General features: G+C 71.7%; 103 protein-coding genes and 1 tRNA gene (1 of these 104 only partly in view). 48 read left to right on the forward strand and 56 right to left on the reverse strand.

The window, feature by feature from the left end; genetic code table 11:
- The 12 genes from M8J74_RS01335 to uvrC all read right to left on the reverse strand — a co-directional run.
- A partial coding sequence (locus tag M8J74_RS01335) for a phosphoglucose isomerase-related protein (RefSeq protein WP_505016700.1) occupies window positions 1-809 on the reverse strand: 809 nt, incomplete at its 3' end.
- A gap of 52 nt (window positions 810-861) precedes the next feature.
- Window positions 862-2,130, reverse strand: a complete 1,269-nt coding sequence (locus M8J74_RS01340; protein ID WP_249834625.1) for an MFS transporter — start codon at window positions 2,128-2,130, stop codon at window positions 862-864.
- A gap of 144 nt (window positions 2,131-2,274) precedes the next feature.
- The gene (locus M8J74_RS01345; protein WP_003957010.1) at window positions 2,275-2,610 is read right to left on the reverse strand and encodes an RNA polymerase-binding protein RbpA; all 336 of its coding nucleotides are present in this window, start codon (window positions 2,608-2,610) and stop codon (window positions 2,275-2,277) included.
- 226 nt (window positions 2,611-2,836) lie between these two features.
- Window positions 2,837-3,070, reverse strand: a complete 234-nt coding sequence (gene secG / locus M8J74_RS01350; protein ID WP_107416178.1) for a preprotein translocase subunit SecG — start codon at window positions 3,068-3,070, stop codon at window positions 2,837-2,839.
- A 95-nt stretch (window positions 3,071-3,165) separates the two neighbouring features.
- On the reverse strand, window positions 3,166-3,942 hold the full coding sequence (gene tpiA, locus M8J74_RS01355) for a triose-phosphate isomerase (RefSeq protein ID WP_249834626.1): 777 nt from the start codon (window positions 3,940-3,942) through the stop codon (window positions 3,166-3,168).
- Between the two features lie 6 nt (window positions 3,943-3,948).
- A complete protein-coding gene (locus M8J74_RS01360; protein ID WP_249834627.1) occupies window positions 3,949-5,160 on the reverse strand; it encodes a phosphoglycerate kinase in 1,212 nt (403 codons plus the stop codon).
- A 189-nt stretch (window positions 5,161-5,349) separates the two neighbouring features.
- Window positions 5,350-6,357, reverse strand: coding sequence for a type I glyceraldehyde-3-phosphate dehydrogenase (gap, locus tag M8J74_RS01365; RefSeq protein ID WP_058926002.1), 1,008 nt, complete (start codon window positions 6,355-6,357; stop codon window positions 5,350-5,352).
- 227 nt (window positions 6,358-6,584) lie between these two features.
- Entirely contained in the window at window positions 6,585-9,539 is a 2,955-nt protein-coding gene (locus M8J74_RS01370; RefSeq protein WP_249834628.1) for a M14 family metallopeptidase, read from the reverse strand.
- A gap of 145 nt (window positions 9,540-9,684) precedes the next feature.
- Window positions 9,685-10,674, reverse strand: coding sequence for a DNA-binding protein WhiA (gene whiA / locus M8J74_RS01375; protein ID WP_030933313.1), 990 nt, complete (start codon window positions 10,672-10,674; stop codon window positions 9,685-9,687).
- Complete coding sequence (locus tag M8J74_RS01380; RefSeq protein WP_249834629.1) at window positions 10,665-11,732, reverse strand: gluconeogenesis factor YvcK family protein; 1,068 nt, start codon at window positions 11,730-11,732, stop codon at window positions 10,665-10,667. The genes whiA and M8J74_RS01380 overlap by 10 nt, the downstream gene beginning before the upstream one ends.
- Window positions 11,729-12,691 (reverse strand): RNase adapter RapZ, encoded by a 963-nt coding sequence (rapZ, locus tag M8J74_RS01385; RefSeq protein WP_249834630.1) that lies wholly within the window; start codon window positions 12,689-12,691, stop codon window positions 11,729-11,731. Before rapZ ends, M8J74_RS01380 begins: the two co-directional genes overlap by 4 nt.
- The gene (gene uvrC / locus M8J74_RS01390; RefSeq protein WP_249834631.1) at window positions 12,688-14,802 is read right to left on the reverse strand and encodes an excinuclease ABC subunit UvrC; all 2,115 of its coding nucleotides are present in this window, start codon (window positions 14,800-14,802) and stop codon (window positions 12,688-12,690) included. Before uvrC ends, rapZ begins: the two co-directional genes overlap by 4 nt.
- A 373-nt stretch (window positions 14,803-15,175) precedes the next feature.
- Between uvrC and M8J74_RS01395 the strand changes: the two genes are divergently transcribed.
- The gene (locus tag M8J74_RS01395) at window positions 15,176-16,132 is read left to right on the forward strand and encodes a hypothetical protein (protein ID WP_249834632.1); all 957 of its coding nucleotides are present in this window, start codon (window positions 15,176-15,178) and stop codon (window positions 16,130-16,132) included.
- A gap of 37 nt (window positions 16,133-16,169) precedes the next feature.
- Here the strand turns inward: M8J74_RS01395 and M8J74_RS01400 are convergent, their stop codons facing one another.
- Window positions 16,170-16,598: a Rieske (2Fe-2S) protein gene (locus M8J74_RS01400; protein ID WP_249834633.1), complete on the reverse strand. Its 429-nt coding sequence runs from the start codon at window positions 16,596-16,598 to the stop codon at window positions 16,170-16,172.
- A 168-nt stretch (window positions 16,599-16,766) separates the two neighbouring features.
- Here M8J74_RS01400 and M8J74_RS01405 point away from each other — a divergent pair, with 168 nt between their 5' ends.
- Together M8J74_RS01405 and M8J74_RS01410 are read left to right on the forward strand one after the other, a co-directional pair.
- Entirely contained in the window at window positions 16,767-17,912 is a 1,146-nt protein-coding gene (locus tag M8J74_RS01405) for a LacI family DNA-binding transcriptional regulator (protein WP_249834634.1), read from the forward strand.
- Complete coding sequence (locus M8J74_RS01410) at window positions 17,909-18,832, forward strand: carbohydrate kinase family protein (protein ID WP_249834635.1); 924 nt, start codon at window positions 17,909-17,911, stop codon at window positions 18,830-18,832. The genes M8J74_RS01405 and M8J74_RS01410 overlap by 4 nt, the downstream gene beginning before the upstream one ends.
- Before the next feature lie 60 nt (window positions 18,833-18,892).
- Here the strand turns inward: M8J74_RS01410 and uvrA are convergent, their stop codons facing one another.
- Complete coding sequence (gene uvrA, locus M8J74_RS01415; RefSeq protein ID WP_249834636.1) at window positions 18,893-21,931, reverse strand: excinuclease ABC subunit UvrA; 3,039 nt, start codon at window positions 21,929-21,931, stop codon at window positions 18,893-18,895.
- A gap of 223 nt (window positions 21,932-22,154) precedes the next feature.
- Between uvrA and M8J74_RS01420 the strand changes: the two genes are divergently transcribed.
- A complete protein-coding gene (locus tag M8J74_RS01420; protein WP_249834637.1) occupies window positions 22,155-22,841 on the forward strand; it encodes a maleylpyruvate isomerase family mycothiol-dependent enzyme in 687 nt (228 codons plus the stop codon).
- Window positions 22,842-22,918: 77 nt separating this feature from the next.
- The gene (locus M8J74_RS01425) at window positions 22,919-23,569 is read left to right on the forward strand and encodes an MBL fold metallo-hydrolase (RefSeq protein ID WP_249834638.1); all 651 of its coding nucleotides are present in this window, start codon (window positions 22,919-22,921) and stop codon (window positions 23,567-23,569) included.
- Between the two features lie 170 nt (window positions 23,570-23,739).
- Here M8J74_RS01425 and M8J74_RS01430 read toward each other — a convergent pair whose 3' ends face one another.
- Window positions 23,740-24,378 carry a ScbR family autoregulator-binding transcription factor gene (locus M8J74_RS01430; protein ID WP_249834639.1) on the reverse strand — a complete coding sequence of 213 codons (639 nt, stop codon included), beginning with the start codon at window positions 24,376-24,378 and terminating at the stop codon, window positions 23,740-23,742.
- A 506-nt stretch (window positions 24,379-24,884) separates the two neighbouring features.
- Here M8J74_RS01430 and M8J74_RS01435 point away from each other — a divergent pair.
- The 4 genes from M8J74_RS01435 to M8J74_RS01450 all read left to right on the forward strand — a co-directional run bounded on the left by M8J74_RS01435 (window position 24,885) and on the right by M8J74_RS01450 (window position 29,341).
- Window positions 24,885-26,351 (forward strand): MFS transporter, encoded by a 1,467-nt coding sequence (locus M8J74_RS01435; protein WP_249834640.1) that lies wholly within the window; start codon window positions 24,885-24,887, stop codon window positions 26,349-26,351.
- Between the two features lie 42 nt (window positions 26,352-26,393).
- Window positions 26,394-27,440: a ketoacyl-ACP synthase III family protein gene (locus M8J74_RS01440; RefSeq protein WP_249834641.1), complete on the forward strand. Its 1,047-nt coding sequence runs from the start codon at window positions 26,394-26,396 to the stop codon at window positions 27,438-27,440.
- A gap of 171 nt (window positions 27,441-27,611) precedes the next feature.
- Entirely contained in the window at window positions 27,612-28,388 is a 777-nt protein-coding gene (locus M8J74_RS01445; protein ID WP_249834642.1) for a thioesterase II family protein, read from the forward strand.
- Entirely contained in the window at window positions 28,385-29,341 is a 957-nt protein-coding gene (locus M8J74_RS01450; RefSeq protein ID WP_249834643.1) for a metallophosphoesterase family protein, read from the forward strand. The genes M8J74_RS01445 and M8J74_RS01450 overlap by 4 nt, the downstream gene beginning before the upstream one ends.
- Here the strand turns inward: M8J74_RS01450 and M8J74_RS01455 are convergent.
- Entirely contained in the window at window positions 29,283-32,027 is a 2,745-nt protein-coding gene (locus tag M8J74_RS01455; protein WP_249834644.1) for an AAA family ATPase, read from the reverse strand. The two genes, M8J74_RS01450 and M8J74_RS01455, sit on opposite strands and share 59 nt — an antisense overlap.
- 581 nt (window positions 32,028-32,608) lie before the next feature.
- Here M8J74_RS01455 and M8J74_RS01460 point away from each other — a divergent pair.
- Genes M8J74_RS01460 through M8J74_RS01470 form a run of 3 tightly spaced genes read left to right on the forward strand, consistent with a single transcriptional unit; the run spans window position 32,609 to window position 35,156 of the window.
- On the forward strand, window positions 32,609-33,493 hold the full coding sequence (locus tag M8J74_RS01460) for an ABC transporter substrate-binding protein (RefSeq protein ID WP_249834645.1): 885 nt from the start codon (window positions 32,609-32,611) through the stop codon (window positions 33,491-33,493).
- Window positions 33,490-34,407 (forward strand): amino acid ABC transporter permease, encoded by a 918-nt coding sequence (locus M8J74_RS01465; RefSeq protein ID WP_249834646.1) that lies wholly within the window; start codon window positions 33,490-33,492, stop codon window positions 34,405-34,407. The genes M8J74_RS01460 and M8J74_RS01465 overlap by 4 nt, the downstream gene beginning before the upstream one ends.
- Window positions 34,404-35,156, forward strand: a complete 753-nt coding sequence (locus M8J74_RS01470; RefSeq protein ID WP_249834647.1) for an amino acid ABC transporter ATP-binding protein — start codon at window positions 34,404-34,406, stop codon at window positions 35,154-35,156. Before M8J74_RS01465 ends, M8J74_RS01470 begins: the two co-directional genes overlap by 4 nt.
- 70 nt (window positions 35,157-35,226) lie before the next feature.
- Here the strand turns inward: M8J74_RS01470 and aroQ are convergent, their stop codons facing one another.
- The 7 genes from aroQ to M8J74_RS01505 form a co-directional block, all read right to left on the reverse strand.
- Window positions 35,227-35,700 (reverse strand): type II 3-dehydroquinate dehydratase, encoded by a 474-nt coding sequence (aroQ, locus tag M8J74_RS01475; RefSeq protein WP_249834648.1) that lies wholly within the window; start codon window positions 35,698-35,700, stop codon window positions 35,227-35,229.
- A gap of 95 nt (window positions 35,701-35,795) precedes the next feature.
- Complete coding sequence (locus M8J74_RS01480) at window positions 35,796-36,896, reverse strand: calcium:cation antiporter (RefSeq protein ID WP_249834649.1); 1,101 nt, start codon at window positions 36,894-36,896, stop codon at window positions 35,796-35,798.
- Window positions 36,897-37,077: 181 nt separating this feature from the next.
- Window positions 37,078-38,079 (reverse strand): TerC family protein, encoded by a 1,002-nt coding sequence (locus tag M8J74_RS01485; protein ID WP_249834650.1) that lies wholly within the window; start codon window positions 38,077-38,079, stop codon window positions 37,078-37,080.
- A 226-nt stretch (window positions 38,080-38,305) separates the two neighbouring features.
- Window positions 38,306-40,273: a TerD family protein gene (locus M8J74_RS01490; RefSeq protein WP_249834651.1), complete on the reverse strand. Its 1,968-nt coding sequence runs from the start codon at window positions 40,271-40,273 to the stop codon at window positions 38,306-38,308.
- A 49-nt stretch (window positions 40,274-40,322) separates the two neighbouring features.
- Complete coding sequence (locus M8J74_RS01495) at window positions 40,323-40,901, reverse strand: TerD family protein (RefSeq protein WP_249834652.1); 579 nt, start codon at window positions 40,899-40,901, stop codon at window positions 40,323-40,325.
- 157 nt (window positions 40,902-41,058) lie between these two features.
- Window positions 41,059-43,197 (reverse strand): excinuclease ABC subunit UvrB, encoded by a 2,139-nt coding sequence (uvrB, locus tag M8J74_RS01500; protein WP_249834653.1) that lies wholly within the window; start codon window positions 43,195-43,197, stop codon window positions 41,059-41,061.
- 40 nt (window positions 43,198-43,237) lie between these two features.
- A complete protein-coding gene (locus M8J74_RS01505) occupies window positions 43,238-44,101 on the reverse strand; it encodes an MHYT domain-containing protein (protein WP_249834654.1) in 864 nt (287 codons plus the stop codon).
- A 278-nt stretch (window positions 44,102-44,379) separates the two neighbouring features.
- On the opposite strand from M8J74_RS01505, the gene M8J74_RS01510 reads away from it, so the two are divergent.
- From M8J74_RS01510 to fdhA, 3 genes are all read left to right on the forward strand, one after another.
- Window positions 44,380-45,252 carry a glycerophosphodiester phosphodiesterase family protein gene (locus M8J74_RS01510; protein ID WP_249834655.1) on the forward strand — a complete coding sequence of 291 codons (873 nt, stop codon included), beginning with the start codon at window positions 44,380-44,382 and terminating at the stop codon, window positions 45,250-45,252.
- Between the two features lie 47 nt (window positions 45,253-45,299).
- Entirely contained in the window at window positions 45,300-45,854 is a 555-nt protein-coding gene (locus M8J74_RS01515; protein ID WP_249834656.1) for a methylated-DNA--[protein]-cysteine S-methyltransferase, read from the forward strand.
- Between the two features lie 200 nt (window positions 45,855-46,054).
- Window positions 46,055-47,281, forward strand: coding sequence for a formaldehyde dehydrogenase, glutathione-independent (fdhA, locus tag M8J74_RS01520; protein ID WP_249834657.1), 1,227 nt, complete (start codon window positions 46,055-46,057; stop codon window positions 47,279-47,281).
- Window positions 47,282-47,376: 95 nt separating this feature from the next.
- Here fdhA and M8J74_RS01525 read toward each other — a convergent pair whose 3' ends face one another.
- Window positions 47,377-47,805, reverse strand: coding sequence for a VOC family protein (locus M8J74_RS01525; protein WP_249834658.1), 429 nt, complete (start codon window positions 47,803-47,805; stop codon window positions 47,377-47,379).
- A 102-nt stretch (window positions 47,806-47,907) separates the two neighbouring features.
- On the opposite strand from M8J74_RS01525, the gene M8J74_RS01530 reads away from it, so the two are divergent.
- The 3 genes from M8J74_RS01530 to M8J74_RS01540 all read left to right on the forward strand — a co-directional run bounded on the left by M8J74_RS01530 (window position 47,908) and on the right by M8J74_RS01540 (window position 50,492).
- Window positions 47,908-48,813: a pseudouridine-5'-phosphate glycosidase gene (locus M8J74_RS01530; RefSeq protein WP_249834748.1), complete on the forward strand. Its 906-nt coding sequence runs from the start codon at window positions 47,908-47,910 to the stop codon at window positions 48,811-48,813.
- Complete coding sequence (locus tag M8J74_RS01535; RefSeq protein ID WP_249834659.1) at window positions 48,810-49,766, forward strand: carbohydrate kinase family protein; 957 nt, start codon at window positions 48,810-48,812, stop codon at window positions 49,764-49,766. The genes M8J74_RS01530 and M8J74_RS01535 overlap by 4 nt, the downstream gene beginning before the upstream one ends.
- A 63-nt stretch (window positions 49,767-49,829) precedes the next feature.
- Complete coding sequence (locus M8J74_RS01540) at window positions 49,830-50,492, forward strand: hypothetical protein (protein WP_249834660.1); 663 nt, start codon at window positions 49,830-49,832, stop codon at window positions 50,490-50,492.
- Window positions 50,493-50,539: 47 nt separating this feature from the next.
- On the opposite strand, the gene M8J74_RS01545 is transcribed toward M8J74_RS01540, so the two are convergent.
- A complete protein-coding gene (locus M8J74_RS01545) occupies window positions 50,540-51,331 on the reverse strand; it encodes a methyltransferase (RefSeq protein WP_249834661.1) in 792 nt (263 codons plus the stop codon).
- Window positions 51,332-51,609: 278 nt separating this feature from the next.
- Between M8J74_RS01545 and M8J74_RS01550 the strand changes: the two genes are divergently transcribed.
- The gene (locus M8J74_RS01550) at window positions 51,610-52,737 is read left to right on the forward strand and encodes a magnesium and cobalt transport protein CorA (RefSeq protein ID WP_249834662.1); all 1,128 of its coding nucleotides are present in this window, start codon (window positions 51,610-51,612) and stop codon (window positions 52,735-52,737) included.
- Between the two features lie 16 nt (window positions 52,738-52,753).
- On the opposite strand, the gene M8J74_RS01555 is transcribed toward M8J74_RS01550, so the two are convergent.
- The 3 genes from M8J74_RS01555 to M8J74_RS01565 all read right to left on the reverse strand — a co-directional run bounded on the left by M8J74_RS01555 (window position 52,754) and on the right by M8J74_RS01565 (window position 54,426).
- Window positions 52,754-53,182, reverse strand: a complete 429-nt coding sequence (locus tag M8J74_RS01555) for a CBS domain-containing protein (RefSeq protein ID WP_249834663.1) — start codon at window positions 53,180-53,182, stop codon at window positions 52,754-52,756.
- A gap of 130 nt (window positions 53,183-53,312) precedes the next feature.
- Window positions 53,313-53,726 (reverse strand): PPOX class F420-dependent oxidoreductase, encoded by a 414-nt coding sequence (locus tag M8J74_RS01560; protein ID WP_058925972.1) that lies wholly within the window; start codon window positions 53,724-53,726, stop codon window positions 53,313-53,315.
- 67 nt (window positions 53,727-53,793) lie between these two features.
- Window positions 53,794-54,426 (reverse strand): nucleoside/nucleotide kinase family protein, encoded by a 633-nt coding sequence (locus M8J74_RS01565; RefSeq protein ID WP_249834664.1) that lies wholly within the window; start codon window positions 54,424-54,426, stop codon window positions 53,794-53,796.
- A 202-nt stretch (window positions 54,427-54,628) separates the two neighbouring features.
- Between M8J74_RS01565 and M8J74_RS01570 the strand changes: the two genes are divergently transcribed.
- The 3 genes from M8J74_RS01570 to M8J74_RS01580 all read left to right on the forward strand — a co-directional run bounded on the left by M8J74_RS01570 (window position 54,629) and on the right by M8J74_RS01580 (window position 57,679).
- A complete protein-coding gene (locus M8J74_RS01570) occupies window positions 54,629-55,330 on the forward strand; it encodes a DUF2293 domain-containing protein (RefSeq protein WP_249834665.1) in 702 nt (233 codons plus the stop codon).
- A gap of 153 nt (window positions 55,331-55,483) precedes the next feature.
- Window positions 55,484-55,963, forward strand: a complete 480-nt coding sequence (locus tag M8J74_RS01575) for an anthrone oxygenase family protein (RefSeq protein WP_249834749.1) — start codon at window positions 55,484-55,486, stop codon at window positions 55,961-55,963.
- Window positions 55,964-56,191: 228 nt separating this feature from the next.
- Window positions 56,192-57,679: a glutamate synthase subunit beta gene (locus M8J74_RS01580; protein WP_249834666.1), complete on the forward strand. Its 1,488-nt coding sequence runs from the start codon at window positions 56,192-56,194 to the stop codon at window positions 57,677-57,679.
- 75 nt (window positions 57,680-57,754) lie between these two features.
- Here M8J74_RS01580 and M8J74_RS01585 read toward each other — a convergent pair whose 3' ends face one another.
- Entirely contained in the window at window positions 57,755-58,273 is a 519-nt protein-coding gene (locus M8J74_RS01585) for a carboxymuconolactone decarboxylase family protein (RefSeq protein WP_249834667.1), read from the reverse strand.
- A 47-nt stretch (window positions 58,274-58,320) separates the two neighbouring features.
- Between M8J74_RS01585 and pdxR the strand changes: the two genes are divergently transcribed.
- Complete coding sequence (gene pdxR / locus M8J74_RS01590) at window positions 58,321-59,796, forward strand: MocR-like pyridoxine biosynthesis transcription factor PdxR (RefSeq protein WP_249834668.1); 1,476 nt, start codon at window positions 58,321-58,323, stop codon at window positions 59,794-59,796.
- 299 nt (window positions 59,797-60,095) lie between these two features.
- On the opposite strand, the gene M8J74_RS01595 is transcribed toward pdxR, so the two are convergent.
- The gene (locus M8J74_RS01595) at window positions 60,096-60,350 is read right to left on the reverse strand and encodes a DUF397 domain-containing protein (RefSeq protein WP_058925966.1); all 255 of its coding nucleotides are present in this window, start codon (window positions 60,348-60,350) and stop codon (window positions 60,096-60,098) included.
- Complete coding sequence (locus M8J74_RS01600; RefSeq protein WP_058925965.1) at window positions 60,351-61,211, reverse strand: Sco1979 family transcriptional regulator; 861 nt, start codon at window positions 61,209-61,211, stop codon at window positions 60,351-60,353.
- A gap of 226 nt (window positions 61,212-61,437) precedes the next feature.
- Between M8J74_RS01600 and M8J74_RS01605 the strand changes: the two genes are divergently transcribed.
- The 3 genes from M8J74_RS01605 to M8J74_RS01615 all read left to right on the forward strand — a co-directional run bounded on the left by M8J74_RS01605 (window position 61,438) and on the right by M8J74_RS01615 (window position 65,435).
- Window positions 61,438-62,097 carry an ATP-binding protein gene (locus M8J74_RS01605; RefSeq protein ID WP_249834669.1) on the forward strand — a complete coding sequence of 220 codons (660 nt, stop codon included), beginning with the start codon at window positions 61,438-61,440 and terminating at the stop codon, window positions 62,095-62,097.
- Complete coding sequence (locus tag M8J74_RS01610) at window positions 62,094-62,528, forward strand: hypothetical protein (protein ID WP_249834670.1); 435 nt, start codon at window positions 62,094-62,096, stop codon at window positions 62,526-62,528. Before M8J74_RS01605 ends, M8J74_RS01610 begins: the two co-directional genes overlap by 4 nt.
- Before the next feature lie 1,044 nt (window positions 62,529-63,572).
- A complete protein-coding gene (locus M8J74_RS01615) occupies window positions 63,573-65,435 on the forward strand; it encodes an ABC transporter ATP-binding protein (RefSeq protein ID WP_249834750.1) in 1,863 nt (620 codons plus the stop codon).
- A gap of 6 nt (window positions 65,436-65,441) precedes the next feature.
- Here M8J74_RS01615 and M8J74_RS01620 read toward each other — a convergent pair whose 3' ends face one another.
- Both M8J74_RS01620 and M8J74_RS01625 read right to left on the reverse strand, forming a co-directional pair.
- A complete protein-coding gene (locus M8J74_RS01620; RefSeq protein ID WP_200704200.1) occupies window positions 65,442-65,627 on the reverse strand; it encodes a DUF8839 family protein in 186 nt (61 codons plus the stop codon).
- A gap of 154 nt (window positions 65,628-65,781) precedes the next feature.
- Window positions 65,782-66,471, reverse strand: a complete 690-nt coding sequence (locus M8J74_RS01625) for a DUF899 domain-containing protein (RefSeq protein WP_249834671.1) — start codon at window positions 66,469-66,471, stop codon at window positions 65,782-65,784.
- Between the two features lie 402 nt (window positions 66,472-66,873).
- On the opposite strand from M8J74_RS01625, the gene M8J74_RS01630 reads away from it, so the two are divergent.
- Window positions 66,874-67,827: an endonuclease/exonuclease/phosphatase family protein gene (locus tag M8J74_RS01630; protein ID WP_249834672.1), complete on the forward strand. Its 954-nt coding sequence runs from the start codon at window positions 66,874-66,876 to the stop codon at window positions 67,825-67,827.
- A 19-nt stretch (window positions 67,828-67,846) separates the two neighbouring features.
- Here M8J74_RS01630 and M8J74_RS01635 read toward each other — a convergent pair whose 3' ends face one another.
- On the reverse strand, window positions 67,847-68,620 hold the full coding sequence (locus M8J74_RS01635; RefSeq protein ID WP_249834673.1) for a class I SAM-dependent methyltransferase: 774 nt from the start codon (window positions 68,618-68,620) through the stop codon (window positions 67,847-67,849).
- 166 nt (window positions 68,621-68,786) lie between these two features.
- Between M8J74_RS01635 and M8J74_RS01640 the strand changes: the two genes are divergently transcribed.
- Together M8J74_RS01640 and M8J74_RS01645 are read left to right on the forward strand one after the other, a co-directional pair.
- Complete coding sequence (locus M8J74_RS01640) at window positions 68,787-70,121, forward strand: sensor histidine kinase (RefSeq protein WP_249834674.1); 1,335 nt, start codon at window positions 68,787-68,789, stop codon at window positions 70,119-70,121.
- A complete protein-coding gene (locus M8J74_RS01645; protein ID WP_308405991.1) occupies window positions 70,118-70,747 on the forward strand; it encodes a response regulator in 630 nt (209 codons plus the stop codon). The genes M8J74_RS01640 and M8J74_RS01645 overlap by 4 nt, the downstream gene beginning before the upstream one ends.
- Before the next feature lie 5 nt (window positions 70,748-70,752).
- Here M8J74_RS01645 and M8J74_RS01650 read toward each other — a convergent pair whose 3' ends face one another.
- Window positions 70,753-72,612, reverse strand: a complete 1,860-nt coding sequence (locus M8J74_RS01650; protein ID WP_249834675.1) for an FUSC family protein — start codon at window positions 72,610-72,612, stop codon at window positions 70,753-70,755.
- Between the two features lie 306 nt (window positions 72,613-72,918).
- Here M8J74_RS01650 and M8J74_RS01655 point away from each other — a divergent pair, with 306 nt between their 5' ends.
- The gene (locus tag M8J74_RS01655; RefSeq protein WP_249834676.1) at window positions 72,919-73,332 is read left to right on the forward strand and encodes a RidA family protein; all 414 of its coding nucleotides are present in this window, start codon (window positions 72,919-72,921) and stop codon (window positions 73,330-73,332) included.
- The gene (locus M8J74_RS01660; RefSeq protein WP_058925955.1) at window positions 73,329-73,790 is read left to right on the forward strand and encodes a GNAT family N-acetyltransferase; all 462 of its coding nucleotides are present in this window, start codon (window positions 73,329-73,331) and stop codon (window positions 73,788-73,790) included. Before M8J74_RS01655 ends, M8J74_RS01660 begins: the two co-directional genes overlap by 4 nt.
- A gap of 1 nt (window position 73,791) precedes the next feature.
- On the opposite strand, the gene M8J74_RS01665 is transcribed toward M8J74_RS01660, so the two are convergent.
- The 3 genes from M8J74_RS01665 to M8J74_RS01675 are packed head-to-tail and all read right to left on the reverse strand — an operon-like array spanning window position 73,792 to window position 76,975.
- On the reverse strand, window positions 73,792-74,760 hold the full coding sequence (locus M8J74_RS01665) for an MBL fold metallo-hydrolase (protein WP_249834677.1): 969 nt from the start codon (window positions 74,758-74,760) through the stop codon (window positions 73,792-73,794).
- A gap of 5 nt (window positions 74,761-74,765) precedes the next feature.
- Window positions 74,766-75,506 (reverse strand): aspartate/glutamate racemase family protein, encoded by a 741-nt coding sequence (locus tag M8J74_RS01670; protein WP_249834678.1) that lies wholly within the window; start codon window positions 75,504-75,506, stop codon window positions 74,766-74,768.
- Between the two features lie 5 nt (window positions 75,507-75,511).
- Complete coding sequence (locus tag M8J74_RS01675; protein WP_249834679.1) at window positions 75,512-76,975, reverse strand: NCS1 family nucleobase:cation symporter-1; 1,464 nt, start codon at window positions 76,973-76,975, stop codon at window positions 75,512-75,514.
- A gap of 164 nt (window positions 76,976-77,139) precedes the next feature.
- Here M8J74_RS01675 and M8J74_RS01680 point away from each other — a divergent pair, with 164 nt between their 5' ends.
- A complete protein-coding gene (locus M8J74_RS01680) occupies window positions 77,140-77,802 on the forward strand; it encodes a GntR family transcriptional regulator (RefSeq protein ID WP_249834680.1) in 663 nt (220 codons plus the stop codon).
- 15 nt (window positions 77,803-77,817) lie between these two features.
- On the opposite strand, the gene pip is transcribed toward M8J74_RS01680, so the two are convergent.
- A complete protein-coding gene (pip, locus tag M8J74_RS01685) occupies window positions 77,818-78,780 on the reverse strand; it encodes a prolyl aminopeptidase (RefSeq protein ID WP_249834681.1) in 963 nt (320 codons plus the stop codon).
- Between the two features lie 38 nt (window positions 78,781-78,818).
- A complete protein-coding gene (locus M8J74_RS01690) occupies window positions 78,819-79,511 on the reverse strand; it encodes a uracil-DNA glycosylase (RefSeq protein WP_249834682.1) in 693 nt (230 codons plus the stop codon).
- Between the two features lie 75 nt (window positions 79,512-79,586).
- Here M8J74_RS01690 and M8J74_RS01695 point away from each other — a divergent pair, with 75 nt between their 5' ends.
- Window positions 79,587-80,114: an RNA-binding S4 domain-containing protein gene (locus tag M8J74_RS01695; protein WP_249834683.1), complete on the forward strand. Its 528-nt coding sequence runs from the start codon at window positions 79,587-79,589 to the stop codon at window positions 80,112-80,114.
- 61 nt (window positions 80,115-80,175) lie between these two features.
- Here the strand turns inward: M8J74_RS01695 and M8J74_RS01700 are convergent, their stop codons facing one another.
- Window positions 80,176-80,613, reverse strand: a complete 438-nt coding sequence (locus M8J74_RS01700) for a DoxX family protein (RefSeq protein WP_249834684.1) — start codon at window positions 80,611-80,613, stop codon at window positions 80,176-80,178.
- Between the two features lie 122 nt (window positions 80,614-80,735).
- Window positions 80,736-81,635, reverse strand: coding sequence for an acyltransferase domain-containing protein (locus tag M8J74_RS01705; protein WP_249834685.1), 900 nt, complete (start codon window positions 81,633-81,635; stop codon window positions 80,736-80,738).
- A gap of 64 nt (window positions 81,636-81,699) precedes the next feature.
- Between M8J74_RS01705 and M8J74_RS01710 the strand changes: the two genes are divergently transcribed.
- Window positions 81,700-81,960: a DUF6343 family protein gene (locus M8J74_RS01710; protein WP_249834686.1), complete on the forward strand. Its 261-nt coding sequence runs from the start codon at window positions 81,700-81,702 to the stop codon at window positions 81,958-81,960.
- A 40-nt stretch (window positions 81,961-82,000) separates the two neighbouring features.
- On the opposite strand, the gene M8J74_RS01715 is transcribed toward M8J74_RS01710, so the two are convergent.
- From M8J74_RS01715 to rpsA, 4 genes are all read right to left on the reverse strand, one after another.
- On the reverse strand, window positions 82,001-82,390 hold the full coding sequence (locus tag M8J74_RS01715; protein WP_249834687.1) for a tetratricopeptide repeat protein: 390 nt from the start codon (window positions 82,388-82,390) through the stop codon (window positions 82,001-82,003).
- 50 nt (window positions 82,391-82,440) lie between these two features.
- The gene (gene coaE, locus M8J74_RS01720; protein WP_249834688.1) at window positions 82,441-83,070 is read right to left on the reverse strand and encodes a dephospho-CoA kinase; all 630 of its coding nucleotides are present in this window, start codon (window positions 83,068-83,070) and stop codon (window positions 82,441-82,443) included.
- 64 nt (window positions 83,071-83,134) lie between these two features.
- Entirely contained in the window at window positions 83,135-84,073 is a 939-nt protein-coding gene (locus M8J74_RS01725; protein ID WP_249834689.1) for a PAC2 family protein, read from the reverse strand.
- Window positions 84,074-84,332: 259 nt separating this feature from the next.
- Window positions 84,333-85,829, reverse strand: coding sequence for a 30S ribosomal protein S1 (gene rpsA / locus M8J74_RS01730; protein WP_031166273.1), 1,497 nt, complete (start codon window positions 85,827-85,829; stop codon window positions 84,333-84,335).
- A 301-nt stretch (window positions 85,830-86,130) separates the two neighbouring features.
- On the opposite strand from rpsA, the gene M8J74_RS01735 reads away from it, so the two are divergent.
- Window positions 86,131-87,114 carry a class I SAM-dependent methyltransferase gene (locus M8J74_RS01735; RefSeq protein ID WP_249834752.1) on the forward strand — a complete coding sequence of 328 codons (984 nt, stop codon included), beginning with the start codon at window positions 86,131-86,133 and terminating at the stop codon, window positions 87,112-87,114.
- Window positions 87,115-87,118: 4 nt separating this feature from the next.
- Window positions 87,119-89,785: an ATP-dependent RNA helicase gene (locus tag M8J74_RS01740; RefSeq protein WP_249834690.1), complete on the forward strand. Its 2,667-nt coding sequence runs from the start codon at window positions 87,119-87,121 to the stop codon at window positions 89,783-89,785.
- Here M8J74_RS01740 and pgfA read toward each other — a convergent pair.
- From pgfA to M8J74_RS01755, 3 genes are all read right to left on the reverse strand, one after another.
- A complete protein-coding gene (pgfA, locus tag M8J74_RS01745; protein WP_249834691.1) occupies window positions 89,775-90,767 on the reverse strand; it encodes a cell envelope lipid trafficking protein PgfA in 993 nt (330 codons plus the stop codon). The two genes, M8J74_RS01740 and pgfA, sit on opposite strands and share 11 nt — an antisense overlap.
- A 21-nt stretch (window positions 90,768-90,788) precedes the next feature.
- Window positions 90,789-90,923, reverse strand: coding sequence for an SPW_0924 family protein (locus M8J74_RS01750; protein WP_249834692.1), 135 nt, complete (start codon window positions 90,921-90,923; stop codon window positions 90,789-90,791).
- A gap of 161 nt (window positions 90,924-91,084) precedes the next feature.
- Window positions 91,085-92,821 (reverse strand): lytic transglycosylase domain-containing protein, encoded by a 1,737-nt coding sequence (locus M8J74_RS01755; RefSeq protein WP_249834693.1) that lies wholly within the window; start codon window positions 92,819-92,821, stop codon window positions 91,085-91,087.
- 318 nt (window positions 92,822-93,139) lie between these two features.
- On the opposite strand from M8J74_RS01755, the gene M8J74_RS01760 reads away from it, so the two are divergent.
- The gene (locus M8J74_RS01760; protein ID WP_249834694.1) at window positions 93,140-94,003 is read left to right on the forward strand and encodes a DUF4184 family protein; all 864 of its coding nucleotides are present in this window, start codon (window positions 93,140-93,142) and stop codon (window positions 94,001-94,003) included.
- On the opposite strand, the gene M8J74_RS01765 is transcribed toward M8J74_RS01760, so the two are convergent.
- Window positions 93,966-94,178 (reverse strand): hypothetical protein, encoded by a 213-nt coding sequence (locus M8J74_RS01765; protein ID WP_249834695.1) that lies wholly within the window; start codon window positions 94,176-94,178, stop codon window positions 93,966-93,968. The genes M8J74_RS01760 and M8J74_RS01765 overlap by 38 nt on opposite strands.
- A gap of 372 nt (window positions 94,179-94,550) precedes the next feature.
- On the reverse strand, window positions 94,551-97,277 hold the full coding sequence (gene polA / locus M8J74_RS01770) for a DNA polymerase I (RefSeq protein WP_249834696.1): 2,727 nt from the start codon (window positions 97,275-97,277) through the stop codon (window positions 94,551-94,553).
- Between the two features lie 130 nt (window positions 97,278-97,407).
- Between polA and M8J74_RS01775 the strand changes: the two genes are divergently transcribed.
- From M8J74_RS01775 to M8J74_RS01815, 9 genes are all read left to right on the forward strand, one after another.
- Window positions 97,408-99,687, forward strand: coding sequence for an FdhF/YdeP family oxidoreductase (locus M8J74_RS01775; protein ID WP_249834697.1), 2,280 nt, complete (start codon window positions 97,408-97,410; stop codon window positions 99,685-99,687).
- Window positions 99,688-99,739: 52 nt separating this feature from the next.
- A complete protein-coding gene (locus tag M8J74_RS01780) occupies window positions 99,740-100,228 on the forward strand; it encodes a PaaI family thioesterase (RefSeq protein ID WP_058925934.1) in 489 nt (162 codons plus the stop codon).
- A gap of 50 nt (window positions 100,229-100,278) precedes the next feature.
- Window positions 100,279-100,698, forward strand: a complete 420-nt coding sequence (locus M8J74_RS01785; protein ID WP_249834698.1) for a hypothetical protein — start codon at window positions 100,279-100,281, stop codon at window positions 100,696-100,698.
- On the forward strand, window positions 100,695-101,318 hold the full coding sequence (locus M8J74_RS01790; RefSeq protein ID WP_249834699.1) for a Tat pathway signal sequence domain protein: 624 nt from the start codon (window positions 100,695-100,697) through the stop codon (window positions 101,316-101,318). Before M8J74_RS01785 ends, M8J74_RS01790 begins: the two co-directional genes overlap by 4 nt.
- A 287-nt stretch (window positions 101,319-101,605) precedes the next feature.
- Complete coding sequence (locus M8J74_RS01795; protein ID WP_249834700.1) at window positions 101,606-102,835, forward strand: branched-chain amino acid ABC transporter substrate-binding protein; 1,230 nt, start codon at window positions 101,606-101,608, stop codon at window positions 102,833-102,835.
- Window positions 102,836-102,950: 115 nt separating this feature from the next.
- Entirely contained in the window at window positions 102,951-103,883 is a 933-nt protein-coding gene (locus M8J74_RS01800; protein ID WP_058925930.1) for a branched-chain amino acid ABC transporter permease, read from the forward strand.
- A 5-nt stretch (window positions 103,884-103,888) separates the two neighbouring features.
- Window positions 103,889-105,715: a branched-chain amino acid ABC transporter permease gene (locus M8J74_RS01805; protein ID WP_249834701.1), complete on the forward strand. Its 1,827-nt coding sequence runs from the start codon at window positions 103,889-103,891 to the stop codon at window positions 105,713-105,715.
- 6 nt (window positions 105,716-105,721) lie between these two features.
- Window positions 105,722-106,633, forward strand: a complete 912-nt coding sequence (locus M8J74_RS01810; RefSeq protein ID WP_058925928.1) for an ABC transporter ATP-binding protein — start codon at window positions 105,722-105,724, stop codon at window positions 106,631-106,633.
- Window positions 106,630-107,346, forward strand: a complete 717-nt coding sequence (locus tag M8J74_RS01815) for an ABC transporter ATP-binding protein (protein ID WP_058925927.1) — start codon at window positions 106,630-106,632, stop codon at window positions 107,344-107,346. Before M8J74_RS01810 ends, M8J74_RS01815 begins: the two co-directional genes overlap by 4 nt.
- Before the next feature lie 75 nt (window positions 107,347-107,421).
- Here M8J74_RS01815 and M8J74_RS01820 read toward each other — a convergent pair whose 3' ends face one another.
- Complete coding sequence (locus M8J74_RS01820) at window positions 107,422-108,078, reverse strand: ANTAR domain-containing response regulator (protein WP_249834702.1); 657 nt, start codon at window positions 108,076-108,078, stop codon at window positions 107,422-107,424.
- Between the two features lie 102 nt (window positions 108,079-108,180).
- Between M8J74_RS01820 and M8J74_RS01825 the strand changes: the two genes are divergently transcribed.
- A tRNA-Leu gene (locus M8J74_RS01825) sits at window positions 108,181-108,253 on the forward strand.
- A 39-nt stretch (window positions 108,254-108,292) separates the two neighbouring features.
- Here M8J74_RS01825 and pyk read toward each other — a convergent pair.
- Both pyk and M8J74_RS01835 read right to left on the reverse strand, forming a co-directional pair.
- Entirely contained in the window at window positions 108,293-109,729 is a 1,437-nt protein-coding gene (pyk, locus tag M8J74_RS01830) for a pyruvate kinase (RefSeq protein WP_249834703.1), read from the reverse strand.
- Window positions 109,730-109,860: 131 nt separating this feature from the next.
- Window positions 109,861-110,562 (reverse strand): SIMPL domain-containing protein, encoded by a 702-nt coding sequence (locus tag M8J74_RS01835; protein ID WP_249834704.1) that lies wholly within the window; start codon window positions 110,560-110,562, stop codon window positions 109,861-109,863.
- Between the two features lie 150 nt (window positions 110,563-110,712).
- Here M8J74_RS01835 and M8J74_RS01840 point away from each other — a divergent pair, with 150 nt between their 5' ends.
- A complete protein-coding gene (locus M8J74_RS01840) occupies window positions 110,713-112,518 on the forward strand; it encodes a bifunctional metallophosphatase/5'-nucleotidase (protein ID WP_249834705.1) in 1,806 nt (601 codons plus the stop codon).
- Here M8J74_RS01840 and M8J74_RS01845 read toward each other — a convergent pair.
- Together M8J74_RS01845 and M8J74_RS01850 are read right to left on the reverse strand one after the other, a co-directional pair.
- On the reverse strand, window positions 112,515-113,975 hold the full coding sequence (locus M8J74_RS01845; protein WP_249834706.1) for a lysine N(6)-hydroxylase/L-ornithine N(5)-oxygenase family protein: 1,461 nt from the start codon (window positions 113,973-113,975) through the stop codon (window positions 112,515-112,517). The two genes, M8J74_RS01840 and M8J74_RS01845, sit on opposite strands and share 4 nt — an antisense overlap.
- Window positions 113,972-114,153 carry the 3' end of a pyridoxal phosphate-dependent decarboxylase family protein gene (locus M8J74_RS01850; protein WP_249834707.1) on the reverse strand. Its footprint extends 1,252 nt past the window's final position, so 182 of the gene's 1,434 nt are visible here — the last part of the coding sequence; its start codon lies beyond the right edge, outside the window; it ends in the stop codon at window positions 113,972-113,974. Before M8J74_RS01850 ends, M8J74_RS01845 begins: the two co-directional genes overlap by 4 nt.

Here is a 114,153-nt window from a genome sequence, read left to right on the forward strand (position 1 = left end):
CAGTCCCAGAACTCGAACATGTTCGCGGTGTCGATGCCGAAGTCGGCCACCTTCCCGGCGTTCGTCGACAGGGCCACGAAGTGTTTGGCGACCGCCTCCTGACCGGCCTTCAGCTCGTCGAGCAGCCAGGCGCGCGCCGAGGTCGCGTTGGTGATGGTCTCGATGGTGGTGAAGGTCTTGGAGGCGATGACGAACAGCGTCTCGGCCGCGTCCAGGTCGCGGGTGGCCTCGTGCAGGTCGGCGCCGTCGACGTTCGACACGAAGCGGACGGTGAGGTCGCGGTCGGTGAAGGCGCGCAGCACCTCGTAGGCCATCGCGGGGCCGAGGTCCGAGCCGCCGATGCCGACGTTGACCACGTTCCTGATGCGCTTGCCGGTGTGGCCGGTCCAGGCTCCGGAGCGGACCCGGTCGGCGAAGTCGCTCATCTTGTCGAGGACTTCGTGCACCTTCGGCACGACGTTCTCGCCGTCGACCTCGATCACCGCGTCGCGCGGGGCGCGCAGCGCGGTGTGCAGGACGGCGCGGTCCTCCGTGGTGTTGATCTTCTCGCCGCGGAACATGGCGTCGCGCAGCCCGAACACGTCGGTGGCGGCGGCCAGTTCACGCAGCAGCCGGAGGGTCTCGTCGGTGACCAGGTGCTTGGAGTAGTCGACGTGGAGGTCTCCCACCTGGAGCGTGTATCCGGTGCCGCGCCCCGGGTCGGCGGCGAACAGCTCCCGCAGATGGGTGCCGGAGAGTTGCTCGCGGTGCTTGTCCAGCGCGGTCCACTCGGGCGTCTGGTTGAGCCTGGTACGGCCGTCTGCGTTCATGTGCGACTTCAGCCTTCTTTCGTGCCTGTCCCAGCTGTTCCAACCTAGTTGATCAGCGCGGCGCGTGAGCCGTCGTGGCGTCGTCGTGCGGCGCAACAACAGGTACGTTCACCTTGAGCGCGGGTATCAGCGCGATGACGGCGAGGACGAAGAAGGCCGCCGTGAGCAGCGGCGGGGTGTTCAGACCCCAGGCGGTGGCGACGGCGCCGCCGAGGAGGGCACCCAGCGGGACCCCGGCGTAGGACAGGGTCCGGAAGGCGGAGCTGATCCGGCCGAGCATGTCGGCGGGGCTGCGCTCCTGCATCAGGGTCGTGGTGTTGACGTTCCACACCATGCCCATCAGCCCGAAGACGGCGATCGCCGTCACCAGGACGGGCAGGCTGCGCACGCTGCCCATGGCGACAAGGGCCGCGGTCTGCACGGCGCCGGCGGTCAGCACCGCCCGCATCCGGCCCAGACGGGCGACGAACCGGCGGTTGACCACTCCTCCGGCCAGGCCGCCCAGGGTGGCCGCGGTGCCGGCCGCGGCGTATCCGACGGTGCCGGCGTGCAGCCAGCCGGTGACGAGGACGACGAGGGTGGCGAGCTGGGCGCCCATGCCGATGTTGCACAGGGCCGTCGCGGCGCACAGTCCGCGCAGGGCGCGGTCCCGGGCGAGGGTGCGCAGTCCCTGCGCGATCTCCCGGCGCAGGGTGCTGCCCGCCACCGCCGGTCCGCGCTGCGGGGCGGCGGTCCGCAGCGAGGCGACCAGGGCGGCGGCCAGCAGGAAGGTCGCCGCGTCGACGGCGAACGGCGCGGCGGTCCCGGCCGCCAGCAGCAGGGGGACGGCCGGTGCGCCGAGCAGCCCGCCGGCGATGCGCTGCCCGGTCAGCAGCCGGGCGTTCGCGCTGCCGAGGACCTCGCGGTCCACCAGCACGGGCAGCAGGGCCGTGGAGGCGTTGTCGAACAGGGTCTGGAGCGTGGTCAGGGTGAAGGCCAGGGCGATCAGCAGCCCGATGGAGGCGTGTCCGAGGGCGACGGCGACCGCGAAGGACGCCACCAGCAGCCCTCGGAGCGCGTCCACCGTCCACATCGCCCGCCGCTGGTCCACCCGGTCGGCCACCGCGCCGCCGAGCAGCCCGAAGGCGAGCCAGGGCAGATAGCCGCAGGCGGTCACCGTCGCGACCAGCAGCGGCCGGTCCGTGAGCCGCACGGCGAGCAGGGGCAGCGCGGCGTTGCGCAGGGCGTCCCCGAAGCTGGAGAGCACGGCGGCACTCCACAGCCGCCCGAATCCCCCACGCCACGCGAGCGCGCGCACCCCCGCTGGCTCGACCGTCGCCACAGCTCCCCCTCACGATTCGCCCGTATCGAGACGATGGACAAACCGTAGAGGGCACCACTGACAATCGGTCCGGGGACGGACGGGCGGCCGGTGCGAAACAGCTCCGGCCAGACACCCTCTCGGTGCCCGGCCGGCTTCCAACTCCTAGATCTCGCCCCGCAGTTTGGCGAGCGCCTCGGCGAGGATGGCCTCGCCGTCCGCGTCGCTGCGCCGCTCCCGGACGTACGCGAGGTGCGTCTTGTAGGGCTCGGTGCGCGGCGGGTCCGGCGGGTTGTCCCGGTCCTGTCCGGCCGGGAAGCCGCAGCGCGGGCAGTCCCAGGTGTCGGGAACCTGCGCGTCGCTGGCGAAGCTGGGCTGCGTCTCGTGCCCGTTGGAGCACCAGAAGGAGATGCGCAGACGCGGCGCGGACTCGCCGCGCTCGGCCTCGCCCATCGGCCCCGCCCCGACCCGGCTTCCTCGGATCGCGTTGCCACTTGCCACGGTCGTAACTCCCTGCGTGATGGTGCCGCGAAGCGAGTCGGCGTTTCGCTTCGTTGCGAGCGCCTCAGTCTACGTAAGGCCCAACGCACGTCCAGTGGTTGGAGTTACCGCCCCACACCCAGACGCAAGCCCCATGATAGGCCGCGCTCAGCTGCGCGTACCGAACATGGGGCCTTACGTGCGGATCGGAGGTGCTGTGTGTGCTTTGTCGCTCAGCTGTTCGACGTCAGGAGGTCTTCATGACGAGGCCGAGTACGACAATGCACGCGAACCACAGCAGACCGATCACCACGGTGATGCGGTCGAGGTTGCGCTCGGCGACCGAGGAGCCGCCGACGGAGGACTGCATGCCGCCACCGAACATGTCGGAGAGGCCGCCGCCCTTCCCCTTGTGCATCAGCACCAGCAGCATCAGCAGCAGGCTGAAGACGATCAGGGCGATCGAGAACCCCAAAACCACGGCTGGACCAACTTCCTCGGACTCGGACGGACGACGCGGGGTCCAGCACAGTGCTGGACCCCGCAAGGGTACGACGGATCGGGCCTAGCGCATACTCACTGGTCGCGGAAGCGCACGATCTTGACGAACTCGTCGGCGTCCAGGGACGCGCCGCCCACCAGGGCGCCGTCGATGTCGGCCTGCGCCATGATCTCGGCGACGTTGCCCGCCTTGACCGAGCCGCCGTACTGGATGCGGACCTTGTCGGCCAGCTCCTGCGTGTACAGCTCGGCGACCTTGCCGCGGACGGCGGCGCAGACCTCCTGGGCGTCCTCGGCGCCGCAGACCTTGCCGGTGCCGATGGCCCACACGGGCTCGTAGGCGATCACGATGGTCTCGGCCTGCTCGGCCGGGAGGTCCTTCAGGCCGCCTTCGACCTGGGCGAGGGTGTGGGCGACGTGGTTGCCCGCCTCGCGGACGTCCAGCTCCTCGCCGACGCACAGGATCGGGGTCAGACCGTGCTTGTAGGCGGCCTTGACCTTGGCGTTGACGATCTCGTCGGTCTCGGCGTGGTACTGACGGCGCTCGGAGTGGCCGACGGCCACGTACGTGCACTTCAGCTTGGCCAGCATGGCCCCGGAGATCTCGCCGGTGTAGGCGCCGGAGTCATGGGCCGAGATGTCCTGGGCCCCGTACTTGATCTTGAGCTTGTCGCCGTCGACCAGGGTCTGCACGGAGCGCAGGTCGGTGAAGGGCGGCAGGACGGCGACCTCGACGGCCTCGTAGTCCTTGTCGGCCAGGGCGAAGGCGAGCTTCTGGACGTGGGCGATGGCCTCGAGGTGGTTGAGGTTCATCTTCCAGTTGCCCGCCATCAGCGGCGTGCGCGTGCTCATGCTTGGTCAGTCCTCCAGTGCGGCGAGTCCGGGGAGCGTCTTGCCCTCGAGGTATTCGAGGGAGGCGCCGCCACCGGTCGAGATGTGGCCGAATGCGGTCTCGTCGAAGCCCAGGAGGCGCACGGCCGCGGCGGAGTCGCCGCCGCCGACGACCGTGAAGGCCGGGGAGTCGATGAGGGCCTGGGCGACCGCCTTGGTGCCCTCGGCGAAATCGGGGTGCTCGAAGACGCCCATCGGGCCGTTCCAGAAGACGGTGGCGGCGTCGGTGATCTTCGAGGCGTACAGCTTGCGGGTCTCCGGACCGACGTCCAGGCCCATCTGGTCGGCGGGCACGGCGTCCGCGGCGACGGTGGCGGGGCTCGTCGGGGCCTTGGCCTTCAGGTCCGGGAACTCGGGGCCGACCACCACGTCGACGGGCAGGACCAGCTCGACGCCGGTCTTCTCCGCGCGCTCGATGTACTCCAGGACGGCCGGGATCTGGTCCTCCTGCAGGAGGGACTTGCCGATCTCGTAGCCCTTGGCCTTGAGGAAGGTGTAGGCCATGCCGCCGCCGATGAGCAGGCGGTCGGCCTTGCCGAGGAGCTCGTCGATGACGGCGAGCTTGTCGGAGACCTTGGCGCCGCCGAGCGCGACGACGTAGGGCCGCCGGACCTCGTCGGTGAGCTTCTTCAGGACGCCGACCTCATTGGCGATGAGGTAGCCGGCGTAGTGCGGCAGCCGGGCCGGGAGGTCGTAGACGGAGGCGTGCTTGCGGTGCACGGCGCCGAAGCCGTCGCCGACGTAGACGTCCGCCAGGGCCGCGAGGCGGTCGGCGAACTCGCCGCGCTCGGTGTCGTCCTTGGAGGTCTCACCCGCGTTGAAGCGGAGGTTCTCGATCACCGCGACCTGGCCGGGCTGCAGGCCGTTGACCGCGTCGTGCGCGGCGGGGCCGACGGTGTCCTGGGCGAACGCCACGGGAGCGCCGAGCAGTTCACCGAGCCGCTCGGCGGCGGGCAGCAGGGAGAAGGCGGGGTCCGGGGCGCCCTTGGGGCGGCCCAGGTGCGAGGCGACGACCACCTTGGCGCCCGCCCCGGCGAGGGCCTTGACGGTGGGCAGCACGGCGCGGATGCGGCCGTCGTCGGTGATGAGGCCGTCGGCGAGCGGCACGTTGAGGTCCGCGCGGACGAAGACCCGCTTGCCGTCCACGCCTTCGGCGAGGAGTTCGTCGATCGTCTTCATGAAGGGGCTCCTAGAGAGGCTCGGGAGGCTCTGAGTTCCGAATGGGCTGCTCTGTCCGTGAGGCTGCTACCTGGACGCGGCGGGCGCGAGGGCCGGTCGGGCCCCAGCCACGCGACACAGGGCTCGGACAGCGCGGCCGTGCGCTGCCCGAGCCCTGCACTCACACCGAGGTGCTGCCGCTCGCGGCGATCAGAGCTGGTTGCCGACGAAGACCGTGAGGTCGACGAGGCGGTTGGAGTAGCCCCACTCGTTGTCGTACCAGCCGAGGATCTTCACCGTCGTGCCCTCCTGGACCATGGTCAGGGAGGAGTCGAAGGTGCAGGACGCCGGGTCGCTGACGATGTCGGAGGAGACGATCTCGTCCTCCGTGTAGGACAGGTAGCCCTGCAGCTCGCCCTCGGAGGCCTTCTTGAAGGCGGCGTTGACCTCGTCCTTGGTGACCTCGCGCGAGAGCTCCACGACGAGGTCGGTGGCCGAGCCGGTCGGGACCGGGACGCGCATGGCGATGCCGTCCAGCTTGCCCTTGAGCTGCGGCAGGACCAGGGCGGTGGCCTTCGCGGCACCGGTCGTGGTCGGGATGATGTTCTCGGCGGCGGCACGGGCGCGGCGCAGGTCCTTGTGCGGGAAGTCCAGGATGCGCTGGTCGTTCGTGTACGCGTGCACCGTCGTCATCAGGCCCTTGACGATGCCGAAGTTCTCGTCGAGGACCTTCGCCATCGGCGCCACGCAGTTGGTGGTGCAGGAGGCGTTGGAGATGACGTGGTGGTTCGCCGGGTCGTACTTGTCCTGGTTGACGCCCATCACGATGGTGATGTCCTCGTCCTTGGCCGGAGCCGAGATGAGGACCTTCTTCGCGCCGCCGGCGATGTGCTTCTCGGCGTCGGCCTTCTTGGTGAAGATGCCGGTCGACTCGATGACGATGTCGACGCCCAGCTCGCCCCACGGGATGTCGGCGGGGTTGCGCTCGGACAGGACCTTGATGGTCTTGCCGTCGACGGTGATGGTGTCGGCGGTGTGCGAGACCTCGGCCTTGAGGCGGCCCAGGATGGTGTCGTACTTCAGCAGATGGGCGGTGGTCGCGGTGTCACCCAGGTCGTTGACAGCCACGATCTCGATGTCAGCACCCTGCTCCAGCAGCGCGCGGAAGTAGTTGCGACCGATACGACCGAAGCCGTTGATGCCTACGCGGATCGTCACGAACCGATCTCCTCGTTGGTACGCCGGCCATGAGGTGCCGGCGAGCTCTGTTTGGGATGTCCCCGACCACCCCCGACCCTACCTCCCTGATGCCCCCGGAGTGACATCGAGACGCCCCATACATGGGCAGGCGGTCCGTACCCGCCAGTAGGGGTACGGACCGCCCGGCCCGAATGTCCGATCACTCTTTTTGACTACGGTGACCTAGTCATCGTTGACCAGGCAGTTCACCCTTCCAGGGCCGCGAGCGCCTTCTTGACGAGGGCGACGCGGTCCGCGGCCGCGGTGACGTGCTCCAGACCGAAGCCCAACAGCACGGTGCGGTCGGTGGTGACGGCGCCGTAGGTCCTGAACAGCGCCCCGGTGCGCGTCCAGTCCTTGAGCACCGCCGGGCTGCCCGCGGGCGGTCCGGACACGCTCCAGGCGCCGAGCGAGGTCTCGAAGCCCTCGGGCTGGGTCGCCGTGCCGCCGAGGACGAGCGAGGTGTCGTCGGCGAGGACGCCGCGGCCGCCGGAGCCGGGGTCGGTGACGTAACTGATCGAGACCTGGACGGACTTTCCGGCGTAGGCGCTCAGGTCGTAGTCGACCTGCTGCCAGCCGTTGGAGGCGCCGGTGAGGCTGTTCCAGGAGCCGCTGGTGCCGGTCCCGGTGCAGCCCGAGGCGGCGACGGTCAGATAGTGCCTGAGCCACGGGTGCTCGTTGACGAGGAAGCCCGCCTCGCACTCCGCCGGGACGGCCGTGCTGGTCGCGCCGCCCGCCTCCGGGAGGGTCGTCCAGTCGTCCGCGCCGGTGGTGTGGGCCTCGACGATGACGTGGTCGTAGCCCGGCTCGGTGTCCCAGAGCAACTGGCTGCGCAGCGTCGGCTTGGCGCTCGCCGCGACACCGGTGAGGTCGACGGTGCGGGTGAGGCGCTTGTAGGAGTCGTCGGTGTGGACGGCGGCCGCCATGTAGGAGCCCGAGTACGGCCCGTACGGGTTGACGGTCCCCGCGAACTGGCCCGCTCCGGCGCTCGCGAACTGCGGGTACTTGTCGACCGGCAGCGAGTCGGAGGTGACGGCGTAGGTGCCGGCCCTGTCGAGCGGGTTGCCGGGTGCCGCGCCGAGCGCCCCGCTGAAGCCGCCGAGTTCACCGGAACCGGTGAAGCCGGTGGCGCCCGGGGTCGACGTACGCGAGTAGGCGCCCAGGTAGTACTGGCTGAAGTCGTTGGACAGGGTGCCGCCGCCGAGGTCGACGCTGCCGCCGGCCGACTCCCCCGCCTCGATCAGCTTGCCGCCCTCGTTGAGGTAGGCGCGCAGTTGCAGCTGGGTGGCGTTGCCGGGGGCGCTCGCGCCCGTGTAGTGCACGACGGTCCGGAAGTGCTTCAGCACGGCGAGCGCGTCGGGCGCGCCCTGGGTGGCGACGTCCCACACGACCGCCTTGCGGCCGGCCGCCTTCAGCGCGTCCACGTAGGTCTGCGCCTGTGTGGCCGTCGCGCCCTCCTCGGCGACGACGAGCGTGTCGGCCTTGGCCCGCTGGGCGACGGTGTAGGTGAAGTGCTCGCTGGAGACCTTCTTGCCGCTGCGGGACCGGCCGGTGAACCACACCTCGACCGTGTCGCCCGGGTCGGCGTCGCGGACCTTGGCGCGGTACTCGTCGAAGTGCAGGTTGTCCTCGCCGCCGTAGGTCCGGCCGCCCTTCCAGGCCTTCAGCGGCCGGTCCTTGGTGCGGCCGCCGTCGACGCGGTAGTGGAGCTCCTTGTCGCGGACCGCCTTGCGGACGACGGCCGAGACGTCCTGGTCGGCGCCGCGAGCGTAGGAGGTGGTGAACTTCGCCGGGGTGAAGTCGGCGGCCTTCAGGCCCAGCGACGAGGACGGGGTGTCGGGGTGCCGGGCGGTCTCGGCGACCGACAGCGCGAACGGGACGTTCTTGGTGAACTCCTGCTGGATGAGCTTCTCGTCGTCCGGGAAGTTGAACACCGACTGGCAGTCGGCCGCGTTCCACTGGTCGTTCGGGTCGAGGTTCGACGCGGTCTGGCAGGTCGACATCTCCGGGGTGAACATCGACATGCCGTTGACGTTCGCCGCGTGGCCGTCCGCCTCGCCGTTGGTGGTGTACAGCTCCGAGGAGACCTGCGGGCGGTAGCCGGGGATCGCGGAGTTGTCCGGGGTGCCGGCGAGGGCCTTGTAGACCACGTCGTCCGGGGTGGGGGTGGCGACCTGCCAGCCGACGCCGTAGAGCAGGAGCTCGGCGGCGGAGTGGTAGTTGATGCCGTACGAGAATCCGATCCGCTTCTCGAAGCGGTCCAGCGCCTTCGTCTCGGGCTCGGAGCCGGGGCTCGCGCCGCGGTAGGTCTCACTGGTGGGGTTCGGGGACGAACCCTCGTCGTCGTAGCCCCACTTGTAGGCGAAGTTGCGGTTGAGGTCGACGCCGTCGCCGGTGGAGATGACGCCGTCGCCGTTGACGTCCCGCAGGTTCTTGCGCCACAGGCGGGTGTCGGAGTCCTTGAAGGTGTAGTCGTAGCCGTCGGGGTTGGCCGAGATGACGAACCACAGCTCGGTGCTGTCGACGATCCGCTGGACGCGCTTGTTCTTCTTGTAGTTGTCCAGGTAGTAGTGCATCAGCCGGCGGGTCATCTCCGGTGTGATCCACTCGCGCGCGTGCTGGTTGGACATGTACAGCACGGAGGGCTTGGAGCCGTCCTTGGTCTTCTTCGCGTCCTTGGTCAGTTTGAGCGCGAGGATGTCCTGGCCGTCGACGGTCTTCCCGATGGAGACGACCTTGGTCAGGCCCGGGTTGAGCTGCCCGGTCCGGACGATCTCCTCCTTCAGGCCACCGCTGCCGCTGTACGGGCGGAACACGCCCTGGGCGGCCGTGTCCACCCGTTTCGCGGCCTTGGCCGAAAGTGTGTGCTCGGTGAGGTCGACGCCCTGCTTCCGCAGCTTCCCGGCCTGCCGGCCGGTGAGGTAGACCTCGACGGCGGCCTTCCCCTTCGCGGGGACCTGCTCGCCGAGTTCCTGGCCGTCCTGCCCGGCGGCCAGCAGCAGGGGTACCTGCTGGGCGCTGACCTCCGCGCGGTAGACGTTGACCTCGTCGGGGTCGGAACCCTGTGAGGTCCCGTTCTGTGCCTGGGCGATGGGTGCGAGGCTCGCTCCGCCGAGCAGGAGCGCGCCGACAGCGAGGATCGATCTCGCTCTGGGTCTCATGTACCCCCCTAGCAGTCCTTCGTCACGGTGACGAAGTGCTGCCAGGCTCATGTCAGTTCACAACCGAGTCAAGAGCGACACAAAGCCAGCAAAAGGCCGCTGCCGGCGCCCAAGTGGACGCCGGCAGCGAGGGGTTGTCGGTGGGTCAGCCGACGAGGTTGTCCGCCATCTCCTCGGTGATGCTGGACTCCGTGCCCGGGATGCCGAGGTCGGAGGCGCGCTTGTCGGCCATCGCCAGCAGGCGGCGGATACGGCCGGCCACGGCGTCCTTGGTCAGCGGCGGGTCGGCGAGCGCGCCCAGCTCCTCCAGGGATGCCTGCTTGTGCTCCATGCGCAGGCGTCCGGCGGCCGCGAGGTGCTCAGGGACCTCGTCGCCGAGGATCTCCAGCGCGCGCTGGACCCGGGCGCCGGCGGCGACGGCCGCGCGGGCGGAGCGGCGCAGGTTGGCGTCGTCGAAGTTGGCGAGCCGGTTCGCCGTGGCCCGCACCTCCCGGCGCATCCGGCGCTCCTCCCAGGCCAGCACCGACTCGTGCGCGCCGAGGCGGGTGAGCAGCGCGCCGATCGCGTCGCCGTCGCGGACGACCACCCGGTCCACGCCCCGCACCTCGCGGGCCTTCGCGGCGATCGACAGCCGGCGGGCCGCGCCGACCAGGGCGAGCGCCGCCTCGGGACCGGGGCAGGTGACCTCCAGGGAGGAGGAGCGGCCGGGCTCGGTGAGCGACCCGTGCGCCAGGAACGCTCCGCGCCAGGCGGCCTCCGCGTCGCAGGTGGCCCCCGAGACCACCTGCGGGGGCAGGCCGCGGATCGGGCGGCCGCGCCCGTCCACCAGGCCGGTCTGGCGGGCCAGCTGGTCACCGCCGGCGACGACCCGGACGACGTAACGCGAGCCGCGGCGCAGTCCGCCGGGCGCCATCACGATCAGCTCCGAGGAGTGGCCGAAGATCTCCAGAATGTCTCTCTTCAGGCGCCGGGCCGCCATCGCGGTGTCCAGCTCCGCCTCGATCACGATGCGCCCGCTGACCAGGTGGAGGCCGCCGGCGAACCGCAGAATGGCGGAGACCTCCGCCTTCCTGCAGCAGGTGCGGGTGACGGGGAGCCGGGAGATCTCGTCCTTCACCGCTGCCGTCATCGCCATGGGCCGATCCTTCCATGCATCCGAAAAATACGGTCGTACGCGGCGGCCAGCAGCTCCGGGTCGTGCCGCGGAGTTCCGTCTCTGCGAGCGACCGGGGCGAGCTCGACCGCGGCCCCGAGCCGCTTGGCGGCCTCGGTGAGCACATCACGGTCGGGCACGGCGGCCTCGTCGGCCAGCACCACGTCCAGGGCGAGTTTAGGGGCGTGTCGTCCCAAAACCTCCAAATGACGCTGCGGGGAGAAGCCCTCGGTTTCTCCGGGCTGCGGGGCGAGGTTCAGCGAGAGTACCCGGCGCGCCTTCGTCTGGGTGAGGGCGTCCAGCAGCTCCGGCACGAGCAGGTGCGGGATCACCGAGGAGAACCAGGAGCCGGGGCCGAGCACGACCCAGTCCGCGTCGAGGACCGCCTCGACGGCCTCGGGGACGGCCGGCGGGTCGTGCGGCACGAGGTGCACCGACTGCACCTCGCCGGGCGTGAGGGCGACCGTGGCCTGCCCCCGGACCGTGTCCACGTCTTCCGGCCGGTCCGGGTCGTGCCCCTTGACCAGGGCCTGCAGCTCCAGCGGTACGGCGGACATGGGCAGCACGCGCCCGTGCGCGCCCAGCAGCCTGCCGACCAGGTCCAGGGCCTGGACATGGTCGCCGAGCTGCTCCCACAGGGCGACGATCAGGAGGTTGCCGACCGCGTGGTCGTGCAGGTCGCCCTTGGAGTGGAAGCGGTGCTGGATGACCCGGGCCCAGGTCTGGCCCCAGTCGTCGTCGCCGCACAGCGCGGCCAGCGCCTTGCGCAGGTCGCCGGGCGGCAGCACGCCCAGCTCGTCGCGCAGGCGCCCGCTGGAGCCGCCGTCGTCGGCCACGGTGACGACGGCGGTGAGGTCGCCGGTGATCCGGCGCAGGGCGGCGAGCGAGGCGGACAGGCCCATGCCGCCGCCGAGGGCGACGACCTTGGGCTGTGCGCCGCGCCGGCGCGGCCGGGCTCCGCGGGCCTCGACCGGACGGCCCGCCCGGGACTCGGGCACCATCCGGCGCAGCCTGCTCAGCCGCACAGAGCGTTCTGTCATTCGCGTCCCATGTCCCGGTGCACGACCACCGTCTCCACGCCCTCGGCCGCGAGGCGGGCGGCGAGCTTCTCCGACATGGCCACCGAGCGGTGCTTGCCGCCCGTGCACCCGATGGCGATGGTCACGTACCGCTTGCCCTCGCGGCGGTAGCCGGCCGCGATGAGGCGCAGCAGCTCGGCGTAGCGGTCGAGGAACTCCTTGGCGCCGGGCTGGTTGAAGACGTACGCCGCCACCTCCTCGTTGAGGCCGGTGAAGGGGCGCAGCTCCGGGACCCAGTGCGGGTTGGGCAGGAAGCGCATGTCCGCGACCAGGTCGGCGTCGACGGGCAGGCCGTACTTGAAGCCGAAGGACATGACGGTGGCCCGCAGCTCGGGCTCCTCGTCGCCGGCGAACTGGGCGTCCATCTTGGCGCGCAGCTCGTGCACGTTCAGGCTGGAGGTGTCGATCACCAGGTCGGCGTCGCCGCGCAGCTCGCGCAGCAGCTCGCGCTCGGCGGCGATGCCGTCGACGATGCGGCCGTCGCCCTGGAGGGGGTGCGGGCGGCGCACCGACTCGAAGCGGCGGACCAGGGCCTCGTCGGAGGACTCCAGGAAGACGATGCGGCGGGTGACGTGCCGGGTCTCCAGGTCGGCGAGGGACTCGCGCAGATTGTCGAAGAAGCGCCGGCCGCGCACGTCGACGACGACCGCGATCCGGGCCACGTTGCCCTGCGAGCGGGCGCCGAGCTCCACCATGGTGGGGATCAGCGCGGGCGGCAGGTTGTCGACGACGAACCAGCCGAGGTCCTCCAGGCACTTGGCGGCCGTCGACCTGCCCGCGCCGGACATGCCGGAGATGATCACCAGCTCGGGGATGGCGACTTCGGGAAGCCCACCCGTCTCGCCGGTCGTGCCCGTACTCACCTGTGCTCCGTCTCCGCCCGTCTGTTCGTGCTGTTCGTCGTGCTTGTTCACATTCATGTCTCCTGCCCCCGTCGTTCGTCCGGGGCTCCCGTCGTCACGGGCTCCCCACCGGAACCCATGGTGCCGGGTTCCTCCTCCATGATCTCTCCGGTGGCCGTGTTCACGGCGGGTGCGGCCGGAGCCGCCTGGGCGAGGGCCACGGCGATCGTCTCGGCCGTCTTGCGGCCTATGCCGGGCACCTCGCAGATCTGGTCGATGGTGGCGGATCGCAGTTTCTTCAACGAACCGAAGTGCTTCAGAAGTGCCTGCTTGCGGGTCTCGCCGAGGCCGGGCACGTCGTCCAGCGGGCTGGAGCGGAAGCGCTTGGCCCGCTTGGTGCGCTGGTAGGTGATCGCGAAGCGGTGCGCCTCGTCGCGGACGCGCTGCAGCAGGTAGAGGCCCTCGCTGGTGCGGGGCAGCACCACCGGGTCCTCCTCCTCGGGCAGCCAGACCTCTTCCAGCCGCTTGGCGAGGCCGCAGACGGCGACGTCGTCGATGCCGAGCTCGTCCAGGGCCCGCTTCGCCGCCGCGACCTGCGGCTGTCCGCCGTCGACGACGACGAGCTGGGGCGGGTAGGCGAACTTCTTGGGCCGGCCGTCCTCGTTCTTCAGGCCGTCCGACGGGAGGCCGTCGGCGTCCAGGGCCGTCTCCAGGCCCGCCTGGAGGCCTTCCGCCGCCCCGCCCACGAGGCCGTCCCCGTGACCGTCCTCCACCCACTCGCCGGTCCGCTCCTTCTCGGCGAGGTAGCGGCGGAAGCGGCGGGTGATCACCTCGTGCATGGAGCGGACGTCGTCCTGGCCCTCGAAGCCCTTGATCTGGAAGCGGCGGTACTCGCTCTTGCGCTGCAGACCGTCCTCGAAGACGACCATGGACGCGACGACGTCGTCGCCCTGGAGGTGCGAGATGTCGTAGCACTCGATGCGGAGGGGGACGCTGTCGAGGTCGAGGGCCTCGGCGATCTCCTCCAGGGCGCGCGAACGCGTGGTGAGGTCGGAGGCGCGCTTGGTCTTGTGCAGGGCGAGCGACTGCTGGGCGTTGCGCTGCACGGTCTCCATCAGGGCCTTCTTGTCGCCGCGCTGCGGGATGCGCAGGGACACGCCCGAGCCGCGCCGGTCGGCCAGCCATTCCTGGACGGGCTCGACCGGGTCCGGCAGGGCGGGGACGAGGACCTCCTTGGGGACGGAGTCGCCCTTCTCCTCGCCGTAGAGCTGCTGCAGCGCGTGCTCGACGAGGGCGCCGGTGGTGATCTCCTCGACCTTGTCGGTGACCCAGCCGCGCTGGCCGCGCACGCGTCCGCCGCGCACGTGGAAGATCTGGACGGCCGCCTCCAGCTCGTCCTCGGCGACCGCGATCAGGTCGGCGTCGGTCGCGTCGGCGAGCACGACCGCGTTCTTCTCCATGGCCTTCCTGAGGGCCCCGATGTCGTCGCGCAGGCGGGCGGCCCGCTCGTACTCCATCTCCTCGGCCGCCTCCGTCATCCGCTGCTCCAGGCGGCGGAGGTAGGTGCCGGTGCGGCCGGCCATGAAGTCGCAGAACTCCTCGGCGAGTTCGCGGTGCTCCTCGGGGTCGACGCGGCCCACGCAGGGAGCCGAGCACTTGCCGATGTAGCCGAGCAGGCAGGGGCGGCCGGTGCGGGTGGCGTTCTTGAAGACGCCGGCCGAGCAGGTGCGTACGGGGAAGACGCGCAGGAGGAGGTCGACGGTGTCGCGGATCGCCCACGCGTGCGCGTACGGACCGAAGTACCTCACTCCCTTCCTCTTGTGACCGCGCATCACCTGCACGCGCGGGAACTCCTCGTTCATCGTCACCGCGAGGTAGGGGTAGCTCTTGTCGTCGCGGTACTTGACGTTGAACCGGGGGTCGAACTCCTTGATCCAGGAGTACTCCAGCTGCAGCGCCTCGACCTCGGTGGGCACCACGGTCCACTCCACGGACGCGGCGGTGGTGACCATCGACCGGGTACGGGGGTGCAGGTTCGCCAGGTCCTGGAAATAGTTCGCCAGGCGCTGGCGCAGGCTTTTCGCCTTTCCGACGTAGATCACCCGGCGGTGCTCGTCACGGAACCTGTACACCCCGGGAGAGTCGGGGATCTGTCCCGGCTTGGGGCGGTAGCTGGAGGGGTCGGCCATGTCTCACACCCTACTGGCGAGGGGTGACAGTACGGCGAGGCTGTGGACAACGCCCACCGAGCCTACGCGCCTGTGGGAGGACCGGCATCCTCGGCAGGTGGGTGCCCCCGCGGCACCGCGGCGCCGGGCGACGGCTCCGGCGCGCCCCGCGTCGATGATCATGGCCACCGAGCGGGTCTCGGCCAGGTGTGCGCACCCGTCGGGCGCCAGGTGTTGTCGGGACTTGGTCAACACGCTTCAATGCGGGGGAACTCGGGGCCGTGAACGACGGCGTACGGATGTGAAGACGCCCCGACGCCGACGGGGTGGCCCCGGCCTTCGCACGAAACCGGCCCGACCAGCCGTAGCGAGCATTCACAGAAAGGCCCCCTGCATGCCGCACGCCACACAGCACGCGGACGTCGGCGCCGTCGTCGGCGCGGAACTGGAATCGGCCCTGCGGGGCGGGCCCTTCCACGTCGCGTTGCGCGCCGCCATCGCCGCCCGGGGGCTGCCGTTGCAGCGGGTGCAGCACCATCTGTCGCGCCACGGGGTGAAGGTCGGCGTCACCAGCCTGAGTTACTGGCAGCAGGGCGCCCGGCGCCCGCAGCGCCCGGAGTCGCTGCGTGCCGTGCGGGCCCTGGAGGAGATACTCCAGCTGCCGGAGGAGTCCTTGATACGGCTGCTCGCCGAGAGCGACGAACGGACCTGTGCCGAACGGCCCGCCGCCCGCTCGTACCGCTCCCTGATCGCCGCCTCGGACGTCCTGGACCGGATGCTGACCGAGCTGCACCTGCCGCCGGACGGCGGGCTGCACACTCTCGGCCACCACGAGCGGGTGCGCATCGGCCCGCGGCGGGAGCTGGCGGGGCGTGAGTCGCAGCACATCGTGCGCGCCCACAAGGACGGCGTCGACCGCTTCGTCGCCGTCCACCACGGCGACCCGGGATGCGCGCCGGAGCGCATGCGGGTGCACGCCCTGGAGAACTGCCGCACCGGACGCGTGCGGGCGCACCACGACAGCGGGGTCCTCGTGGCCGAGCTGCTCTTCGACACCCGGCTGCGGGCCGGGGACACGTTCCTCTTCCGCTACGGCGTCGAGGACGGCACGGCCGGCGTCTGCCGCGAGTACGTCCGCGGCTTCGGGCCGGCCGGCGGGCAGTACGCGCTCCAGGTGCGCTTCGACGAACGCGCGCTGCCGGTGCGCTGCCATCGCTTCGCCCAGCACTCCGCGGCCGCGCCGCGAGGCGGCCGCCAGGAACTCGCCCTCAGCGGCCACCACCACTCGGTCCACCTCGTCGAGCCCCGGGTGCGGACGGGGGTCGTGGGCATCGGCTGGGACTGGGAGTGAGCCCACCGCGGGTGCGCACATCCTGGGCCGGGTCCAGCTAGGTGAGCGGGCCCGCGACGATCTTGCCGTCGGCGGTGCGCGCCGACAGCTCCTGCAGGGGCTCCGTCGCCGGGGAGCGCAGCACCTTGCCGGTCCTGGCGTCGAACTCGCTGCCGTGGCACGGGCAGACCAGCGTCGTTCCCTGCAGCTTGTTGATCGGGCACCCCGCGTGCGTGCAGATCGTGCTGTACGCCTTCAGCGAGCCGTCCTCGGCCCGGCTGACCACGACGTTGTGATCCCGGTAGAGCGCGGCGCCGCCCTTGGCGACGTCCGATCCCGGGCCGAGTTCGACGGGCGCCGTCGGTGTGGCGGGCGTGCCGTCCGACCCGGTCCCGGTCGAGCAGGCGGCGAGGCCGATACCGGCCACGGGCGTGAGGGCCGCGCCCCGCAGGACGGTACGACGGCTCGGGGAGGGACGGGCGGGCATACGGGTCTCCGCTGGTGAGGGGGCGGTGCAGGGCGACGATACTCCCGCCCGGCAGCCTGCCCGCGGGGTGGGGTGCCCGGCGGTTAAACGCTTGCGTAAGCGTTTACGCCGGCCGGTGAATGAGATACGTTCCGGCCTGACGCGCACGGATTCGGGAAGGAGGACGCGTTGGCGACCATGGCCGACGTCGCACGGAGCGCCGGGGTGTCGGTGGCGACCGTCTCGCACGTCCTCAACGGCACCCGGCCCGTCCTGCCGCACACCCGGCAGTCCGTCCTGGACGCGATCGACCGGCTGGGCTACACGCCGAACACCCTTGCCCGCTCCCTGGTGACCTCCCGGACCCGGTCGATCGGGCTCGCGGTCTCGGCCATCAGCAACCCGTACTTCACGGAGATCCTCCAGGGTGTGGAGGCGGCCGCCCTGGACGCGGGCCACGGCCTGCTCATCGCCGACCCGCACGACGATCCCGCGCATGAGCGCACGGTCGTCCAGCTGCTGCACGAACGGCGGGTGGACGGCATGATCGTCGCCCCTTCCGCCGAGCCACGCGAACTCCTCACCTACCTCGCGCGCCATGACGTGCCGACCGTGTTCCTCGACCGGCTGGTGGAGGCGGACGCGGAAGGGGCCCGGGCGCCGCGCGACGGTGACCTGCGCTTCGACCAGGTCTGCGCCGAGAGCGCCGAGCCGACCGCGCGGCTCGTCGCCCACCTCGCCGGACTCGGCCACCGCCGCATCGCCCTGATCGCCGGGCTGCCCGGGCTCAGCACCACCCGTGAACGCATCGCCGGCTACCGGGAGGGGCTCGCCGCCGCCGGTCTCCCCCACGACGACGACCTCCTGGCACACGGCGACTCCGAGTCGGCCGGTGCCGCACGGGCCACGGCGGCCCTGCTGTCCCTCGCCGCCCCGCCCACGGCACTCGTGACGGCCAACAACGCGATGACCCTCGGCGCCCTGCGTACCCTGCGCGACCGCGGCCTGTCCGTCCCCGACGACATGGCCCTGTGCTGCTTCGACGACTTCCCCTGGGCCGACCTCTTCTCGCCCCGGCTCACCGCGATCGCCCAGCCCGGCAGGGAGATCGGCACCCAGGCGGTACGGCTTCTCCTGGAACGCCTCGCCGCACCGGACCGCCCCGCCCGCACCGTACGGCTGCCCTGCGCCTTCGTGCACCGGACGTCGTGCGGGTGCCCGGACCCCGGCCTGCCGGAGTCCGGGCGATCCGGTGAACCCGAGCGATCCGCCGAGCCCGGCAGCTCCACCCAGTACCCGCAGTCCGCGCAGTTCGAGAGAGGAACCGTCTCGTGATCGTCGTCGCCGGTGAGGCCCTGATCGATCTGGTACCGCAGGGCACGGGTGCCCTCGCGGGGCTGAAGCCGGCGCTCGGCGGCGGCCCGTACAACACGGCCGTGGCCCTCGGCCGCCTCGGCTCCCCCACGGCGTTCTGCTCCCGCGTCTCGCGGGACGCCTTCGGCGAGGCCCTGCTCGACGGGCTCCGGGGAGCCGACGTGGACGTGTCCGCCGTACAGCGCGGCCCCGAGCCGACCACTCTCGCGGTCGCGACGATCGACGGGAACGGCTCGGCCGCCTACTCCTTCTACGTCGAGGGCACCGCCGACCGGCTGTTCACCGCGCCCCCGGCGCTGCCCACCGGGACGCGGGCCGTGTCCTTCGGGACGTGTTCGCTCGTCCTGGAGCCCGGTGCGAGCGCCTACGAGGAGCTGATGCGCACCGCGGCCGAGCAGGGCGTGTTCACCGCGCTGGACCCCAACGTCCGGGCGGGACTCATCCCGGACGCGGACGCCTACCGCGCCCGCTTCAAGAGCTGGCTGCCGTCGGTGTCGCTGCTGAAGCTCTCCGAGGAGGACGCGCTGTGGCTGGGCGGCACTCCGCGTGAGTGGCTGGCCGCGGGGCCCTCGGCGGTCGTGGTCACCCACGGCGGTGACGGGCTGAGCGTCTTCACCGCGGACGGCGCGGTGCATTCCGTGCCGGGCGAGAAGGTCGAGGTCGTGGACACGATCGGGGCCGGCGACACCGTGAACGCGGCGCTGCTGCACGGTCTGGCCGCCCAGGACGCCCTGTCCGCCGAGGCGCTGCGGGGGCTGGGCGCCGACGGGTGGACGAGGCTGCTGCGCTTCGCGGCGCGGGCGGCCGCGGTCACCTGTTCCCGGGCGGGCGCGGAGCCGCCGTACGCCTCCGAACTCGGGGACGTGTTCGAGGGCTCGTGACGCACGGCGCCCCGCGGGAACTCCCGCGGGGCGCCGTGTCCTCTCCGTCGTGCCGTGGCCTCAGGCCTTGCGTGCCCGGGTGGTCTTCTTCGCGGGCGTGGCCTTCTTCGCGGCCGTCTCGTCGGCGGTCTTCGCCGTCGCGCTCCTGGTCGTCGCGGCCTTGGCCGTCGCCGTCCTCTTCGCCGTCGACTTGGCCGCGACCGTCTTCTTCGCCGCCGTCCTGCGCGGGGCCTTCACGGAGGCCGCGTCGCTGACCCGGTCGGCGCCGAGGATCTCGCGGAGGAACTTGCCGGTGTGGCTGGCCGGGACTCCGGCGACCTCCTCGGGCGTGCCCTCGGCGACCACGAGTCCGCCGCCGGCGCCGCCCTCGGGACCCATGTCGACGATCCAGTCGGCGGTCTTGATGACGTCGAGGTTGTGCTCGATGACGATGACCGTGTTGCCCTTGTCGACCAGGCCGGACAGCACCTTGAGCAGCTTGCTGATGTCCTCGAAGTGCAGACCCGTGGTCGGCTCGTCGAGGACGTAGACGGTGCGTCCCGTGGAGCGCTTCTGCAGCTCGCTGGCGAGCTTCACGCGCTGGGCCTCACCACCGGAGAGGGTGGTGGCGGACTGGCCGAGGCGGACGTAGCCGAGACCGACGTCGTTCAGGGTCGTGAGGTGGCGGTTGATCGCCGGGACGGCCTCGAAGAAGTTCATGGCCTCTTCGATGGGCATGTTCAGGACCTCGGCGATGGACTTGCCCTTGTAGTGGACCTCCAGGGTCTCCCGGTTGTACCGGGCGCCGTGGCAGACCTCGCACGGGACGTAGACGTCCGGGAGGAAGTTCATCTCGATCTTGATCGTGCCGTCGCCCGCGCAGTTCTCGCAGCGGCCGCCCTTGACGTTGAAGGAGAAGCGGCCCGGCAGGTACCCGCGGACCTTCGCCTCGGTGGTCTCGGCGAACAGCCTGCGGACGTGGTCGAAGACACCGGTGTACGTCGCCGGGTTCGACCGCGGGGTGCGGCCGATGGGCGACTGGTCGACGTGCACGACCTTGTCGACCTGGTCGTCGCCGTCCACGCGCGTGTGCCTGCCCGGGACGTTGCGCGCGCCGTTCAGCTCGCGGGCCAGGTGCGTGTACAGGATGTCGTTGACCAGCGTCGACTTGCCGGAGCCGGACACACCGGTGACGGCCGTGAAGACGCCCAGCGGGAACGAGACGTCGATGTCCTGCAGGTTGTTCTCGCGGGCCCCGTGCACCGTGAGCCGGCGCGAGGGGTCCTGCGGGCGCCGGATGTCGGGCAGCGGGATCGCCTTCTTGCCGGACAGGTACTGGCCGGTCTGCGACTCGGCGTTGGCGAGCAGCTCCTTCAGGGAGCCGCTGTGCACGACCTTGCCGCCGTGCTCGCCCGCGCCGGGGCCGATGTCGACGACCCAGTCGGCGACCTTGATGGTGTCCTCGTCGTGCTCGACGACGATGAGCGTGTTGCCCATGTCGCGCAGCCGGACCAGGGTCTCGATCAGCCGGTGGTTGTCGCGCTGGTGCAGGCCGATGGACGGCTCGTCGAGGACGTACAGGACGCCCACGAGGCCGGAGCCGATCTGGGTGGCCAGGCGGATGCGCTGGGCCTCGCCGCCGGAGAGCGTGCCGGCCGCCCGGTTGAGGGAGAGGTAGTCCAGGCCGACGTCGACCAGGAAGCGCAGCCGCTCGTTGACCTCCTTCAGCACGCGCTCGGCGATCTTCTTGTCGCGGGCGGTCAGCTTCAGCTCGCCCAGGAAGTCCGCGCAGTCGCTGATGGACATCGCCGAGACCTCGGCGATCGACTTCCCCATGATCGTGACCGCGAGGACGATCGGCTTCAGGCGGGTGCCCTCACAGGTGGGGCAGGGCACCTCGCGCATGTAGCCCTCGAAGCGCTCCCGGCTGGAGTCGCTCTCGGCCTCGCTGTGCCGGCGCTTGACGAAGGGCACGGCGCCCTCGAAGGGCGTCGTGTACACGCGCTCGCGGCCGTACCGGTTGCGGTAGCGGACCTCGATCTGGGTCTTGTGGCCGTAGAGGAGGGCCTTCTTGGCGCGCTGCGGCAGGCCGGCGAAGGGGATGTCCGTCCGGAAGCCCAAGGCGTCCGCCAGGGCTCCGATCAGGCGGCCGAAGTAGTCCTTGGTGTGCCCGTGCGACCAGGGGTGGATGGCGCCCTCGTCGAGGGACTTGTCCTCGTCCGGGACGATCAGCTCCGGGTCGACCTCCATGCGCGTGCCGATGCCGGTGCACTCGGGGCAGGCGCCGAAGGGCGAGTTGAAGGAGAAGGAGCGGGGCTCTAGCTCCTCGAAGGACAGGTCGTCGTACGGGCAGTACAGGTGCTCCGAGTACATGCGCTCGCGCTCGGGGTCGCCCTCGGGGAGGTCGACGAAGTCGAGGACGACCATGCCGCCGGACAGGCCGAGGGCGGTCTCCACGGAGTCGGTGAGGCGGCGCTTGGCGGAGTCCTTCACCGTGAGGCGGTCGATGACCACCTCGATGGTGTGCTTCTCCTGCTTCTTCAGCGTCGGCGGGTTGGAGAGCTGGACGGTCTCGCCGTCCACCCGCGCGCGGCTGTAGCCCTTGGTCTGCAGGTCGGCGAAGAGGTCGACGAACTCTCCCTTGCGCTCGCGCACGAGCGGCGACAGCACCTGGAAGCGGCTCCCCTCCGGCAGCTCCAGGACCTTGTCCACGATGGCCTGCGGCGACTGGCGGGAGATCGGACGGCCGCACTGGGGACAGTGCGGCTTGCCGATGCGCGCGAAGAGCAGCCGGAGGTAGTCGTAGACCTCCGTGATGGTGCCGACCGTCGAGCGCGGGTTGCGCGAGGTCGACTTCTGGTCGATGGAGACGGCGGGCGACAGACCTTCGATGAAGTCCACGTCCGGCTTGTCCATCTGACCGAGGAACTGACGGGCGTACGAGGAGAGCGACTCCACGTAGCGCCGCTGCCCCTCGGCGAAGATGGTGTCGAAGGCCAGCGAGGACTTGCCCGACCCCGACAGGCCCGTGAAGACGATGAGCGAGTCGCGCGGCAGGTCGAGCGAGACATTCTTCAGATTGTGCTCGCGCGCGCCACGGACGATGAGACGGTCGGCCACGCCGGTCCGCACCTTTCTTGAGAGAAGTGACAGGGGCGAGGCCCCCGTGTCTTCTCACACTAGGGGGAGCCACTGACAACGCCGGTCGGATTCCGGGTTGCATAACAATCCCCGGCCATCCAGCATGCCCGACGCCACTTCCGACCATATAGCACGTGCTTTCGATTTACGGCACTGCTTCACCACCTTCACCCAAAGGTGTGGCGGGGCTAGGGTCAGCACCATGATTGATCACGGTCATGACCTGGCGTCTGTACGTGACGCGACGGACCGGCTGCTCGCCGCAGCCGCCGAACTGGACAACGCGTCGGTGGCCGAGCCGTCACGGCTGCCTGGCTGGACCCGCGGCCACGTCCTCGCGCACCTCGCCCGCAACGCCGACGCCCTCGTGAACGTCCTGGAGGGCCGCCCCATGTACGTCTCCGGCGAAGCACGCGACGCCGACATCGAACGGGACGCGCCGCGCCCCCTTCAGGCGCAGCTCACCGACCTGCGCGAGAGCGCGGACCGGTTCCAGGCGGCGGGGGCCGCGCCCGCGGACTGGTCGCGGACGGTGGAGCTGCGCAACGGGGTCACCGACTCGGCGTCGCGGGTGCCGTTCCGGCGCTGGGCGGAGGTGGAGCTGCACCACGTGGACCTCGGCATCGGATACGAGCTGGAGCACCTGCCGGAGCCGTTCACGGAGCGGGAGATCGTCTTTCTCGCCGACCGCTTCTCCGGCCACCCGGATGTGCCGCCGACGCGCCTGACGGACGGTACGCGCGCGTGGCGCACCGGCCGCGAGGCGACGGAGCCGGAGATCACGGTCACGGGTCCGGCGCCCGAGCTGCTGGGCTGGCTCGCGGGACGCCGGGACGGCGCCGGGCTGACGGTGCGGGGCGGCTCGCTGCCCGGTCTGCCGCCGCTGTAGGGGCGGGGGCGCACCTCGGCCGCGGGCGCGTCCTTCGGCGGGGCTTCGGCGCCCTCCCCCGCTATAGGCTGGCAGCCATGACGTACAGCGGACAGGTGACGGTCGGTGGCCCGGCGGACGTGCACGAGCTCAAGGACCTGATGATCACCAAGATCGCGGTCGGCCCGATGGACAACAACGCCTATCTGCTGCGCTGCCGGGCCACGGACGAGCAGTTGCTGATCGACGCGGCCAACGACGCGGACACCCTGCTCGGCATGATCGGCGACGACGGCATCGCGTCCGTCGTCACCACCCACCAGCACGGAGACCACTGGCAGGCGCTCGCCCGGGTCGTCGCGGCCACCGGGGCGCGCACGTACGCCGGCCGGGACGACGCCCCGGGCATCCCGGTGCCGACCGACGTCCTGGTCGACGACGGCGACACCGTCCGGGTGGGGCAGGTGGAGCTGACGGCACGCCACCTGGTCGGCCACACACCGGGGTCGATCGCCCTCGTCTACGACGACCCGCACGGGCATCCCCATGTGTTCACGGGCGACTGCCTCTTCCCGGGGGGTCCGGGTCGGACGACACGACCCGAGGACTTCAAGTCGTTGATGGCGGGCCTGGAGGCGAAGGTCTTCTCGCTGCCGGACGAGACCTGGATCTACCCGGGCCACGGCAACGACACCACGCTCGGCACCGAGCGGCCCCACCTCGGCGAGTGGCACGAGCGGGGCTGGTAGGCCGGCGGCCACCGCACCAAAGGGGTCGGCCGCAGCGCCCCGCTCCTCGCGGCACCAGGAGCGGGGAGGACTCACCGTCCGGCCCGAGCAGTGGACGCACTCAGCTGTGCCCCCGTTCCACGCTGGGGCCGTACCCGTACTCGCAGGCCTGCCGGCCGCCAACGAACCGGTCAGGCCCGGTCGGGAATGACCGCCTCGATGATCTCCCGGACACGGTCCTCGATGTCCTCGCGATTGCACTGGACCCACGAGATGTGCTGGGCGCCGAAGAAGGCGGCGACCAGGACCCGGGCGTAGCTCCCGGGGGAGAGACGGCTCTGCAGCACGCCCTCCTCGCTGGCCTGGGAGAACAGTTCCTCGATCATGGCCTGGAAGGTGGTGTACGGCGCCGGCAGCTCCGTGCCGATGTACGACCGCTCTATCTGCAGCCGGGCACCTGCCTGGATCACCCGGTCCTCCTTGAAGGCGAGGGCCGTGCGGATCAGCACCTCGGCGACCGCTTTCAGGGGAGGCAGGTCCATGTCGCGCACCGGCGCCACGATGAGCGGCAGCCTGCGGTAGAACTCGTCGACCACCGCCTCCGCGAGCGCCTCCTTGTTGGCGAAGTGGAAGTACACCGCCCCCTTGGTCATCTCCGCGCACTCGGCCACGTGCATGACGGTCACCGCGGGAAACCCGTGTTTCGCGAACATCTCAGCAGCCGCCGTCAGCACCGTCTGCCGGGTCTGCAGCGCGCGTTCCTGCTTCAGCAGCGCGCCCTTGGCATTGGTCGCTCCTGCGCCTTCGTTCTTGGCTGTCTGAAGTGCCACGGCAACTCCTTCCCCTTGTAGATACCTTCGCGAAGGTATCTTCGCACCGTCCTGGTGTCGGATGCCAACGGTCCTGCTACCACGCCTGTCAGACGGGCGAGTCAGGCGTGACAGGTCGTCCGGTAGTTCGGCGCACGGCCGGTTCGCTGTCGGTAGCGGAGCCCTGCGACCCCGCCGAAAGGTCCGCCCTCGCGGGCCTGCCGAAGCGGGTGACAACCTACTGGCCACCGACCGCCGACATAGGGGTTCCACGCCCTCCGACCTGGGGTTGTCGGTAGGGGGCGACCGTTTCTACGGTCGTTGTCAGAGCCGCTCGCCCGTGCATCCCCCGCGCGGGCGAGCGGCCGTGTCACTCCCGCCCCTGGCGCCCCCTCTCCCCCTCCACCTGGCCCGGAGTCCGCCATGCGGATCTGCATGCCGGCCCTGTCACACCGGCGAGGAGAGACCGAACGGCGTGTTCCACACGAACGCCGCACCGCCCCGCATCCTCAGAAAGAAGGCAGACCGTGGTCACTTCCGACACCCGATCGCCACGGTGGTCCGGGCTGACGCTCGCCCTGCTGGCGTTCACCCAGTTCATCGTCACGATCGACTACAACATCGTGTACGTCGCCCTCCCCGACATCGGCCGCGAACTGGGCTTCACCGCCCAGACGCTGCAGTGGGTCGTCAGCGCCTACGCCGTCGCCCTCGGCGGCCTTCTGCTGCTCGGCGGCCGGGCGGTCGACCGCATCGGCCCGCGCCGCATGCTCGTCACCGGCCTGGTCGTCTACGCCGTCTCCTCGCTCACCGGCGGTCTGTCCGGCGACCCGGAGCTGCTGGTGGCCGCCCGGGCCGTGCAGGGCGTGGGCGGCGCGCTGCTCACCCCGGCGACCCTGATGCTGATCTTCACCCAGTTCGCCGCGGGCCCCGAGCGCAACCGGGCCACCTCCGTGTGGGGCGCCATGGGCGGTGCCGGCCTCGCGGCGGGTTCGCTGCTCGGCGGTGTCCTCACCAACTCGCTGGGCTGGGAGTGGGTGTTCTTCGTCAACGTCCCGCTCGCTCTGATCGCCGCGCTCGCCGCGCCGAACGTCCTGCCCGCCGACCGTCCCGGCAGCGGCCGCAGCTTCGACGCGGTCGGCGCGATCATCGCCACCGTGGGCTCCACGCTGCTGGTGTTCGGCCTGGTCAGCGGTCCCGACAAGGGCTGGGGCTCGATCGAGGGCGCCGGCGCGCTGGTCGCCGGCCTGGTGCTGCTGACCGTCTTCGTCCTGGTCGAGAAGGCCACCGCCGACCCGCTGGTGCCGATCCAGCTGTTCAAGCTGCGCGGCCTGAACGTCGCCATGCTCGCGATGATCGTCTTCCAGGCCTCGCTGGGCGGCACCTACTACCTGCTCACCACCTACCTCCAGGACGTGCTCGGCTACAGCCCGCTCGCCGCGGGCCTCGCGTTCCTGCCGCCGACCGTGGTCTCCATGGCCGTCTCCATGAAGCTGAACGCCAAGGCCCTCGGCAAGTTCGGTGTCCGCACCACGCTGTTCTGGGGCACGGTGGTCACCGGTCTCGGCCTGGCGGCGATCATCGCCGGCACGACCGCGGACGGCTCCTACTGGACCGTCCTGCCGGGCATCGTGATCTGGGGCTTCGGCGGCGGCTTCGCCTTCCCGTCCCTGTTCGTGGCGGTCGCCATGTCCGGTGCCGCACCGGCCCAGCAGGGCGTCGCCTCCGCGCTGGCCTCCACCTCCCGCCAGATCGGCGGCGCGCTGGGTCTGGCCGCCCTGGTCGCCATCGTCAATGCCGGGCTGCACACCACCGACGCGGTGCCCCCGGCCGCGGACCTCGTCGACGGCCTGCGCACGGCCGGCTGGGTCGCCACGGTGGCCACCTTCGTCGGCGCGGCCATCGGCCTCGGACTGAAGAAGCAGCCCCGCCCGGCCGCCGCCCCGGCCCCGTCCGGCAGGGCCGACGCCAAGGCCGTCGCCGCCGCCGAGTGACGGCACCCCGACCACGCGCCCAGTAATCGAGGAGAACCTCTCATGAAGTGGAACGACATATACGTCAGCGCGTCGGCCGCCTGGCTCGGCCGCCCCGAGGACGTCGACGTGGCCGTCGCCGAGGGCCGCTACGACGCCGAGGAGCGCCGCGACGACGACTACCGGAGCGTGCGGGTCGCCGGTGACGAGACGCCGGCCGACATGGCCGTCGCCGCCGCGAAGCGTGCCCTGTCCCGCTCCGCGGTGCCGCACGAGGACTTCCACCTGGTGGCGCACGCCAGCGTCGGCTTCCAGGGACTCGACCACTGGGCGCCGCCGTCCTACATCCAGCAGCGCACCGTCGGCGGCAACGGCTCGGCGCTGGAGGTCAAGCAGGCCTCCAACGGCGGTATGGCGGCCATCGAGCTCGCCGCCGCCTACCTGTCCGCGCGCACCGGCGCCGCCGCCGCGCTGGTGACCACCGCCGACAAGTACCACCTGCCGGTCTTCGACCGGTACCGCTCCGACAAGGGCATGCTGCGCGGCGACGGCGCCAGCGCGGTCGTCCTCACGCGCGGCTCCGGCGTGGCCCGGCTGCTGTCCACCGCGGTGATCGGCGACGCCAGCCACGAGGGCGTCTACCGCGGCGGACAGGGCTTCGCCGACCACATCGGCTCCGAGGGCTGGCCGGTGGACCTGCGCAGCCGCCTGAAGACGTACCTGCAGAGCGGCGCCGACGTCCGGGAGATCGTCCATCTGCTGACGGTGCGTCAGCAGGAGGTCATGCAGACCGCGCTCGCCGACGCCGGGGTCAAGGTGGAGGACGTGGCCCGCTTCGTCTTCCCCAACGCCGGGCGCACGGTCGTCGACTGGGAGTTCCGCAAGCGGGAGTTCGGCATCGACGAGCCGCGCACCACCTGGGAGTGGGGCCGCGGCATCGGGCACATCGGCGCCGGCGACCAGGCGGCGGGTCTCAGCCACCTCCTGGAGACCAAGGCCGTCCGTCCGGGCGACGTCGTCGTCCTCTCCGGCATCGGCGCCGGGTTCACGTTCAGCTGCGCCGTCCTGGAGATCGTCGAACAGCCCGAGTGGGACAGCAGCACCGACTGACGCCGGGCCGACAGGGGGCGGGCGGGACGGCGGTGACCGAGCCGGCGAGTGCCGGTCTGCCGTCCCGCCCGCCCCGGCCTTCGCTCACGACGGCGGCACGCACCGCACACCCCGCGAACCGCTCCGCGCGCACCTCGTCGCGCGCCCGGTAGGCACGAAGGAGACCGCATCATGCACCAGGAAGCCGACAACCCGTGGGTCCGGCGCTTCACGCCGTGTCCGCCGAACGCCCCCCGGCTCATCTGCTTCCCGCACGTCGGCGGAGCCGCCAGCGCCTATGTGACGCTCTCGCGTGCCCTCGCCCCGCATGTCGAGGTACTCGCCCTGCAGTACCCCGCCCGGCAGGACCGCCGCCACGAGCCGCACCCGGGCAGCATTCCGGCCCTCGCCGACGCAGTCGCCGGCGCTCTGCGCACCGCCCTCGACGGGCGGCCGTACGCCGTCTTCGGCCACAGCATGGGCGCGCTGCTCGCCTTCGAGACCGTCCGCCGGATGACCGCGGCGGGTGCGCCGGGCCCCGTCCGCCTCTTCGCCTCGGCCCGTCGCGCGCCGTCCGTGCCGCGTGCCGAGGCCGTGCACCTGCGCGACGACGCCGGACTGCTGACCGAGATCCGCCGGTTGAGCGGAACCGACCAACAGGTGCTGGAGGACGAGGAGTTGCTGGCTCTCGCCCTACCCACCATCCGCGCCGACTACCGAGCCGTGGAGACCTACCGGTACGTCCCCGGGGCGCCGCTCGACTGCCCCGTCACGGTCTTCGCGGGGGACCGCGACACCGAGACGGACACGCCGGACCTGGTGGCCGAATGGGCGGGTCTCACCAGCGCCGGCACCGACCTGCGGGTCTTCTCCGGCGGTCACTTCTACCTCGACGGCCGGGCGGAGGAGGCCGCCGCCGAGATCGTCGTGCGCCTGCGGACCGTGGCCGCTGACCGGAGCCCGGTGTGACCGGGGCACGCGGGCGGCTGCTGGCCATCAGCGACCTGCACGTCGCCCAGGACGCGGGCCGCCCGCTCGTCCGGCGTCTGCGCCCCGGTACGGACGACGACTGGCTGCTGGTCGCCGGGGATGTCGGCGAGCGGTTCGCCGACGTGGAATGGGTGCTGCGGCTGCTGCGCGACCGCTTCTCCCGGGTCGTCTGTGTCCCCGGCAACCGCGACCTGTCGACCGCGCCGGACGACCCGGTCCAGTTGCGCGGCGAGGAGCGCTACCGGGCTCTGGTGGCGCTGTGCCGCACTCTCGGTGTGATCACCCCGGAGGACCCGTACCCGATCTGGTCCGGACCGCACGGCCCGGTCGCGATCGTCCCGCTGTTCCTCCTGTACGACCACAGCTTTCGCGATCCGGCCACGGCGAACGCGGATGAGGCGGTCCTGCAGGCCCACGAGGCGGGTGTGGTCTGCCCGGACGAGTTCCTTCTGCGCACGGCGCCCTTCGCCGGCCCCGCCGACTGGTGCCACGCCCGCGTCCGGGCCACACGCGCCCGTCTCGACGCGCTGGACCCGGCCCTGCCCACCGTCCTGGTGAACCACTTTCCCCTGATCAAGGAGCCGACCGAAGCGCTGCCCTGCAGGGAACTCGCGCAGTGGTGCGGTACGGACCGCACCCGCGACTGGCACCGCCGCTACCGAGCGGCAGCCGTCGTCTACGGCCACCTGCACATCCCGCGCACCTCCTGGCACGACGGCGTCCCGTTCCAGGAGGTCTCCCTGGGTCATCCCCGCGACTGGCGCCACCGCGCGGGCGACATGAGCGGCGTACCGCGGACGGTGCGTCTCGCGGATCCGGACCGGTCGAGGACCGGCGGTCCTCAGGGGCAGGCCGGGCAGCCGCTGGCCGGCATCAGCCGATACCGGCGTCGACCAGCGGATACACCGTGGTCAGCTCCCCGCGCCGGGTGACGCCCAACTTGCGGTAGATCCGTGTCAGATGTTGCTCGACGGTGCTGACGGTGATGAAGAGACGGCTCGCGATACGGCGGTTGCTGAACCCGGCGGCGGCCAGTGCCGCGACCCTGTGCTCCGCCTCGCTCAGCCCGGCCGCCGCCGGCTCCGTGCCCTCCTCGGCCTCCGGCCCGAGAGCGGTCAGCCCGGCAGAGAGAACCCGTTCGACGTCCCGCACCCCGCACGCGCGTGCCAGCCGGTGGCTCTCCGCAAGCGTCACCGCTGCGGCCGCCGCGTCTCCCGCCGCCCGTTGCGCGTCGGCCAACCCGGCCAGCGCGTGCGCCAGTTCCAGCCGGGTTCCGGTAGCCCGCAGCACCTCGCACGCCTGTTGGTACAGCTCGAGCCGGCTCTCTCCGTCGGCGGCCGCGGCGAGCAGCCGCAGCGCCGGCCCCCGGCCCCGGTCGTCGTCCCCGCCGGCCCGCCCGAGCTCCGCGTAGACCAGCTCCCGAGCCCGCATCGGCTGCCCCGCCGCCAGATGGGCCCGTGCCATGTCCAGCCGCCACGCCATGTGGCCCGGCAGAGCCACACCCCACTGCGCGGCCAGCTCGCCCATCAGCTGGAACTCCTTCAGCGCGGCCCGGTGTCCGCCCACGGCGAGCAGATAACGCCCGCGCGCCTGAAGGTGGTAGAAGGCGATCGGGCTCTGGAACAGCGCGTCGGGCACCTCCGCGCCGATGAGCGCGTCCACCTCCTCGTAGTCGCCGCGTGCCACGAGCGCCTGCACCAGGATGCCCAGCGGCACCGCGATCCGGACCCCCCACGCTTCCGCGGGCACCACCTCGAGGGCGGTCCGCGCGAACCGTACGGCGTCGTCCAGCTCGCCGCCGTGCAGCGCGATCTCGGCACGCAGCGCGGCGAGCAGGCCGTGCCACATCGGGATGCCGCGTCGGGCCGCCTCGGCGGCCAGCCGGTCGCAGGAGGTGCGGGCCAGATCCAGCCGCCCCTGGTGGATGAGGGCGACGAGTGCGCTGACGCACAGCATGACCGTGCGTTCGTCGAGTGTGCCCCGGCGCAGGGCGCGCTCGGCCGCCATCTCGGCTCCGGCGGGTGACTCCGGGCAGAGCACCAGCGCCAGCAGCAGGGCCGCCTCCACCTGGGAGTCGGCGCCGGCCGGACCGGAGGCCACCTCCTGCCGACCGAGCTCGCGCATCGCGGCGGGATACAGGGCGGACAGCCACAGCCGGGACGCGTACAGCAGGGACCGTTCGGTGTGCGTGAGCCGGTCCTGCTGTGCGGCGACCCGCTGGATGGCGTCGAAGGCGTCCTCGAAATGGCCGAACCACAGCAGCGGAGAGACGAGTGACAGCGTGTCACGGGCGCTGAGGCGCCCCTCGCGGGAGGCGTGCACGACCTCGGGCAGATGCCGCAGGGCCTGCACCGGGTCGGCCTGCCATTCGGCCCGTACCCGCAGTGCCGACGCGGCGGCGAGCTGCCGTTCGTCGGAGGACGAGCGGCCGAGCAACCGTACGTAGTCGACCGCCTCCTGCGGCGCGCCCTCGGCCGTGGCGCGTTCGGCGGCCTCGTGCAGCAGCGGCAGGGCCCACGGATCGTCGGCGCCGCCGGCCTCGACGAGGTGGCGCGCCACCGTACGCGGGGGTGCTCCGTCCGCGTGCAGCACCTGCGCGGCGCGTGCATGCAGCCGCCTGCGTTCCTCCGGGGCCGTCTCGCCGAGCAGCAGACGGGGGACGGCCGGGTGCCGGAAGTCTGCGTTCCGCAGCAGCCCCGCGCTCTCGGCGAGACGCAGATGCCAGGCACAGGTGAGTTCGTCCAGGCCGGCGAGCTCCGCCAGCACCGCGGGTCGCGCGCCCGGTTCGAGGGTGGCGAGCGCCCGCAGCACGCCGGCGGTCGTCTCGCCGCAGCGCCGCAGCAGCGCGGTCAGCGCGCGCCGGAAGCCGTCACCGGTCATCGCGCGGGCCACGTCGTCCGGTTCCGGCGCCGCCCCGAGCTCCGTCGACAGTGCCTCCAGCAGCAGGGGATGACCGCCCGTCGCCGCCACCGCCTCGGCAGCCACGGCGCGGGCCAGGCCGAGCCGCTCGGCGACCGTCTCCGCCGGGAGCAGGGACAGGTCGACGGTGTGGCACTGCGACTCCAGGCTCCGCAGGGAGCGGCGCAGCGCGTCGGGGTGCGCGCCCTGGCCGGAGTCCGCGGCCAGGAGCAGGGTGCGTGGCCGCCGGACTCGTCGCAGCACGGCGGTCAGGCAGTGCCAGGAGGGGCCGTCGACGAATCGGGCGTCGTCGAGGACGACGACGAGCGGCCGTCCGCTGCCCGTCACCAGCGCGGTGAACGCGAGCGCGGCCTCGTGCAGCAGTCTCTCCGACGGCGCCCCGGCCGGCATCGGCTCCCGCAGCAGCCGCACCAGCTCCTGGTCGTCCCCCAGACCGCCGTCCGTGCCGCTGCCGTGCAGCAACTGGCGCAGCACGCCGAAGGGCACCGACCGCTCGTGTGGATCACCGGATCCCGTCATCACCAGAGGCGCGGGTCCCTCGCCGCCGGGTTCGGCGGCACGCTCGGCGAAGGCCCGCAGCAGCGTCGACTTCCCGCTGCCCACCGGCCCGGCGACCACCGCCACCGGTCCCGCACCCTGGCGGGCCTGCTCCAGCAGGTTCGTCAGCCGCTCCAGTTGGTCCTCATGCGCGACGAACATATTCGCCCCCGTCGAGTCTGTACGCCTGCCCCCATTAAAATACCTTCATGAAGGTATTGCAACTGGGTGGTCGAGGGCGATCCGGCACCGCGGCGACTGCTGCCAGGGGGTGTGCACCCGGGTGAACGACCCCCGGACAGCGCACAGGGGCGGAGGCCGATCGGTCCTCCGCCCCTGTGCGCCTCGGCCCGTTTGCCGCCTCGAGAGGACGGGCCCGTGACCCATGGGAGTCATGCCGTACAGCGCACGGAACGGCGAATGCGTCACGCCCCCGGAGTGAAGTCCCGTACCGCGCCGAGCCGGTGCACGCGCCCCGTGTGAAGGGTTCGCACGCGCCGGGGGCATGCGCGCGCTCCCGGCGCACTTGGTTGCGCAGTCAACTGGAAGCCGCCCCGCTCAGGATGACGGCTCCTGCGCGGTACGGGCCGCCGGTCTTCCAACCCCGCCCTCGACCGGCGGCCCCGGCCTGTCGGCGCGTACGGCCGGAGCGCGTTCACGAGAATGCAACACCCGTTCCCACTATGCGGACAGTTGACGACGTGACCTCGACAAACGAGACGTCGGGCTGTCAATCTCCCGCCATGCATCTTGCCCCTCGCGCACTGCGCCGCGCCGCCGCCGCGGCAACCATCGCCCTTCTGGCCACCGCAGTCGGCTGCGCGCCGCAGCCGGAGGAGAAGGCGAGCGACAACGCCTCGGGATCGACCGGCAGCACCTGCGCCAAGGGCAAGTTGGCCACCAAGTCCTCCGGCCGGCTGACGATCGCCACCGACGAGCCCGCGTACGAGCCCTGGTTCAAGGACGACAAGCCGGCCAACGGCAAGGGCTTCGAGTCGGCGGTCGCCTACGCCGTCGCACAGCAGCTCGGGTACGGCAAGAGCGCGGTCGTCTGGCAGAGCGTCCCCTTCAACAAGGCGTTCGCGCCCGGCGAGAAGACCTTCGACTTCGACATCAACCAGGTGTCGATCAGCGCCGAGCGCAAGAAGGCCGTCGACTTCTCGTCCGGCTACTACGACGTGCGCCAGGCCGTCATCGCGCTCAAGGGCAGCAAGGCCGCCAAGGCCACGAGCATCGCGGACCTGAAGGGCCTCAAGCTGGGCGCGCAGGTCGGCACGACGAGCCTGAACTACATCAGCGACGTGGTGAAGCCCTCGCAGCAGGCGGCCGTGTACTCCAAGAACGACCAGGCCGTCTCCGCCCTCAAGAATCGCCAGGTCGACGCGATCGTCACCGACCTGCCGACCGCGTTCTACGTCACCGCCGCCCAGGTCACCAACGGCGAGATCGTCGGCCAGTTCGAGAACCAGGGCGCCACGCCCGAGCAGTTCGGGCTCGTGCTCGACAAGGGCAGCGCTCTCACCTCGTGCGTGTCGTCGGCCGTGGACGCCCTGCGCAAGGACGGCACGCTGGCGAAGCTGGAGAAGCAGTGGCTGTCCGACGCTGTCGACGCTCCGGTGCTCAAGTGACGCTCCTGAAGGACGACTCGGGCCGCGAAGACGCGGACGGCGGGGGCGGCACGCCGGGCGCGGAGGACGCGTACGTCCCCTCGGACCGGCGCCTGGACCGCGAGCGCCACAAGCGTGCCCGCGCGCGGCGCGCGACCGCCATCGCCGCGGTGTCCACCCTCGTCACGGCCGTCGTGCTGTACGTGGTCGTGGTCAACGCGCCGGGCTGGCCACGCACCAAGGAGACCTTCTTCGACGCGCACTACGCGCGCGAGGCTCTGCCCAAGGTGCTCGAAGGGCTGTGGCTCAACGTCCGGCTGCTGCTGATCTGCGGCGTGCTGGTGCTGGTCCTGGGCATGCTGATCGCCATCGCGCGCACCCTGCCCGGGCCGGTGTTCTTCCCGCTGCGGGCGCTCGCGGCCGCGTACACGGACTTCTTCCGCGGTCTGCCGCTGATCATCAACCTGATGATCGTGATCTTCGGCGTGCCCGCGCTGCGCCTCCAGGGCGTGACCGTCGATCCGGTGCTGCTCGGAGGTACGGCGCTGACGCTGACGTACTCGGCGTACGTCGCCGAGGTGTTCCGCGCCGGCATCGAGTCCGTGCATCCCTCCCAGCGGGCCGCGGCCCGCTCACTGGGTCTGACCAACCGGCAGGCGCTGCGCTACGTGGTCCTCCCCCAGGCCGTACGGCGTCAGGTGCCGCCCCTGCTGAACGACCTGGTGTCCCTGCAGAAGGACACCGGCCTGGTGTCGATCGGCGGCGCGATCGACGCCGTGCGGGCGGCCGACATCATCGCCCAGCGCAGCATGAACTACACGTCGTACATCGTCGCGGGCCTGGTCTTCGTGGCGCTGACGATCCCGATGACGCGCTTCACGGACTGGGTGACGGCGCGGATGGACCGGCAGCGCGCCCAAGGAGGAGCGGTATGAGCGACGCCCCTGTGCTGCGCATGGAGTCCGTGCGCAAGACGTTCGGCGGCTCCGTGGTCCTGCGGGACGTCGACCTCGAGGTCGCCCCGCACACGGTGACCGCTCTGATCGGCGCCTCGGGTTCGGGCAAGTCGACCCTGTTGCGCTGCGCGAACCTGCTGGAGGAGATCGACGACGGCGCGATCTGGCTGGACGGCGAGGACATCACGGACCCGCGCGTCGACCAGGACGCGGTACGGCGCCGTATCGGCGTGGTCTTCCAGGCGTACAACCTGTTTCCGCACATGACCGTGCTGGACAACATCACCCTCGCCCCGCGGCGGGTCCACGGCGTGTCCCGGGAGGAGGCCGAGGAGCGCGCCGGAGAGCTGCTGGAGCGGCTCGGGCTCGGCGAGAAGGCCCACGCCTACCCGGACCGGCTGAGCGGCGGTCAGCAGCAGCGTGTGGCCATCGTGCGCGCTCTGGCCGTACGGCCCCGGCTGCTGCTGCTCGACGAGATCACCGCCGCGCTCGACCCGGAGCTCGTCGGCGAGGTGCTCACCGTCGTGCGGGACCTGAAGGACGACGGCATGACCATGGTGCTGGCCACGCACGAGATGGGCTTCGCCCGGGACGTCGCCGACCAGGTCTGTTTCCTGGACGGGGGCGTCGTCCTGGAGCGCGGTACGGCCGAGCAGGTCTTCGGCGATCCGCAGCAGGAACGCACCCGGCGTTTCCTGCGGCGGATCGTCGAGGCGGGACGCCTGTAAGGGGCGTACGGGGCGCCCTTGTTGTGAGCGGGGGTTACGCCGCGCACGCTGCTCGCGCCGCGGGCGGGGGTCAGGCGTCGGCCTGTGCGGGGCCCGCCAGGGCCGCCACCCGCTCCACGCCGAAGACGTATCCCTGCACACCGCAGCCGGCGATGACGCCGTCGGCGCGCAGCGACACGTAGGAGTGGTGCCGGAAGGACTCCCGCTGGTGGATGTTGGAGATGTGGACCTCCAGCACGGGCAGTCCGTCGCAGGTGTTGAGGGCGTCCAGGATCGCCACGGACGTGTGCGAGTAGGCGCCGGGGTTGATGACGATCCCGCAGTGGTTCAGCCGTGCCTCGTGGATCCAGTCGACCAGTTCGCCCTCGTGGTTGGACTGCCGGAAGTCCACCGTGCCGCCGTGCGCGGCCGCGGCCTTGGCGCACAGGGCCTCGACGTCGGCCAGGGTGTCCTTGCCGTAGATCTCGGGCTGCCGCTGGCCGAGCAGATTCAGGTTGGGCCCGTTGAGGATCATGATCGGGGCGTTGGCCAGGGTGCGGGGCACGGTTCCTCCGGTCCGGTCGGATAGGGCGATCCACCTGGACCGCCGTTCGCACCCGGTCTATCACGGCCCTCGGGCAGCGGGGCCGCCGGGACGTTCTACGGGTTGATCGCCAGCTCCAAGTAGGCCGCGAACAGCACGAGATGCACGCCGCCCTGCAACGGGGTGGCCCGGCCGGGCACCACCGTGAGGGAGGCCACCACCACGGTCAGGGCGAGCAGCACCATGTGGGTGGCGCCGAGTCCGAGGACGAGCGGGCCGGACAGCCACACCGAGGCGAGGGCGACGGCGGGGATGGTCAGGCCGATGCTCGCCATGGCCGAGCCGAGCGCGAGGTTCAGGCTGGTCTGCACGCGGTCGCGGCGGGCGGAGCGCAGCGCGGCGATGGTCTCGGGCAGCAGCACCAGCAGGGCGATGATCACGCCGACGACGGCTTGGGGCAGCCCGGCCGCCTCCACTCCGGACTCGATCGTCGGGGACACGCCCTTGGCCAGGCCGACCACGCCGATCAGCGCGAGGCCGAGCAGGCTCAGGCTGATCCAGGCGGTGCGGGCGGTGGGCGCGTCGGCGTGGTCGTCGGCGGTGATCACGTCGCCCTGGCGGGTGATGGGCAGGAAGTAGTCGCGGTGGCGCACCGTCTGGGTCGCGACGAACAGGCCGTAGAGGATCAGCGAGGAGATCGCGGCGAAGGTGAGCTGGATGGCGGAGAACTCGGGGCCGGGCTTGCTGGTGGTGAACGTCGGCAGGACCAGGCTGAGCGTGGCCAGGGTGGCGACGGTCGCGAGGGCGGCGCCGGTGCCTTCGGGGTTGAACACCGCGGTGCCGTGCCGCAGCGAGGCGACGAGCAGGCAGATCCCGACGATGCCGTTGCAGGTGATCATCACGGCCGCGAAGACCGTGTCCCTGGCCAGGGTCGAGCCCTTGTCGCCGCCGTCCGCCATCAAGGTGACGATGAGGGCGACCTCGATGATCGTGACGGCGACCGCGAGGACGAGGGAGCCGAAGGGTTCGCCGACCCGGTGGGCGACCACCTCGGCGTGATGGACGGCGGCCAGCACGGCCCCCGCGAGGACCAGCGTCACCAGCGCCACGACCGCGCCGGGCAGGTCGCGCCCCCAGGTGAAGATCAGCAGGACGACCGCCAGAACCGGCACGAGAGACGTCCACTGCGTGGTGAGCGGTCTGACCCGAGCGATCATGGAGCGATCCTCGCAGAGGCGCACGGGCCCCGCATTCCGGTGGCAGGGGGCCCGGATCGTGTCATGTGAGCTGTGTCATCTCCTGTACGTCGTAGTCGGTGAAGGACGAGGCACCGGGAGCGATCTGGCGCGATTCGTTCCGTCCCGCTCCCGGTACTGGTTGTGTCCGCGTCGGTGGTGCTCAGACCTGGACGTCGTCCTTCGGAGCGCCTTCGCTCCCGGCCTGCGCCTCCTCGACCGCCGCCTGCTTCTTCGAGGCCCGCAGGCTGGTGATCGTGGTGACGACGAGGACCGCGCAGATCACGCCGAGGGAGACCGGTATGGAGATCTCCGGGACGTGGACGCCGGACTCGTGCAGGGCGTGCAGCACCAGCTTGACGCCGATGAAGCCCAGGATGATCGACAGGCCGTAGCTGAGGTGGACCAGCTTCTTGAGCAGGCCGCCGATGAGGAAGTACAGCTGCCTGAGGCCCATCAGGGCGAAGGCGTTGGCGGTGAAGACGATGTACGGGTCCTGGGTCAGGCCGAAGATCGCGGGGATGGAGTCGAGGGCGAAGAGGACGTCCGTGGTGCCGATCGCCAGCATCACGACCAGCATCGGGGTCATGACCCGCTTGCCGTTCTGCTGGATCCACAGCTTGGTGCCGTGGTAGCGGTCGGCGACGCCGAAGCGGCGCTCGGCGGCCTTGAGGAGCTTGTTCTCCTCGAACTCCTCTTCCTCCTCGTCGGCCCGGGCCTCCTGGATCAGCTTCCAGGCGGTCCAGATGAGGAAGGCGCCGAAGAGGTAGAACACCCAGGAGAAGCTGGCGAGGATCGCGGCACCCGCGGCGATGAAGATCGCCCGCAGGACCAGGGCTATGAGGACGCCGATCAGCAGCACGCGCTGCTGGTACTGCGAGGGCACGGCGAACTTCGCCATGATCAGGACGAAGACGAAGAGGTTGTCGACGCTCAGCGACTTCTCGGTGATGAAGCCCGCGAAGAACTCGCCTGCGGGCTGACCGCCGGCGAAGACGAGCAGACCGAGCCCGAAGAGCCCGGCGAGGGTGATCCAGACGATCGTCCAGATCCCCGCTTCCTTGATCGACACGTCGTGCGGTTTGCGGCCGATGAAGAAGTCGACCGCGATCAGGGCGGCTAGGCCCACGATGGTCAGAACCCACAGGTTCACGGAAACATCCACTGCGCCTCCGGCAGGACGGAACGGCCAATTACCAGCGTCGTCGCGCTGCCGGAGGTCTCTTCCACCCACGGTGGGCCGGCGCCCCGGGATCGGATCCGATCCGTATTGACGGGTACGCCGCAGTCGACAGGGAGTACTCCCCTCCGTGCCGACAACCGTACCCAATCACCAAGGAAAGGTAAAGCGCTTGGCAAAAGAAAGGTCAAACTAGCAGCTCAGAGCCTCTTTACGTGTACTTGGTGCGGGCTGCCGCCACCAGGGTGAGCACCTGCTGGAGGACCTGGCTGCCGGGCGGCACGAGCGCGGGCTCGTAGGTCCAGGCGTGTCCGACCCACGGGTCGGCGAGGTGGTCGTCGGGCACCGGCGTCAGTCGCAGCAGCGAGCGCCACAAGGGGTCGAGCAACGGCCCGTAGGCGGAGGCCTCCTCCCGGTCCGCGACCATCATCAGGTGCACGCCGACGGCGGGGCCCTCGTCCGCGAGGTAACGCAGCTGGTTCACGGCCCGGTCGTCGAAGCCGTGCGGGAAGTCGTTGACGATCAGCAGCTGCTGTGCCGTGTCGAAGCCGGGCGGCAGCGAGTCGGGGGCACCGCCGCGCACCGCCATCTGCACCAGGTCGACGCGCTCGGTGAGACGGCCGAGGACGTCGGCCACACCGGCGGCGCCCTGCGCGGGCGGAGCCGCGAGCACACCGGTGCGCACCAGCGGTGCGAGGGCCGGCGCGCCCGAGCCCGCCGGATCGACGATGTGCACGGTGAACTCGCCGGCCGGATGGATGGCCAGCAGACGGGCCGCGAGCGCGACCGCCGTCTCCATGGCGAGGTTGCCCAGTCCCGTGGCGTCGGCGAACGAGTCGTCGAACAGCTCCGAGCGTCCGCTGTCGATCCACAGGCCGCGCTCCAACGGCAGCCGTACCAGCATCGGGATGCGCAGCAGCCCGCTCTCGGGCAGATGGAGGTCGCCCACGCGGACGGCCATCGGAATCTCCATCGGCACCCGGTAGCCGTGCCAGACGGGGTTGTCCCAGCGCGCGTACGCGGGCGGCAGCGCGGGCTCGACGACATCGGCCTCGGCGGCGAGCTGGGCGAGGTCGCGGTCCAGGGCCGCCCGGGCCTGGTCGACGAGGTGCGCGTGCTTGGCCTGCGCCGCTTCCCGCGCGGCGTCGCCCTGCCCGCCGATCCGGTGGCGCGGGTCGGACAGGGCCTGGTCGAGCTCCTTCTCCATCCGGGAGTCGGCGAAGTCGACGGCGCTGCGGTAGGCGGCCGTCGTGCGGGCCAGGTCCTCGAACATGCCCCAGATCTGGTTGTAGAGCCGCTCGTCCATGGACCAGCCGGTCGCGTCGCCCGCAACGGGCTGCGTGGGCTGTCCCGGCGCGGCCGGTGGCGCCGTCGGGACGGGCGGGGGCGGAGCGGCGGGCCTGCGTCCCGGATGGCTGTAGTCGATGGGGCCGGACGCGCTGGGCGCGGACGGCTGGGTGAGCGCCGGGGAGTCCGGGGGTGTGAGGCCCTGCGGCACCGTGGGCTGCGCGGCGCCGGGCGCGGGCGTGCCCTGCGGGCCGTAGGGCGAGGCGTGCGGTCCCGCGGCCTGGCGCGTACGGTCGCCGTCCGCCGTCCGCTGCGGGGGTGCCGGGACCGAGCGGGCCAGGCTCCGGGCGACCGCCTCGTCGATGTGGCCGGCGAGGTGGTGGGCCTCGGGAAGGCCCTGGTCGGTGAGGAGTTCGGCGAGGCCGCCGGCGTACCCCTGTCCGACGGCACGCACCTTCCAGGCGCCCTGCCGGCGGTAGAGCTCCAGGGCCACGACGGCCGACTCGGCGTCCAGACCGGTGATCGTGTAGGTGGCGACCTCGGTCCCGTCGAGGCCGGTGACGGCGACGAACGGGGCGGCCACGGCGCCGAAGCGGGCCGGGCCCGCGCCGTCCGCCGTGGGCAGCGCGAGCAGGACGCTGACCCGGTGGACGGTCTCCGGCACGGCGTCCAGGTCCACCGCGAGACGGTGGTCCGCAGCCGCCTGCCGGGAGACCTCAAGGCCCGGCAGGGTCGGAGCACCCGGGTGGGCCACCCATTCGGTGCTCCGCGCCTTGCCGTTCTCGTCGCCGAGCGTGGCCGAGGCCACGACCGGTGTGCCGGCCGAGACCCGGATCTCGAGTCGGGCCTGGGAGAGCGGGTGGTTCTGCCCCCGCACCAGCTCGGCCGTCATCGCCCTCGTCCCCCTGTGTCGCCGGTGTGCCGTGTGTCGTCGGGTGGTCCTACAGGACCGGCAGGATCGTCGGCATCAGGTCCTGGAAGGTGCGGCCGTTGGCCGGGGTGCCGATGGCCGTCATCGTCCAGCCCGCGCCCGAGCGGTGCACCTTCGCCATGATCTGGGCCGTGTAGGCACCGCCGCCCGCGAGCGTGTAGCGGGCCAGTTCCTGGCCGTTGGTCTCGTCGACGAGGCGGCAGAAGGCGTTCTGCACCTCCTGGAAGGTCTGCCCCGTGAAGGAGTTCACGGTGAAGACGATCTGGTCGATGTGGACCGGGACGCGCGCGAGGTCGACGAGGATCGCCTCGTCGTCGCCGCCCTGTCCGACACCGCCGACGAGGTTGTCGCCGGTGTGGCGCACCGAGCCGTCGTCGCTGACGAGGTGGCGGAAGAAGACGACGTCCACGGGCTGCTTGTCGGCGAACAGGACGGCGGAGGCGTCCAGGTCGATCTCCCGCGTACGCGAACCGAACAGGCCGCGCCGGGGGGCCGCCTGCCAGCCGAGACCCATGCGCACCGCGGTCAGGCTGCCCCCGTCGTTCTTCTGCAGACTGATGGCCTGACCCTTGGTCATGTTGACGGTCACGCGCTGATTCCCCTCTCGAGCTGTCCCCTGTTGCCGCGGCGTCCGCGGTTGAGCAGAACCCTACGCAGGGGCACCGACAGTGCCGTACCCCGGCTCCCGCTTTGTGTCGGTCTTGCAACACAGTCGGCGAACCGGGGCACGGGGTGGACCGGCGAGGTCAGGCCAGTCCCGCCTCCTTCATCTGGCGCAGTTCCTTCTTCATCTCGGAGACCTCGTCGCGCAGTCGGGCGGCGATCTCGAACTGCAGGTCCGCCGCGGCGGCGCGCATACGCGCCGTCATCTCCTCGATCTGCTCGGCGAGATCGGCCGCGGGACGGTCGGTCGGGACCGTCTCCTTGGCCTTGCCCTTGGCGGACTTGGCGCCGCCCGCGGCCTTGCCGCCGAGCGCGGGCACGGGTGCCTTGGCGCCCTTGCCGTCCTTCGACTTGCGGTAGCCGGAGCCGAGCAGCTGCTCCGTGTCGACGTCCTCGCGGGCGATCTGCGCCACGATGTCGTTGATCTTCTTGCGGAGCGGCTGGGGGTCGATGCCCCGTTCCTTGTTGTAGGCGACCTGCTTCTCCCGGCGGCGGTTGGTCTCCTCGATGGCCTTCTCCATCGCCGGGGTGATCTTGTCGGCGTACATGTGGACCTGGCCGGAGACGTTGCGCGCCGCGCGGCCGATGGTCTGGATCAGGGACGTGCCGGAGCGCAGGAAGCCCTCCTTGTCGGCGTCGAGGATCGCCACCAGGGACACCTCGGGCAGGTCGAGGCCCTCACGGAGGAGGTTGATGCCGACCAGGACGTCGAACTCGCCCGCGCGCAGCTCGCGCAGCAGCTCGACACGGCGCAGGGTGTCGACGTCGCTGTGCAGGTAGCGCACCTGGATGCCGAGCTCCAGGAAGTAGTCGGTGAGGTCCTCGGCCATCTTCTTGGTCAGGGTGGTGACAAGGACGCGCTCGTCCTTCTCGGTGCGCGTGCGGATCTCGTGCACCAGGTCGTCGATCTGCCCCTCGGTGGGCTTGACGACGACCTCCGGGTCGACGAGGCCGGTGGGGCGGATGATCTGCTCGACGAAGCCGTCCCCGCGCGAGAGCTCGTACTTGCCCGGGGTCGCCGACAGATAGACCGTCTGCCCGATGCGCTCCTGGAACTCCTCCCACTTCAGCGGGCGGTTGTCGAGGGCGGAGGGCAGCCGGAAGCCGTGGTCGACGAGGGTGCGCTTGCGAGAGGCGTCGCCCTCGTACATGGCGCCGATCTGCGGCACGGTGACGTGCGACTCGTCGATGACGAGCAGGAAGTCGTCCGGGAAGTAGTCGAGCAGGGTGTTCGGCGGGGAGCCGGGCAGGCGGCCGTCGAAGTGCATCGAGTAGTTCTCCACGCCGGAGCAGGAGCCGATCTGGCGGAGCATCTCCAGGTCGTACGTGGTGCGCATCCGCAGCCGCTGGGCCTCCAGCAGTTTGCCCTGCTTCTCCAGTTCGGCCAGACGCTCGCCCAGTTCCTTCTCGATGTCGTTCGCGGCCCGCTCCAGGCGTTCGGGGCCCGCGACGTAGTGGGTGGCCGGGAAGATGTACAGCTGCTGGTCGTCGCTGATGATCTCGCCGGTGAGCGGGTGGAGCGTGGACAGGGCCTCGATCTCGTCGCCGAACATCTCGATGCGGACCGCGAGCTCCTCGTAGACCGGGAAGATCTCGATGGTGTCGCCGCGGACCCGGAAGGTGCCCCGGGTGAACGCCAGGTCGTTGCGCGTGTACTGGATGTCCACGAAGCGGCGCAGCAGCTGGTCGCGGTCGATCTCGTCGCCGACCCGGAGCGGGACCATGCGGTCCACGTACTCCTGCGGCGTGCCGAGGCCGTAGATGCAGGACACCGAGGCGACCACGACGACGTCGCGGCGGGTGAGCAGCGAGTTCGTCGCGGAGTGACGCAGGCGCTCGACCTCCTCGTTGATCGAGGAGTCCTTCTCGATGTAGGTGTCCGACTGGGGGACGTAGGCCTCTGGCTGGTAGTAGTCGTAGTACGAGACGAAGTACTCGACCGCGTTGTTCGGCAGCAGCTCGCGGAATTCGTTCGCCAGCTGTGCGGCCAGCGTCTTGTTCGGCGCCATCACGAGCGTGGGGCGCTGGAGCTTCTCGATCATCCACGCGGTGGTGGCGGACTTGCCGGTGCCGGTCGCGCCGAGCAGGACGACGTCCTTCTCGCCGGCCTCGATGCGCTTGGCGAGGTCGGCGATGGCCGCCGGCTGGTCGCCGCTGGGCTGGTAGGGGCTGACGACCTCGAAGGGCGCCACCGTGCGTTCGATGCTGGAAACGGGCCGCATGTCATCCACCGTACGACCCGCCACTGACAATGCGGTCCGATCAGCGGTTCTGCGGGGTTCGGGACCCGCGTCGCCCCAGCGGCCGGACCGGTCGGTGGGGCTGGTGGGCGGGGTGGTGGACGGCAGGGTGGGCCGGCACGCCCGGCTTGTGCTCGACGGGGCTCCAGTCGGGCTTGCCCATGACCATCAGCGGATCGAACATCACCACCACGGCGGCGATGAGGAGGAAGGCGAGCGGGCCGACCAGCATCGGCCACAGCAGGGCCGCGGGCGACTCGCCGGAGATGGGGGCGGACGTGCCGTGCAGGTGGACGGTGAGGGCGGCCATGCCCGTGTAGTGCATGCCGCTGACGGCGAGGCCCATGACGAGGCTGGCGCCCACGCTCCACAGGAACCCCCGGACCTGTCCGGCGGCCCACAGGGCGGCGGTGGCGGCGCACATCGCGATGACGACGGAGACGGCGACCGTGACGGTGTTGTACTCCAGCCTGCCGTTCAGGCGCATGGCGGCCATGCCCAGGTAGTGCATCGACGCGATGCCCAGACCCGTGATCGTTCCGCCTGTGAACAGGGCGGTCCCCCGGGCGCCGCGGTATCCGACGATGAAGATCCCGACGCCCACCATCACGATCGCGACGGCCAGGCTGGCGAACGTCATGGCCTTGTCGTAGTGGATGGGCGCCTGCCTGACCGTGAACCCCATCATCGCGATGAAGTGCATGGTCCATATGCCGGAGCCGATCGCCGCGGAGCCCAGGGCGAGCCAGGCGGGGCGTGAGGAGTGGGTCACCAGCATGGATCTGGTGGTGCAGCGCAGGCCGAGGGCGCCACCGAGGCACGCCATGAGGTAGGCCACCAGCGGTGTGACGAGTCCGTAGCTGAATCCGTCGACCGTGCCTTGCATGCGCGGCTGCCCTTCCCGCCCTTTGCGTACCGGAATTCCTTGATTGCGCCCCCTCCCCCGACCTGCCGAGCGTTCAGGGGTGAGGCAGAGAGTATGACCCCCACCGGAATGGTCGAACGATTTTCCGGCAAAGAAACACGTCGTTGCCCCAGTTGTGCGGCACCAGTGAGCGGACTTGGGCAACTCCATGCCATGTGTGGCCAATCTGTACCCCGGTGCCGTCGACTCAGTGCTGTCACAGTTGAGCTGTCCGTGATCGCTCGACGCGAGGAGTGCGTATGTACGCGCGCGCTGTTGCCGCCATCGTCACCGCGCTGCTGGGGGCCGCCGCCTTTCTGCTGCCCGGTTCCGACGCCCGGGCGGGCGACGGCGAGCCGCCTGTGGTCATCGCCCACCGGGGCGCCTCCGCGTACGCGCCGGAGAACACGCTGGCCGCCATCGACAAGGCGGCCCGTATGGGCTTCTCCTGGGTCGAGAACGACGTTCAGCGCACCAAGGACGGCGAGCTCGTCGTCCTCCACGACGACAACCTGCGGCGGACGACGGACGTGCGGAAGGTCTTCCCGCACCGCGCGCCCTGGAAGGTGAAGGACTTCACCGCGGCCGAGATCGCCCGCCTGGACGCGGGCTCCTGGTTCGCGCCGCGGTACGCGGGCACGCGCGTGCCGACGCTTGAGCAGTACATGCGCCGTGTCGAGCGCAATCACGAGAAGCTGCTGCTGGAGATCAAGAACCCGCAGCTGTACCCGGGCATCGAACGGCAGATCCTGAAGCTGCTGGGCAACGACGGCTGGCTGGACCACCGGCACCTGGCCGGCCGGCTGATCGTGCAGAGCTTCAGCGCGGACAGCCTGAAGATCGTCCACGACCTCAAGCCCGCGGTCAGGACGGCCTACCTCGGTACCCCGACCGCCGCCCACCTGCCCCAGTACGCGGAGTTCACCGACGGCATCAATCCTTCCCTCGGTTCGGTCTCGGCGGGCTACGTCTCCGCGGTGCACGCGTTCAGGGGCCCGCACGGCACGCCGCTGTCGGTCTTCGTCTGGACCGTCGACGACGCGGACGCCGCCCGTCGGGCGGCGCGGTACGGGGTCGACGGCGTCATCACCAACAAGCCGGACGCGGTCCAGGCGGCGCTGCAGTCCCCCTGAGCGGCGGCCGGGCGGGCGTTGTCAGTGCCGGGCCGTACGGTGGGCGCATGGACAGCGATGGGCGTCACGAGCAGCAGGTCGTGTGGGCGGTGGTCGGCACCGGGATCGGTCCGCTGCTGCTCGCCGCGACCCGTGAGGGTCTGGTCAACGTCGTGTTCCACGCCACGGACGCGGTACGGGACAAGGCGGTCGAACGGCTGCGGTCGCGGCTGGGCGGCGAGCCGGTCGAGGCACCCGATTCGCCCCTGCTGGCCGAGGCGATACGCCAGGTGCAGGCGTACTTCGCGGGCGAGCGGCACGACTTCGACCTGCCGCTGGACTGGTCGCTGATCTCCGGCTTCAACCGGCAGGTGCTGCGCGAGCTGGCGTCCGGCGTGCCGTACGGCGCCGTCGTCGGCTACGGCGACCTGGCCGGCCGGGTGGGACAGCCGGGCGCGGCGCAGGCCGTGGGGGTGGCCATGGGCTCCAATCCGCTGCCGGTCGTGGTGCCCTGCCACCGGGTCGTGGAGAGCGACGGGGGCATCGGCGGGTTCGGCGGCGGGCTGGAGACCAAGCGGAAGCTGCTGGCCCTGGAAGGTGTGCTGCCCGAGCCGCTGTTCTGATCCGCGCTTGAGCCGCTGTTCTGATCCGCGCTTTCGCCGACGCTTCCGTTGCGGTGGCGTGCCCTTGCCGAGCCGCCCGGTGCGGCGGCCCGAAAGGGACTCGCACAGAGTGGCAGCGAAGGGCAGGCGGTAGCAGACTCGAACATGCGCACAGCCACTGGCATCCGATGGCTCGGAAGCCGAAGGGACGGCGATCACGCATGAGCGGAAACAGGGCAGTCGCGTATCTCAAGCCGGGCGCGGTGGAAGTCGAAACCATCGACTACCCGACGCTTGAAGTGAAGGACGGGCCGGGGGTCGCATCCGAGAACGTCGGCCGCAAGTGCCGGCACGGGGTGATCCTCAAAGTGCTCGCCACCAACATCTGTGGCAGCGACCAGCACATGGTGCGCGGGCGGACGACCGCGCCCCAGGGGCTGGTCCTCGGCCACGAGATCACCGGAGAGGTCGTCGAACGGGGTCCGGACGTCGAGTTCGTCGAAGTCGGCGACATCGTCTCCGTACCGTTCAACATCGCCTGCGGGCGGTGCCGCAACTGCAAGGAGCGCAAGACAGGCATCTGCCTGAACGTGAACCCGGCGCGTCCGGGAGCGGCCTACGGCTATGTCGACATGGGCGGCTGGGTCGGCGGCCAGGCGGAGTACGCCATGGTCCCGTACGCGGACTTCAACCTGCTGAGGTTCCCCGACCGGGACCAGGCCCGCGAGAAGCTGCTCGACCTCACCATGCTGTCGGACATCTTCCCGACCGGATTCCACGGTGCGGTCACCGCGGGCGCGGGCGTCGGCTCGACGGTGTACGTCGCCGGTGCCGGGCCGGTCGGTCTGGCGGCGGCCGCGTCGGCGCAGCTGCTGGGTGCCGCGGTGGTCATCGTCGGCGACCTCAACACCGAACGGCTCGCCCAGGCGCGGAGCTTCGGCTGCGAGACCGTCGACGTGTCCCAGGGCGACATCGGGGAGCAGATCGAGCAGATCCTCGGGGAGCCCGAGGTGGACGCGGCGGTCGACGCCGTCGGCTTCGAGGCCCGGGCCCACGGCCCGAACGCCCAGGAGGCGCCCGCCACGGTCCTCAACTCGCTGATGTCGATCACCCACGCGGGCGGCGCCCTGGGCATCCCGGGTCTGTACGTCACGGACGACCCCGGCGGGGTCGACGAGGACGCGAAGTCGGGGACGCTGAAGGTGCGGCTGGGCCTGGGCTGGGCCAAGAGCCACCGCTTCACGACCGGGCAGTGCCCGGTGATGAAGTACCACCGGAATCTGATGCGGGCGATCCTGCACGAGCGCGTGCACATCGCCAAGGCGGTCAACGCGACCGTCATCGGCATCGAGGACGCGCCTCGCGGCTACGCCGAGTTCGACCAGGGCGCCAGCCGCAAGTACGTGCTGAATCCGCACGGGGCGCTGGACGGCCTGCAGCCCGTCTGAGGCCCGGCAGCCCGTCTGAGGCCCGGCGCGGGGACGGTGCCCACGTCACGTCCACGCGTGCGTGGACACCGCCCCCGCTCGCCGTCGGCGATCCGCTAGTCGTAGTGCCGGGCCTCGAAGACGTTGCCGTCGGGGTCACGGAAGTAGAAGCTGCGCCTGGCGTTTCCGCGGGCGCCGAAGGAGTCGTGGTCGATGTCCGACACGGGCACCGAGGTCTCCTGGAGTCGGCCGCGCAGTTTCTCGAAGTCCTCGGCGGGCATGGCCAGGCAGACGTGGTTGACCGGGTGGCCCGAGCTGTCGGCGGCCCCCGGGAGCATCCGCATCCGCTCCACCATGGTGAGCGGCATGAGATCGAGGATGGTCTCCTCGTTGATCCGTACCGAGGGAAAGGGCGCTTCGCCCGCGGCGAAGTCGGTGAGCCGAAGCGTTTCCAGGCCGACGGTCTTCTCGTAGAAGCCGGCCGACGCCACGGGATCGCGTACCCAGAGGACGACGTGGTCGAGACGTGCCGTGTTGTCCTTCATGCACCCCAGGCTGGTGTCGTCCCCCACGCACCGCAAGGGTTTGACCGGGCACGCCGCTCGCCAGAGATGAGAGAAGAACGAACGACAGGAGGCGGGCTCGTGGTGCTGGTGGTGTCGGAGGAAGTACGCGAGGCGGTCGACGCGCGTCGACCCGTGGTGGCCCTGGAGTCGACGATCATCGCGCACGGGCTGCCGCGTCCGCGGAACCTGCAGGTCGCGCTGGAGCTGGAGGACGTCGTACGACGTGAGGGCGCCGTTCCGGCGACGATCGCCGTGCTGGACGGGCGGCCCCATGTCGGCCTCGACAAGGAGCAGTTGGAGCGGGTCGCGAACGAGGACGGCATCCGCAAGCTGGGCCACCGCGATCTGCCGCTCGCGGTGGCGTCGGGGGCCAGCGGGGCGACCACCGTGTCGGCGACGGCGCTGCTGGCGGCGCTTGCAGGGGTGCGGGTGTTCGCCACGGGCGGCCTCGGCGGGGTGCACCGGGAGTGGACGGTGACGCAGGACGAGTCTGCCGACCTGGGACTGCTGGCGCGGACGCGGATCACCGTGGTGTGCGCGGGGGTGAAGTCGATCCTGGACGTGCCGGCGACGTTGCAGCGTCTGGAGACGCTGGGCGTCGCGGTGGCCGGTTACGGCACGGACCGCTTCCCCGGCTTCTACCTGTCCGACTCGGGACATCCGGTGGAGTGGACGCTGGACAGCCCCGGGCAGGTGGCGGACGTCATGCGGGCGCAGGACGCGCTCGACGGACCCGAGACGGCGCTGATCGTCGCCAACCCCGTGCCCGAGGAGGAGCAGCTCGATCCCGAGCTGCATGCACGCGTGCTGGCCGACGCGCTGCACGCGTGCGAGGCGGAGGGCGTCACCGGGCAGGCCGTCACGCCGTTCCTGCTCGACTACCTGGTGCGGCACACCGACGGCGCCTCGCTGAGCGCCAACATGGCGGCGGTACGCGGCAACGTGCGGCTCGCGGCACGGATCGCGGCGGCCTGGACCGGGGCGTGACCACGACGCCGCAGGGGGCGGAGGACGGCGGCGCACGGGCGGCGGCCTCGGGGGCCGGTGCCCTGCTCGTCGTCGGTGACGTGATCACGGACGTCGTGGCCCGGCATCAGGGGCCGCTCGCACCGGGGACGGACACGGCTGCCGCGATCCGCACCGTGCCGGGCGGCGCCGGCGCCAATGTGGCCTGCTGGGCCGCGTATTGGGGCTGCCCGGAGGTACGGCTGCTGGGGCGGGTCGGTGCGGACGCGGCGGACTGGCACGAGCGGGAGCTGGCCGCCTGCGGGGTGCGGCCCCGGCTCGTCGTCGATCCGCAGGCGGCCACAGGGACGGTGATCTGCCTGGTCGACACGGGCGACGCTGCCGAGCGGACGTTCCTCACCGACAGCGGGGCGTCGCTGCGCCTGGAGCCCGGTGACTGGTCCGACGCGCTGCTGGACGGGGTGGCCCGGCTGCATCTGTCGGGCTACCTGCTGTTCTCCGAGCCCAGCCGCGCACTGGTCACGGTGGCGCTGAGGGCGGCACGCGCGCGTGGTGTGCCGGTGAGCCTCGACCCCGCGTCGGCGGGTTTCCTCACGCGGCTCGGGGTGGACCGTTTCCTGGAAGTCGTCGACGGTCTGGACCTCCTGCTGCCGAGCCGGGACGAGGCGTGCCTGCTCACCGGGCTCCCCGACGCGTCGGACGCGGCCGCGAAACTGAGCCGGCACGTGCCGCTGGTGGTGGCCAAGCAGGGCCGGGACGGCGCGCTGGTGGCCCGCTCCGGTGCGGTGTCCGCCCACGTCCCCGCCGTACCGGCGACGCCCACCGACACCACGGGGGCCGGTGACGCGTTCACCGGCGCCTTCCTCGCCGCACTGATCGCCGGCGCCGAACCGGAGGACGCGGCGCGGGAAGGCTGCAGGGCCGGGGCGCAGGCCGTCGAACAGGTGGGCGGGAGGCCGCCGGGGAGGGGGTGATCCGAGGGCCGAGGTTAGGTTCAAGGGCTGAGCAAACACCGGGAAGGGCTGGGCGGGGGCCCCGTGGTTGGGTGGAAGGGCTGCGCGGACCCCGTGGTCGGGTGGAAGGGCTGCGCGGACCCCGTGGTCGGGAGGAAGGGCTGCGCGGACCCCGTGGTCGGGAGGAAGGGCTGCGCGGACCCCGTGGTCGGGAGGAAGGGCTGCGCGGACCCCGTGGTCGGGAGGAAGGGCTGCGCGGACCCCGTGGTCGGGAGGAAGGGCTGCGCGGACCCCGTGGTCGGGAGGAAGGGCTGCGCGGACCCCGTGGTCGGGAGGAAGGGCTGCGCGGACCCCGTGGTCGGGAGGAAGGGCTGCGCGGACCCCGTGGTCGGGAGGAAGGGCTGCGCGGACCCCGTGGTCGGGAGGAAGGGCTGCGCGGACCCCGTGGTCGGGAGGAAGGGCTGCGCGGACCCCGTGGTCGGGAGGAAGGGCTGCGCGGACCCCGTGGTCGGGAGGAAGGGCTGCGCGGACCCCGTGGTCGGGAGGAAGGGCTGCGCGGACCCCGTGGTCGGGAGGAAGGGCTGCGCGGACCCCGTGGTCGGGAGGAAGGGCTGCGCGGACCCCGTGGTCGGGAGGAAGGACTGCGCGGACCCCGTGGTCGGGAGGAAGGACTGCGCGGACCCCGTGGTCGGGAGGAAGGGCTGGGCGGGGGCCGGAGTCGGCGGAAGCGCTGAGTGGACGCCGTGATTGATCGCGCGGTGCCGCACCTCTCGTGTCCCGACCCCCGGCGAGGGCTACGCCTTGCGGCCCCACGCGGAGATCATCGGGGCCGTGGCCAGGTCCATTCCGCCGGCGGCGACGTTCGCGAGGTGGGTGTCGATGTCCTCGTCCGTGGCGAGGCCGGCCTCGACGAGCCGGCCGCGGATCTGGCGGATCGTGGCGGACTCCAGGCCCGCGCAGGCGGGTGAGGCGAGCGGGAAGTAGACGTCGGCCTCCACGTGCCGCAGGCCCGCCTCCCGCAGCAGGCGGGGCAGGCGGCGGCCGTAGGCGAGGTCGGCGCCGTGGTCGGCGAGAAGCCGGCGGAAGCCGTTGCGCAGGCGGTTGGCGAGGCGCTGCTCGGGGCCGTGTTCGTCGGGGCAGACGAGAGGCTGGAGGGCCGGGTCGGCGTCCTCGATCAGGAGCCGGCCGCCGGGACGCAGGGCCTTGATCATCGACCGCAACGCCCGTTCGCGGTCGGGGACGTGGACGAGGACGAGCCGGGCGTGCACCAGGTCGAAGCCCTCCCCCGGCGGTTCCTCGGCGCCGACGTCGTGGACGCGGACGTCCACCGGCGGGCGGGCGGCGGCCAGGAGGGAGGTGTCGATGTCGGTGGCGACGACCTTTCCGGTCGGCCCGACCTTCTTGGCCAGCCAGGACACGACGGAGGTGCCGCCGGCGCCGACCTCCCAGCAGCGCCAGCCGGGACCGACGCCGAACCCTTCGAGGTGCCGGAAGGTCGTGGGGTCGAAGAGGGTGGCGAAGGCGTTGAAACGCTCGGCCGCCTCGCTCTGCCGGTTGTCGAGGAGATACCCGTCGGATCGCGTCATGCCGCGATCATCCCAGTTGCCCCGCTTACGGCGGGCGGTCGACGCGACGACGGCGACGACCGCGGCGTCCAAGTCGTAGGGGCGAGCCCCGTCGTCCACAGCCGGGAACAAAGCGGAATCAGCTGTTCCCACAGGCTCACCCGGCGCTTACGAAGACCTGGCAGACTGGCGCGCCACGACGCAGGAATGCGGCGCAGCGCGAACGAGCAGGAGGAGCTGAGGGGCTCCGAACGCGAAGGGCGCGTCACGCACGAGGAGATCCACGCGAGGAGATCCAGATGTCCATGGCAGGGAATCTGCGGAAGGTCACGAGCCTCGGCAGGGCCGGCGGCCTCCGCAAGGTGGCACGGCTGGCTCGACGGCGCCCGCGCGTCGACCTGAGCCATCCGGCCCGGTCCCCCCTGGGCTCCTCGGTGGTGAACTGCGTGAGCTACCGGGACGGTGTGCGGGTGCCGGAAGGCAGCGATCTGGTCGACACGGTGGAGCGTGTGCGCAAGCACCGGGACGGCTTCGTCTGGCTCGGTCTGCACGAACCGACGGACCAGGAGTTCGCGGGCATCGCCGAGCTGTTCGACCTGCACCCGCTGGCGGTGGAGGACGCGGTCGAGGCACATCAGCGTCCGAAGCTGGAGCGGTACGGCGAGACGCTGTTCGCGGTGTTCAAGACCGTCTGCTACGTCGAGCACGAGCAGCTGACGGCGACCAGCGAGGTGGTGAACACCGGCGAGATCATGGTGTTCGTCGGCGAGGACTTCGTGATCACCGTCCGGCACGGCATGCACGGCTCCCTCGGCCCGCTGCGCGAGGGGCTGGAGGCCGATCCGCAGCAGTTGGGCAAGGGGCCGGCGGCGGTGCTGCACGCGATCGCGGACCACGTGGTCGACGACTACCTCAACGTCACGGACTTGGTGCAGGCGGACATCGACCAGGTGGAGACGGACGTGTTCGCGGAGAGCGGCGCGCGGACCGACCCCGGGCGGATCTACCAGCTCAAGCGCGAACTCCTGGAGCTGAAGCGGGCCGTGGTGCCGCTCGCCCGCCCGGTCGAGGATCTCGCGACACGGCCGATCCGGGTGGTCGACCCGGAGATACAGGCGTACTTCCGCGACGTCCTCGACCACCTCACGCGGGTGAAGGAGCAGATCGCCTCGTTCGACGAGCTGCTCAACTCCATCCTGCAGGCCCACCTGGCGCAGGTCACCGTCGCGCAGAACGAGGACATGCGGAAGATAACCGCCTGGGCCGCGGTGATCGCCGTACCGACGATGGTCTGCGGGGTGTACGGCATGAACTTCCAGTACATGCCGGAGCTGCACTGGAGGTTCGGCTACCCCCTGGTCATAGCCGTGATCTCGGCGGCGTGCCTGGTCCTCTACCGCGGGTTCCGGCGCAACGGCTGGCTGTGAGATCCGGGTACGCGGGTCAGCCGGCCGTCGTCCTGGCGTAGACGCCGTGGGCGAAGTCGGCGATCTGTTCCTCCGTCAGATGCTGGGCGAGGTCGGCCTCGCTGATCATGCCGACCAGCCGCTTGTTGTCGATGACGGGGAGCCGGCGGATCTGGTGGTCGCGCATCTCCCGCAGCACGTCGCCGACATCGGCGTCCGCGTCGATCCAGCGCGGGGTGCCCTTGGCCATCTCACCGGCGGTCACCTTGGCCGGGTCGTGGCCCATGGCCACACAGCCGACGACGATGTCGCGGTCGGTGAGGATGCCGCACAGGCGCTCGTCCTCGTCGCTGATGGGCAGGGCTCCGACGTTCAGCTCGCGCATGAGCTGGGCGGCGCGGTCCAGGGTCTCGTGAGCGGGGATCCACTGGGCGCCCCGGTGCATGATGTCTCCGGCGGTGGTCATGGAGTACCTCCCGATGCCGGGCGGCCGGCGCGGCACGGGACGCACCGCGGAAACCGGCGCCCTACATTCTCGCCGCGCGACATGACGGACGCATCCGGAACCGGGGGCGCCGGACGGCGGCGGGGAGCGGTCAGGCGGAGAAGCCCACGATCCTCCGCGGTGTGACACGGAGGATCACGCGGACCTCGTCGTCCTTCTCCGCGGGCGGGTCGATGCCGAGGTACTTGTGCGAGAGGTCGTGCGGCAGGCGCTTGCCCTCGTCGGGGAGGATCTCGGCGGTGCCGCGGATCTCGACCGAGGTGTAGGGGTCGGCGAGGTCGAAGACCGTGAGGCTGACACGGGGGTCGCGGCGGAGGTTGCGCACCTTCTGGCGGCCGGCGGTCGAGGAGAAGAGCACGGTGTCGCCTTCGCGCTTGATCCACACCACCGAGTTGTGCGGGGCCCCGTCTGGACCGAGCGTGGCGACGCTGGCGAAGTTCTTGCCGTCGAGCAGGGCGCGGACGGACGCGTCGAAGGAGACGGGATCCGTGGAGGAGGTCGTCATGCGGACAGGATAGTTAAATGCACGTGCATAGAAAAGAGGTGTGCCGGCCCCACCTTCGCCGCCCCCATCACCCGCTCCACGCCGGATGGCGAGGGTCGTCCGCGCGTACGAGCACGTCGGCCGTGGCGGCCGGGTCGGTCTCGGCTTCGTAGCGCTCGTAGGCCGGGAGGGTCCAGTGGTCGGCCTCGGGGGTGCGGCGGCGCAGGGCGCCGGGCGAGAGGAGGACGTGAACGGTCAGGTCGAAGGGGAACCAGTGGCGCAGCAGGAGGGGGCCATGGAGCAACAGGATGCCGCCCGGCGGGAGTTGGACGTAGTCGCTACGGGTGGCGCGGTCGGTGGCCGGGTCCCACAGGTCGGGCAGGACACGGCCGTCGGCGCCGGGTTCGAGGGGGGCGAAGACCTCGCGCCACAGCGCGCCGGTGTCGAACCAGCCGTTGTAGTAGGCCTCCAGGTCCTGGCGGCCGTATTCGAGGCGGACGGAGGCCGGGCGCAGGAAGCCTTGTGCGCCGACGACCAGCGAGGGGCGGCCGCGTGTGCGCAGGGAGTCGGCGACGCGTTCGGCGAGGTCCTGCGGGCGGGCCGCCGGGGCGCCGTCGACGGCGACGCGGGGCCAGGGGCTGCCGTCGGCCGGCTTCAGGTCGAGCAGGCGCTCGGCCAGGAGGTCGCCGAGCCGGTCCCAGGTGATCGCTTCGAGTCGCACACGGCCCATGATGCGTCAGGGGCCGGTCGGCACGCGTCCGGGACCGGTCGGCATGCGTCCGGGCCTCGGGCTCCCGCGGTGACGCGGCGGGCCGAGGCCGCCAGGACCCGCGGGGGTCGCGTCCGGCCGGGGCCGCTCCCATGGCGGCGCGAAGGGCGGGATTCGGAGTGCTCTGCGGATGAGGCGGGGGAAGGAAACATGTATGGCGCACCTCGCGACTCCACCGCACCGCACCGGACTTCTCGTCATCCAGCCGCTCAAGAGACGCCACTGCGCGGACTGCCTCGCGGGGCCGCTGGCGATGCTCGTGCTCGAAGAGGGGGCGCCGCGCTGTCTGGACTGCGCCGACCTGGGGCATCTGGTGTTCCTGCCGCGCGGCGACACGGCGTTGACGCGGCGGTCGCGGGAGGAGAGCACGCTGTCGGCGGTCGTCGTGCGGTTCAACCGGCGCAAGTCGCGCTACGAGCGGCAGGGTGTCCTGGTCGAGGAGGCGGGGCTGGCCCGGGCCGAGGAGCGGTGCCTGGCGGACGCGGAGGCCCGGCGCCGGCGCCGGGCTCGGGACGCGCGGCGGCGGGCCGCCGAGGACGTGCGGTTCACGGAGGCGTTCGCGGCCGAGATACGGCGGCTGTTTCCCGGGTGTCCGCACGAGCGGGCGCGGGCCGTCGCCGGTCACGCGTCGGTGCGCGGCAGCGGACGGGTGGGCCGGAGCGCGGCGGGCAGGGCGTTGTCGGAGGAGGCGGTCGTCGCGGCGGTCGCGGCGTCCGTACGGCATCTGGAGACGCCGTACGACCAGCTGCTGATGAGTGGGGTGCCGCGGCACGAGGCCCGCCGGCGGATCAGGGCGGGCGTGGAGACGGTGCTGCGGAGCTGGCGGACGGCGGGCACGGGTGCGGAGGCCGGCTGAGGGCCCGGGGACCGGTGGCTCGCGTCGTGGGCGTGGACGCTCGCGCATGCACCCGCGTTCCTCGGCCATGGCCCGGGTGCTCGGACGGGGTTCGACTGGTGGTGACGGGGGCGCCGGGCGATGTCCCGGCCGACACGGGGAGTTGACGTTGTGGTGATCGATGGGCCGTACTTCTGGCTGACGGTGCTGGGAGTGCTCGGGACCGGTCTGGTGGCCGGGGTGTTCTGCGGGTTCTCGACGTTCGTGATGCGGGCGCTGGCCACGCTGCCGCCGCCGCAGGGAGTGGCGGCGATGAACGCGATCAACCTGACGGCGGTGATGCCGGCGTTCATGATCGTGTTCGTGGGGTCGGCGGTGCTGTGCGCGGTGATCGGTGTGGTGACGTTCGTGCTGTGGCCCGACAGCGGGACGGTGGAGCTGCTGGTGGGCAGCGCGCTGTATCTGTTCGGGTGTTTCGGGGTGACCATGGTGGCGAACGTGCCCCGCAACGAGACCCTGGGCAGGCTGGAGCCGGGCACCTCCGAGGCGGCGGCGTACTGGCCGGCGTACGTGCGCGAGTGGACGTTCTGGAACCACGTTCGGACCGTGGCCTCGGCCGGGGCGGCGGTGGCGTATGTGCTGGCGATCACCTGAGGACGACTCTACGGCGTGCCGCGAGGACCGGAGAGCTGACCGGGCGTGCCGTAAGAGGGGTGCCGTGAACCTGAGAGGTTGCGGGGGTGGGCTGGGGGGACCCTGAGAAGGCCCGCCGGCAAGCGCTGTCCGCCCACTCTGCGCCGGTGCCCGACCCGTCGTATCGTGGCCGAAAGAGTGCCGCCCGATGACGCACGGCCGCCGCACCCGTACGCAAGGAAACCGGCCATGGCCGATCCCAAGGGTTTCATGACCACGCCCCGGCAGGACTGGCCCCGCCGACCGGTCGAGGAGCGCGTCCGGGACTGGAACGAGGTCTACGTCCCCGGGGCGTTGCTGCCCCTGGTCACCGAGCAGGCCGACCGGTGCATGGACTGCGGCGTACCGTTCTGCCACGAGGCCTGTCCGCTCGGCAATCTGATCCCCGAGTGGAACGACCTGGTCAGCCGGGACGACTGGCGGCAGGCGGCCGACCGGCTGCACGCGACCAACAACTTCCCTGAGTTCACCGGGCGGTTGTGTCCCGCGCCGTGCGAGGCGGGGTGCGTGCTGGCCATCAACCAGCCCGCGGTCACCATCAAGAACGTCGAGGCCGCCATCGCCGACCGCGCCTGGGAGCTGGGGCTGGCGCCGCCGCGGCCGCCGGAGCGGCTCTCCGGGCGGACCGTCGCGGTGATCGGCTCGGGGCCGACCGGGCTGGCGGCGGCACAGCAGCTGACCCGGGCCGGGCACACGGTCGCGGTGTACGAGAGGGACGACCGGCTCGGCGGGCTGATGCGGTACGGCATCCCCGAGTTCAAGATGGAGAAGCACCGTCTCGACCGGCGGATCGAGCAGATGCGGGCCGAGGGGACGAAGTTCCGTACGTCGACGGCCGTCGGCAGGGATGTCGGGGCGGCCGAGCTGCGCACGCGCTACGACGCCGTGGTGATCGCCACCGGGGCGACGGCGTGGCGTGAACTGCCCGTGCCGGGGCGTGAGTTGGACGGCATACATCAGGCCATGGAGTACCTTCCCCTGGCCAACCGGGTGTGCGAGGGGGACCTGGAGAACTCCCCCGTGTCGGCCGCCGGGAAGCATGTCGTCATCGTCGGCGGCGGGGACACGGGCGCCGACTGCCTGGGGACGGCGGTGCGCCAACGGGCCGCCTCGGTGACCCAGTTGGACATCTACGCGCAGCCGGGCGCCGAGCGCGACGAGGACGCCGAGCCGTGGCCGACGTACCCGAAGATCTACCGGCTGTCGGCCGCCCACGAGGAGGCGCGTGATCTTCGGACGGCGCCGGCGGCGAGCGCGGACGCGCGGCTGTTCGCGGCGTCCACGCTGCGCTTCACCGGGGACGAGGGCCGGCATGTGCGGTCGCTGCATCTGGTCGAGGTCGACGCGGCCCGGCGTCCCCTGCCGGGCACCGGGCGGGCGCTGCCCGCCGACCTGGTGCTGCTGGCGCTCGGCTTCTCCGGGCCGGACCGGGCCGACGGGTTGATCGACCAGCTGGGGCTGCGGATGGAGCCGCGCGGGACGATCAGGCGGGACGGCGGCTTCGCGACGAGTGTGCCGGGCGTGTTCGCCGCCGGGGACGCCGCGCGCGGGCAGTCGCTGATCGTGTGGGCGATCGCGGAGGGGCGGGCGGTGGCGGCGGCCGTGGACCGGCACCTGACGGGAAGTTCGCAACTCCCGGCACCGATCGGCCCGTTCGACCGGCCGATGATGGTGTAGCGGGCGGCGGCCGACACCGTGCGGCGAACGGGGTTGCCTCAGCGGCGGCGGACCCCGTGCGGAGAGCGGGCTGCCTCAGCGGCGGCGCTCGTCCGTCCCCGCCACCTTGCCCGTCGACAGGGCCACCCTGTTCCACGTGTTGATCGCGAGGATCAGGGCCAGCACATGGGCGAGTTCCTCCTCGTCGAAGCGGGCCGCGGCCTCGGCGTAGACGTCGTCGGGGACGCCGCCGTCGGACACCAGGGTCACCGCCTCCGTCAGGGCGAGGGCGGCCTGCTCCTTCTCGGTGAAGAAGTGGCGGGCCTCGCGCCAGACGGCGACCATGTGCAGCCGGTCCTCGCTCTCACCCGCCCTACGGGCGTCGTTGGTGTGCATGTGCAGGCAGTACGCGCAGTGGTTGAGGAGCGAGGAACGGATCTGGACCAGTTCGACGAGGGCCGGGTCGAGGCCCTCGCGGGCGGCGGCGTCGAAGCCGACGAGGGCGCGGAAGACCTTGGGGGCGGACTGCGCGAAGTCCAGGCGCGGGCGAGGGGAGGCGGCTGCGGGGCCGGCGGAAACGGTCGTGGATGCGGGGTGCGTCGCGTGCGTCGTCATGTGATCGACCCTACGGAGCCGAAAGACCCACAGTAGGGTGCATTTCCATGGCGAAATCGTGGGTCAATTCCGCCGAGCGGGACGGCGCCGATCTGCACCTGGAGCTGTCCGGGACGGGCGGCCGGCGGGCCGCGCTCATCGCCGCGCTGCGCGAGGCCGTGCGCGACGGGCGGCTCGCGCCCGGCACCCGGCTGCCGCCCTACCGTTCGCTGGCCGCCGACCTGGGCGTCGCCCGCAACACGGTGGCCGACGCGTACGCGGAACTCGTCGCGGAGGGCTGGCTGACCGCCCGGCAGGGATCGGGCACCCGCGTCGCGGACCGCGCCGCACCACTGCAGCGCACCCGGCAGGGGTCCGCGAAGGCGCCCCCACGCGCGCGTGCCTCAACGCCGACCGCACACCCCGCACCCACCGCGCCCATCGCACCCCCCGCACTCCGCACCCCGTCGCACGACCTGCGTCAGGGCACTCCGGATGCCTCCGCGTTCCCCCGCGCGGCCTGGCTGACCTCCTACCGGCGGGCTCTCCAGCACGCGCCCAACGAGGTGTTCGGACCCGGCGACCCGGCGGGACGCGTCGAGCTGCGGGAGGCGCTCGCGGAGTATCTGGCACGCGCGCGTGGCGTGCGGACCGAAGCGGACCGGATCGTGGTCTGCTCCGGGTTCGCGCACGCCCTGCGGCTGCTGTTCGGCGGCGGGGTGCTGCGCGGGCCGCTGGCCGTGGAGGCGTACGGGCTGCCCTTCCACCGGGACCTGCTCGCGGCCGCGGGAGTGCGGACCGTACCGCTGCCCCTCGACGAACACGGGGCGCGGGTGGACCGGTTGGGGCCGGAGCGGGCCGTGCTGCTGACGCCCGCGCACCAGTTCCCGACGGGTGGGCCGCTGCACGCCGAGCGCCGGGCGACCGTGATCGACTGGGCACGCGCGCGTGGCGGCGTGGTGCTGGAGGACGACTACGACGGGGAGTTCCGCTACGACCGCAAGCCCGTCGGCGCCGTCCAGGGACTGGACCCCGAGCGGGTGATCCTGCTCGGTTCGGTCAGCAAGAGCCTGTCACCGGCCGTGCGGCTGGGGTGGATGGTGCTGCCCGAGCGGTACGTCGAGGGGGTGCTGGCGGCCAAGGGCGAGCGCGAGTCGTGGGCGAGCGTCCTCGACCAGCTGAGCCTCGCCGACTTCCTCGCGAGCGGGTCCTACGACCGTCATGTGCGGCGGATGCGGCAGCGGTACCGGAGCCGGCGCGACCGGCTCGTGGCCGCACTCGCCGCGCAGGCACCGCACGTCGAGGTGACGGGGGTGGCGGCGGGGCTGCACGCGGTGCTGCGGCTGCCGCCCGGCACCGAGCGGTCCGCCGTCAAGGCCGCGGCCTGGCAGGGGGTCGCACTGGACGGGCTGGCCGGGTTCCGCCATCCGGAGACCGACATGGAAGCCGTCGACGGCCTGGTCGTGGGGTACGCGACACCCCCGGAGCACGCGTACGAGGCGGCGTTGGAGGCCCTGTGCCGGGGGTTGCCCGGCGCGATCTGAAACGGGCCCCGCGCCGCGCAGGCCGACGTCCCGGACGGGAGGTCGGCCTGCGCGGACTTCGTCAGATCCCGGTACGGGAGGACTGGGTCCGTGTGCGGGAGGGCTCGGTCGGCGTGCTTGACGGCTCGGTCGGCGTGCGGGAGGGCTCGGTTGACACGTGCCACGCACGGCACGCGGAGGCCCGGGACCGGCATCTGCCGGCCCGTCCCCACTGCGTGAGGTCGATCTCCACCATGGACTGATTACCCATCACTTCATCATCACGAAAGGAAAGTTCGATCGAGCGCCGGACCATCGCGTCACGACAGCAGGAAGTCCGCCTCCCCCGCCTTGGCACCCTCGATGAACGCCGTCATCTCGTCGGTGGTGTAGATCAGCGCCGGGCCGTCCGGGTCGGTGGACTGGCGGACGGCGATCCGGCCGTCGGCGAGTTTCATCGCTTCCAGGCAGTTGCCGCCGTTGCCGCCGCTCCAGGGCTTGTGCCAGCCCTCGCTGCCCAACTCCCGTGCGGGCATGCCGTTGTAGACGTGTTTGCGCGGCTTGATGCGATCCATTCACAGCTCCTTGCGGAGATCCTGGAGGATCTCCTTCGTGCGATGTGCCGTAGCGGCCTGCGCCGCCATGCGGTCCATGACCTCGAGGTGGGTCGCCACCTCGGAGCGCGCGTCCAGGTAGACGGCGCCGGTCAGGTACTCGCTGTAGACCATGTCCGGCAGTTCTGACATGGCAAATCGGAACAGCACGAAGGGCCCGAACGTTCCGGGGTGCGGGCCGCTCAGGAACGGGGCGACCTGCAGCGTGACGTGGGGCAGCTTCGTGGCGTCGAGCAGCTTGTCGATCTGGGCACGCATCACCTCCGGGCCGCCGACGGGGCGGCGCAGCGCGGTCTCGTCGAACACGGCCCAGAACCGGGGCGCGTCCGTGCGGGTGAGCAGTTCCTGGCGTTGTATGCGCAACGCGACGTGGCGCTCGATGTCCTCGGGGCGGGTCTGGCCGATGGCGCCCGACTTCAGCACACCGCGCGCGTAGTCCTCGGTCTGCAGCAGGCCGGGGACGAAGTGCGGATCGTAGGAGCGGATGAGGGAGGCCGCGCCCTCCAGGCTGACGTACATGGAGAACCAGCCGGGCAGGATGTCGTGGAACCGCTGCCACCAGCCGGGCTTGTTGGCCTCCTCGGCCAGCTGCACGAAGGTCTCGGCCTCCTCGTCGGAGACGCCGTAGGACTTCAGCAGCAGTTGCAGGTACGGGATTTTGAGACCGACCTCGGCCATCTCCATGCGGCGGACCGTGGCGGGGGCGACACGCAGGACCTTGGCGGCCTCCTCGCGCTTGAGCCCGGCGCGTTCCCGCAGGTCCAGCAGGCGTCGGCCGAGGACGACCTGACCGACCGTCGGCGCCGACCGCGGCTCGCTCACCCTCCACCTCCTCGACCCCTGGGAATCCACCAGCATGCTGACAGCCATACGGCGCCATTCGAAGACCTATTCGAAGATCTGTACGGTTCGGTACCGATCCACGCTGATCTCAACTGGCGCCGTTCGACGTGCTGTTGCGAGCAGTGTGCCACGCCGTTCCACAACGTCACACCGCACTCTGCAATTTTCAGAGTGACACTTGCCAAGTGTTCACGCCGGGGCGATAGTGGCAAGCGTGATTCCGTCCGCGCCCTTAGGAACAGACGCCGCCGCAGGCCACCCCCACAGCCTCGGTGCCGCCCCGGGAGCAGACCCCGCAGGGGTCGCTGCCGAGCGCCGGTTCCGATTCGAGCTGGCCGCCCATCCGGGCTCTCCCGCGCAGGCCAGACGCATGACCCGGGCGCGGCTGAACGGCTGGGCGGTGTGCGAGGACATCTGCGACACCGCCGCCCTGGTGGTCACCGAGCTGGTCACCAACGCCCTCGTCCACACCGCGAGCAGCCTCATCGTCTGCGAGCTGCACGACGGCGCGGACCTGGTGCGCATAGCCGTGCGTGACGAGGGCTGTGCGCCGGGTGCGCCCCACCCGTCGCGGGCTCGGCCCGAGGAGGAGCACGGGAGGGGACTGCTTCTCATCGACTCCCTCTGTCACGCGTGGGGAGCGCACGAACACGGCCCGGGCCTGCTGGTCTGGGCGGAGCTGCCGCGCCAGGCCGACGAGCCGTGGCACGACTGCGGACCCTGCAACGACCTGGGCTGGGGAGCCCGCCCCAAGCCCGGCCAGGCCGGCGGCTCGGGGGACGGCGAAGACGCGGAGGCGCAGCACGGGACGGGGGCCGTGGGGGCCGCCCCGACCGGGCGGCTCCGAGAGGGGGGACGGGAGTGAGGGCCGCATCCGGCGGCCAGGTGCTGAGCCTGGACACGTTGGTCCGCCTCCAGCGCGGACTGCACGGCTCGGGCAGGCCCCGGCGGCTGCCCGTGCCCGAGGGGATGACGGCCCCGCTGGGCTGCGACGCGGTGGCGGTACCCGCCCGCTTCGGCCCGTTGCTGATGCCCCGGCTGCCACGGGTGGGGTGCGTCTACGCCGATGAGGCGCACTGGTGGTGGCTCGTCCCGTCCGACTCCGACTACGCCCTGGAGTGGCCGGCCCCCGCCCTGTACGCCGCCGGGGCGGTAGTTCCGGACGCCCCGGCGGTCCCCGGCCTGATCCACAAGCCGGACGGCACACTCCCCTACACCCCGCCGATACCCCTGTACCTGGCCCTGTGCCGGGTCACGGGAACGACACCGACCTGGTCCCGCCCGGTGATCGCGTGACGGCCTGAGACCCGTGGTTGCGTAAACATCGGCGAGGGCGCCCGGTCTGCCACCGGCGCTGACCCGGTATCGGTTCCACGCGGCCCATGCACCGCCGTGGGACCCGCCTGCCGTCGGCGGTGACCCGGTACCGGTTCCACGCGGACCACGCACCCTCGCAGGACCCGGTCTCCCATCCGTGCCGGCCCCGGTACCAGTTCCGCGCGGACCACCCACCCTCGCAGGAACCCGCTCCCCCACCCGCGCCGGCCCGGTACCAGTTCCGCGCAGACCACCCACCCTCGCAAGGCCCCGGCCCCCCACCGGCGCCGGCCCGGCAGACCATGCACCCTCGCAGGGGCCCGGCCCCCACCCGTGCCGCCCCGGCACCGGTTGTGTGCGACCCGTGCACCGTCCCGGGGCGTACGCCCGCGCGCTCGGCCTTCTGCCACCCACGCCCTGCCCCCGCGAACGCCGTCCCGCGATAGTGGCCGTCCGGCGAGGAGAAGGGGGATGCCGGCGGTGGCGAAGACGCGGAACGCGGACGGACCGGAGGACGCGCGGGGCGCGGAGAAGCAGGGACGGATGCCGGGGGCGGACGGCCGCGAGGGAGCCCGGAGGTCGGACGGGGGCGCCGGGACTCGTGACTCGGACAGAATGCAGGACGCGGGGCGCGCGGAGGAGTCGGAACGGACGCCGGGCGGAGACGCCCGCGAGGGGGCCCGGGGGCCGGACGGGGGCGCGGGGACACGGCACTCCGAGGGACCTGGGAAGCGGCGCGGACCGACACGGGGCGCGGACGCCCGGAGCTCCCACAGAGGCGCGGGGACTCGCGACTCCGAGGGAATGCAGGACGCGGGGCGCGCGGAGGAGCGAGGACGGATGCCGGACGGGGACGTCCGGAGCCAGGACGGCGGCGCGGGCGCGCGGGACTCCGGCGGGGACGGGACGGACCGTCCCTCAAGGCGGCCTGGAAGGGTGCGGAGCAAGAAGCGGGCCGGTGCGGGCGAGCCCGGGGTGTCCGAGTCGGAGCGGCTGCTGTTCGGCGGGCCGCTGCGTTACGACATGGGCTGGAACTCGCACAACGACGCGTTCCTGGAGCTGAGCCTGCGGGCCATGGTGACGCGGCTGCCGGAGCTGCTGGGGGCGAGCTGCCGGCTGGCCTGGCAGGCCGACCGGCGGGCGGCGCGCGCGGTGGTCGCGGCCGAGGTGGGCCGGGGTGTGGCGCAGGCGGTGGGCCTGCTGGCCATGAACAGCGTGCTGGGGCGGCTGATCGCCAAAGGCGCGATCGAGGACCGGCTGCGCGACGCCGTACCGGTGCTGGCGGTCCTGGGCGCCGTGGCCCTGGTCGGGGCGCTGCTGCGGGCCGCGTCCACCTGGGCGACCGGGCGGCTGGAGCCCAAGGTGGAGCGGGTGGCCACCGAGCTGTACCTGGAGCGGGCGGCCGCCGTGGAGCTGGCCGCGATCGAGGACCACGCCTTCCACAAACTGCTGGACACCGCCCAGTACGGCGCCGGATCGGCGCGCCGGATGATCTCGTACGCCACGCGCGTGGTGAGCGCCCTGATCTCGCTGGTCGCGGCGGCGGGCGTGCTGACCGTGCTGCACCCGGTGCTGCTGCCGCTGCTGGCGACGATGACGCTGCCGACGGCCTGGGGCGCGCTGACGAACGCCCGGCGGCGCTACGAGTCCTGGCACACCTGGGTGCAGCACGCCCGGGCGAGCCGCCTGGTCAGCGGCCTGCTGACCGAGCCGGAGGCGGCGCCCGAGATCCGGGTGCACGGCGTCGGCCCCTTCCTGCTGCGGCACTACCGCGCCATGGCGGAGACCGCGGAGGCGGAGCAGGCGCGGCTGGCCCGGCTGGCGGCGCGTACCGGGGTGATCGCGTCGGCCTGGACGGGCGTGACGACCGTGGCGACGTACGCGACGCTCGCCGGGCTGCTGCTGGCCGGGGCGATGGCGCTGTCGGTGGCGGGCACGGCGGTCATCGCGATCCGGACGGGGTCGTCGAGCCTGGACAACCTGGTGGTGGCGGTGAACTCGCTGCACGAGGACGCGCTGTTCGTGGGCGACCTGCAGCGGCTGTACGTCGAGGCGGCCGAGCGGGCGATCCCGGTCGGCGGCGACGCCCTGCCCGAGGACCCGCGGGAGATCCGCTTCGAGCACGTCAGCTTCAGCTACCCCGGCGAGTCCGCGCGCCCGGCCCTCGACGACGTCACGCTCAGCCTTCCGCTCGGCCGGATCGTGGCCCTGGTCGGCGAGAACGGCTCCGGCAAGACCACCCTGGTCAAGCTGCTGGCGGGCCTGTACCGGCCGGACAGCGGCCGCATCCTGTGGGACGGCGTGGACGCGGCGACCGCGGACCGGTACCAGCTGGCCGAGCGGGTCGCGATGGTCGCCCAGGACTTCAAGCGCTGGCCGTTCACGGCCCGCGTCAACGTGGCGATCGGGCGTTCCTCGGCGCCGTTGACGGAGGAGCGCATGGCCTCCGCGCTCGCCGAGGCCGGTGCCGAGGGCGTGGTGGCCGGTCTGCCGCACGGCCTGGACACCCTGCTCGCCCGGCAGTTCAGCGGCGGGCACGAGCTGTCCGGCGGTCAGTGGCAGCGGCTGGGGATCTCGCGGGCGGCCTACCGGCGTGGCCGGATCCTGGTCGTGGACGAGCCGACGGCGGCCCTGGACGCCCGGGCGGAGCTGGAGGTCTTCGACAAGATCCGCGCCCTGGCGTCGGCCGGCCAGACCGTGATCCTGATCACGCACCGGCTGGCGTCCGTGCGGCACGCCGATCTGGTGCACGTGCTCGACCAGGGGCGGCTGGCGGAGTCGGGCACTCCGGAGGAGCTGCTGGCCGGTGGCGGCATCTACGCGGAGCTGTACTCGCTCCAGGCGGAACAGTTCACCGCGCCGGTGCCCGCCCCCGAGGCGGGCTGACGCGTCTCAGGCGACCGCGTCCGCGGCCGTGTCACCCCGCACGATCACCAGGAACATGTCCGTCGCGAGGTCCATGACGACCTCGGCGGCCAGTCCTTCCAGTCGTCGCGCGTGCGCGAACTCCTCCGCCGGCCACGAGCCTCGCGGCCCACCTGCGGGAAAGCGTTCGAGCACCATTCGCCCGTTCACCATCTCGCACCTCCAGAAAGCGTTGTGCTTGTAGGAGTTAACGCCTTCGGGGGCCGAAAGGCCTCGCTCAGTTGCGGGACTGAGACGTAGTTGACACTTGTTCAGCGCGGAGTGTGAGGATCCCGTAACTTTGCGATCATCTCAGTCGCTTTCCGTATCAGTCCTCGTACTCATCGTGATAGCGGACAGGAGCGCTGTTCACAGGCGTCCCAAGAGCCGACGCACGTCCCTTGGGTTCCTCCCACTCCTCCTGCCGGCCCAGCGCGGTCAGGTCGAGCAGGCTCGTCGTGGACCCGAGACCGTCGAGCCCGCGCCCGTACGTCGAGTACGTGTGGCAGATCCGCTCCCCGTCCCGCAGGAAGCAGCTGACACCGGCCCGGTCGACGAGTTCGCCGTTCCACTCCAGGGTCGCCTCGAAGTCGTGCTGGAAGTCACCGCCCGAGGACGAGTACCAGGGCAGGCTCCAGCCCATCCGCGCCTTGAACGGAAGGATCTTGGTGTACGGCGCCCGGGAGACGACCGCGAACGTCGTCCCCCGCGCCGCCAGGTGGGCCACATGCCCGATCTGGTCCAGGAACGCGGAGCAGCAGCGGCAGCCGGCGTCCCACTCCGGCGCGAACATGAAGTGGTGGACGATCAGCTGGGGCCGGCCCTCGAAGAGGTCGTCCAGGGTGGCCTTGCCGTCGCCGCCCTCGAAGACGTACTCCTTGTCCACCGCGACCATGGGCAGTCTGCGCCGTTCGGCGTTGAGCGCGTCACGCGCGCGGGTGGCGGCCTTCTCCTTGACGAGCAGGTTCGCGCGCGCCGCGCGCCACTGCGCACGCGAGACGATCTCCGGAAGCGACATGACCCCTCCTGTGCAACGGTCCCTCCGGTGTGGTGACCGAGGGAAGGGGCGGAACTCATCGCCGCCGCACGGACTTTCTCACCGCCACTTCGCCACGTCGCCCGCTCCTGGATGCGCCCACCGTGCTCCCGTCCGAGCGACACCCCCGATGCGGCGGGCATGCCGGGGCGTGTTCCTTCGGCGGCTCCTCGATGCCGATCCGTCCTTGATCGTCGTGCGCGGGGGCGGCGCGTGCGGTGATGATGAGACGGCGGGAGGCTCGGTCGCCCCGTCGACGTATGCCGCGGTTGTCGGGGTGCGTGAGCCGGACCGCGCATCGCGTCGTCGCTCTACCGCGCGATCGGCCGGACGAGGATCCTGGGCTCACCCGGCTCGCCCGACGGCTCTGGAAAGGGGCCTGTCATGCTCCTCGGCACCTGGAACCTGGAGAACCTGTTCCGTCCCGGCGACCCCGGCGGGCCCCCGGACGAGGCGACGTACCGCACGAAGCTCGCCGCGCTCGCCGCCGTCGTCACCGAGCTCGATCCGGCGCTGCTCGGCGTGCAGGAGGTCGGCGACCCGGACGCGCTGCAGGACCTGCTGGACCTGGTCGGCGGGGACTGGCACACCGCGCTCTCCAAGCACGAGGACGGCCGGCACATCCGGGTCGGCGTCATCAGCCGCGCGCCCCTGCGGGTGCTGGCCGACACCAACGCCTTCCCGCCGGGGCTGCACCCCGTGCAGGTGAACGACTCCGGCACGGAGCTGTCGGCGGCGGGGCGCGGCTTCCTGGCCGTGGAGGTCACGACCGACGCCGGCCCGCTGCGGGTGGCCGTGGCCCATCTGAAGTCGAAACTGCTGGAGTATCCAGGGAACCGTTTCTTCCCTCATGACGAGGGGGAACGCGCCCGCTACGGCGCCTACGCCCTCTACCGCCGCGCCGCCGAGGCGGCCACCCTGCGCGCCCTCGCCGACGAGCTGCTGGACGGGGACGGCCGCGCGCGGGACGTCGCCGTGCTGGGTGACATGAACGACGAGGTGCAGGCGGCGACCACGCAGATGCTCCTCGGGCCGCCCGGTTCCGAGATCGGCACGACCGGCTACGACCGCCCGGACCAGGGCGACGCCGAGCGGCTGTGGGACGTGGCCCCGCTGATCCCGCCCGAGCAGCGGTACTCCCGGATCAACTTGGGCCGCCGTGAGCTCATCGACCACATCCTGCTGAGCCATCGCCTGGTCCACCGGGTGACCGCGGCCGGCACGGGCCTGCCCGGCGGCGGCACCCCGCACCTGCCGTCGGTGGGTCCGGACCCCACGGAGCGGCGCGGCAAGCCCGGGTCGGACCACGCGCCGGTGTGGGCACGGGTGGGCCAGTAGCGGTGGCGGGCCCGGTGCCTCAGCCTGCCGTCACCCTGATCTTCGACTGCCCGTGCGGCAGGGCCTCCCAGTCCTCCATGAATTGAGCCCGCAGCCCGTACTTCCCGGCCAGGTGCACCAGCGTCCGCGTCCGGTAGTAGAAGTCCTCCCGCAGCACGTGGTGCTCCTCCCCCTCCGTGCGGTCGAAGGTGAAGTCGAACCAGCCACCGGGCGCCAGCACCCGCCCGACATGGGCCAGGCACTCCTCGATGACGTGCAGGGGCGAGTGCGAGAAGACGCTGTGGGCGTGTACGACGTCGAAGTGCGCGTCGGGCAGGAAGCGGAAGGTGAGGTCGCGGACCGGGGTCAGCACGGGCAGCCGCTTCTCCAGGCCCATCTCCACGATCGTGTCCTGCGCGGCGAACAGGATGTCCGGCGAGATGTCGATGCCGTAGTAGTGCCCGGGCTCCAGGTGCCGGATGAACCGCCAGCCGCCGCGCAGGTTGCCGCAGCCGATCTCCAGCATGCGGTGAGCGGGCCGCAACCCGTGGCCGACGAGGTAGTCGAACTGCATCGCCCCGAGTGCCAGCCAGCGTTCGCGGGTGCGGCTGCCGACGGCCGCGTCCGGGCTGTCTCGGGTGTCCGACCGCATCACGGCCCGGTAGTAGTCGACGTGGTCGGGGTGGCGGTGGCTCAGCCACAAGTCCCGTGCGGCGCGGGCCAGATGGCGAGGCACCCGGTCGGGGTGGCGCAGTGCGTAACCGAGGCGGTGGCCGAGCGCGGCGCGGTTGGCGGTGAGGTTCCTGGCGGGCATGGTCCGGCCTTTCCGGGGCGGGGGGGTGAGGGGCTGCTGCAAGCCTCGGGGCCCCGACGGGACGTCCGGGTCGGCCGACAGCCCATGTCCGCGGGCCGGTTCGGGCGAGGACGATGTCAGCCGATCGGTTGATGCGGGACGGGGCGGGCCGCGTTAGACACGGACCATGGAGAACACCGAAGCGCCGCCGGGCGTGAGGGAAGCCGAGGGGCCGGGCACGGGCAGCGGCGGCAGTCCGGACGAGCGGCGTCTGCTCGTGGTGGTGCACGCCGCGTTCCTGCTGTTGCTGGGCTCCTCCTTCGCGCGCTTCCTCACCCGCGACCAGGGAGGGCCCCGTACCGCCTGGGTGGCGGGGCTCTTCGCGGTCTTCGCCCTGCTGTACGGCCTCGGCCACCTCCTCGCCCCGCCCCCGCGCGCCGGGACCCCGCCCGACGCACGCCACCTGGTCTGGCTGGCCTCGGTGTCGGCGGTCTGGGCCGCCCTGCTGGCTCTCGCGCCGAGCGCCACCTGGTGTGCGATGCCGCTGCTGTTCGCCGGCCTGTACGCCCTGCCGCCACGGATCGCGGTGCCGCTGGCCGCCGTACTGACGGCGCTGGTCGTGGTGTCCGAAGTCCGGGCGGCCGAGGGGCCGTTGAACCCCAACATGGTCGTGGCGCCGATCGCCGTGGCCGCGGTGGCCACGGCCGTCTTCGTCCATCTGCAGCGACAGGGGGCGCGGCAGCGCGCGCTGATCGACGACCTGGTCCGCACGCGCCGCGACCTGGCGGCGACGGAACGGCGCGCGGGCGTCCTGGCGGAGCGGCAGCGGCTGTCGGCGGAGATCCACGACACGCTCGCGCAGGGCCTGTCCAGCCAGCGGATGCTGTTGCAGGCCGCGCAGCGCGTCTGGCCGACGGACCCGGAGACGGCCCGGGCGCATGTGCGCGAGGCGGCCGACGTCACCGCCCGCAGCCTCGCCGAGGCCCGCCGGTTCGTCCACGACCTCGCCCCGGCCGACCTGGCCGGCCAGTCCCTGCCCGCGGCCCTCGCCGCCCTCGCCGAACGGGAGAGCGGGCCGGGGCTGACCGTCGGCTTCCACCTCGTAGGCGACCTGCACGTCCCGCTCCCCGAGCGCACCGAGGCGGCCCTGCTGCGGATCGCCCAGGGCGCGCTGGCCAACGTACGGGAACACGCCGCCGCGACCCGGGCCGCGCTCACCCTGACCTGCCTGGACGAGCAGATCTCCCTCGACGTCGCCGACAACGGACGGGGCTTCGATCCGGCCCCGACCCGCCCGGCCACCCTGGCGTCCCCGACCGCCCGGCCGACCGCCGCCCCGGGACGGACCCGCGGCCACGGGCTGCCGGCCATGCGCATCCGGGCCCGCCAGTCGGGCGGCACCCTCACGGTGGAGTCGGCGCCGGGCGAGGGGACGGTCGTGACGGCGGCGATCCCGCTGGCCCCGGCGGAAGCGGCACGTACGGGCACGTCGTACGGCCCGACGCCGGAGCCGGCCGCGTGAGCGGGCCCGTCCGTCTGCTGCTCTGCGACGACCACGCCGTGGTCCGCGCCGGGCTGCGCGCCCTGATGGCCAGCGCCGAGGGCATCGAGGTGGTCGGCGAGGCGGGCAGCGGGGAGGAGGCGCTCGCCCTGGCCGCGCGACTGCGCCCGGACGTGGTCCTGATGGACCTGCAACTCGGCGACGGCATGGACGGAGTGACCGCGATCCGTCAGCTGACGGTCGGTCAGTCACCGCCGCGCGTCCTGGTGTTGACGATGTTCGACACCGACGCCGACATCACCCGGGCCATCGAGGCGGGCGCCACCGGTTACCTGCTGAAGGCCGAGCGTCCGGAGGAGCTGTTCGCGGCCGTCCACAGCGCGGCCCGCGGCCGTACGGCACTGTCGGCGCCCGTCGCCGACCGCCTGCTGGCCCGGATGCGCAGCCCGCACCCGGTGCTGTCCGCACGCGAACGGGAGATCCTCGGCCAGCTGGCCCGCGGGCTGGGCAACCGGGAGATCGCCCGGGCGCTGTTCATCAGCGAGGCGACGGTGAAAACCCATCTGGGCCGTATCTACGGCAAGTTGGGGGTGGAGACCCGGGCGGGCGCGGTGGCGGTGGCGAAGGAGCGGCGGCTGCTCGGCTGACGCCGCTACCCGGCCAACGGCACCTCGGGCAGCCGTAGCCGCGCGCGCTCGCCGTCCTTCGCCAGTTCCGCCAGCAGCGCGGCGATCTGCTCCCGGTCGTGGGCCGAGAGGTGTCCGGAGTCGTCGAGGTGGACGGCGCAGGCGGTGGTGGCGTCCGCGAGCCGCTCCAGCGAGGCGACGACCTCGTCCGCGCCCTCCGAGTGCCGGGCGAGCGGGGGCAGTTCGGCCGCGGTGAGGGCGATGGCGGTGCGGGCCTCGGCGAGCGCCCGGTAGGCCTCGCGGCGCAGTGTCCAGCGGGTGGCGCGGTCCGCCGACTCGCTCAGCACGTGGGCGAGATACGCCTGCGTGGCGTCGCCGGCCGCCGCGAGCCGGGCCCGTACTCCCCCGCCGCGCTGCCCCGGCATCGGCAGATGGCCGACGACGAGCACGATCGCGCAGGCCAGCAGGGTCTCGCCGATCCGGCTGACGGAGGCCTGCGGCTCGCCGCCCACCATGACCAGCGCCAGCACCAGGACGGTGACGACGGTGGTCTGCGCGGCGAAGTGCCGGGTGGAGAGGGGGATGAGGGCGCCGCAGAGGGTGACGAGGACGACGAGTCCCTCGGGGCGGGGCAGCACGGCGGCGAACCCGGCGAACAGCAGCGCCCCCAGCACGGTGCCCGCGGCCCGGCTCAGCACCCTGGAGGCGAGCGGCCCGAGGTCGGGCTTGACGAGGAAGACGGCGGTGGCGGGCAGCCAGTACCAGTGCGTGTGCTGCCCGTACCAGCGGGCGTGGTGCAGTGCCTGCGCGACGGCGGCGCTGGCGCCGAAGCACAGGGCGACCCGCAGGCCGTACTCGCGTCCGCCGGCCCCGAAGGCGACCCGGAGCAGGTCGCGGACGGACCGGTTGCGCGTGTGCAGGTCGCCGCCGCTGCCCCGGTCGAAGGCGTCGGCGGCGTGCAGCAGGGCGTCGTCGAGGGCGCGCAGGGCGGGCACGGAGCGGTGCGGTGCGGGCAGCGGCCCGGTGTGCGTGTTCTCGCGGACGGCGGCGGCGAGGCGGCGGGGCCCTTCGGAGGTCCGCCCGGTGACGGGCTCCCCGGCCCAGGCGAGCGCGGTCGCCGCCTCGGCCAGCGGCAGCGCGGCGGCGTACTGCGCGTGCAGCCGCCGCTCGGCCGAGGAACTCGCGAACCGCCGCAGCCGGGGTCCGGCGAGGGCGTCCTGCGCGTGGTCGAGGGCGGCGGTCAGCGCGACACGGCGGGCGACGGCCGCCTCGGTGCCGGCGGCGTCGAGCAGGTCGGCGACGGCGTCGTACACCGCGGCCACGGCGACCCGCTCCCCGTCGAACCGGAAGTCGCCGGCGGTGGCGCCGGGTGTGGGCAGGAGCAGCCGCAGGCCGAGCAGCCAGCCCGCGCCGAGCACGAAGGCGAGTGCCCGCGCCCAGCCGGCCTCGGGTGCCGGCATCCCGGCCCCGACGGCCGAGGCGACGAGCAGCTGCGTCCCGGCGCCGGAGGCCACGGGCCCCACGGCGCTGACGCCCCCGGCGAGGAGTCCGATCCCGGTGAAGAGGAGGGTGAGGACGACGGGGTCGGCGTGCACCCCGGCGTACGTCCCGACGAGCAGGCCGGCGGCCCCGGCGAGCGCGGGCAGCCCGAGCCGCTTCACCGCCGCCCGCCGGCTGCCCGGGCGGTCGTTGATGCCGGCGAGCATGGCGGCGATGGCGGCGATGACGCCGAGTGCGGTGCGGTCGAGGAGGACGGCGGTCAGGAGCAGCGGCCCGGCCGACAGCGCACCGCGCGTGACGGCACTCCAGGAGACGGGCGCGCGCTGGGCCCGCAGGGCATGGGCGAGCCAGGGCGGAAGACGGAACGCGGGGGCGGGGCGGGACACGGGGCTCCTGACCGGACGAGGGCGGGGTGTGCCTTCGGGCGACGGTGGCCGGGCTGGGGGTGTGCTCTCCACAGTACGGGGCGTTGCCGTGATGGACGGGGCAAAGGTGTTTCGGCGGTGTGACGGTCGGGCGGTGGACCGGTTTCTTTATGAACGCAAAGCCCGCGGCTCCGTCGTGACGCGGGCCTGCGGCGGGCTCGGGACGCCTTGCCCGGGCGGGCGGGCCGGAAAATGGGGTGCGCTGCAGGCGGTGCGGCCTGGACCATCGACGTGACCGTCCCGTGTCCGACCGAGGAGCCGCCCCCCGTGATCCGTCGCGTCACCTCCCCCTCCCTCTTTCCGCCGCCCCGCTACTCCCACGCCTCCGTCGTCGAGGCCGGGAGCAGGCTCGCGTTCCTCGCCGGGGCCGTGCCGCTCGACTCCGAGGGGAAGTTGATCGGCGAGGGCGATCCGGTACGGCAGGCCGAGCAGGTGCTGGTGAATCTGGGCGAGCAACTGCGCGCCGTGGGCAGTGACTTCGCGCATGTCGTGGCGACCGACGTGTATGTGGTGAGCGGCGACACCTCCGTGCTGTCCGCCGTCTGGGACGTCGTCGAGGCGTCCGGGCTCAGCCTGGGACCGCACTCCTCGACGCTGCTCGGCGTGAACTGCCTGGGCTACAGCGGCCAGTTGGTCGAGATCACGGCCACCGCGGTGGTGCCCGAGGCGGTGTCGTCGTGAGTCCGTCGCAGCCGCCCGCGGTCCTCCGCCGGGCCACCGCCCCCGATGCCCTCGCCGCCGCCGACGTCTGGCTGGACTCCTTCGCCGCCGCGCTGCCGACGGTGGTCAGCCCGCGCTCCGCCGACGAGGTGCGGGCCTACTTCCGCGACGTGGTGGTGCCCTCGCGCGAGACCTGGGTGGCGGAGGCCGCCGACCGGATCGTGGGCGTGATGGTGCTCGCCGGTGACGAGCTCTCCCAGCTCTACCTCTCCCCCGACTGGCGGGGGCGCGGCATCGGCGACCGTTTCGTTGCACTGGCCAAGGAGCGCAGTCCGGGCGGCCTGGAGCTGTGGACCTTCCAGGTCAACAAGCCCGCCCACCGGTTCTACGAGCGGCACGGCTTCGTCGCCGTCGAGTACACGGACGGCAGCGGCAACGAGGAGCGGGAGCCGGACGTGCGCTACGCCTGGCGGCCGTGAGTCAGGCTGCGGCCTCCCGCCGCGCGAACGCCCAGCCCGCGGCCTGCGCCGCCAGACCGACGAGATCGGGTTCGCCCGTCTCGCCGTTCAGGTGCCGGTACTCGACCGCGGTGAGGATGACGATGCGTTCCCGCAAGCCGAGGTGGTCGTAGAACCCGCTGTCCAGGATGTCCGCGGCCGCCTCGCCCGCCGGGACACCGGCCGCGTGACGGGCGTGGACCAGGGCTTCGAGGCGCCGGAGGTACGTGATGTAGTCCCGGACGTCCCGCGGGCCCATCACCGGGCCGTGCCCCGGGATCACGGTCTGCGGCTCCAGCGCGAGGATCGTCTCGCAGGCGGCGGCGATCCGGGCGAGCGGCCCGTCCCAGTGCACGGGGTGGTCGTCGGCGAACAGCACGTCCCCGGCGCAGACCACCCGCTGCTCGGGCAGATGGACGATGAGGTCACCGGCGGAGTGCGCGGGGCCCACCTCGATCAGTTCGGCCCGGATGTCGCCGACCTCGAGGTCGTACCGGCCGCTGAAGGTGACCGTCGGCGGCACGGCATCGACGTCCTCGTACCGGTAGCGGCCGAAGTGCTCGCGGGCGTACCAGCCGAGGGGCTGGTCGGCCGGGGTTCCGGTGGTGAGGAAGTGCATCTGCTGGGGCGAGGGTTCCCGGCACAGGTGCTCCGCGCTCGCCTCGGTGGCGATGATCTCGGCGCCCGGGAAGAGGCCGTTGCCGAAGGTGTGGTCGCCGTTGACATGGGTGTTGACGATCGTCCCGACCCCCGCCGCGCCGGCCGGCAGGACCGGGCCGGCGGCGGCGATCATCGCTTCGGTCATCGGCCGGTCGTAGGGCGTGTCGACCAGGGCCGCCCGCTCGCCGGAGGTGATGAGCAGACAGTTCGCGAAGCCCCAGGTGCCCGTGTGGGGCGGGGCCCACAGGTGCAGGCCGTCGGCCACCGGGGTGAGTGCGTCGGGAAGGTTCATGCCGCTCATTGTGGGCGAGGACGATCACCCTCGGGGAGCCGCCCCCACACCCGCCGCTTCGGCACCGGCTTCGCATAGCTTCCCGCCCGGCTCGTCGTCAGCCCCAGCGCCACCAGCGACTCCGCGAGCCTCACCGCCGCGCCGACGCCGTCCACCACCGGCAGCCCGAGCTTCTCCCCGACGGCCCGCTGCAGTCCCGTCATCCCCGCGCAGCCCAGCACCAGCACCTCGGCCCCGGCCTCGCGCGCCCGTTCGGCGGCCGTCAGGAAGGCGGCCTCCGTGCGGTCGGCGTCGCCGAGGTCGAGCACGCCGAGGCCGGTTCCGACGACGGCGGCGCAGTTGCGGCCCACCCCGGCCAGTTCCAGGCTGTCCTCGATCTGCCCGCAGGACCGCTCCAGGGTGGTGACGACCCCGTACCGCCGCCCGAGCAGACAGGCCAGGTGGGCCGCGGCCTCGGTGATGTCGACGACGGGTACGTCCACCAACTCCCGTACGCCTTCCCGCCCGTGCTCGCCGAAGCCGGCCAGTACGACGGCGTCGTACGCCGGGCCGTCGTACGTCCGCAGCAGGTCGATGACGGCCGCGGCCGAGAGGTGGCTGTCGAGCCAGCCCTCGGCGGACTCCGGCCCCCAGGCGGGGGTGAGGCCGCGCACGGTGGTGCCCGGGCCTGCGGCGGCCCGGGCACCTCGTACGATCTCCGCGGTCATCTCCTGCGTGGTGTTGCAGTTGGTGACGACGATCCGCACGTTCGTCAGACCTCCACGGCGGCGGGCTCGGACGCGCGCTCGGTCCGGCAGATCAGCAGGTAGAGGCCGGCCGCGAGGGCCGTGCCGATGAACCAGGAGTACGGGGCGACGTCGCTGAAGGACTTCACCAGCGCGAGCACCGCCGCGACGGCGGCCGAGGGCAGGAACGCCCACAGGGCCTTGGGGTTGACGCCCTTCTTGTAGTAGTAGCGGGAGCCGGGGCGGGCGTCGAAGAGCTCGTCCACGTTCACGCGGCCGCGCTTGATGAGGTGGTAGTCGACCATGATGACGCCGAACAGCGGTCCCAGGAAGGCGCCGAGGCCGCCGAGGAAGTAGTTGACGACGGTCGGGTTGGAGAAGAGGTTCCAGGGCGTGACGACCAGCGCGGCGACCGTGCTGATCATGCCGCCGATCCTGAACGTGATCTTCTGCGGCCAGACGTTGGCCAGGTCGTACGCCGGTGAGACGAAGTTGGCGACGATGTTGACGCCCATGGTCGCCACGGCGAAGGTGAAGGCCGCGACGACCAGCACCCAGGTGTTGCCGATCTTGGCGACGAGTTCGGCCGGGTCGGTGATGGCCGTGCCGAACGCCTCCAGCGAGCCGGCCGTGACGATCACCGAGACGACCACGAAGGCGGTGGAGTTGATGGGCAGGCCCCAGAAGTTGCCGCGCCGCACGGTCCGGTAGTCGGGTGCGAAGCGCGAGAAGTCGCAGAAGTTGAGCATCAGCGTGCCGTAGGTCGCGAGGATCAGGCCGATCGCGCCGAACCACTGCCGCCACTGCTCGCCGACCGGCACCGGGTGCGGGGTGGAGGTGAGCGAGATGCTCCAGTCGGCCTTCCACAGCACCCACACCGCCAGCGCGATCATCACCAGCCAGATCGCGGGACCGCAGAAGTCCTGGAACTTCCGTACGGACTCCATTCCCTGGCTGATGATCAGCGCCTGGATCAGCCACAGGGAGACGAAGGAGCACCAGCCGAGGGCGTCGAGTCCCAGGAAGGAGTGGTGCGTCCAGGACACCAGCTCCGGAAAGGCGGCCAGCAGCATCACGTTGACGGCGACGGAGGCCAGGTAGGTCTGGATGCCGTACCACATGATGGCGATCACGGCCCGGATCAGGGCCGGGATGTTGGCGCCCCACACGCCGAAGCTGATGCGGCTGACGACCGGGAAGGGCACGCCGTGCCGCTGGCCGATCCGGCCCATCCAGTTCATGCCGACGTAGATGAGCACGAAGCCGACGAGCAGGGCGGTGAAGACCTGCCACACGTTCATGCCGAGGACCAGCAGGCCGGCGGCGAAGGTGTAGTTGCCGAGGTTGTGGACGTCGGACATCCACATGGCGAACAGGTCGAAGACCTTCCAGTTCCTCTTCCCGGCGGGCGCGAGGTCTTCGTTGGTGAGGCGGGGATCGGGGACGAACGCGGGGGCGCCGGTGGCTGCGGCGCGGTCGGCGAGGGACACGGGGCCTCCAGAACGGGGGAGGGAGGAACGGGTGCGGCCGTTTGGTATACCAAACTGCGGTCATGGTCCCGCCGTCAAGGGCTCCGACCGATGTCGTCGCCGTTAACGCTCCGTAAAACACCCCGCGGGCCGGAGCGGGCCCCTCTACCGGGGACAATGGCTCCATGAGCTCCCCCACGAAGACCGAACCCCTGGGCGCGGTCCGTGAGCGCGTCCTGGCGAACCTGCGGCAGGAGATCATCGCGGGCCGCCTGCTGCCCGGTGACCGGCTGGTCGAGCGGGAGCTCGCCGACCGCTACGGCGTCTCCCGGGTGCCGGTCCGCGAGGCAATCCGGGCGCTGGTCGCCGAGGGGTTCGTGCACTTCGAGACACCGCGCCGCACGGTCGTCCGCCGGCTCACGCCGAACGACGTCCGGGAACTGTTCGAGCTGCGCGAGGCGCTGGAGGTCTACGCGGCCGGACTCGCCGCGTCGAACGCCACCCCGGAGGACCTGGCCGAGCTCGAGGAGCTCCTTCGGCGCGCGGCAGCCGCGACCGAGGCCGGGGACGCCGAGCTGATCACGGACATCAACAGCCGGCTGCACGACCGCATCGTGGCGATGGCGGGCAACAGCCTGCTGACCGCCGCCCTGGAGCCGGTCGCCGGCCGACTGCGCTGGATGACCCGGCGGAACGAGGAGTGGCCCCAACTGCTCGTGGAACACCGCGAGTTGTACGAGGCCATCGCCTCCGGCGACCCCGAGCGCGCCCGTACGCACGCGCTGACCCACGTGCGCACCAACTACCGCTCCACGGTGCGGCATCTGTTCGGCGAGGCGGAGAGCTGAGCCGCACTCCCGGGATCAGCGGCGGGCGTACCCGTCCGTCGCCGCCACCAGCGCCTCGGCCATGCCGGGGCCGCCCACACTGTGGCCGACGTCGTCCACGATCACCAACTCGCTGCCGGGCCAGGCGTGATGGAGCCGCCAGGAGACGCCGAGCAGGTTGCCGAAGTCGAGGCTGCCCTGGACGAGCGTGCCCGGGACGTCCTTCAGCAAGGGCGCGTCGCGCAGGACGACGCCTTCGTCGTTGCCCTCGCCGAGGAAGTGGTCGTTGCCCCAGTAGTGGGTGACGGTGCGGGCGAAGCCGTAGCGGAACTCCGGTTCCTCGAACCGCGGAATGGACCTCGGCGGCGCGGGGACGGTCGCCGTCTCCCAGTCGGTCCAGGTCCGCGCCGCTCGCGCCCGCACCTCCGGATCGGGCGACTCCAGCAGCCGGTTGCAGGCGGCGGCGAGGTTGCCGTCCCGCTCCGCGGCGGGCAGAGCCGCCTTGAACCGCTCGAACGCCTCGGGGAAGAACCGGCCGACTCCCCTGGTCAGCAAGGCCACTTCGGCGTTCGAGCCGGTCGCGACCCCGGTCACCACCATCTCCGACACCGCGCCCGGATGCGTCTGCGCGTACCGCAGCCCCAGTACCGACCCGAACGACACCCCCCACACCAGCCACCGCCCGATCCCCAGGTGCCGCCGCAACAGCTCCAGATCGGCGATGAGATGAGCGGTCGTGTTGACGCTCATGTCGGTGTCGTAGGCGCTCGCGTGCGGCACCGACCGCCCGCTGCCGCGCTGGTCGAGCAGCACGATCCGGTAGGCGGCCGGGTCGAACAGGCGCCGGTAGTAGGGGCTGGAGCCGGAGCCCGGGCCGCCGTGCAGCACGAGGGCGGGCTTGCCCCGCGGATTCCCGCAGGTCTCCCAGTACACGCGGTTGCCGTCGCCGACTTCGAGCAGGCCGTGGTCGTACGGTTCGATCTCCGGATAGAGGGGCATCCGGGCACGGTAACCCCGCGACGGCGGTGACCGCCCGCTCATTTCACGGGCAGGCCCGCCGCCTCCCCCGCGGTGCGCAGCACGTCCCGCAGCATGTCCGGGGTGAGCCTGCCGGTGAAGGTGTTGCGCTGGCTGACGTGGAAGCAGCCGAAGAGGTCGAGGCCGTCCAGCGGCACGCGCGCACCGTGCGCGAACACGGGCCGCGGCCGGGGAACCGCCCAGCCGGCCTCGGCGAACGCGGGCAGCGCCGCCTGCCAGCCGAAGGCGCCGAGCACGACCACCGCGCGGAGCGTGGGCCGCAGCAGCCGCAGCTCCTGGACCAGCCAGGACCGGCAGGTGTCCCGTTCCGCGGGGGTGGGTTTGTTCTCGGGCGGGGCGCAGTGCACCGGCGAGGTGATGCGGACGCCGAGAAGCTCCAGGCCGTCGTCGACGGCGACGGAGGTGGGCCGCGAGGCCAGCCCCACGTCGTACAGCGCCTGGTACAGCACGTCCCCGGAGCGGTCGCCGGTGAACATGCGGCCGGTGCGGTTGCCGCCGTGCGCGGCGGGGGCGAGGCCGACGATCAGCAGCGAGGCGTCGGAGGGCCCGAACCCGGGCACCGGCCGCGCCCAGTACGTCCAGTCCCGGAAGGCCGCCCGCTTGGTCCGCCCGACCTCCTCCCGCCACTCCACGAGCCGAGGACACGCGGCGCATCCGGCGATCCGGGAGTCGAGCTCGACCAGGCTGTCCATGGATCAACGGTACGTCGCCGGTCCCGTCGGAAAACCGCGCGGAACACCCGCCCCGAGGGGGTTAGGGTCGAGGACATGGCTCCGCAGGCTGACGAGGACGGCACCGCCGGTCCGAAGAACACCGTCCAGGAGGCCGACGCTCAGCAGGCCGTCGACCCGCAGGTCGCCGCCGCGATCGCCGCCGCCGAGGCGGCCGGGCCGGCGAGCGGCGAGAGCGTGCGCGTCGACAGCTGGATCTGGGCCGTCCGGCTGATCAAGACCCGTTCGCTCGGCGCCGCCGCCTGCAAGGGCGGCCACGTACGGGTGAACGGCCAGAACGTGAAGCCCTCGCACAGCCTCCGTGTCGGCGACGAGGTGCGGCTGCGCCACGAGGGCCGGGAACGGATCGTGATCGTCAAGCGGCTGATCCGCAAGCGGGTCGGCGCCCCCGTGGCGGTCCAGTGCTACGTCGACAACTCCCCTCCCCCGCCGCCGCGCGAGGCCGTCGCCCCCATCGGCATCCGCGACCGCGGCACGGGACGGCCGACCAAGCGCGACCGCCGCGAGCTGGAGCGACTGCGCGGGCTCCTGGGCGGCGGCGCCGGACGACCCGACGGGCGCTGACCCGGGGCGCACGGAAGGGGCGCCCGGCGCGGGCCGGACGCCCCCTCTCCGTCGCCGGGGCTCAGCCCCGGCGTCGTACGAGATCCAGCAGATCCCTGGTGGACCCGCGCCGCGCCCAGGCGATCACGGCGAGCGGCGCGATCAGGATCAGCGGGGTCGCGGCGTTCTCCCCGCCGAAGACGATCATCTGGACGAAGAACGCGCCCACCATCAGCGCGCTGAGCGCGACCGCGGCCACGGACTGCAGCACCGGGACCAGCAGGGCCACGGCACCGGCGAGTTCGAGCGCGCCGATGGTGTACATCCCCACACCGCCCCAGCCGATCTTGTCGAAGGCGTCGACGGCGTACTGGTTGCCGATCAGCTTCGGCAGGGCGCTCGCGACGCCGTAGAAGAGGGCGAGCAGCACCTGCACGGTCCGCAGGGCGATCCGGGCGCGGCGGCCGCGGACGGGCGCGGAAGCGGCGGGGGCGGTGACGGGGACGGTCGTCTCGGACATGGGGTTCTCCTGCGGTGAGCGGTCGGTGTCGCTGTCACCGGGATAGACCGGGGCGCCCGCCCGAACTCATCGCTCCCGGCGCCCTTTTCACCGCTCGAAACTCATCGCTCCCGGCGCCCGCTTCACAGCTCGAACCAGCCGTGCCCGTGGTACCAGTGTCCGCCCGCCCGCAGATGGTCCCCGACGGCCCGCTCCAGGGCGCTGCGCCGGGGCAGCGTCTCCACCGGCAGATGCGGGTCGCCGAACACGAACTCGACCGGATCGGTGTCCGCCGGTTCCTTGTCCTCGCGGGCGAGCCGGAACCGCTGCTGGAACCGGACGATGTTGGAGCCGGCCGGCAGATGGCGCGCCAGCTGCGGGTCCAGCAGCCAGGAGTGGCAGGTCGCGACCCGGTACTTCTCGTCGGGGAAGCAGCGGGCGAAGAACTCCTCCGCCAGCGCCAGCGAGCGGTCGCAGGCGGCCGGCGTCAGCGGGCCGAGGAAGTCGGGGATGTGCAGGTTCAGGCACGGCGTGCCCGGGCCGACGTCGAGTCCCGCCGCCGCGAGGGCGGTGCCCGTGCGCCGCCCCAGCCGTGCCCGCTCGAACTGCAGCCTGCCCAGCTGGTACAGCTCGCCCCGGAAGTGGTGGCCGAACCACCAGACGGCGTGCACGCCCGGCAGGCCGTACCGCCGCCGGTGCACCGCCATGTGCCGCCCGAGGTCGGCCAGGGTCCGCCGGGACACCTCGTCCGGGACGCCCCGGCCGCGGTGGTAGGCGCGCGTGTACGGCAGTGCCGCCACGAACACGTACACGGGGAAGCAGCGCTGCAGCGGGCCCGAGGCCCAGTCGAGCTCGGGCAGGTCGAGGCCGGTGCCGACCTCGCCCATGCCCCGCACGAGCTCGGCCACGGACGCCTCCAGCGCCTGCCGCAGCTCCGGGTCGTCGGTGACCCGCCGGCTCATCCGTACGAGTGCGCCGATGTCCTCATGGGGTACCGCGAGATCGAGCAGGATCTCGGCCAGTTCGTCCGCAGCCGGCAGCACAGGAACCCCCTTTGGTGAACGTCCCATCGAAGAGTACGTTGCAGGAAGGATCGGTGATCAGGCGATGCGTACCGGCAGTGAACCCATGACCGCGCGCAGTGCCCTGCGGGCGCGGTTCTGGCTGAGCGTGTGGGGGCTGGTCTGGGCGGTCTTCGGCACGGCCGCGTTCGCGCTGGTGGGACGGCCCGGGTGGGCGGCGGCGTGCGGGGTGCTGTGGCTGGTGATCAGCGTCGACCTGACGTTCATCGTCCGGCACATGCGCCAGGGCCCGCACTACCAGCCGGGCCCGGACGTCCCGCCGTACCGGCCGCCGGGCAGGCGGTAGGACCGCGAGGCCGGGCCCGGTCCGAACGGCGGGCCCTGACTCAGGTCGGCTCGTCGTCGAAGCGGGCCGCCTTCAGGTACTGCGGGTTCGGGTCCAGCGCGGCCGCGAGGCGGAAGTGGCGCTTGGCCTGGTCGCCGCGGCCCTGGCGCTCGTAGGTGCGGGCGAGCGCGAAGTGGGCGAAGGAGTTGTCCGGCTCCCGCTCCAGGACGATCGTGAACTCCAGCTCCGCGGGCCGCAGTTGCGCGGCGGCGAAGAAGGCACGCGCGCGCAGCAGGCGGGCGGCGGTGTTCTCGGGATGCGCGGCGATGACACCGTCGAGCAGCTTCACCGCGCCCCGCGGGTCCCGTGCGTTGAGCAGTTGCTCGGCGGCACGGAAGTCGATGACATGCGTCTCCGGGGTACGTCCGGTCGAACCGCTGGTCTCGGGCACGGCAGAGTCCTTCCCTCACTGGAGGGTTTCAACGCGCCCGGACGGGCGTGCTATTCCCGGGGCGGCCGGGACGGGCCCTCCGCGGCGTGCGCCCGGCGCTCGAGATCGGCCCACACGTCCCGCACCCGGCGCCGCAGCTCCTCCAGGGGTACGTCGTTGTCGATCACGACGTCCGCGATCTCCCGGCGCTTCTCCCGGGTCGCCTGGGCGGCCATCCGGGCGCGGGCGTCCTCCTCGGTCATGCCGCGCAGCCGCACGAGCCGGTCGAGCTGGGTCTCGGGGCTCGCGTCGACGACGATCACCACGTCGTACAGCCCCGCCAGGCCGTTCTCGGCGAGGAGCGGCACGTCGTGGACGACGACGGCGTCCTCGGCGGCGGCCTCCTCCAGCTCCCGGGACCGCGCGCCCACCAGGGGGTGCACGATCGAGTTGAGCACCGCGAGCTTCTCCGGGTCCGCGAAGACGATCGAGCCGAGTCCCGGACGGTCCAGGGTGCCGTCGGCGGTGAGCACGTCCGGGCCGAAGGCGTCGACGACGGCGGCCAGTCCGGGGGTCCCCGGCTCGACGACCTCGCGCGCGATGCGGTCCGCGTCGATCAGCACGGCGCCGCACTCCACGAGCAGCCGCGACACCTCGCTCTTACCGGCACCGATGCCCCCGGTCAGGCCCACCTTCAGCATGCCCCGAAGCTTACGGCCCGCCTGAGACCGAGCGTGCCGGGCCCCTCGGGGCCGGCCCCCGGCGTCAGTTGTCGCCCTCCCGCTCCGCGAGGAAGCGCTCGAACTCCTGCCCGATCTCGTCGGCGGAGGGGATGTCCACCGGCTCGGCGAGCATGTTGCCCCGGCTCGCGGCCCCGGCGACGGCGTCGTACTGGTTCTCCAGCCCTTGGACCAGGGTGGTGAGCTCCTCGTCGCCCTCGCGGATCTGCCGTTCGATCTCGGTCTGGGTGCGGTGGGCCTCGGTGCGCAGGCCGTGCGCGATGGCCGGGAGCACCAGCCCGGTGGCGGCCGTGATGGCCTCCAGGACGGTCAGGGCCGCGTCCGGGTACGGGGAGCGGGCGATGTAGTGGGGGACGTGCGCGGCGACGCCCAGGACGTCGTGCCCGGCCTGCATGAGGCGGTACTCGACGAGGGACTCGGCGCTGCCGGGGACCTGCGCCTCGTCGAAGGGGCTGCGGTGTCCGGGGACCAGGTCGCCGCGGTTGCCGTGCGGGGTCAGGCCGACGGGACGGGTGTGCGGGACGCCCATCGGGATGCCGTGGAAGTTCACGGCCAGGCGGACGCCGAGCCGCTCCACGATCTGCTCGACGGCCTTCGCGAAGCGCTCCCACTCCACGTCCGGCTCCGGGCCGGACAGCAGCAGGAAGGGCGCCCCGGTGGCGTCCTGGACGAGCCGCACGTCGATGCTCGGCTCCTCGTAGTCGGTCCACCGGTCGCGCTCGAAGGTCAGCAGCGGACGGCGGGCGCGGTAGTCCACGAGCCGGTCGTGGTCGAAGCGGGCCACGACCTGGTGGGGCAGCGAGTCCAGCAGCCGTTCGACGATCTGGTCGCCGGTCTCGCCCGCGTCGATGTATCCGTCGAAGTGGTAGAGCATGACAAGGCCGGCCGACTCCTGGGCGAGCGCCATGTCGACGACTGCCAGGCCCTTCGGCTCCCATGCGTACAAACCCTGCGGATCAAGCACAGTGACCGCTCCTCCTCGTGTTCGTACACATCAACACGCCCTGGAGCAGGCTCATTCCCATCGGGGCCCCTGATCAGCCGTCTCCTGCGGCATTTCATGACAGGCAGTCGGACAACGCCCCGCCTTTAGGGGCGCGGGGAACTGCGCGACAAGCCCCCACCGGCCGGGCAGCCGAAAAACAAGCCGGACAGCCCTGAGGGGCCGCACCTCGAAAGGTACGGCCCCTCAGTCGAAGAGCTACTGCTCAGTGAGCGTCAGCTCAGCTCTGGCCACCCGCGAGCTTCTCACGAAGCGCGGCAAGCGCCTCGTCGGAAGCCAGCGCACCGGAGGTGTCCGCACCCTCGGAGGAGTACGAACCGCCACCCGCGGCCGGAGCCGCACCGGCGGCGTCGCCACCCTCGGCGGCAGCGGCAGCGTCGGCCTCGCGGCTCTTGATGACCTGCTGCTGGTGCTGCTCGAAGCGGGTCTGCGCCTCGGCGTACTGGCGCTCCCACTCCTCGCGCTGCTTCTCGTAGCCCTCGAGCCAGTCGTTGGTCTCGGGGTCGAAGCCCTCGGGGTAGATGTAGTTGCCCTGGTCGTCGTACGACGCGGCCATGCCGTACAGGGTCGGGTCGAACTCGACCGAGGCCGGGTCGGCACCGAAGGACTCGTTGGCCTGCTTCAGCGAGAGGCTGATGCGACGGCGCTCGAGGTCGATGTCGATGACCTTGACGAAGATCTCGTCGTTGACCTGGACGACCTGCTCCGGGATCTCCACGTGGCGCTCGGCCAGCTCGGAGATGTGGACCAGACCCTCGATGCCCTCGTCCACGCGGACGAACGCACCGAACGGAACCAGCTTCGTGACCTTGCCGGGCACGACCTGGCCGATCTGGTGGGTGCGGGCGAACTGCTGCCACGGGTCTTCCTGGGTCGCCTTCAGCGACAGGGAGACGCGCTCGCGGTCCATGTCGACGTCGAGGACCTCGACCGTGACCTCCTGGCCGACCTCGACGACCTCGGAGGGGTGGTCGATGTGCTTCCAGGACAGCTCGGAGACGTGGACCAGACCGTCGACGCCACCCAGGTCCACGAAGGCACCGAAGTTGACGATCGAGGAGACCACACCGGAACGGACCTGACCCTTCTGCAGGGTCGTGAGGAACGTCTGGCGGACCTCGGACTGGGTCTGCTCCAGCCAGGCACGGCGGGACAGGACCACGTTGTTGCGGTTCTTGTCCAGCTCGATGATCTTGGCCTCGAGCTCCTTGCCCACGTAGGGCTGGAGGTCGCGGACGCGGCGCATCTCGACCAGGGAGGCCGGGAGGAAGCCACGGAGGCCGATGTCGAGGATGAGACCACCCTTGACGACCTCGATGACGGTACCGGTGACGATCCCGTCCTCTTCCTTGATCTTCTCGATGGTGCCCCAGGCACGCTCGTACTGGGCGCGCTTCTTCGAGAGGATCAGGCGGCCTTCCTTGTCCTCCTTCTGGAGAACAAGGGCCTCGATCTCGTCACCGACGGCGACGACCTCGTTCGGGTCGACGTCGTGCTTGATGGAGAGCTCGCGGCTCGGGATAACGCCTTCGGTCTTGTAACCGATGTCGAGCAGGACCTCGTCCCGGTCGACCTTCACGATGACGCCGTCGACGATGTCGCCGTCGTTGAAGTACTTGATCGTCTCGTCGATCGCGGCGAGGAAGGCTTCCTCGTTACCGATGTCGTTGACCGCTACCTGCGGGGTGGTGGCGGTGGTCTCGGTGCTGCTCGTCATGTGGGAAAGGGCTCCGGTACGGACATTGAAGTCGTAGGTACTGCTTACGCCGGGAGCCCGTTTCGCTCTGCAGAAGCCGGACAGCCAAGGAAGCGCCTCACCGGAATCGGTGATGGCGCCTCGACAACCGAGGGGACATACAACAGATGCGAGCGCAGCCTGCTAGGTCTGAGGTGCGCAGGCCCGCAGCGCAACTTGTAGCATACGGGGGCAGCCGGGCAGGGTCAATGCGCGAAGGCGCACACCCGGGGCGGATCGCCCCATACCCGGCACAAGAACTGTCTCGCGAGGCCACGCAGGCCTGCGACACCCCTTCCGTGACACCCGTGGGCGTCGGGTTGGAGGGAAGAGTACGACGAGGGAGCCGATCATCCAAGAGTCCGTTTCTTCCGAGCGCGAGTACGACCCCGAGTCCGGGCACGACCCCGGGTCCGGCCACGACTCCGGGCACGAGGCCGAGCCCGAGGCCACCCGGCGCACGGCCGGTGTCGCGGAGAGCGCCCGGGCCAACCGGGGCTGGTGGGACCGCAACGCCGACGAGTACCAGGTCGAGCACGGCACGTTCCTCGGCGACGACCGGTTCGTGTGGGGCCCGGAGGGCCTCGACGAGGTGGAGGCCGAGCTGCTGGGCCCGCCGGAGGAACTGAAGGGACAGGACGTCCTGGAGATCGGCGCGGGCGCCGCCCAGTGCTCGCGCTGGCTGGCCGCCCAGGGCGCCCGCCCGGTGGCCCTGGACATCTCGCACCGCCAGCTGCAGCACGCGCTGCGCATCGGCGGCGGGTTCCCCCTGGTCTGCGCGGACGCCGGCGCGCTGCCCTTCGCGGACGCCTCCTTCGACCTGGCGTGCTCGGCGTACGGGGCGCTGCCCTTCGTCGCCGAGCCGGTCCTGGTACTGAAGGAGGTGCGGCGGGTGCTGCGCCCGGGCGGGCGGTTCGTCTTCTCGGTGACCCATCCGATCCGCTGGGCCTTCCCGGACGAGCCGGGACCGGAGGGGCTGAGCGTGTCGGCCTCCTACTTCGACCGCACCCCGTACGTCGAGCAGGACGAGGAGGGCCGCGCGGTCTACGTGGAGCACCACCGGACGATCGGCGACCGGGTGCGGGACGTGGTGGCGGGCGGCTTCCGGCTCGTCGACCTCGTCGAGCCGGAGTGGCCGGCCTGGAACTCCTCGGAGTGGGGCGGCTGGTCGCCGCTGCGCGGGAACCTGATCCCGGGGACGGCGATCTTCGTGTGCGAGCGAAGCGAGACGGGGGCACCCCCGGCCGGAGGCTGGGGGAGAGACTGAGCGTGTGATCCGTTACGACGCCCTGGACGCGCTGCCCGTACGCGGTGCGCTGCCCGCCCTCGACGACGCCCTGGACGGGCACGGCACGGCCGTACTGGTGGCCCCTCCGGGCACCGGGAAGACGACCCTGGTGCCGCTGGAGCTGTCCGGGCTGCTCGGGCGGGGCCCGGCCCGTCGCGTGGTCGTGGCGGAGCCGCGCCGCATCGCCGTCCGTGCCGCCGCGCGGCGGATGGCGTGGCTGCTGGGCGAGAGGACGGGCGAGAGCGTCGGATACACCGTGCGCGGCGAGCGGGTGGTCGGGCGGCACACGCGCGTGGAGGTCGTCACGACCGGTGTGCTGCTCCAGCGGCTGCAGCGGGACCAGGAGCTGGCCGGGGTGGACGTGGTGGTCCTCGACGAGTGCCACGAACGGCATCTGGACGCCGACACCGCGGCGGCCTTCCTGTGGGACGTGCGGGAGACGCTGCGGCCCGAGCTGCGGCTGCTGGCGGCGTCGGCGACCACGGACGCGGAAGGGTGGGCGCGGCTGCTGGGCGGGGCGCCGGTGATCGAGGCGGAGGGCGTCGCGCACCCCGTCGAGGTCATCTGGGCGCCGCCGGCCCGGCCCGTACGGCCGCCGCACGGCATGCGGGTGGACCCCGCGCTGCTCGCGCACGTCGCGTCGACGGTACGGCGGGCGCTGGCCGAACGGGACGGGGACGTTTTGTGCTTCCTGCCGGGCGTGGGCGAGATCGCGCGCGTGGCCGGGCAGTTGGGGGATGCGGGCGGCGCCGAGGTGCTCCAGGTGCACGGGCGCGCACCGGCCGCCGTGCAGGACGCGGTGCTCTCCCCCGGCACCCGGCGCCGGGTGGTGCTGGCGACCTCGGTGGCGGAGTCGTCGCTGACGGTTCCGGGCGTACGGGTGGTCGTCGACTCCGGGCTGGCCCGGGAGCCACGCGTCGACCACGCGCGCGGGCTGAGCGCGCTGACGACGGTACGGGCCTCGCAGGCGGCCGGGCGGCAGCGGGCGGGGCGGGCCGGTCGTGAGGCGCCGGGCGCGGTGTACCGCTGCTGGGCGGAGGCCGAGGACGCGCGGCTGCCGCGTTTCCCGGCGCCGGAGATCAAGGTGGCCGACCTGACGGCGTTCGCGCTGCAGACGGCGTGCTGGGGCGACCCGGACGCGTCGGGGCTGGCGCTGCTGGACCCGCCGCCGGGCGGCGCGATGGCGGCGGCACGGGCGGTGCTGACGGCGGTGGGCGCGGTGGACGCCGACGGCCGCGCCACGCGGCGGGGAACCGCCCTCGCCCGCCTGGGCCTGCACCCACGCCTGGGCCGGGCCCTGCTGGACACCTCCGGACAGGGCGCCGAGGCGGTCGCCCTCCTGTCGGAGGAACCACCCCGCGAGTACGGCGACGACCTTACGGCAGCCCTGCGAACCGCCCGCCGCGGCGGCGACGCCTACGCCGCCCGCTGGCGCACGGAGGTACGACGGCTCCGGGCGAGCGCGGAGGGTACGTCGACGACGGCCGGGGGCGACCGCACGCGGACGGGCGAGACGGGCACGCCAACGCCCGGCACGAACGACCGCACGCGGACGAGCGACACCGCCACGCGGGCGGGCAAGGCGGGCACGCCGGCGCCCGGCACAGTCGATCGGGCGGGGGCCGGCCCGGACGACCGCGCGGGCGCGTCGGGCGACCCGGGCAGGTCGAGCGGGGCGGACGACCGGCTCGTGGGGCTCGTCGCCGCGCTCGCGTTTCCTGAGCGGGTGGCCAAGGCCGACGGGGGTTCCTATCTCATGGCCTCCGGCACCCGGGCCGAGCTCGGTGAGGGCAGTCCGCTACGCGGGGCGCCGTGGCTCGCGGTCGCCGTGGCGGACCGCCCCGTCGGCAAGGGGCACGCGCGTGTGCGGCTCGCGGCCGTGATCGACGAGGACCTGGCCCGGCGCGCCGCCGGTTCCCTGTACTCGGAGGCGCAGGAGGTCCACTGGGCCGACGGAGACGTCGTGGCACGGAGTGTGTGGCGGCTGGGGGCGATCGAGCTGGCGGTGCGGCCGTTGAAGGACGCCGACCCCGGCCTCGTACGAGAGGCGCTTCTGGAGGGGCTGCGGGAGGAGGGGTTCGGCCTGTTGCGGTGGTCGCCCGACGCCGTCGTCCTGCGCCGGAGGCTCGCCTTTGTGCGGCTGCGGCTCGGGGAGCCGTGGCCCGACGTCGGCGACGACGCGCTCCACGCGCGCGTGGACGAGTGGCTGGAGCCCGAGCTGGGGCGGGCCCGGCGGCGGGCGGACCTGGGGCGGATCGACGCGGGGCAGGCGCTGGCCCGGCTGCTGCCCTGGGCCTCCGGGGAGGCCGGGCGGCTCGACGAGCTGGCGCCCGAGCGCATCACCGTACCGAGCGGGTCCAGGATCCGGATCGACTACGGCGATCCCGAACAGCCCGTGCTCGCCGTGAAGTTGCAGGAGATGTTCGGTCTGCACGCGTCGCCGGCGGTGGCGGGCGTGCCGTTGCTCGTGCATCTCCTCTCCCCCGCCGGGCGGCCCGTCGCCGTGACCGCCGACCTCGCCTCCTTCTGGAAGGACGGCTACAAGGGCGTGCGCGCCGAGCTGCGCGGCCGGTATCCGAAGCATCCGTGGCCCGAGGACCCGGCGACCGCCGAGCCGACGCGGCACACGAACGCGCGGCTCAGGCGCTGACGGTTTCGGGCGCGGCGGACTCGGCGCGGGCCGGGTCGGCCGGGCGGCGGCCTCGGGCCTCCAGCCACAGGGACAGGGCCAGCAGCAGGGTGCCGAGGACCAGGAAGCCCCAGGGGAGGTACGACGTCATCGTCAGGACGAGGGTGCGGTTGGACTTCACCAGCGCGACCGTGTGCCGGATGTAGTCCTCGCGCATCTTCACGTGGCCGGCGAAGGCCGTCACCTTGTCCCGGCCGCCGAGCAGGGTGCCGCCGCGCAGCTCCTCCTTGTGGATCTCCTCGCCGTAGACGGGGGCACCGGTGACGGGCTCGACCCAGAACCTGCGGACGGTGGTGTACCAGCGGGTGGTGCCGGTCTTGGCGACCGACTCGGGGGTGATGCCCTTGACGGGCATGGTCTTGGGGAAGGCGACCTTGGTCCAGGGGATGGTCTGCTCGAAGTAGTAGACCTTCACGCCGCGGAAGTCGCGGGTGCCCTTGTAGTGGATGGGGTTGGTGGTGCGGGTCTGCGCGTCGAAGTACTCGTAGTCCCGTTTCTGCGTCAGGAAGGGCCACTTGAACTCGATGCCGGTGCGCCTCACCGGGTCGCCGTCGACCATCTCGCCGGTGGCGTGGACCGGGGCCTGGCTGTGGGCGTCGAAGATGTAGCGCTCGGGGATCTCGGAGACCATCTTGCCGTCGGGCCCCTGGACGTAGGACAGGCCGTCCCAGACGACGACGTCCCGGCCGGCCGCCTTCCCGATCCTCTTCGCGGCCTCCACGTCGCCCTTGAGGGTCTGCACGATGGTGACCTCGGAGACCTTCTTCGCCTTCATCGTGCCGTAGTCGAGGAGCGTCGCGTTCCTCGCCTCCAGGACCATGTCCTGGTACTGGCCGGCCGGGATCTTGGCCAGGCGCGGGAAGGCGTACCAGCGCAGCAGCGGGGACAGGGCCGCGAAGAACACGGCGAAGGCGAGCAGGACCAGACTGGCCTTGCGGCGCATCTCGGCCTCCCGGGCGGACGGCTACGGGTGTGCGGGCACCGTCGTCAGCAGCGGCTTCGGCGACGTCTTTCCGGTCGGGGTCCCCATCGCGGTGATCGTGAGGATCAGCGCGAACGCGACGGCGAGACCGGTCGCGGCGGCGATCAGGGCGCGCATGCCTGCCTCCCGACGGACTGGAGAGGAACGTGAACTGATACATCGTCAGGTCCGGCACCGTAGCAACGGGCGGGCGAGATGAGAACAGGTCGCGCACGACTACGGCGCCCCTCCGAAGAGGGACGCCGTGGTCGTGGTCGAGGACGGGGTGGTGGCCTCGCCTACGAGCTCGCGCTCGCCGACGGGCTGGGCGACGGGCTCGCCGAGGTGTCGGCCGCCGCCACGGTCAGCTGGACGTCGAGCGTGGCGCCGCCCGCGGTGGTGATGCGCAGGACGAAGGTGCCCGTGGTGTCGTCCGCGTACATCTTCGGCAGCTGGAGCTTGCCGTCGGCGTCCGTCGCCAGACCCGTGAGGGTGCGGACGGTCTTGCCGTCCGCGTCCTTGAAGTAGGGGCCCTTGTCGTTCTCGGTGGCGTCGTCCTTGGACTTGATCAGCGTGGCGGTGACCGCCACCTTGTCCGCGACGGCGCTCTTGTAGGTGGCCTTCACCGCGACCTGGTCGGCGAACTCGCCGCCCGGTGTGCAGGTCAGCGGCGTGTCGCCGGTGCGGGTGAGCGTGTCGGCGACGCGCTCGGTGACGGTGGCCTTGTAGTCCAGGCCGGCGACCGTACGGCCGACGACCGTCGCGCGGACGGTGAAGTCGCCGGTCTTCTCGCCGGCCCGCAGCGCGGGTGCCACGGCCACGCCGGAGCTGTTGGTGGCGACCATGGCCACGCTCTCGCCGCCGGCGAAGGTGGCGTCGGTGTCGCCGACGATCGTGAAGCGGACCCTGACCTTGGCGACGGCCTTGCCCGCCTTGGTGACGGCCTTGGTGCTGATCTTCTTGGTGAACTCGTCGCCCGCCATCGCGGTGAGCTGCGCGGTGCCCGCGTCCGCCAGGTGGTCCACCGTGTCGGTGGGCGTGGCGGGCGGGGACGGCGGGGTGGAGGGGCTCGGGCTGCCGCCGCCGTTGCCGCCCGGCGTCGGGCTGGGGCTCGTCCCCGGCTTGGAGGGCTTGGCGGGCTTGGTGGTCGGCGGCTTGGGCTTCGACGGCTTGGAGGTGGTCTTGTGGCCGCCGCTGTCGCTGCGGTTCGACGGAACCGTGCCCGTTCCGTCCGGGATGGAATGAGTGCCCTTGCGGTAGTACTCCAGCCACGACAGGACGGTGTTCAGGTAGTCCTGCGAGTGGTTGTAGCTGAGGATCGCGCTGTTGAGATCCGTCTGGTCCGACAGGTCCCAGTCGCCGCGGCACAGGTAGTGGGCGGCGGCGAGGGCTGCGTCGTAGACGTTGTTGGGGTCCTTCTTGCCGTCGCCGTTGCCGTCGCGGCCCGCCCAGGCCCAGGTGGACGGGATGAACTGCATGGGGCCGACGGCCTGGTCGTAGGAGCTGTTGCCGTCGTACTTGCCGCCGTCGGTGTCCTTGATGAGCGCGAAGCCGTTGCCGTCGAGCTGCGGGCCGAGGATCGGGGAGAGCGTGGTGCCGTCCGCGCTGACGCGACCGCCGCGGGCTTGTCCGGACTCGACCTTGCCGATGGCGGCGAGGAGTTGCCACGGCAGGTTGCAGCCCGGCTTGGCCTCCCGCATGGCCGTCTCCGCCTTCTTGTAGGCGTCGAGGACGGTCGCGGGGATGCCCGCCTCACCACTGCCCTGCACCACGGGGGTGCCGGACGCGGACGGCGAGGGGCTGGGGTTGGGGCTGTTGAGCGGCGGCAGGTCCGTGTAGTACGGCGAGTCGCCGGTCGCCGAACCCGCCTCGGCGGTCGCGTCGGGTGACGGGGTGGCGTCCGAGGCGGTCTGTCTGCCGTGGCCGTCGACCGTGACTCCGGGCGCCTGCGACGCGGACAGGGCCGCGACCGCCAGCGCCGCCACGGCGGCGGTCGCCGCCCCCTTGGCCATCCTCCTGCCGAACTGCGCCGCCATAAGGTGAACCCCTCCCGTGGACGCCCGAGCGCCCTTCTCTGTCTGCCTGCTCGCCTTGATGTGACGATCGACCCACGGGGCTGGTTGCCCTTGTGGGGCGATTGCGTCTTCTTTTCTTCGTCTGCTGGGCGCTGGTCTTCTGTGCTTCTGTTGTGTTTTACGGTTTTTCGTTCTCCGGGCGGTCCGCTGCCCGGTGCTGCGACCCAGGCGACCCTACGACAACTTGCTTGCCGTGGGCACCCGTTCGTGCCCGCCATTCACCAGTTGGCCATCTACGGCCGGTGCCAGACCGGCCGACGTCCCTTCCGAGGAGCTCTGTTGCCGTTCACCCTGAGCCATGCGGCGGCCGTACTGCCCGCCGTCCGCGGCGACGGAACGGGGCGGGGGCGGCTGGTTCCGGCAGTGCTCGTGGCCGGATCCTTCTCCCCCGACATGACCTACTTCGCGGCGAGCGCCGTGCCCGGAGCGATGGAGTTCGGCTCCTTCACCCATTCCTTTCCGGGTGTTTTCACGGTCGACGTGATCGTGGCCTGGGTGCTGGTCGGACTGTGGCTGCTGGTGCGGGAGCCACTTGTGGCGTTGCTTCCGCGGGCCTGGCAGGCGCGGCCGGCCGCGCTGTCCCACTGCGGGGCGGCGCGCTCGCCGGTGGGGGCGCGGGTGGCGGCGCGGTGGTACGCGTCCGCTGTCCTGGGGGCGCTGACGCATGTGGTGTGGGACGCGTTCACGCATGCCGACCGGTGGGGCATGCGGTGGTTTCCCACGCTGGGCACGCGGATCGCGGGGTCGCCTCTGTACTGGTACCTGCAGTACGGCGGGTCGGCGGTGGCGGCCGTCGTGATCGGGATGTGGGTGGCCTGGGCCCTGCGGCGGGTGGAGGTGGCCGCGGGTTCCTCGGTGCCCGTGCTGAGCGGGCGGGATCGGTGGTGGGCCGCCGTCCTGATCGGGGGGTGTGCCGTCGTCGCCGGGGTGCGGCGGGCGACCGTGTGGTGGGGGGCATGGGGGGCACGGGCCCGGCCCTGGGAGCTGATTCCCACGCTGTGCTTCGGCGTGGGGGCCGGGCTGGTGCTGGGGGTACTGCTGTACGCGATCGGCGTGCGGGTGTGGCGTCCGGTGCGGGGCGGGGACGGGGGCGGCCGGGAGCCGGTCAGCGTGGGGCGGAGCGGCGCCGGAGGCGGTCGGTGAGGTGGGCCGCGGTGCGGTGCAAGGTCGTGGCGAGATCCGTCGCCAGGTCCGTGGGGATGCGGGCGGTGCTTGCGTCGGCCGCGAAGACCGGGACCGGCGTGGACGGCTCGGCGGGCGCCGGTTCGGCATGTGCCCGCGCTGTCGCCGTGCGGCGGTTGAGCATGCGTATACCCATGCCCGCATCCTGACGGCGGGGGTGACGGAGGGCGTGTTCGCGGGGGCCACGCGGGTGACGGGCGGGGATGCGCCGGCATGCGGGTCCGGGGGGCCGGACAGTGGGGGCGGGGCGGCCGGGAGCCGGAGCCGGGTGGTGGGGCCGGGTGGTGGGGCGGGGCCCAGGGCCGGTGGGTGGGTCGGGGTCGTGGGGTGCGGTGAGCCCGCCGCCGACGGGGCGCCTGCCTGCTGAGAAGTGGAACGTGTGCAGGACGCGTACGCGGCGGGCTGCGCCGCACCCCCACGACCCGCTCCCGTGCGTGTGCGGGTGCGTACGCACCAACGCCGGCTCGGTGGCCCCCGCCCGCGTGAGGGGGCGGGGGTGGGTCCGCTGTCAGTGCGCTGCCGACTCCCAGTCCGGGCCGTCGCCCACCGAGACGCCCAGGGGGACCCTGAGGTGGACCGCGTCGGACATTTCGCGGCGGACCAGTTCCTCGACGCGGGTGCGCTCGCCGGGGGCGATCTCCAGGACGACTTCGTCGTGGACCTGCAGGAGCATCCGGGACTTGAGGTCGGCCTCGCGCAGGGCGCCGTCCACGCGGAGCATGGCGATCTTGACGATGTCGGCCGCCGTGCCCTGGATGGGGGCGTTCAGGGCCATGCGCTCGGCCGCCTCGCGGCGCTGGCGGTTGTCGCTGTTGAGGTCGGGCAGGTAGCGGCGGCGGCCGAACAGGGTGGCCGTGTAGCCGGTGGCCCGCGCCTCGTCGACCACGCGGCGCAGGTAGTCCCGGACGCCGCCGAAGCGCTCGAAGTAGGCGTCCATCAGGGCCCGGGCCTCGCCGGCCTCGATGTTCAGCTGCTGGGAGAGACCGAAGGCGGACAGGCCGTAGGCGAGGCCGTACGACATCGCCTTGATCTTGCGGCGCATCTCCGCGTCGACCGCGGTCTGCTCGACCGCGAAGACCTGGGAGGCGGCCGTGGTGTGCAGGTCCTCGCCCGAGGTGAAGGCCTCGATGAGGCCCGCGTCCTCGGAGAGGTGGGCCATCACGCGCAGTTCGATCTGGCTGTAGTCGGCCGTCATGAGGGACTCGAAGCCCTCGCCGACGACGAAGCCCCGGCGGATGGCGCGGCCCTCGTCCGTGCGGACCGGGATGTTCTGCAGGTTCGGGTCGGTGGAGGAGAGGCGGCCGGTGGCGGCGACCGTCTGGTTGAAGGTGGTGTGGATGCGGCCGTCGGCCGCGATGGTCTTGATCAGGCCCTCGACCGTGACGCGGAGCTTGGCCTGCTCGCGGTGGCGGAGCATGATCACCGGCAGTTCGTTGTCCGTCTGGGTGGCGAGCCAGGCCAGGGCGTCCGCGTCGGTGGTGTAGCCGGTCTTCGTCTTCTTGGTCTTGGGCAGGGCCAGTTCACCGAAGAGGACTTCCTGGAGCTGCTTGGGCGAGCCCAGATTGAACTCGTGGCCGGCCGCCGCGTGCGCCTCCTTCACGGCCTGCTGGACGGCGCCCGCGAACATCTGCTCCATCGCCTCGAGGTGGGCGCGGTCGGCCGCGATGCCGTGCCGCTCCATGCGGGCCAGGAGCGCGGAGGTGGGCAGCTCCATGTCCCGGAGGAGGTCGGCCGCGCCCACCTCCTGCAGCCGGCCGGTGAAGGCCTCGCCGAGGTCCAGGACGGCGCGGGCCTGGATCATCAGGGCCTCCGCCTCGGCGCCGTCGTCCGCGCCGAAGGCCAGCTGGCCGTCGGCGGCCGCGGCCGGGGCCAGCTCGCGGCCCAGGTACTCCAGGGACAGCGCGTCGAGGTCGAAGGAGCGGCGGCCCGGCTTGACCAGGTAGGCGGCGAGCGCGGTGTCCATGGAGACGCCGGCGACGCTCCAGCCGTGCTCGGCGAACACGCGCATGGCGCCCTTGACGTTGTGGAGGACCTTGGGCTTCGCCTCGTCGGCCAGCCAGGCGACCCATGCCCTCTCGTCGGCCTCGTCGAGCTGGGACGGGTCGAACCAGGCGGCCGGGCCGTCGGCCGTGGCGAGGGCGACCTCGGCGACCGAGCCGGTGCCCAGCGCCCAGGTGTCGACGGTGGCCACGCCGAGGGGTGCGTCCGCATGCCCGGCGAGCCAGGGGGCGAGCTCGCCGGTGCCGAGGACCGTGCCGTCCAGCTCCACGCCGTCGGCGATCACCGGGGTCTCCTCGGCCTGGGCGGCGCCCGGGTCGACGGCCAGCAGCCGCTCGCGCAGGGAGGGGTTCCTGATCTCCAGGGTGTCCAGGACCATCGCGAGGGCCTTGCGGTCGTACGGGGCCCGCTCCAGGTCGGTGACCGCCTTGGGCAGCTCCACCGTGCGCACCATCTCGGTCAGGCGGCGGTTGAGCTTGACGGCCTCCAGGTGGTCGCGGAGGTTCTGCCCGGCCTTGCCCTTGACCTCGTCGACGCGCTCGACCAGGTCGGCGAAGGAGCCGAACTGGTTGATCCACTTCGCGGCCGTCTTCTCGCCGACGCCGGGGATGCCCGGCAGGTTGTCGGACGGGTCGCCGCGCAGGGCCGCGAAGTCCGGGTACTGCGCCGGCGTCAGGCCGTACTTCTCGAAGACCTTCTCCGGGGTGAACCGGGTCAGCTCCGAGACGCCCTTCGTCGGGTACAGCACGGTGGTGTGCTCGCTGACCAGCTGGAAGGAGTCGCGGTCGCCGGTGACGATGAGCACCTCGAAGCCCTCGGCCTCGGCCTGGGTGGCGAGGGTGGCGATGACGTCGTCCGCCTCGAAGCCGTCGACGGCGAAGCGCGAGACGTGCATCGTGTCCAGCAGCTCGCCGATGAGCTCGACCTGGCCCCTGAACTCGTCCGGCGTCTTGGAGCGGTTCGCCTTGTACTCGGTGAACTCCTCGGAGCGCCAGGTCTTGCGGGAGACGTCGAAGGCCACCGCGAAGTGCGTGGGCTCCTCGTCACGCAGGGTGTTGGCCAGCATCGACGCGAAGCCGTAGATCGCGTTCGTCGGCTGGCCCGTCGCCGTCGTGAAGTTCTCCGCGGGCAGCGCGAAGAACGCGCGGTACGCCAGCGAGTGCCCGTCCATGAGCATGAGGCGGGGCCGCTTGCCGCCGGGGGTCGTCTCGGTCTTCTTCGATGCTGTCTCTGCCACGGACCCGATCCTGCCACGTGCCACTGACAGTCGGCCGCCATCGGGGGCCGCGGCACCTTCGGCGGCGCTGTCGGCGGCGCGTGCGAGGATCGAAGGCGTACCCACATGTGCAGGTGAAGGAGATGGCGCCATGGCCACCAAGCCGCCCAAGAGCGATCCGGTTCAGGACGCGCCGCAGGTCGCCGAACCCCAGCACGCGGCGGCGGGTCTTCCGGCCATCGGGCACACCCTGCGCGTCGCGCAGCGGCAGATGGGCGTGCGGCGCACGATGCTGACGCTGCTGAACGTCAACCAGAAGGACGGCTTCGACTGCCCGGGCTGCGCGTGGCCGGAGCCGGAGCACCGGCACACGGCGGAGTTCTGCGAGAACGGCGCGAAGGCGGTGGCCGAGGAGGCCACCCTGCGCCGGGTCACGCCGGAGTTCTTCGCCGCGCACACCGTGGCCGACCTGGCGGGCAGGAGCGGGTACTGGCTGGGCCAGCAGGGGCGGCTGACGCATCCCGTGTACCTGCCCGAGGGCGGGGACCGCTACGAGCCGGTGAGCTGGGAGCGGGCGTTCGACATCGTCGCCGAGGAGATCGCCGCGCTCGGCTCCCCGGACGAGGCCGTCTTCTACACCTCGGGGCGCACCAGCAACGAAGCGGCGTTCCTCTACCAGCTGTTCGCGCGCGAGCTCGGCACCAACAACCTGCCGGACTGCTCGAACATGTGCCACGAGTCGTCCGGGTCGGCGCTGTCGGAGACGATCGGCATCGGCAAGGGCAGCGTCCTGCTGGAGGACCTGTACAAGGCGGACCTGATCATCGTGGCCGGGCAGAACCCGGGCACGAACCATCCGCGCATGCTCACCGCGCTGGAGAAGGCCAAGGCGGGCGGCGCCCGGATCATCACCGTCAACCCGCTGCCCGAGGCCGGTCTGGAGCGGTTCAAGAACCCGCAGACGCCGCAGGGCGTGCTCAAGGGGGCGGCGCTCACCGATCTGTTCCTGCAGATCCGCATCGGCGGCGACCAGGCCCTGTTCCGGCTCCTGAACAAGCTGATCCTCGAGACCGAGGGCGCGGTCGACGAGGAGTTCGTGCGCGAACACACCCACGGCTACGAGGAGTTCGCGGCGGCGGCCGGGGCCGCCGACTGGGACGAGACGCTCGCCGCGACCGGTCTCGCGCGCGAGGAGATCGAGCGGGCGCTGGCCATGGTGCTCGCCTCGAAGCGCACCATCGTGTGCTGGGCGATGGGGCTGACCCAGCACAAGCACTCCGTGCCGACCATCCGCGAGGTGGTCAACTTCCTGCTGCTGCGCGGCAACATCGGCCGTGCCGGCGCGGGCGTGTGCCCGGTGCGCGGTCACTCGAACGTGCAGGGCGACCGCACCATGGGCATCTTCGAGCGCCCCGCGCCCGCCTTTCTGGACGCCCTGGAGAAGGAGTTCGGCTTCGCGCCGCCGCGGGAGCACGGCTTCGACGTCGTCGAGGCGATCCGGGCGCTGCGCGACGGCCGGGCGAAGGTGTTCTTCGCCATGGGCGGCAACTTCGTCTCCGCCTCCCCCGACACGGAGGTCACGGAGGCCGCCATGCGGCGCGCCCGTCTCACGGTGCACGTGTCCACCAAGCTGAACCGTTCGCACGTGGTCACGGGCGCGCGTGCGCTGATCCTGCCGACCCTCGGCCGTACCGAGCGTGATCTGCAGGGCGGCGGCGAGCAGTTCGTGACCGTCGAGGACTCCATGGGCATGGTGCACGCCTCCCGCGGGCGCCTGGAGCCGGCGAGCCGGCATCTGCTGTCCGAGCCCGCCATCGTGTGCCGTCTGGCCCGCCGTGTCCTGGGCGGGGGCAGCACGGTGCCGTGGGAGGAGTTCGAGAAGGACTACGCCACCGTCCGCGACCGCATCGCGCGCGTGGTCCCCGGCTTCCAGGACTTCAACGCGCGCGTGGCGCGTCCCGGCGGGTTCGCGCTCCCGCACGCCCCGCGCGACGAGCGCCGTTTCCCCACGAAGACCGGGAAGGCTAACTTCACGGCGGCTCCCGTGGAGTACCCGGAGCTGCCCGAGGGCCGGCTGCTGCTGCAGACGCTGCGCTCCCACGACCAGTACAACACCACGATCTACGGCCTCGACGACCGCTACCGCGGCATCCGCAACGGCCGCCGGGTGGTCCTGGTCAACCCGGAGGACGCGCGGCGGCTGGGTGTCGCCGACGGCGCGTACGTCGATCTCGTGGGCGAGTGGCGGGACGGGGTGGAGCGACGGGCGCCGGGCTTCCGGGTGGTGCACTACCCGACGGCGCGGGGGTGTGCGGCCGCCTACTACCCGGAGACCAACGTCCTGGTCCCCCTGGATCACACCGCCGACACCAGCAACACCCCGGCCAGCAAGTCCGTCATCGTGCGTCTGGAACAATCGTCGACCGACTGAGCGTTTGCTCAGCAGGTTGCACGGCTGATCACGGACGAACGGAGCACGGCCCATGGGCGAGCAGCAGCACGTGAGGTTCCCGCAGGAGGTCATCGACGAGTACGCCGCCCTCGGCGTGGACCTGCCGGCCCTGTTCTCCGCGGGACACCTCGGGACGCGCATGGGCGTGCAGATCGTGGAGGCCTCGGCGGACCGCGTCGTCGGGACGATGCCGGTGGAGGGCAACACCCAGCCGTACGGGCTGCTGCACGGCGGCGCCTCCGCCGTGCTCGCCGAGACCCTCGGTTCCGTCGGCTCCATGCTGCACGGCGGCAGCTCCAAGATCGCGGTCGGCGTCGACCTGAACTGCACGCACCACCGGGGCGTGCGTTCCGGGCTGGTGACCGGGGTGGCGACGCCCGTGCACCAGGGGCGCTCGACGGCGACGTACGAGATCGTGATCAGCGACGAGGAGGGGCGGCGGGTGTGCACCGCGCGGCTGACCTGCCTGCTGCGGGACCTGCGGCAGGGCGACGGGGTGCCGTCGGGCACCGCGGGCTGACGGCGGCTCACCTCTGGTCCGACGCGGCGATCAGGCCATAGCGTCGTGCCATGAGAACGGGAGGAGCCACCCGGCCGGGGTTCGCGCTCGGCTGCGGGGTGGCGCTGGTGCTGGTGACGGGCGGCCTGTGCGCGGGGTGCGGGGACTCGGGCTCGGCGGGCCGCGCGTCCGCCGGACGTTCGGCCTCGCCCACGCCGGCCGCGACGACCACCTCGCCCGAGGACCTGTGCACCCGCGTCGTCGCGCACTGGTCCCGCGAGGTGCTCGACAGCCAGACCTACGGCGACTACCAGACGATGGGCCTGTCCAACGGGCAGTACGACATCCTGCGCGAGGTCGTCGACGCCGCCCGGGCGGAGAAGAAGAAGCACGGCGCCCGCGCGGCCGACGAGCTGATCGGCCACGAGGCGCGCGCCGGCTGCCGCGACTGGTACCGCACCGGCGGGCCGAGCAACGGGCCCTGGTCATGAGCGGCGTCGGCCCCGTCGAGCCGGGCGAGGGCACCCGGGCCAGGGACCTCGCCGAGGACGGCTCGCCCCCGCTCCCCCGCCCCCGCGGCCGGTTCGGGCAGTGGTACGACCGGCACCGCCGCGGCGCCCTCGCCGCGGCCGCGGCGACCGTGCTGCTCGCGGCCGGCGGCTCGGTGTACCTGACCCGGCCGCACGCGCCCGCGCCGGCGCCCCCGCCGGCGGCGCCGTACCCCTCCCAGGTCACGGACGTCACCTACGTCGAACCGGTGGCCACCCCGAAGGGCGTGCGCCCCCGGAGCTTCAGCTTCGCCGTCGCTCTGAGTGTCGAGTCCGGTCCGCCGGTCACGGTGCGTTCGATCAGCCAGCCCTACCCGGGGATCTCACTGACCTCGGAACCGCTTGCCCCCTTCACCGCACGGGCGGGCGGGGCCCGGAACGTCGTGATCACCATGCACGTCACGGATTGCCGGAAAGCACCGGAAAGCGCAGGACTGCCTTTCCTGGACGTAACTCTGCGTAATACGCGCGCAATAGAAGCCCACAGTTACATCCTCGGACAGCGCTATGCGCGGAACCTCTCCACCGCCCTGCAAGGCATCTGCAAGCATCGTTCCAGGTAATTACCAAAAGCTCCGATGCACATGACAGATCCGTGCGAGTCCTGCAGGTTCTCAGAATGCGGACGGTGCGAATCGGCCTGAATTCTGCTGTACTGCCCACAGAGCACCGCTCTGCATTACCTCGTGTCATAACGAAGGCGTCACAGCCTCCCCCAGACCCTCCTCCCAGGTTCCCCCACCCGCTTAGAGTCACGGCCAGTCACCGTGCAGCCGAAAAAGCACTTCGGCACGGCGCAGCGACTCGGCCACTTCCACGGGGAAGGGCCGTGCCAGGGAAAGGACTGATCGTGCGTCAACGTTCGCTCATCGCCATCACCGCCGCGCTGGCGGCGGGAGCACTCACCCTCACCGCCTGCGGCTCGCGCGACAGCGGCGACAAGAGCAGCTCCGGCAGCGGCGGCACCACCGTCACCATCGGAGTCGACGCCCCGCTGACCGGCGACCTGTCCGCGCTGGGCCTGGGTATCAAGAACTCCGCGGACCTCGCCGTCAAGACGGCCAACAAGGACAAGACCGTCAGCGGCGTCACCTTCAAGCTCGTCGCCAAGGACGACCAGGCGCAGGCCTCCTCCGGCCAGCAGAACGCCTCGGCCTTCGTCGCCGACAAGAGCGTCCTGGGCGTCGTCGGCCCGCTGAACTCCTCCGTGGCGCAGTCCATGCAGAAGGTGTTCGACGCCGCCAAACTGGTGGAGGTCTCCCCGGCCAACACCAGCCCGGACCTGACCCAGGGCACGAACTGGCAGACCAAGAAGGTCCGCCCGTACAAGTCGTACTTCCGTACCGCGACCACGGACGCCATCCAGGGCCCGTTCGCCGCCGAGTACATCTACAACACGGCCAAGAAGAAGAAGGTCTTCGTCATCGACGACAAGAAGACCTACGGCGCCGGCCTCGCCGCGACCTTCACGCAGGAGTTCAAGAAGCTCGGCGGTACGGTCGTCGGCACCCAGCACATCAACCCCGACACCAAGGACTTCTCCTCGGTCGCCACCCAGGTGAAGAACTCCGGCGCCGAGGCCGTGTACTACGGCGGTGAGTACCCGCAGGCCGGTCCGCTCAGCAAGCAGATCAAGGCGGCCGGTGCCAACATCCCGCTGGCCGGCGGCGACGGCATCTTCGACCCGACCTTCATCAAGCTGGCCGGGGCCAAGAGCACCGGCGACCTGGCCACCTCGGTCGGCGCGCCGGTCGAGAGCCTGCCCTCCGCGAAGAAGTTCGTCGAGGACTACAAGGCCGGCGGCTACTCGGAGGAGTACGGCGCCTACGGCGGCTACTCCTACGACTCGACCTGGGCGATCATCCAGGCCGTGAAGTCGGTCGTCGACGCCAACAACGGCAAGCTGCCCTCGGACGCCCGCGCCAAGGTCACCGCCGCCATGCAGAACGTCTCCTTCGACGGAGTGACCGGCAAGGTCTCCTTCGACGAGTTCGGTGACGCCACCAACAAGCAGCTCACCGTCTACGCCGTGAAGAACGGTGCCTGGGCGGCCGTCAAGTCCGGTACCTTCACCGGCTGACCCCACTCCCGCACCACTCACGAGCCGCGCGGGGCGCTGTTCCACTGGCGCCCCGCGCGTTCTCGCATCCGGCTCCATCCGTCGAAATCATCCGAATAGTCTCGGAGGACATGCGGTGAACGAACTGCCGCAGCAGCTGGTCAACGGCCTGCTACTGGGATCCATGTACGGGCTGGTCGCCATCGGCTACACGATGGTCTATGGCATCGTCCAGCTCATCAACTTCGCCCACGGCGAGATCTTCATGACCGGAGCGTTCGGCGCTCTGACGGTCTACCTGTACGTCCTGCCGGACGGCACCTCGATGGCGGTCGCCCTGCCATTGATGATCGTCGGCGCCATCGTCGTGGCCGTCGCGGTCGCCGTGGGGGCGGAACGGTTCGCCTACCGTCCCCTGCGCAACGCCCCCCGTCTCGCCCCGCTCATCACCGCCATCGGCCTCTCGCTCGCCCTGCAGCAGGCGGTCTGGGCCTGGTACCCCGACGCGAAGTCCTCCGTGACGTTCCCGCAGATCGACGGCGGGCCGTTCCACATCGGCAACGTCACCATCCAGACCGGCGACATCTTCCTGCTGGTCGCCGCGCCCGTCAGCATGGCCGTCCTCGCCTACTTCGTCATGAAGACCCGCACCGGACGCGGTATGCAGGCCACCGCCCAGGACCCCGACACCGCCAAGCTCATGGGTGTCAACACCGACCGCATCATCGTCATCGCCTTCGCCCTCGGCGCCACCTTCGCCGCCATCGGCGGCGTCGCGTACGGCCTGAAGTACGGCGAGATCAACTTCCGCATGGGCTTCATCCTGGGCCTGAAGGCGTTCACCGCGGCCGTGCTCGGCGGCATCGGCAACATCTACGGAGCCATGATCGGCGGTGTCGTCCTCGGTATCGCCGAGACCCTGGCCTCCGCCTACATCTCCAACATCCCGGGCATGGAAAAGTTCGGCAGCCAGTCCTGGGCCGACGTCTGGGCGTTCGTACTCCTCATCCTCGTGCTCCTCTTCAGGCCACAGGGTCTGCTCGGCGAGCGCGTCGCGGACAGGGCGTGACACCGATGACCACACAGACCACCGCGCCCGAGACCCCGGGCACCCCCGCCGCTCCCGCCCCGGCCGGCCTCATCGGCATCCCGCCGCACGTCGGCCGCGCACTCGCCGTCGGCGGCGGCGCACTGACCATCATCTCCACCTTCATGTCGTGGACCTGGACGTCCGCCTTCCCCGGCGACCTCACGGTCTACGGCTACCCGGGCGGCCTGCAGGTCCTCGTCCTCATCGGCGGCGTGCTGACCACCCTCTTCGCGCTGGCCGGCTACGGCGTCAAGGGCCTGAAGTACGTCGTCCCCTCCGGCGGTGACGCGGCGCTGAAGTTCGCCGCCCTGGCCGCCTTCGCCACCGCCTGGTACACGGTCATCGCGATCAGCGTCGAGCTCGGCGGCGTCGTCAACCTCGACCCGGGCGGCTACATCGTGGCGATCGCCACGCTGGCGGCCTTCGTCGGCGCCCTGGCGCTGCCGTTCGAGCACCCCGCGCCCGATCCGATCGACCCCGACGACAGCGCGTGGGAGCAGTTCAAGAACCGGTCCTCGCACAAGTGGGAGACCGTCAAGACCGCCTTCTCCGCGCGTCCCCCGCGGCCCGTCGGCAAGCTCCCGACCTACGTCGAGATCCTGGTCATCGCCGTCGTCATGGCGCTCGGCCTGCTCGTCTTCACGTACGGCATCGGCACCCAGTACGACGAGCTGTTCGTCGGCTTCCTGATCACGGCCGGCTTCGGCTTCGCCGCCCTGAACAAGTCCGGTCTCGTCGCCCAGGCCACCGAGATCACCTCGCGGCACCAGACGATCACCGTCTGGGGCGCCTTCATCGCGGCGGCCCTGTTCCCCTTCACACAGACCGACGACCAGTACGCGACCATCGGCGTCTACATCCTGATCTTCGCCACCGTCGCCCTGGGCCTGAACATCGTCGTCGGCCTGGCCGGCCTCCTCGACCTCGGTTACGTCGCCTTCCTCGGCGTCGGCGCCTACGCCGCGGCCCTGGTCTCCGGCTCCCCCAGCTCGCCGTTCGGGGTGCACTTCCCCTTCTGGGCGGCCGTCCTCGTCGGCGCCGCGGCCTCGCTCACCTTCGGCGTCCTCATCGGCGCGCCGACCCTGCGACTGCGCGGCGACTACCTGGCCATCGTCACCCTCGGCTTCGGTGAGATCTTCCGGATCACCGCCAACAACCTGGACGGCACCTCCGGTCCCGACCTCACCAACGGCTCCAACGGCATCTCCTCGATCCCGGACCTGAACATCCTCGGCTGGGACCTCGGCGCCACGCACGACATCCTCGGCTTCGCCATCGGCCGGTTCGCCAACTACTTCCTGCTGATGCTGCTCATCACGGCCGTCGTCGTCCTCGTCTTCCGGCGCAGCAGCGACTCCCGTATCGGGCGCGCCTGGGTCGCCATCCGCGAGGACGAGACCGCCGCGCTCGCCATGGGCATCAACGGCTTCCGGGTGAAGCTGATCGCGTTCGCCGTCGGCGCCTCCCTCGCGGGTCTCGCCGGTACGGTGCAGGCGCACGTGACCTACACCGTCACCCCCGAGCAGTACCAGTTCGCCGGGCCCATCCCGCCGAACTCCGCCTTCCTGCTCGCCGCGGTCGTCCTCGGCGGCATGGGCACCATCGGCGGTCCGCTGATCGGCGCCTCCCTGCTCTACCTGATCCCGAACAAGCTCCAGTTCCTCGGCGACTACCAGCTGTTCGCCTTCGGTGTCGCGCTCATCCTGCTGATGCGCTTCCGCCCGGAGGGCCTCGTCGCCAACCGGCGCCGCCAGCTGGAGTTCCACGAAGAGGCCGAAGCGCCCACAGTCCTCAGCAAGACAGGGGCCTGACCACACATGACCACCGACACCACCACCCAGGGCACCACCCCGGGCGCCACCGCCCCCGGCCAGGTCGTCCTCGACGCCCGCGGCGTGACGATGCGCTTCGGCGGTCTGACCGCCGTGCGCAATGTCGACCTGACCGTCAACAGCGGCGAGATCGTCGGCCTCATCGGCCCCAACGGCGCCGGCAAGACGACCTTCTTCAACTGCCTGACCGGCCTCTACATCCCCACCGAGGGCGAGGTCCGCTACAAGGACGCGGTCCTGCCTCCGAAGTCCTTCAAGGTCACCGCGGCCGGTATCGCGCGCACCTTCCAGAACATCCGTCTGTTCGCCAACATGACGGTCCTGGAGAACGTGCTCGTCGGCCGCCACACCCGGACGAAGGAGGGCTTCTGGTCCGCCGTCCTGCGCCTGCCCGGCTTCCACCGGGCGGAGAACGCCTCGCGGGACCGGGCCATGGAGCTGCTGGAGTTCGTCGGCCTCGCGAGCAAGGCCGACCACCTCGCCCGCAACCTCCCCTACGGCGAGCAGCGCAAGCTGGAGATCGCGCGCGCCCTCGCGAGCGAGCCGGGCCTGCTCCTGCTCGACGAGCCGACCGCCGGCATGAACCCGCAGGAGACGCGGGCCACGGAGGAACTCGTCTTCGCCATCCGTGACATGGGCATCGCCGTCCTCGTCATCGAGCACGACATGCGGTTCATCTTCAACCTCTGCGACCGCGTCGCCGTGCTCGTGCAGGGCGAGAAGCTCGTCGAGGGCGACAGCGCCACCGTGCAGGGCGACGAGCGGGTGATCGCCGCCTACCTCGGCGAGCCCTTCGACGGCTCGCCCGGCGACGACGAGGCCGCCGAGGTCGACGCCGCCGAAGTCCACGCCGACGCCCCGAGGGACGCCGCGCCCGGCAAGGAGAACGACCGATGACCGCACTCCTGGAGGTCGAGGACCTCCGCGTCGCCTACGGCAAGATCGAGGCCGTGAAGGGCATCTCCTTCAAGGTCGAGGCGGGCGAGGTCGTCACCCTGATCGGCACCAACGGCGCCGGCAAGACCACCACGCTGCGCACCCTGTCCGGGCTGCTGAAGCCGGTGGGCGGCCAGATCAGGTTCGACGGCAAGTCGCTGAAGAAGACCCCCGCCCACCAGATCGTCTCCCTCGGCCTCGCGCACTCCCCCGAGGGGCGGCACATCTTCCCGCGCATGACGATCGAGGACAACCTGCGTCTCGGCGCGTTCCTGCGCAGCGACCGGGCGGGCATCGAGAAGGACATCCAGCGCGCCTACGACCTCTTCCCGATCCTGGGAGAGCGCCGCAAGCAGGCCGCGGGCACCCTCTCCGGCGGTGAGCAGCAGATGCTCGCCATGGGCAGGGCCCTGATGTCCCAGCCGAAGCTGCTGATGCTCGACGAGCCCTCCATGGGTCTGTCGCCGATCATGATGCAGAAGATCATGGCGACGATCGCCGAGCTGAAGTCCCAGGGCACGACCATCCTGCTGGTCGAGCAGAACGCCCAGGCGGCGCTCTCGCTCGCCGACCACGGTCATGTCATGGAGGTCGGCAGCATCGTTCTGTCCGGCACCGGTCAGAACCTGCTGCACGACGAGTCGGTCCGCAAGGCCTACCTCGGCGAGGACTGAGTCCTCGGGCGGTACGACGAGGCCCGCGCCCCCGGTGCTCCGGGGACGCGGGCCTCACCGCTGTCGTACGAGGGGTCAGGCCTTGCCGGCCTTCTTCTCGTCGGCGTCCTGGATGACGGCCTCGGCGACCTGCTGCATGGACATCCGGCGGTCCATGGAGGTCTTCTGGATCCACCGGAACGCGGCCGGCTCGGTCAGGCCGTACTCGGTCTGCAGGATCGACTTCGCGCGGTCGACGAGCTTGCGGGTCTCCAGGCGCTGGGTGAGGTCGGCGACCTCCTTCTCCAGCTCCTTCAGCTCGGTGAACCGGGACACGGCCATCTCGATCGCCGGGACGACGTCGCTCTTGCTGAAGGGCTTGACGAGGTAGGCCATGGCGCCGGCGTCCCGGGCCCGCTCGACCAGGTCCCGCTGCGAGAAGGCCGTGAGCATCAGGACCGGGGCGATCCGCTCCTCGGCGATCTTCTCGGCGGCGGAGATGCCGTCGAGCTTGGGCATCTTCACGTCGAGGATGACGAGGTCGGGCTGGTGCTCGCGGGCGAGCTCGATGGCCTGCTCGCCGTCGCCGGCCTCGCCGACGACGCTGTAACCCTCTTCCTCCAGCATCTCTTTGAGGTCGAGCCGGATGAGGGCCTCGTCCTCGGCGATGACGACACGGGTCGTCAGCGGAGGCACGTGCGACTTGTCGTCGTCGGGCGCGTCTACGGGCTGGGGCGACTCGGGGGAGGTCACGGGGGCTCCTTGTTCAGGGCAGGGGTACTGCTGACAAGAGCGTACCCAGCTGCGGTAAGGTGGGGGCACGGCGGGTGACCGCCGACCTTTGTTTCACAGGGAGCCCCGGTAGCCCAGCGGTAGAGGCAATGGTCTCAAACACCATCCAGCGTCGGTTCGAATCCGACCCGGGGTACTTTTCCTTCTCTTCCAAGGTCGCCTTTTCGGCGGCTTTTCACTTGGGCCGGTCGTCCTCTCCGATGTGGTGAACCCGCACCATGTTCGTCGCGCCCGGAATTCCGGGCGGTGAACCCGCGGTGATGACCACGATGTCGCCCTTTTCGCAGCGGCCGTATTTCAGCAGAAGTTCGTCCACCTGGTGGACCATGGCGTCCGTGGAGTCCGCGTGGGGACCGAGGAAGGTCTCCGCTCCCCAGGTCAGGCTGAGCTGGGAGCGGGTGGCCGGTTCCGGGGTGAAGGCCAGCAGCGGGATCGGCGAGCGGTAGCGGGACAGCCGGCGGGCGGTGTCGCCGGACTGGGTGAAGGCGACCAGGAACCGGGCGCCCAGGAAGTCCCCCATCTCGGCGGCCGCGCGGGCCACCGCGCCGCCCTGGGTGCGGGGCTTGTTGCTCTCGGTCAGCGGCGACAGCCCCTTGGCGAGGACGTCCTCCTCCGCGGCCTCGACGATCCGCGCCATCGTCCGGACCGTCTCGACGGCGTACTTGCCGACACTGGTCTCGCCGGAGAGCATCACCGCGTCCGTGCCGTCGATGATCGCGTTGGCGACGTCCGAGGCCTCCGCACGCGTCGGGCGGGAGTTGTCGATCATCGAGTCCAGCATCTGCGTCGCCACGATCACCGGCTTGGCGTTGCGCCGGGCGAGTGCGACGGCCCGCTTCTGGACCATGGGGACCTGCTCCAGGGGCATCTCGACACCCAGGTCGCCGCGCGCGACCATGACCCCGTCGAAGGCGGCGACGATGTCGTCGATGGCGTCCACGGCCTGCGGTTTCTCCACCTTGGCGATGACGGGCAGGCGGCGCCCCTCCTCGTCCATGATGCGGTGCACGTCCTCGACGTCCCGGCCGCTGCGGACGAAGGACAGCGCGACGACGTCGGCGCCGGTGCGCAGCGCCCAGCGCAGGTCCTCCTCGTCCTTCTCGGACAGGGCGGGCACGGAGACGGCGACGCCGGGGAGGTTGAGGCCCTTGTGGTCGGAGACCATCCCGCCCTCGACGACCCTGGTGCGCACCCGGGGGCCGTCGACGGCGGTCACCTCCAGGCAGACCTTGCCGTCGTCGACGAGGATGCGCTCCCCGGCCGTGACGTCGGCGGCGAGGCCGGCGTAGGTGGTCCCGCAGGAGTGGCGGTCGCCCTCGGCGCCCTCCTCCACGGTGATGGTGAAGGTGTCGCCGCGTTCAAGGAGTACGGGACCCTCGGCGAAACGGCCGAGCCGGATCTTCGGGCCCTGAAGGTCGGCGAGGATGCCGACGCTGCGGCCGGTCTCGTCGGCGGCCTTGCGGACGCGCCGGTAGCGCTCCTCGTGCTCGGCGTGCGTGCCGTGGCTGAGGTTGAGTCGGGCGACATCCATTCCCGCTTCGACCAGGGCCTTGATCTGGTCGTACGAGTCGGTCGCGGGTCCCAGAGTGCAGACGATCTTTGCTCGGCGCATGATTCGACCCTAGGGCTTACCGGCGGGTAGGGAATTGGTCGTGAATGACTACTCAACAACCTCTGAGTGAAAGGCTGTTGACAAGTAATGAATTGTGCGCGGGGGTGCTCCGATGAGCATTCCGCGATTCCCTAGAGGGCCGGCGGAGCCATGGTGAACCGGGCGTTCACCGCGGCCTGGACGGTCTGCCGCTGGGGTTCGAGGTCGAGCGCGGCCGGCGCGTCCTCGGCGCCCGCCCCGTAGGCCATGGAGCGCATCCGCGTGCGGTAGGGCTGGGCCTCCTCGGCGCCGATGTCCGCCAGCTCCACGAGGGCGACGAGCGAGGTGCCGAGCGCCTCGGCGTACTCCCTCGCCCGCTGGACCGCCTCCCGCACCGCCTGCTGCCGGGCCTCCCGGTGGGCCGGGGAGGCGGGGCGCAGCGCCCACCAGGGACCGTCCACCCGGGTCAGTTCCAAGTCGGCCAGTCGGGTGGTCAGTTCACCGAGGGCGGTGAAGTCGGTGAGCTCGGCGGTGATGTGGACGCGCCCGTGGTACGCGTGGACGCGCTCCCCGCGCCCCTTGTCCTTCAGTTCGGGACTGACGGACAGGGCGCCGGTCTCGACGTGCTCCACGGCCTCGCCGTAGGACTTGATGAGCTCCAGGGCCGCGGCGTTGCGGCGGGTGAGGTCGTCGAGGGCGGCCCGGCGGTCCCTGCCGCGGGAGGCGACGGTGACGCCGATGCGGGCGATCTCGGGGTCGACTTCGAGGTGGGCCTCGCCGCGGACGGCGATGCGGGGGGCGTCCGGGGTGCCGTAGGGGGCGGGGCGCGGGTCGTCCGATGCGGGGGTGGTCATACGCCCCACTGTGTCACTCCCCGCCCGGCCGCCGGGGCGGGTCGGCACGAGAGAGGTCACCGGATCGCAACCTGGCGGGCCTGTTGCCGGTTGCCATGCTCGGGTCAGAATCTACGCGCGTTGTTGACCTTTTCCCGAGGAGATCGAGACATGCCCTTGAACCGGCGGAAGTTCCTGAAGAAGTCGGCCGCGACCGGAGCGGGGGTGGCCGTCGCGAGCGCGGTGGCGGCTCCGGCGGCGCAGGCGGCGCCCGAGACGCCGGGGAAGAGACCCGCCAAGCGGTACTCGCTCACCGTCATGGGCACCACCGACCTGCACGGGCACGTCTTCAACTGGGACTACTTCAAGGACGCGGAGTACACCGACAAGGCCGGCAACGCGCAGGGCCTGGCCCGGATCTCGACGCTCGTGAACCGGTTGCGCGAGGAGAAGGGCCGCTGCAACACCCTCCTGCTGGACGCGGGCGACACCATCCAGGGCACCCCGCTGACGTACTACTACGCGAAGGTGGACCCGATCACCGCCGAGGGCGGCCCGGTGCACCCGATGGCGCAGGCCATGAACGCGATCGGGTACGACGCGGCGGCCCTGGGCAACCACGAGTTCAACTACGGCATCGAGACCCTGCGGAAGTTCGAGGAGCAGCTGCGCTTCCCGCTGCTGGGGGCGAACGCGGTGGACGCAAAGACGCAGAAGCCCGCCTTCCCGCCGTACTTCATCAAGAAGTTCCGGGTGCCGGGGGCGCCTCCGGTGAAGGTGGCGGTGCTCGGTCTGACGAACCCGGGCATCGCGATCTGGGACAAGGCCTATGTGCAGGGCAAGCTCCAGTTCCCGGGCCTGGAGGAGCAGGCCGCCAAGTGGGTGCCGAAGCTTAAGTCGATGGGCGCGGACGTGGTGATCGTGTCCGCGCACAGCGGCTCGTCCGGCACGTCCTCCTACGGCGACCAGGTGCCGTACGTCGAGAACTCGGCCGCGCTGGTCGCGCAGCAGGTGCCCGACATCGACGCGATCCTGGTGGGCCACGCGCACGTGGAGATCCCGGAGCTGAAGGTCACCAACACCACGACCGGCAAGCCGGTGGTGCTGTCGGAGCCGCTGGCGTTCGCGGAGCGGCTGTCGGTGTTCGACGTCGAGCTGGTCTTCGCCAAGGGCCGGTGGACCGTGGAGTCGGTGTCGTCGAAGGTGCTGAACTCCAACACGGTCGCCGACGACCCGAAGATCACCAAGCTGCTGGCGGACGAGCACGCGAAGGTCGTCGAGTACGTCAACCAGGTCGTCGGCCGGGCGACCGAGACCCTGACGACGGTCGAGGCCCGCTACAAGGACGCACCGATCATCGACCTGATCACCAAGGTGCAGGAGGACGTGGTCAAGGCGGCGCTGGCGGGCACGCAGTACGCGGCGCTGCCGGTGATCGCCCAGGCCTCGCCGTTCTCGCGGACGTCCGAGATCCCGGCCGGCAACGTCACCATCCGGGACCTGTCCTCCCTCTACGTGTACGACAACACGCTGGTCGCCAAGCTGCTGACGGGCGCCCAGCTCCGGGCCTACCTGGAGTACTCGGCGGAGTACTTCGTGCAGACGGCGCCGGACGCGGCCGTCGACGTGGAGAAGCTGACCAACGCGAACAACCGCCCGGACTACAACTACGACTACGTGTCGGGGCTGTCGTACGACATCGACATCGCCCAGCCGGCCGGTTCGCGGATCAAGAACCTCACGTTCGGCGGGGCCGCGCTGGACGACGCGCAGCAGTTCGTGTTCGCGGTCAACAACTACCGGGCCAACGGCGGCGGCGCCTTCCCCTATGTGGCGACCGCGCAGGAGCTGTGGTCGGAGTCGACGGAGATCCGTACGCGGATCGCGGAGTGGGTGACGGCGAAGGGCGTGCTGGACCCGAAGGACTTCGCGTCGGTGGACTGGAAGCTGACGAGGAACGGCACGCCGGTCTTCTAGATCGTCGTCCGGAAGCTCTCCTGCCGGCCGTCCACCAGCGGGGTGAGGACCTGCGCCTGTCGTGCCTGGGGCACGACGGGCGTGGGCGGCCGCTGTTCGTCGAGTCCGAAGGTGGTGAAGGCGGTTCGCCCGGGCAGCGGGTAGACGTCCTCGCCGCTCAGGGTGTTGAGGATGGCGGCGCTGCGCCAGGCGGCGAGACCCAGGTCGGGGGTGCCGACGCCGTGGGTGTGGCGTCCGGCGTTCTGGACGTACACCGAGCCGGTGACGGAGGGGTCGCAGACCAGGCGGAAGGACTCGTCGACCCGGGGGCGGTCGCGGCTGTCGCGGCGCAGGTAGGGGTCGAGGCCGGCGAGCATGCGGTCGAGGGGGCGTTCGCGGTAGCCGGTGGCGAGGACGACGGCGTCGGTGGTGAGGCGGGACCGCGTGTTCTGCTGGGTGTGCTCCAGGTGGAGTTCGACCTTGGTCGTCGCGATCCGGCCCGCCGTGCGGACGCGGACGCCGGGGGTGAGGACGGCGTCGGGCCAGCCGCCGTGCAGGGTGCGGCGGTAGAGCTCGTCGTGGATGGCGGCGAGGGTGCCGGCGTCGATGCCCTTGTGCAGCTGCCACTGGGTGGTGACGAGGCGGTCGCGGACGCCCTCGGGCAGGGCGTGGAAGTAGCTGGTGTAGTCGGGCGTGAAGTGTTCGAGGCCGAGCTTGGAGTACTCCATCGGCGCGAAGGCCTCGGTGCGGCCGAGCCAGTGCAGCCGTTCGCGGCCCGCGGGGCGGGTGCGCAGCAGGTCGAGGAAGATCTCGGCGCCGGACTGGCCCGCGCCGATCACCGTGACGTGGCCGGCGGCGAGGATCGTGTCGCGGTGGGCGAGGTAGTCGGCGGCGTGGAACACCGGGACGGCCGGCGCCTCGACGAGCGGCCGGAGCGGGTCGGGCACGTACGGTTCGGTGCCGATGCCCAGGACGACGTTGCGCGTGTAGGTGCGGCCGAGGGCCTCGGCCTCCCCGTCGCTGTCGAGCTGGGTGAAGTCGACCTCGAACAGGTCGCGTTCGGGGTTCCAGCGGACGGCGTCGACCTGGTGGCCGAAGCGCAGGCCGGGCAGCCGGTCGCTGACCCAGCGGCAGTAGGCGTCGTACTCGGCGCGCTGGATGTGGAAGCGCTCGGCGAAGTAGAAGGGGAACAGACGGCCGCGGTCCCTGAGGTAGTTGAGGAACGTCCACGGGCTGGTGGGGTCGGCGAGGGTCACCAGGTCGGCGAGGAAGGGGACCTGGATGCGGGCGCCGTCGATGAGCAGTCCCGGGTGCCAGTCGAAGGCGGGGCGCTGGTCGTAGAAGACCGCGTCGAGCCCGGTCAGGGGGTCGGCGAGGGCGGCCAGGGAGAGGTTGAAGGGGCCGATGCCGATGCCGACCAGGTCGCGGGGGGCGTCGGGCTCGTGGTGCGGGGGGTGGGGGTTGGGGGCGGTGCTCATCGGGGGGTGTTTCCTTCCACGAGGTCCTGCGCGCGTTCTGGGCGTGCTTCTCCTGCTCGGAGGGCTTCCGCGACGGCCGTGAGCAGGGTGGTCAGGTCGGCCGGTCGGGTGTGGGGGTTGAGGAACGTCGCCTTGAGCCAGAGGCGGCCGTCGAGGCGGGCCCGGCCGAGGACGGCGC

Origin of the sequence: Streptomyces panaciradicis (genome assembly GCF_023516615.1) — a bacterium.
Lineage (GTDB): Bacteria > Actinomycetota > Actinomycetes > Streptomycetales > Streptomycetaceae > Streptomyces > Streptomyces panaciradicis.

Bases quoted from the DNA above. Each gene is read 5' to 3' on its own strand.
- tpiA (WP_249834626.1), bottom strand. From the start codon at position 3,942: ATGAGCACGCGCACGCCGCTGATGGCGGGCAACTGGAAGATGAACCTC.
- M8J74_RS01360 (WP_249834627.1), bottom strand. From the start codon at position 5,160: ATGAAGACGATCGACGAACTCCTCGCCGAAGGCGTGGACGGCAAGCGG.
- M8J74_RS01370 (WP_249834628.1), bottom strand. From the start codon at position 9,539: ATGAGACCCAGAGCGAGATCGATCCTCGCTGTCGGCGCGCTCCTGCTC.
- whiA (WP_030933313.1), bottom strand. From the start codon at position 10,674: ATGGCGATGACGGCAGCGGTGAAGGACGAGATCTCCCGGCTCCCCGTC.
- M8J74_RS01380 (WP_249834629.1), bottom strand. From the start codon at position 11,732: ATGACAGAACGCTCTGTGCGGCTGAGCAGGCTGCGCCGGATGGTGCCC.
- rapZ (WP_249834630.1), bottom strand. From the start codon at position 12,691: ATGAATGTGAACAAGCACGACGAACAGCACGAACAGACGGGCGGAGAC.
- uvrC (WP_249834631.1), bottom strand. From the start codon at position 14,802: ATGGCCGACCCCTCCAGCTACCGCCCCAAGCCGGGACAGATCCCCGAC.
- M8J74_RS01395 (WP_249834632.1), top strand. From the start codon at position 15,176: ATGCCGCACGCCACACAGCACGCGGACGTCGGCGCCGTCGTCGGCGCG.
- M8J74_RS01400 (WP_249834633.1), bottom strand. From the start codon at position 16,598: ATGCCCGCCCGTCCCTCCCCGAGCCGTCGTACCGTCCTGCGGGGCGCG.
- M8J74_RS01420 (WP_249834637.1), top strand. From the start codon at position 22,155: ATGATTGATCACGGTCATGACCTGGCGTCTGTACGTGACGCGACGGAC.
- M8J74_RS01425 (WP_249834638.1), top strand. From the start codon at position 22,919: ATGACGTACAGCGGACAGGTGACGGTCGGTGGCCCGGCGGACGTGCAC.
- M8J74_RS01440 (WP_249834641.1), top strand. From the start codon at position 26,394: ATGAAGTGGAACGACATATACGTCAGCGCGTCGGCCGCCTGGCTCGGC.
- M8J74_RS01445 (WP_249834642.1), top strand. From the start codon at position 27,612: ATGCACCAGGAAGCCGACAACCCGTGGGTCCGGCGCTTCACGCCGTGT.
- M8J74_RS01455 (WP_249834644.1), bottom strand. From the start codon at position 32,027: ATGTTCGTCGCGCATGAGGACCAACTGGAGCGGCTGACGAACCTGCTG.
- M8J74_RS01460 (WP_249834645.1), top strand. From the start codon at position 32,609: ATGCATCTTGCCCCTCGCGCACTGCGCCGCGCCGCCGCCGCGGCAACC.
- M8J74_RS01470 (WP_249834647.1), top strand. From the start codon at position 34,404: ATGAGCGACGCCCCTGTGCTGCGCATGGAGTCCGTGCGCAAGACGTTC.
- M8J74_RS01480 (WP_249834649.1), bottom strand. From the start codon at position 36,896: ATGATCGCTCGGGTCAGACCGCTCACCACGCAGTGGACGTCTCTCGTG.
- M8J74_RS01490 (WP_249834651.1), bottom strand. From the start codon at position 40,273: ATGACGGCCGAGCTGGTGCGGGGGCAGAACCACCCGCTCTCCCAGGCC.
- uvrB (WP_249834653.1), bottom strand. From the start codon at position 43,197: ATGCGGCCCGTTTCCAGCATCGAACGCACGGTGGCGCCCTTCGAGGTC.
- M8J74_RS01505 (WP_249834654.1), bottom strand. From the start codon at position 44,101: ATGCAAGGCACGGTCGACGGATTCAGCTACGGACTCGTCACACCGCTG.
- M8J74_RS01510 (WP_249834655.1), top strand. From the start codon at position 44,380: ATGTACGCGCGCGCTGTTGCCGCCATCGTCACCGCGCTGCTGGGGGCC.
- M8J74_RS01515 (WP_249834656.1), top strand. From the start codon at position 45,300: ATGGACAGCGATGGGCGTCACGAGCAGCAGGTCGTGTGGGCGGTGGTC.
- fdhA (WP_249834657.1), top strand. From the start codon at position 46,055: ATGAGCGGAAACAGGGCAGTCGCGTATCTCAAGCCGGGCGCGGTGGAA.
- M8J74_RS01525 (WP_249834658.1), bottom strand. From the start codon at position 47,805: ATGAAGGACAACACGGCACGTCTCGACCACGTCGTCCTCTGGGTACGC.
- M8J74_RS01545 (WP_249834661.1), bottom strand. From the start codon at position 51,331: ATGACGCGATCCGACGGGTATCTCCTCGACAACCGGCAGAGCGAGGCG.
- M8J74_RS01550 (WP_249834662.1), top strand. From the start codon at position 51,610: ATGTCCATGGCAGGGAATCTGCGGAAGGTCACGAGCCTCGGCAGGGCC.
- M8J74_RS01555 (WP_249834663.1), bottom strand. From the start codon at position 53,182: ATGACCACCGCCGGAGACATCATGCACCGGGGCGCCCAGTGGATCCCC.
- M8J74_RS01560 (WP_058925972.1), bottom strand. From the start codon at position 53,726: ATGACGACCTCCTCCACGGATCCCGTCTCCTTCGACGCGTCCGTCCGC.
- M8J74_RS01570 (WP_249834665.1), top strand. From the start codon at position 54,629: ATGGCGCACCTCGCGACTCCACCGCACCGCACCGGACTTCTCGTCATC.
- M8J74_RS01580 (WP_249834666.1), top strand. From the start codon at position 56,192: ATGGCCGATCCCAAGGGTTTCATGACCACGCCCCGGCAGGACTGGCCC.
- M8J74_RS01585 (WP_249834667.1), bottom strand. From the start codon at position 58,273: ATGACGACGCACGCGACGCACCCCGCATCCACGACCGTTTCCGCCGGC.
- pdxR (WP_249834668.1), top strand. From the start codon at position 58,321: ATGGCGAAATCGTGGGTCAATTCCGCCGAGCGGGACGGCGCCGATCTG.
- M8J74_RS01595 (WP_058925966.1), bottom strand. From the start codon at position 60,350: ATGGATCGCATCAAGCCGCGCAAACACGTCTACAACGGCATGCCCGCA.
- M8J74_RS01615 (WP_249834750.1), top strand. From the start codon at position 63,573: ATGGGCTGGAACTCGCACAACGACGCGTTCCTGGAGCTGAGCCTGCGG.
- M8J74_RS01620 (WP_200704200.1), bottom strand. From the start codon at position 65,627: ATGGTGAACGGGCGAATGGTGCTCGAACGCTTTCCCGCAGGTGGGCCG.
- M8J74_RS01625 (WP_249834671.1), bottom strand. From the start codon at position 66,471: ATGTCGCTTCCGGAGATCGTCTCGCGTGCGCAGTGGCGCGCGGCGCGC.
- M8J74_RS01630 (WP_249834672.1), top strand. From the start codon at position 66,874: ATGCTCCTCGGCACCTGGAACCTGGAGAACCTGTTCCGTCCCGGCGAC.
- M8J74_RS01635 (WP_249834673.1), bottom strand. From the start codon at position 68,620: ATGCCCGCCAGGAACCTCACCGCCAACCGCGCCGCGCTCGGCCACCGC.
- M8J74_RS01640 (WP_249834674.1), top strand. From the start codon at position 68,787: ATGGAGAACACCGAAGCGCCGCCGGGCGTGAGGGAAGCCGAGGGGCCG.
- M8J74_RS01665 (WP_249834677.1), bottom strand. From the start codon at position 74,760: ATGAACCTTCCCGACGCACTCACCCCGGTGGCCGACGGCCTGCACCTG.
- M8J74_RS01680 (WP_249834680.1), top strand. From the start codon at position 77,140: ATGAGCTCCCCCACGAAGACCGAACCCCTGGGCGCGGTCCGTGAGCGC.
- pip (WP_249834681.1), bottom strand. From the start codon at position 78,780: ATGCCCCTCTATCCGGAGATCGAACCGTACGACCACGGCCTGCTCGAA.
- M8J74_RS01690 (WP_249834682.1), bottom strand. From the start codon at position 79,511: ATGGACAGCCTGGTCGAGCTCGACTCCCGGATCGCCGGATGCGCCGCG.
- M8J74_RS01695 (WP_249834683.1), top strand. From the start codon at position 79,587: ATGGCTCCGCAGGCTGACGAGGACGGCACCGCCGGTCCGAAGAACACC.
- M8J74_RS01700 (WP_249834684.1), bottom strand. From the start codon at position 80,613: ATGTCCGAGACGACCGTCCCCGTCACCGCCCCCGCCGCTTCCGCGCCC.
- M8J74_RS01710 (WP_249834686.1), top strand. From the start codon at position 81,700: ATGCGTACCGGCAGTGAACCCATGACCGCGCGCAGTGCCCTGCGGGCG.
- coaE (WP_249834688.1), bottom strand. From the start codon at position 83,070: ATGCTGAAGGTGGGCCTGACCGGGGGCATCGGTGCCGGTAAGAGCGAG.
- rpsA (WP_031166273.1), bottom strand. From the start codon at position 85,829: ATGACGAGCAGCACCGAGACCACCGCCACCACCCCGCAGGTAGCGGTC.
- pgfA (WP_249834691.1), bottom strand. From the start codon at position 90,767: ATGCGCCGCAAGGCCAGTCTGGTCCTGCTCGCCTTCGCCGTGTTCTTC.
- M8J74_RS01750 (WP_249834692.1), bottom strand. From the start codon at position 90,923: ATGCGCGCCCTGATCGCCGCCGCGACCGGTCTCGCCGTCGCGTTCGCG.
- M8J74_RS01755 (WP_249834693.1), bottom strand. From the start codon at position 92,821: ATGGCGGCGCAGTTCGGCAGGAGGATGGCCAAGGGGGCGGCGACCGCC.
- M8J74_RS01765 (WP_249834695.1), bottom strand. From the start codon at position 94,178: ATGGGTATACGCATGCTCAACCGCCGCACGGCGACAGCGCGGGCACAT.
- M8J74_RS01775 (WP_249834697.1), top strand. From the start codon at position 97,408: ATGGCCACCAAGCCGCCCAAGAGCGATCCGGTTCAGGACGCGCCGCAG.
- M8J74_RS01780 (WP_058925934.1), top strand. From the start codon at position 99,740: ATGGGCGAGCAGCAGCACGTGAGGTTCCCGCAGGAGGTCATCGACGAG.
- M8J74_RS01785 (WP_249834698.1), top strand. From the start codon at position 100,279: ATGAGAACGGGAGGAGCCACCCGGCCGGGGTTCGCGCTCGGCTGCGGG.
- M8J74_RS01790 (WP_249834699.1), top strand. From the start codon at position 100,695: ATGAGCGGCGTCGGCCCCGTCGAGCCGGGCGAGGGCACCCGGGCCAGG.
- M8J74_RS01805 (WP_249834701.1), top strand. From the start codon at position 103,889: ATGACCACACAGACCACCGCGCCCGAGACCCCGGGCACCCCCGCCGCT.
- M8J74_RS01810 (WP_058925928.1), top strand. From the start codon at position 105,722: ATGACCACCGACACCACCACCCAGGGCACCACCCCGGGCGCCACCGCC.
- M8J74_RS01815 (WP_058925927.1), top strand. From the start codon at position 106,630: ATGACCGCACTCCTGGAGGTCGAGGACCTCCGCGTCGCCTACGGCAAG.
- pyk (WP_249834703.1), bottom strand. From the start codon at position 109,729: ATGCGCCGAGCAAAGATCGTCTGCACTCTGGGACCCGCGACCGACTCG.
- M8J74_RS01835 (WP_249834704.1), bottom strand. From the start codon at position 110,562: ATGACCACCCCCGCATCGGACGACCCGCGCCCCGCCCCCTACGGCACC.
- M8J74_RS01840 (WP_249834705.1), top strand. From the start codon at position 110,713: ATGCCCTTGAACCGGCGGAAGTTCCTGAAGAAGTCGGCCGCGACCGGA.
- M8J74_RS01845 (WP_249834706.1), bottom strand. From the start codon at position 113,975: ATGAGCACCGCCCCCAACCCCCACCCCCCGCACCACGAGCCCGACGCC.